Source organism: Phenylobacterium sp. GW823-FHT02A09 (assembly GCF_058797775.1).
In genome coordinates this window covers 602,336-714,130 of the sequence record NZ_JBXAJZ010000001.1, presented here as the reverse complement: position 1 = coordinate 714,130, position 111,795 = coordinate 602,336, and the positions used below count along the sequence as shown (strand labels likewise).

107 protein-coding genes (2 of these 107 only partly in view) are annotated in these 111,795 nt (G+C 68.1%); 49 read left to right on the top strand and 58 right to left on the bottom strand.

Going from position 1 to position 111,795, the window contains the following annotated elements; genetic code table 11:
- The 9 genes from AC1Q87_RS03655 to glyA form a co-directional block, all read right to left on the bottom strand.
- A protein-coding gene (locus tag AC1Q87_RS03655; RefSeq protein WP_492607627.1) for a sodium-translocating pyrophosphatase crosses the window boundary here: on the bottom strand, positions 1-140 show its beginning. Its footprint begins 1,987 nt before the window's first position; only the first 140 of its 2,127 coding nucleotides appear in the window; it begins with the start codon at positions 138-140; its stop codon lies off the left edge, out of view.
- Positions 141-352: 212 nt separating this feature from the next.
- Positions 353-814, bottom strand: a complete 462-nt coding sequence (locus tag AC1Q87_RS03650) for a hypothetical protein (RefSeq protein ID WP_492607626.1) — start codon at positions 812-814, stop codon at positions 353-355.
- A gap of 41 nt (positions 815-855) precedes the next feature.
- Positions 856-1,818 carry a thiamine-phosphate kinase gene (gene thiL / locus AC1Q87_RS03645; protein WP_492607625.1) on the bottom strand — a complete coding sequence of 321 codons (963 nt, stop codon included), beginning with the start codon at positions 1,816-1,818 and terminating at the stop codon, positions 856-858.
- Positions 1,805-2,263: a transcription antitermination factor NusB gene (nusB, locus tag AC1Q87_RS03640; RefSeq protein ID WP_267230164.1), complete on the bottom strand. Its 459-nt coding sequence runs from the start codon at positions 2,261-2,263 to the stop codon at positions 1,805-1,807. Before nusB ends, thiL begins: the two co-directional genes overlap by 14 nt.
- Positions 2,263-2,724 carry a 6,7-dimethyl-8-ribityllumazine synthase gene (gene ribH, locus AC1Q87_RS03635; protein WP_492607624.1) on the bottom strand — a complete coding sequence of 154 codons (462 nt, stop codon included), beginning with the start codon at positions 2,722-2,724 and terminating at the stop codon, positions 2,263-2,265. Before ribH ends, nusB begins: the two co-directional genes overlap by 1 nt.
- 30 nt (positions 2,725-2,754) lie before the next feature.
- Complete coding sequence (locus AC1Q87_RS03630) at positions 2,755-3,345, bottom strand: riboflavin synthase (protein ID WP_492607623.1); 591 nt, start codon at positions 3,343-3,345, stop codon at positions 2,755-2,757.
- Complete coding sequence (locus AC1Q87_RS03625) at positions 3,346-3,996, bottom strand: RibD family protein (RefSeq protein WP_492607622.1); 651 nt, start codon at positions 3,994-3,996, stop codon at positions 3,346-3,348.
- A complete protein-coding gene (nrdR, locus tag AC1Q87_RS03620; RefSeq protein WP_492607621.1) occupies positions 3,986-4,459 on the bottom strand; it encodes a transcriptional regulator NrdR in 474 nt (157 codons plus the stop codon). The genes AC1Q87_RS03625 and nrdR overlap by 11 nt, the downstream gene beginning before the upstream one ends.
- A gap of 42 nt (positions 4,460-4,501) precedes the next feature.
- Positions 4,502-5,791, bottom strand: a complete 1,290-nt coding sequence (glyA, locus tag AC1Q87_RS03615; protein WP_492607620.1) for a serine hydroxymethyltransferase — start codon at positions 5,789-5,791, stop codon at positions 4,502-4,504.
- Positions 5,792-5,979: 188 nt separating this feature from the next.
- Between glyA and AC1Q87_RS03610 the strand changes: the two genes are divergently transcribed.
- The gene (locus AC1Q87_RS03610) at positions 5,980-6,411 is read left to right on the top strand and encodes a Ros/MucR family transcriptional regulator (RefSeq protein WP_293402468.1); all 432 of its coding nucleotides are present in this window, start codon (positions 5,980-5,982) and stop codon (positions 6,409-6,411) included.
- Between the two features lie 113 nt (positions 6,412-6,524).
- On the opposite strand, the gene hemA is transcribed toward AC1Q87_RS03610, so the two are convergent.
- From hemA to AC1Q87_RS03585, 5 genes are all read right to left on the bottom strand, one after another.
- The gene (gene hemA, locus AC1Q87_RS03605; protein ID WP_492607619.1) at positions 6,525-7,754 is read right to left on the bottom strand and encodes a 5-aminolevulinate synthase; all 1,230 of its coding nucleotides are present in this window, start codon (positions 7,752-7,754) and stop codon (positions 6,525-6,527) included.
- A gap of 151 nt (positions 7,755-7,905) precedes the next feature.
- On the bottom strand, positions 7,906-8,802 hold the full coding sequence (gene mmsB, locus AC1Q87_RS03600) for a 3-hydroxyisobutyrate dehydrogenase (RefSeq protein WP_492607618.1): 897 nt from the start codon (positions 8,800-8,802) through the stop codon (positions 7,906-7,908).
- 9 nt (positions 8,803-8,811) lie between these two features.
- Complete coding sequence (locus AC1Q87_RS03595) at positions 8,812-9,531, bottom strand: class I SAM-dependent methyltransferase (protein WP_492607617.1); 720 nt, start codon at positions 9,529-9,531, stop codon at positions 8,812-8,814.
- Positions 9,532-9,575: 44 nt separating this feature from the next.
- A complete protein-coding gene (locus AC1Q87_RS03590) occupies positions 9,576-10,622 on the bottom strand; it encodes an enoyl-CoA hydratase/isomerase family protein (RefSeq protein WP_492607616.1) in 1,047 nt (348 codons plus the stop codon).
- Positions 10,619-11,758, bottom strand: coding sequence for an isobutyryl-CoA dehydrogenase (locus AC1Q87_RS03585; protein ID WP_492607615.1), 1,140 nt, complete (start codon positions 11,756-11,758; stop codon positions 10,619-10,621). The genes AC1Q87_RS03590 and AC1Q87_RS03585 overlap by 4 nt, the downstream gene beginning before the upstream one ends.
- A gap of 105 nt (positions 11,759-11,863) precedes the next feature.
- Here AC1Q87_RS03585 and AC1Q87_RS03580 point away from each other — a divergent pair, with 105 nt between their 5' ends.
- From AC1Q87_RS03580 to AC1Q87_RS03570, 3 genes are read left to right on the top strand one after another with little or no spacing between them, the layout of a single operon-like run.
- Positions 11,864-12,343: a hypothetical protein gene (locus tag AC1Q87_RS03580; protein WP_492607614.1), complete on the top strand. Its 480-nt coding sequence runs from the start codon at positions 11,864-11,866 to the stop codon at positions 12,341-12,343.
- On the top strand, positions 12,340-13,347 hold the full coding sequence (hemB, locus tag AC1Q87_RS03575; protein ID WP_492607613.1) for a porphobilinogen synthase: 1,008 nt from the start codon (positions 12,340-12,342) through the stop codon (positions 13,345-13,347). Before AC1Q87_RS03580 ends, hemB begins: the two co-directional genes overlap by 4 nt.
- A complete protein-coding gene (locus AC1Q87_RS03570; protein WP_492607612.1) occupies positions 13,344-13,727 on the top strand; it encodes an NUDIX hydrolase in 384 nt (127 codons plus the stop codon). The genes hemB and AC1Q87_RS03570 overlap by 4 nt, the downstream gene beginning before the upstream one ends.
- Before the next feature lie 17 nt (positions 13,728-13,744).
- Here AC1Q87_RS03570 and AC1Q87_RS03565 read toward each other — a convergent pair whose 3' ends face one another.
- Both AC1Q87_RS03565 and AC1Q87_RS03560 read right to left on the bottom strand, forming a co-directional pair.
- Entirely contained in the window at positions 13,745-14,272 is a 528-nt protein-coding gene (locus AC1Q87_RS03565; protein ID WP_492607611.1) for a GNAT family N-acetyltransferase, read from the bottom strand.
- The gene (locus AC1Q87_RS03560; protein ID WP_492607610.1) at positions 14,269-15,126 is read right to left on the bottom strand and encodes an NAD(P)-dependent oxidoreductase; all 858 of its coding nucleotides are present in this window, start codon (positions 15,124-15,126) and stop codon (positions 14,269-14,271) included. The genes AC1Q87_RS03565 and AC1Q87_RS03560 overlap by 4 nt, the downstream gene beginning before the upstream one ends.
- An 85-nt stretch (positions 15,127-15,211) precedes the next feature.
- Here AC1Q87_RS03560 and AC1Q87_RS03555 point away from each other — a divergent pair, with 85 nt between their 5' ends.
- Positions 15,212-16,117: a flagellar motor protein MotB gene (locus AC1Q87_RS03555; protein ID WP_436061359.1), complete on the top strand. Its 906-nt coding sequence runs from the start codon at positions 15,212-15,214 to the stop codon at positions 16,115-16,117.
- Between the two features lie 88 nt (positions 16,118-16,205).
- Positions 16,206-16,970 carry an arginyltransferase gene (locus AC1Q87_RS03550; RefSeq protein WP_492607609.1) on the top strand — a complete coding sequence of 255 codons (765 nt, stop codon included), beginning with the start codon at positions 16,206-16,208 and terminating at the stop codon, positions 16,968-16,970.
- A 24-nt stretch (positions 16,971-16,994) separates the two neighbouring features.
- Here the strand turns inward: AC1Q87_RS03550 and AC1Q87_RS03545 are convergent, their stop codons facing one another.
- Positions 16,995-19,349 carry an arylsulfatase gene (locus tag AC1Q87_RS03545; RefSeq protein WP_492607608.1) on the bottom strand — a complete coding sequence of 785 codons (2,355 nt, stop codon included), beginning with the start codon at positions 19,347-19,349 and terminating at the stop codon, positions 16,995-16,997.
- Between the two features lie 214 nt (positions 19,350-19,563).
- On the opposite strand from AC1Q87_RS03545, the gene AC1Q87_RS03540 reads away from it, so the two are divergent.
- The 5 genes from AC1Q87_RS03540 to AC1Q87_RS03520 all read left to right on the top strand — a co-directional run bounded on the left by AC1Q87_RS03540 (position 19,564) and on the right by AC1Q87_RS03520 (position 26,812).
- Positions 19,564-20,235 carry a P-loop NTPase family protein gene (locus tag AC1Q87_RS03540; RefSeq protein ID WP_492607607.1) on the top strand — a complete coding sequence of 224 codons (672 nt, stop codon included), beginning with the start codon at positions 19,564-19,566 and terminating at the stop codon, positions 20,233-20,235.
- Between the two features lie 39 nt (positions 20,236-20,274).
- Complete coding sequence (locus tag AC1Q87_RS03535; protein ID WP_492607606.1) at positions 20,275-22,494, top strand: RNA degradosome polyphosphate kinase; 2,220 nt, start codon at positions 20,275-20,277, stop codon at positions 22,492-22,494.
- Positions 22,475-24,010, top strand: coding sequence for a Ppx/GppA phosphatase family protein (locus AC1Q87_RS03530; protein WP_492607605.1), 1,536 nt, complete (start codon positions 22,475-22,477; stop codon positions 24,008-24,010). Before AC1Q87_RS03535 ends, AC1Q87_RS03530 begins: the two co-directional genes overlap by 20 nt.
- Positions 24,011-24,108: 98 nt before the next feature.
- A complete protein-coding gene (locus tag AC1Q87_RS03525; RefSeq protein ID WP_492607604.1) occupies positions 24,109-25,470 on the top strand; it encodes an alkaline phosphatase in 1,362 nt (453 codons plus the stop codon).
- 76 nt (positions 25,471-25,546) lie between these two features.
- Positions 25,547-26,812: a serine hydrolase domain-containing protein gene (locus AC1Q87_RS03520; RefSeq protein WP_492607603.1), complete on the top strand. Its 1,266-nt coding sequence runs from the start codon at positions 25,547-25,549 to the stop codon at positions 26,810-26,812.
- Between the two features lie 380 nt (positions 26,813-27,192).
- Here the strand turns inward: AC1Q87_RS03520 and AC1Q87_RS03515 are convergent, their stop codons facing one another.
- The gene (locus AC1Q87_RS03515) at positions 27,193-28,110 is read right to left on the bottom strand and encodes a LysR family transcriptional regulator (protein WP_492607602.1); all 918 of its coding nucleotides are present in this window, start codon (positions 28,108-28,110) and stop codon (positions 27,193-27,195) included.
- A 93-nt stretch (positions 28,111-28,203) separates the two neighbouring features.
- Between AC1Q87_RS03515 and AC1Q87_RS03510 the strand changes: the two genes are divergently transcribed.
- Positions 28,204-29,367: an MFS transporter gene (locus AC1Q87_RS03510; RefSeq protein WP_492607601.1), complete on the top strand. Its 1,164-nt coding sequence runs from the start codon at positions 28,204-28,206 to the stop codon at positions 29,365-29,367.
- Positions 29,368-29,386: 19 nt separating this feature from the next.
- Here AC1Q87_RS03510 and rnd read toward each other — a convergent pair whose 3' ends face one another.
- Positions 29,387-30,574 carry a ribonuclease D gene (rnd, locus tag AC1Q87_RS03505; protein WP_492607600.1) on the bottom strand — a complete coding sequence of 396 codons (1,188 nt, stop codon included), beginning with the start codon at positions 30,572-30,574 and terminating at the stop codon, positions 29,387-29,389.
- 92 nt (positions 30,575-30,666) lie between these two features.
- Here rnd and purM point away from each other — a divergent pair, with 92 nt between their 5' ends.
- Positions 30,667-31,695: a phosphoribosylformylglycinamidine cyclo-ligase gene (gene purM, locus AC1Q87_RS03500; protein ID WP_492607599.1), complete on the top strand. Its 1,029-nt coding sequence runs from the start codon at positions 30,667-30,669 to the stop codon at positions 31,693-31,695.
- Positions 31,696-31,713: 18 nt separating this feature from the next.
- Here the strand turns inward: purM and AC1Q87_RS03495 are convergent, their stop codons facing one another.
- The 5 genes from AC1Q87_RS03495 to ndk all read right to left on the bottom strand — a co-directional run bounded on the left by AC1Q87_RS03495 (position 31,714) and on the right by ndk (position 35,834).
- On the bottom strand, positions 31,714-32,493 hold the full coding sequence (locus AC1Q87_RS03495; protein ID WP_492607598.1) for an enoyl-CoA hydratase/isomerase family protein: 780 nt from the start codon (positions 32,491-32,493) through the stop codon (positions 31,714-31,716).
- Positions 32,490-33,710 (bottom strand): CoA transferase, encoded by a 1,221-nt coding sequence (locus AC1Q87_RS03490; protein WP_492607597.1) that lies wholly within the window; start codon positions 33,708-33,710, stop codon positions 32,490-32,492. The genes AC1Q87_RS03495 and AC1Q87_RS03490 overlap by 4 nt, the downstream gene beginning before the upstream one ends.
- Before the next feature lie 9 nt (positions 33,711-33,719).
- The gene (locus AC1Q87_RS03485) at positions 33,720-34,877 is read right to left on the bottom strand and encodes an acyl-CoA dehydrogenase family protein (protein ID WP_492607596.1); all 1,158 of its coding nucleotides are present in this window, start codon (positions 34,875-34,877) and stop codon (positions 33,720-33,722) included.
- A gap of 128 nt (positions 34,878-35,005) precedes the next feature.
- Entirely contained in the window at positions 35,006-35,242 is a 237-nt protein-coding gene (locus tag AC1Q87_RS03480) for a hypothetical protein (RefSeq protein ID WP_492607595.1), read from the bottom strand.
- 172 nt (positions 35,243-35,414) lie between these two features.
- Complete coding sequence (gene ndk / locus AC1Q87_RS03475; protein ID WP_056018887.1) at positions 35,415-35,834, bottom strand: nucleoside-diphosphate kinase; 420 nt, start codon at positions 35,832-35,834, stop codon at positions 35,415-35,417.
- 133 nt (positions 35,835-35,967) lie between these two features.
- Here ndk and AC1Q87_RS03470 point away from each other — a divergent pair, with 133 nt between their 5' ends.
- Both AC1Q87_RS03470 and AC1Q87_RS03465 read left to right on the top strand, forming a co-directional pair.
- Positions 35,968-37,854 carry an ABC-F family ATP-binding cassette domain-containing protein gene (locus AC1Q87_RS03470; RefSeq protein WP_492607594.1) on the top strand — a complete coding sequence of 629 codons (1,887 nt, stop codon included), beginning with the start codon at positions 35,968-35,970 and terminating at the stop codon, positions 37,852-37,854.
- A 40-nt stretch (positions 37,855-37,894) separates the two neighbouring features.
- Entirely contained in the window at positions 37,895-38,707 is an 813-nt protein-coding gene (locus AC1Q87_RS03465) for a potassium channel family protein (protein WP_492607593.1), read from the top strand.
- 115 nt (positions 38,708-38,822) lie between these two features.
- Here the strand turns inward: AC1Q87_RS03465 and AC1Q87_RS03460 are convergent, their stop codons facing one another.
- Complete coding sequence (locus AC1Q87_RS03460; RefSeq protein ID WP_492607592.1) at positions 38,823-38,993, bottom strand: hypothetical protein; 171 nt, start codon at positions 38,991-38,993, stop codon at positions 38,823-38,825.
- A gap of 336 nt (positions 38,994-39,329) precedes the next feature.
- Here AC1Q87_RS03460 and AC1Q87_RS03455 point away from each other — a divergent pair, with 336 nt between their 5' ends.
- The 10 genes from AC1Q87_RS03455 (at position 39,330) to AC1Q87_RS03410 (ending at position 53,037) form a co-directional block, all read left to right on the top strand.
- Positions 39,330-41,111, top strand: coding sequence for an FAD-dependent oxidoreductase (locus AC1Q87_RS03455; protein WP_492607591.1), 1,782 nt, complete (start codon positions 39,330-39,332; stop codon positions 41,109-41,111).
- Positions 41,102-42,928, top strand: coding sequence for a 2-oxoacid:acceptor oxidoreductase subunit alpha (locus AC1Q87_RS03450; RefSeq protein WP_492607590.1), 1,827 nt, complete (start codon positions 41,102-41,104; stop codon positions 42,926-42,928). Before AC1Q87_RS03455 ends, AC1Q87_RS03450 begins: the two co-directional genes overlap by 10 nt.
- Positions 42,925-43,980, top strand: coding sequence for a 2-oxoacid:ferredoxin oxidoreductase subunit beta (locus tag AC1Q87_RS03445; RefSeq protein ID WP_492607589.1), 1,056 nt, complete (start codon positions 42,925-42,927; stop codon positions 43,978-43,980). The genes AC1Q87_RS03450 and AC1Q87_RS03445 overlap by 4 nt, the downstream gene beginning before the upstream one ends.
- Before the next feature lie 120 nt (positions 43,981-44,100).
- Entirely contained in the window at positions 44,101-46,767 is a 2,667-nt protein-coding gene (locus AC1Q87_RS03440; RefSeq protein ID WP_492607588.1) for a hypothetical protein, read from the top strand.
- A gap of 70 nt (positions 46,768-46,837) precedes the next feature.
- The gene (locus AC1Q87_RS03435; RefSeq protein WP_492607587.1) at positions 46,838-47,770 is read left to right on the top strand and encodes an NAD-dependent epimerase/dehydratase family protein; all 933 of its coding nucleotides are present in this window, start codon (positions 46,838-46,840) and stop codon (positions 47,768-47,770) included.
- 2 nt (positions 47,771-47,772) lie between these two features.
- Positions 47,773-49,068: an NAD(P)/FAD-dependent oxidoreductase gene (locus tag AC1Q87_RS03430; RefSeq protein WP_492607586.1), complete on the top strand. Its 1,296-nt coding sequence runs from the start codon at positions 47,773-47,775 to the stop codon at positions 49,066-49,068.
- Positions 49,061-49,489: a GtrA family protein gene (locus tag AC1Q87_RS03425; RefSeq protein WP_492607585.1), complete on the top strand. Its 429-nt coding sequence runs from the start codon at positions 49,061-49,063 to the stop codon at positions 49,487-49,489. Before AC1Q87_RS03430 ends, AC1Q87_RS03425 begins: the two co-directional genes overlap by 8 nt.
- Positions 49,486-50,949, top strand: a complete 1,464-nt coding sequence (locus AC1Q87_RS03420) for a UbiA family prenyltransferase (protein WP_492607584.1) — start codon at positions 49,486-49,488, stop codon at positions 50,947-50,949. Before AC1Q87_RS03425 ends, AC1Q87_RS03420 begins: the two co-directional genes overlap by 4 nt.
- A complete protein-coding gene (locus AC1Q87_RS03415; RefSeq protein ID WP_492607583.1) occupies positions 50,940-52,277 on the top strand; it encodes an FAD-binding oxidoreductase in 1,338 nt (445 codons plus the stop codon). Before AC1Q87_RS03420 ends, AC1Q87_RS03415 begins: the two co-directional genes overlap by 10 nt.
- A complete protein-coding gene (locus AC1Q87_RS03410) occupies positions 52,267-53,037 on the top strand; it encodes an SDR family NAD(P)-dependent oxidoreductase (RefSeq protein WP_492607582.1) in 771 nt (256 codons plus the stop codon). The genes AC1Q87_RS03415 and AC1Q87_RS03410 overlap by 11 nt, the downstream gene beginning before the upstream one ends.
- A gap of 17 nt (positions 53,038-53,054) precedes the next feature.
- Here the strand turns inward: AC1Q87_RS03410 and AC1Q87_RS03405 are convergent, their stop codons facing one another.
- The 9 genes from AC1Q87_RS03405 to AC1Q87_RS03365 form a co-directional block, all read right to left on the bottom strand.
- Positions 53,055-53,783: a PepSY domain-containing protein gene (locus tag AC1Q87_RS03405; RefSeq protein WP_492607581.1), complete on the bottom strand. Its 729-nt coding sequence runs from the start codon at positions 53,781-53,783 to the stop codon at positions 53,055-53,057.
- Positions 53,784-53,794: 11 nt separating this feature from the next.
- On the bottom strand, positions 53,795-54,493 hold the full coding sequence (locus tag AC1Q87_RS03400) for a hypothetical protein (RefSeq protein WP_492607580.1): 699 nt from the start codon (positions 54,491-54,493) through the stop codon (positions 53,795-53,797).
- Positions 54,494-54,565: 72 nt separating this feature from the next.
- Positions 54,566-57,271 carry a TonB-dependent receptor gene (locus AC1Q87_RS03395; RefSeq protein WP_492607579.1) on the bottom strand — a complete coding sequence of 902 codons (2,706 nt, stop codon included), beginning with the start codon at positions 57,269-57,271 and terminating at the stop codon, positions 54,566-54,568.
- Between the two features lie 458 nt (positions 57,272-57,729).
- A complete protein-coding gene (locus AC1Q87_RS03390; RefSeq protein ID WP_492607578.1) occupies positions 57,730-58,053 on the bottom strand; it encodes a copper-binding protein in 324 nt (107 codons plus the stop codon).
- Between the two features lie 42 nt (positions 58,054-58,095).
- On the bottom strand, positions 58,096-59,067 hold the full coding sequence (locus tag AC1Q87_RS03385) for a copper resistance protein B (protein WP_492607577.1): 972 nt from the start codon (positions 59,065-59,067) through the stop codon (positions 58,096-58,098).
- Positions 59,064-60,779, bottom strand: coding sequence for a copper resistance system multicopper oxidase (locus AC1Q87_RS03380; protein ID WP_492607576.1), 1,716 nt, complete (start codon positions 60,777-60,779; stop codon positions 59,064-59,066). Before AC1Q87_RS03380 ends, AC1Q87_RS03385 begins: the two co-directional genes overlap by 4 nt.
- A 154-nt stretch (positions 60,780-60,933) precedes the next feature.
- Complete coding sequence (locus tag AC1Q87_RS03375) at positions 60,934-61,518, bottom strand: RNA polymerase sigma factor (protein ID WP_492607575.1); 585 nt, start codon at positions 61,516-61,518, stop codon at positions 60,934-60,936.
- Positions 61,515-61,952: a Spy/CpxP family protein refolding chaperone gene (locus AC1Q87_RS03370; RefSeq protein WP_492607574.1), complete on the bottom strand. Its 438-nt coding sequence runs from the start codon at positions 61,950-61,952 to the stop codon at positions 61,515-61,517. The genes AC1Q87_RS03375 and AC1Q87_RS03370 overlap by 4 nt, the downstream gene beginning before the upstream one ends.
- A complete protein-coding gene (locus AC1Q87_RS03365) occupies positions 61,949-62,242 on the bottom strand; it encodes a hypothetical protein (RefSeq protein ID WP_492607573.1) in 294 nt (97 codons plus the stop codon). The genes AC1Q87_RS03370 and AC1Q87_RS03365 overlap by 4 nt, the downstream gene beginning before the upstream one ends.
- 176 nt (positions 62,243-62,418) lie before the next feature.
- Between AC1Q87_RS03365 and AC1Q87_RS03360 the strand changes: the two genes are divergently transcribed.
- From AC1Q87_RS03360 to AC1Q87_RS03315, 10 genes are all read left to right on the top strand, one after another.
- A complete protein-coding gene (locus tag AC1Q87_RS03360) occupies positions 62,419-63,516 on the top strand; it encodes a serine hydrolase domain-containing protein (protein ID WP_492607572.1) in 1,098 nt (365 codons plus the stop codon).
- 76 nt (positions 63,517-63,592) lie between these two features.
- A complete protein-coding gene (locus tag AC1Q87_RS03355) occupies positions 63,593-64,285 on the top strand; it encodes a response regulator (RefSeq protein WP_492607571.1) in 693 nt (230 codons plus the stop codon).
- A complete protein-coding gene (locus AC1Q87_RS03350; protein ID WP_492607570.1) occupies positions 64,282-65,457 on the top strand; it encodes a sensor histidine kinase in 1,176 nt (391 codons plus the stop codon). Before AC1Q87_RS03355 ends, AC1Q87_RS03350 begins: the two co-directional genes overlap by 4 nt.
- Before the next feature lie 121 nt (positions 65,458-65,578).
- Positions 65,579-66,172, top strand: coding sequence for an outer membrane protein (locus tag AC1Q87_RS03345; protein ID WP_492607569.1), 594 nt, complete (start codon positions 65,579-65,581; stop codon positions 66,170-66,172).
- A 193-nt stretch (positions 66,173-66,365) separates the two neighbouring features.
- Positions 66,366-67,844 carry a TolC family protein gene (locus tag AC1Q87_RS03340; protein ID WP_492607568.1) on the top strand — a complete coding sequence of 493 codons (1,479 nt, stop codon included), beginning with the start codon at positions 66,366-66,368 and terminating at the stop codon, positions 67,842-67,844.
- Complete coding sequence (locus tag AC1Q87_RS03335) at positions 67,841-68,839, top strand: HlyD family secretion protein (RefSeq protein ID WP_492607567.1); 999 nt, start codon at positions 67,841-67,843, stop codon at positions 68,837-68,839. Before AC1Q87_RS03340 ends, AC1Q87_RS03335 begins: the two co-directional genes overlap by 4 nt.
- Before the next feature lie 2 nt (positions 68,840-68,841).
- Positions 68,842-69,993 carry an ABC transporter permease gene (locus AC1Q87_RS03330; protein WP_492607566.1) on the top strand — a complete coding sequence of 384 codons (1,152 nt, stop codon included), beginning with the start codon at positions 68,842-68,844 and terminating at the stop codon, positions 69,991-69,993.
- On the top strand, positions 69,990-71,108 hold the full coding sequence (locus AC1Q87_RS03325) for an ABC transporter permease (RefSeq protein ID WP_492607565.1): 1,119 nt from the start codon (positions 69,990-69,992) through the stop codon (positions 71,106-71,108). The genes AC1Q87_RS03330 and AC1Q87_RS03325 overlap by 4 nt, the downstream gene beginning before the upstream one ends.
- A 104-nt stretch (positions 71,109-71,212) precedes the next feature.
- Entirely contained in the window at positions 71,213-72,040 is an 828-nt protein-coding gene (locus AC1Q87_RS03320; RefSeq protein WP_492607564.1) for a flagellin, read from the top strand.
- Positions 72,041-72,107: 67 nt separating this feature from the next.
- Positions 72,108-73,121 carry an LLM class flavin-dependent oxidoreductase gene (locus AC1Q87_RS03315; protein ID WP_492607563.1) on the top strand — a complete coding sequence of 338 codons (1,014 nt, stop codon included), beginning with the start codon at positions 72,108-72,110 and terminating at the stop codon, positions 73,119-73,121.
- On the opposite strand, the gene AC1Q87_RS03310 is transcribed toward AC1Q87_RS03315, so the two are convergent.
- Positions 73,118-73,294: a YegP family protein gene (locus tag AC1Q87_RS03310; RefSeq protein WP_492607562.1), complete on the bottom strand. Its 177-nt coding sequence runs from the start codon at positions 73,292-73,294 to the stop codon at positions 73,118-73,120. The genes AC1Q87_RS03315 and AC1Q87_RS03310 overlap by 4 nt on opposite strands.
- A gap of 194 nt (positions 73,295-73,488) precedes the next feature.
- Here AC1Q87_RS03310 and AC1Q87_RS03305 point away from each other — a divergent pair, with 194 nt between their 5' ends.
- From AC1Q87_RS03305 to mazG, 3 genes are all read left to right on the top strand, one after another.
- Positions 73,489-73,989, top strand: coding sequence for a hypothetical protein (locus AC1Q87_RS03305; RefSeq protein ID WP_492607561.1), 501 nt, complete (start codon positions 73,489-73,491; stop codon positions 73,987-73,989).
- A gap of 93 nt (positions 73,990-74,082) precedes the next feature.
- On the top strand, positions 74,083-75,447 hold the full coding sequence (locus AC1Q87_RS03300; RefSeq protein ID WP_492607560.1) for an MFS transporter: 1,365 nt from the start codon (positions 74,083-74,085) through the stop codon (positions 75,445-75,447).
- A gap of 3 nt (positions 75,448-75,450) precedes the next feature.
- A complete protein-coding gene (gene mazG / locus AC1Q87_RS03295) occupies positions 75,451-76,260 on the top strand; it encodes a nucleoside triphosphate pyrophosphohydrolase (RefSeq protein ID WP_492607559.1) in 810 nt (269 codons plus the stop codon).
- Here the strand turns inward: mazG and hflX are convergent.
- The 5 genes from hflX to AC1Q87_RS03270 form a co-directional block, all read right to left on the bottom strand.
- Positions 76,257-77,573: a GTPase HflX gene (gene hflX / locus AC1Q87_RS03290; RefSeq protein ID WP_492607558.1), complete on the bottom strand. Its 1,317-nt coding sequence runs from the start codon at positions 77,571-77,573 to the stop codon at positions 76,257-76,259. The two genes, mazG and hflX, sit on opposite strands and share 4 nt — an antisense overlap.
- Positions 77,570-77,821 carry an RNA chaperone Hfq gene (gene hfq / locus AC1Q87_RS03285; RefSeq protein WP_183770024.1) on the bottom strand — a complete coding sequence of 84 codons (252 nt, stop codon included), beginning with the start codon at positions 77,819-77,821 and terminating at the stop codon, positions 77,570-77,572. Before hfq ends, hflX begins: the two co-directional genes overlap by 4 nt.
- A gap of 101 nt (positions 77,822-77,922) precedes the next feature.
- Positions 77,923-78,786, bottom strand: coding sequence for a D-amino-acid transaminase (locus AC1Q87_RS03280; protein ID WP_492607557.1), 864 nt, complete (start codon positions 78,784-78,786; stop codon positions 77,923-77,925).
- A gap of 1 nt (position 78,787) precedes the next feature.
- Entirely contained in the window at positions 78,788-80,179 is a 1,392-nt protein-coding gene (ntrX, locus tag AC1Q87_RS03275) for a nitrogen assimilation response regulator NtrX (protein ID WP_492607556.1), read from the bottom strand.
- Entirely contained in the window at positions 80,179-82,413 is a 2,235-nt protein-coding gene (locus AC1Q87_RS03270) for a sensor histidine kinase NtrY-like (protein WP_492607555.1), read from the bottom strand. Before AC1Q87_RS03270 ends, ntrX begins: the two co-directional genes overlap by 1 nt.
- A 289-nt stretch (positions 82,414-82,702) precedes the next feature.
- On the opposite strand from AC1Q87_RS03270, the gene AC1Q87_RS03265 reads away from it, so the two are divergent.
- Positions 82,703-83,788 (top strand): 3-deoxy-7-phosphoheptulonate synthase, encoded by a 1,086-nt coding sequence (locus AC1Q87_RS03265; RefSeq protein ID WP_492607554.1) that lies wholly within the window; start codon positions 82,703-82,705, stop codon positions 83,786-83,788.
- A gap of 126 nt (positions 83,789-83,914) precedes the next feature.
- Positions 83,915-85,141, top strand: coding sequence for a serine hydrolase domain-containing protein (locus tag AC1Q87_RS03260; RefSeq protein ID WP_492607553.1), 1,227 nt, complete (start codon positions 83,915-83,917; stop codon positions 85,139-85,141).
- Here the strand turns inward: AC1Q87_RS03260 and AC1Q87_RS03255 are convergent, their stop codons facing one another.
- From AC1Q87_RS03255 to dusB, 3 genes are read right to left on the bottom strand one after another with little or no spacing between them, the layout of a single operon-like run.
- A complete protein-coding gene (locus AC1Q87_RS03255; RefSeq protein ID WP_492608263.1) occupies positions 85,142-86,563 on the bottom strand; it encodes a sigma 54-interacting transcriptional regulator in 1,422 nt (473 codons plus the stop codon).
- Between the two features lie 5 nt (positions 86,564-86,568).
- The gene (locus AC1Q87_RS03250; RefSeq protein ID WP_492607552.1) at positions 86,569-87,690 is read right to left on the bottom strand and encodes a two-component system sensor histidine kinase NtrB; all 1,122 of its coding nucleotides are present in this window, start codon (positions 87,688-87,690) and stop codon (positions 86,569-86,571) included.
- A complete protein-coding gene (gene dusB / locus AC1Q87_RS03245) occupies positions 87,687-88,694 on the bottom strand; it encodes a tRNA dihydrouridine synthase DusB (RefSeq protein ID WP_492607551.1) in 1,008 nt (335 codons plus the stop codon). Before dusB ends, AC1Q87_RS03250 begins: the two co-directional genes overlap by 4 nt.
- A 90-nt stretch (positions 88,695-88,784) precedes the next feature.
- On the opposite strand from dusB, the gene AC1Q87_RS03240 reads away from it, so the two are divergent.
- Positions 88,785-89,930 (top strand): bifunctional 2-C-methyl-D-erythritol 4-phosphate cytidylyltransferase/2-C-methyl-D-erythritol 2,4-cyclodiphosphate synthase, encoded by a 1,146-nt coding sequence (locus AC1Q87_RS03240; RefSeq protein ID WP_492607550.1) that lies wholly within the window; start codon positions 88,785-88,787, stop codon positions 89,928-89,930.
- On the opposite strand, the gene AC1Q87_RS03235 is transcribed toward AC1Q87_RS03240, so the two are convergent.
- The gene (locus AC1Q87_RS03235) at positions 89,927-92,170 is read right to left on the bottom strand and encodes a spermidine synthase (RefSeq protein ID WP_492607549.1); all 2,244 of its coding nucleotides are present in this window, start codon (positions 92,168-92,170) and stop codon (positions 89,927-89,929) included. The two genes, AC1Q87_RS03240 and AC1Q87_RS03235, sit on opposite strands and share 4 nt — an antisense overlap.
- A gap of 84 nt (positions 92,171-92,254) precedes the next feature.
- Here AC1Q87_RS03235 and AC1Q87_RS03230 point away from each other — a divergent pair, with 84 nt between their 5' ends.
- Positions 92,255-92,746: a CinA family protein gene (locus AC1Q87_RS03230; protein ID WP_492607548.1), complete on the top strand. Its 492-nt coding sequence runs from the start codon at positions 92,255-92,257 to the stop codon at positions 92,744-92,746.
- On the opposite strand, the gene AC1Q87_RS03225 is transcribed toward AC1Q87_RS03230, so the two are convergent.
- A complete protein-coding gene (locus AC1Q87_RS03225; protein WP_492607547.1) occupies positions 92,743-93,192 on the bottom strand; it encodes a type II toxin-antitoxin system RatA family toxin in 450 nt (149 codons plus the stop codon). The genes AC1Q87_RS03230 and AC1Q87_RS03225 overlap by 4 nt on opposite strands.
- 4 nt (positions 93,193-93,196) lie before the next feature.
- Entirely contained in the window at positions 93,197-94,159 is a 963-nt protein-coding gene (gene lipA, locus AC1Q87_RS03220) for a lipoyl synthase (protein WP_492607546.1), read from the bottom strand.
- Positions 94,160-94,236: 77 nt separating this feature from the next.
- Between lipA and AC1Q87_RS03215 the strand changes: the two genes are divergently transcribed.
- The 3 genes from AC1Q87_RS03215 to AC1Q87_RS03205 all read left to right on the top strand — a co-directional run bounded on the left by AC1Q87_RS03215 (position 94,237) and on the right by AC1Q87_RS03205 (position 97,385).
- Entirely contained in the window at positions 94,237-95,253 is a 1,017-nt protein-coding gene (locus AC1Q87_RS03215) for an alpha/beta fold hydrolase (protein WP_492607545.1), read from the top strand.
- A 126-nt stretch (positions 95,254-95,379) separates the two neighbouring features.
- Positions 95,380-96,933 carry an AMP-binding protein gene (locus AC1Q87_RS03210; protein ID WP_492607544.1) on the top strand — a complete coding sequence of 518 codons (1,554 nt, stop codon included), beginning with the start codon at positions 95,380-95,382 and terminating at the stop codon, positions 96,931-96,933.
- 47 nt (positions 96,934-96,980) lie between these two features.
- On the top strand, positions 96,981-97,385 hold the full coding sequence (locus tag AC1Q87_RS03205; RefSeq protein ID WP_492607543.1) for a DoxX family protein: 405 nt from the start codon (positions 96,981-96,983) through the stop codon (positions 97,383-97,385).
- A gap of 34 nt (positions 97,386-97,419) precedes the next feature.
- Here the strand turns inward: AC1Q87_RS03205 and lpdA are convergent, their stop codons facing one another.
- The 11 genes from lpdA to secG form a co-directional block, all read right to left on the bottom strand.
- The gene (gene lpdA, locus AC1Q87_RS03200; protein ID WP_436061297.1) at positions 97,420-98,820 is read right to left on the bottom strand and encodes a dihydrolipoyl dehydrogenase; all 1,401 of its coding nucleotides are present in this window, start codon (positions 98,818-98,820) and stop codon (positions 97,420-97,422) included.
- Positions 98,821-98,834: 14 nt separating this feature from the next.
- The gene (locus tag AC1Q87_RS03195) at positions 98,835-100,124 is read right to left on the bottom strand and encodes a pyruvate dehydrogenase complex dihydrolipoamide acetyltransferase (protein WP_492607542.1); all 1,290 of its coding nucleotides are present in this window, start codon (positions 100,122-100,124) and stop codon (positions 98,835-98,837) included.
- An 11-nt stretch (positions 100,125-100,135) separates the two neighbouring features.
- Positions 100,136-100,570, bottom strand: coding sequence for a GFA family protein (locus tag AC1Q87_RS03190; RefSeq protein WP_436061295.1), 435 nt, complete (start codon positions 100,568-100,570; stop codon positions 100,136-100,138).
- Between the two features lie 13 nt (positions 100,571-100,583).
- A complete protein-coding gene (locus AC1Q87_RS03185; protein WP_492607541.1) occupies positions 100,584-101,948 on the bottom strand; it encodes a pyruvate dehydrogenase complex E1 component subunit beta in 1,365 nt (454 codons plus the stop codon).
- Positions 101,945-102,985 (bottom strand): pyruvate dehydrogenase (acetyl-transferring) E1 component subunit alpha, encoded by a 1,041-nt coding sequence (gene pdhA / locus AC1Q87_RS03180; protein ID WP_492607540.1) that lies wholly within the window; start codon positions 102,983-102,985, stop codon positions 101,945-101,947. The genes AC1Q87_RS03185 and pdhA overlap by 4 nt, the downstream gene beginning before the upstream one ends.
- Positions 102,986-103,061: 76 nt before the next feature.
- Positions 103,062-103,358: an FtsB family cell division protein gene (locus AC1Q87_RS03175; protein ID WP_293402628.1), complete on the bottom strand. Its 297-nt coding sequence runs from the start codon at positions 103,356-103,358 to the stop codon at positions 103,062-103,064.
- A gap of 118 nt (positions 103,359-103,476) precedes the next feature.
- Entirely contained in the window at positions 103,477-104,757 is a 1,281-nt protein-coding gene (eno, locus tag AC1Q87_RS03170; RefSeq protein WP_183770046.1) for a phosphopyruvate hydratase, read from the bottom strand.
- Between the two features lie 163 nt (positions 104,758-104,920).
- Positions 104,921-105,103 (bottom strand): 50S ribosomal protein L32, encoded by a 183-nt coding sequence (gene rpmF / locus AC1Q87_RS03165; protein WP_056018768.1) that lies wholly within the window; start codon positions 105,101-105,103, stop codon positions 104,921-104,923.
- Between the two features lie 93 nt (positions 105,104-105,196).
- Entirely contained in the window at positions 105,197-105,553 is a 357-nt protein-coding gene (locus tag AC1Q87_RS03160; RefSeq protein ID WP_492607539.1) for an MmcQ/YjbR family DNA-binding protein, read from the bottom strand.
- A 48-nt stretch (positions 105,554-105,601) separates the two neighbouring features.
- On the bottom strand, positions 105,602-107,242 hold the full coding sequence (gene pyrG / locus AC1Q87_RS03155) for a CTP synthase (RefSeq protein ID WP_492607538.1): 1,641 nt from the start codon (positions 107,240-107,242) through the stop codon (positions 105,602-105,604).
- Positions 107,243-107,396: 154 nt separating this feature from the next.
- On the bottom strand, positions 107,397-107,843 hold the full coding sequence (secG, locus tag AC1Q87_RS03150) for a preprotein translocase subunit SecG (protein ID WP_492607537.1): 447 nt from the start codon (positions 107,841-107,843) through the stop codon (positions 107,397-107,399).
- A 110-nt stretch (positions 107,844-107,953) separates the two neighbouring features.
- On the opposite strand from secG, the gene AC1Q87_RS03145 reads away from it, so the two are divergent.
- Both AC1Q87_RS03145 and AC1Q87_RS03140 read left to right on the top strand, forming a co-directional pair.
- On the top strand, positions 107,954-108,469 hold the full coding sequence (locus AC1Q87_RS03145) for a GNAT family N-acetyltransferase (protein ID WP_492607536.1): 516 nt from the start codon (positions 107,954-107,956) through the stop codon (positions 108,467-108,469).
- A gap of 32 nt (positions 108,470-108,501) precedes the next feature.
- On the top strand, positions 108,502-108,915 hold the full coding sequence (locus AC1Q87_RS03140; RefSeq protein WP_492607535.1) for a VOC family protein: 414 nt from the start codon (positions 108,502-108,504) through the stop codon (positions 108,913-108,915).
- A 5-nt stretch (positions 108,916-108,920) separates the two neighbouring features.
- Here the strand turns inward: AC1Q87_RS03140 and tpiA are convergent, their stop codons facing one another.
- Entirely contained in the window at positions 108,921-109,664 is a 744-nt protein-coding gene (gene tpiA / locus AC1Q87_RS03135; RefSeq protein WP_492607534.1) for a triose-phosphate isomerase, read from the bottom strand.
- A gap of 135 nt (positions 109,665-109,799) precedes the next feature.
- Here tpiA and AC1Q87_RS03130 point away from each other — a divergent pair, with 135 nt between their 5' ends.
- Positions 109,800-111,731, top strand: coding sequence for a peptidylprolyl isomerase (locus AC1Q87_RS03130; RefSeq protein WP_492607533.1), 1,932 nt, complete (start codon positions 109,800-109,802; stop codon positions 111,729-111,731).
- Positions 111,728-111,795, top strand: partial view of an anthranilate synthase component I gene (trpE, locus tag AC1Q87_RS03125; protein ID WP_492607532.1) — the beginning only. It continues 1,465 nt past the right edge of the window; the window shows 68 of its 1,533 coding nt (coding positions 1-68); the start codon lies at positions 111,728-111,730; the stop codon falls past the right edge of the window. The genes AC1Q87_RS03130 and trpE overlap by 4 nt, the downstream gene beginning before the upstream one ends.

The following is a 111,795-nucleotide window of genomic DNA, read 5'->3' as shown; positions in this document are numbered from 1 at the left end:
GCCCCCTCCTGGATCGCCGCGGCGATCTCCTGCATGCGTGGGTTACCAGGTGAAGCTTGCAACAACTGCGCAGTTCGCACGATGCCGTAGAGCACCGCCAATAGGCCGGCGGCGATCACCAGCGTAAGCGTAAGACTCATGTTCTAAGCGCCCCTATCGATTGCGCGAAGACGCCGGCCGCCGCCCACGATTGGGCGGTGCTCGACGCTCCAGGCCCCTGTCGTTTTCCCTCAAGTGGAGCGCCGTTGGTCCGCCGCTCGTTATTGATGAGCGAGACGTTGCCAGTTGTAACGCATGCGTGCAACGCCCCGTTGACCGTGGTTACGCGACGACAGGCGTGCGGGACGGACCGCTAGGGCTGGATTTCGGTTCGCGCCGGCCGCGGCCCGGGCTTGGGCAGGCCGCGACGCTGCTTCGGGGTCTGGGTGGTGATGACGACGTTCTTGACGTCCTTGCCGGCGATCGCGATCGCTTCGCGTTGGAAGGCGGCGATCAGGCGCGGAGCATCAACCGAAGCATAGTCCTTCGGGTCGCCGAAGGCGCCGCGGCTGCCCAGCCGCGCCAGCGCGTCGCGGAAGTACGGCTCCTTGGCCCGCCATTTGCTGGCGTTGGCGGCGGGCGTGAGGTTCACGCGGACGGTCACGAACACGTAGTTGACCAGCCGCCCTTCGGCCATGATCGGCACCGCGACCGGAAAGACATCGACATACTGCCCGATCGGCGCGTCCTTCGACGCCTCTTCGGTTTTGGCCGCGGCCGCCGGTCGGGCGACGGCGGCGACAAGCAGGCTGGCGATCAGGGCGCGGCGGAACATGCCGTTTCCTTAGCGCAAAGGCGTTTCCGGAAGCTTTCGCCTCAATCGTGACGCCAGCCGCCGGCTCCGACCTCGACAATGCGGCCTCCGCAAGTCACCTCGACGCCCGCGCCCTCGGCGACCGCCCCGATCACCGTGAAACCGACGATCGGCGACGCGCCTGTGCACACGACCTCGTAGTCGTCGCCGCCTGAGGCCAACATGGCCAGCGCCTTCGAGCGGTCGAGCTGCGCACCGAGCCAGGCCGCCGCAGCCGGCGAAAGCGGCAGGGCGTCCAAGTCCAAGCGCAAGCTCACCTCGCTGGCGCGGGCGATGTGGCCAGCATCCGCAATCAGGCCGTCGGAGACATCAGCGGCCGCGCTTGCGCCGGCGTGCAGGTCCGCGCGCAGGTCGAGCCGCGGCGTCGGCAGTCGGAATCGCCCGGCCAGATAGCCGTCTGGATCCTCGATCTCGCCGCGCGCGGCGGCCAGCCCAAGCCAGCCATCGCCGATCACGCCCGACACCATCAGCAGGTCGCCGGCCCGCGCCCCGCCGCGCCGGATCATCCGGCCGGCTGGCGCCCAGCCCAGCATGGTCAGTGAAACGGTCAGCGGCCCGGGCGTCGAGACTGTGTCGCCGCCCAGCAGCACCAGCCCGAAGGCTTCGCCATCCTGGGCCAGACCCGCCGCAAAGCGTCGCCGTTCCGGCCACCCGTAGTGCGCAGGCCAGGCCGTCGCCAGGAAGTAGCCGTAGGGCTCGGCGCCCTTGGCCGCGAGATCGGACAGGTTCACACGCAGAAGCCGGCGCGCCACCATCTCGGGCGGCTCGCCGGGCAGGAAGTGAACCCCCTCGACCATGGCGTCCTTGGTGACGACGAGGTCGTATCCGGCTCGCGCAGGGATCGCGGCCGCATCGTCCAGCAGGTCGAAGGCCTCGGGCGCGCCCCGCGTCAGGGGGCGATAGAGGCGGGCGATCTGCCCGAACTCGTCGGGCAGATCCTCGGGCGGCTCGTCAGCCGCGGACATCGCGGGCCACCGCGTCCAAAGCGCCGTTGACGAAGCCCGCTTCAGGACCGTCGAAGAACGACTTGGTCAGCTCGACATACTCGTTGATCGCGACCTCGGTCGGCACATCCGGACGATGTGAGAGTTCGAACACGCCTGAGCGCAGAATGGCGCGCACTGTGGCGTCCAGGCGCTCGAGGCGCCAGTTCGCGGCCAGCCGGCCGGCGACCGTCGCGTCGATCTCCCGCTGATGGCCGACGACCCCGCGCACGAGGTCGGCGAAGAACGCCTCGTCGGCGGCGGCCAGGGTCGCGCCCTCGCCCTCCGGATCGCCTTCCAGCGTGCGATCGAAGCGATGGTCGGAGAACTCGCGGATCACCGCCTCGACGCCGACACCGGACACTTCCATCTGGTAGAGGGCCTGGATCGCGGCGAGGCGGGCGACGGAACGTTGGCTGCGGCTCATCAGTCTTGTCCGAGCAGTTGACGCTTGAGGCCGATCATCGCGAACGCCGCGCGAGCGGCGCCGCCGCCCTTGTCGCCCTCGCTGGCCTTGGCGCGCGCCCAGGCCTGATCCTCGTCTTCGACCGTCAGGATGCCGTTGCCGATCGCCAGACGCTTGCCGACGGTCAACTCCATGATCCCACGGGCCGACTCGTTGGAGACGATCTCGAAGTGGTAGGTCTCGCCGCGGATGACCGTGCCGAGCGCGACGTAGCCGTCATAGCGCTTGCCGGCCGGGCCCTGCCCGCCCTCCTCGGCGATGGCGATCGCGCCGGGGATCTCCAGCGCGCCGGGCACGCTCACGACTTCGTACTCAGCGCCGTGAGCGGTGATCACATCGGCGGCCGCCTTCAGCATCTCGTCGGCCAGATCGTCGTAAAAGCGCGCCTCGACGATGAGGATGCGGATTTTGTCTTCGAGCATGGGGCTCCAGTCTCTGTTTGGAGGGACCCTTTAGGCCGTTTCTCGCCAGCGGGCGAGATAGCGAGCGAGCATGTCGATCTCGAGATTGACCTTCACGCCCGATTTGAGGCGTCCGAGCGTCGTCACATCCCAGGTGTGCGGGATCAGATTCACCCCGAACACGTCGTCCTCGACCTCGTTCACCGTCAGCGACACGCCGTCCACGGTGATCGAGCCCTTTGGCGCGATGAAGCGGTGCAGGGGACGCGGGACGCGGATCTTCACGCGATGCGAGCCGCCTTCGGATTCGACCGAGATCACCTCGCCGACGCCGTCGACGTGCCCCGAAACGATATGACCGCCCAGCTCGTCGCCCACGCGGGCGGCGCGCTCCAGATTGACTCGGTCGCCTTCCTTCCAGGTCCCCAGGGTGGTCAGGCTGATCGTTTCGCCCGAAATCTCGACCGCGAACCAGTTGTCGCCCTTCTCAACGATCGTCAGGCAGCAGCCGGCGTGGCTGATCGAAGCGCCCATGTCGATCGTCGACAAATCAAAGCTGGTCTCGACCTCGAAGCGCAGGTCGCGGTTGGTTTCGCGGACGGCGCGCAGCCGGCCCACATCGGTGACAATGCCGGTGAACATTCAGATCCTCTCGTAACGCTCCCAAAGGTCGTCGCCGACCTCGCGGATTTCAACTCGGCGCAGCCGCGGCGCATCGGCCAGCGCGTCGAGGGCCAGCGCACCGATGCCCGGCCGCCCCTCCCCGCCGATCACGATCGGCGCGCGGAACCATTCCAGGCGATCGACCAGCCCGCAGCGCAGGAAGCTGCCGGCGACCTGGCCGCCGCCCTCCACGAACAGCCGCTGCAGGCCTTCCTTTGCCAAGGCTCCCACCACGTCATGCAACTCGGGCCGCTCCTCGCCGACGGCCTGGACCTGGATCACCCGAACGCCAGCGTCCACCAGACGCGGCTCGGGCGGCGTGGTCGAGACGACGTACGTCGTAACGTCTCGCGCCGTGGCCACGAGCTTGCAGTCGTCAGCAAGGCGTTGACGGCTATCCAGCACCACCCGGACCGGCTGCGGCCCGCGCCAGCCCTCCAGCCGCACGTTCAATTCGGGATCATCGGCCAGGGCGGTCTCCACCCCGACCAGAACGGCGTCGTGCTCGGCCCTGAGGCCATGCACCGCCTCACGCGCCTGCGGTCCGGTGATCCAGCGGCTTTCGCCGCGCGAGGTGGCGATGCGACCGTCGAGCGAGGTCGCCAGCTTGAGGGTGACGCTAGCGGCCATCCTCGTCGCCGTCGCTCAGGCCCTCCTGGCCCAGGAAGGTCGCGAACTCGCCGGCCTCGCGGAAGTCGCGATAGACCGATGCGTAGCGAACATAGGCCACGTCATCCAAGGTCTTGAGGTGCTTCATGATCAGCTCGCCCACCGCCGACGACGGCAGCTCGGTCTCGCCCATGCTCTCGAGCTGACGGACGATCGTCGAGATCATCTTTTCGATGCGATCAGGTTCGATCGGCCGCTTGCGGGTGGCCAGCGCGATGGAGCGGGCGAGCTTGTCGCGATCGAACGGCGTCCGACGCCCCGCGCGCTTGACGATCGTCAGCTCGCGCAGCTGCACGCGCTCGAAGGTCGTGAAACGACCTTCGCACTCCGGGCACATACGACGGCGGCGGATAGCCGCGCCGTCTTCCGACGGGCGGCTGTCCTTAACCTGACTTTCGGCGTGGCCGCAGAACGGGCACCGCATGATCTAGCCCCTTCCGGCCAACCGAACCCCTAAATACAGGGACTAGCTGTAGATGGGGAAGCGTTTCGTCAGCGCCAGCACTTCGTCGCGGACCTTGGCTTCTACGGCGCTGTTGTCGCCGCCCTGGGCCAGGCCGTCGAGGACCTCGCCGATCCAGGTCCCGATCTGGCGGAATTCTCCGGGACCGAAGCCGCGGGTGGTGCCGGCGGGCGTCCCGACGCGCAGGCCCGAGGTCTGCATCGGGGGCAGCGGGTCGAACGGAATGCCGTTCTTGTTGGTGGTGATGTGCGCGCGCTCCAGCGCCACCTCGGCGTCAGAACCCGAAACGCCCTTCGGCGTCAGGTCGACCAGCATCAGGTGGCTGTCGGTGCCGTTGGAGACGATCTTGAAGCCGGCGGTCTGCAGGCTGTCCGACAGCGCGCGGGCGTTGTCGACGACCTGGCGGGCGTACTGCTTGAACTCGGGCTTCAGGGCTTCGCCGAACGCCACGGCCTTGGCGGCGATCACGTGCATGAGCGGACCGCCCTGCAGGCCGGGGAACACCGCCGAGTCGATCTTCTTGGCCAGCTTCTTGGAGTTGGTCAGGATCATCCCGCCGCGCGGACCGCGCAGGGTCTTATGGGTGGTGGTGGTGACGATGTCGGCGTGCGGGAACGGGTTGGGATAGACGCCGCCGGCGACCAGACCCGCATAGTGGGCGATGTCGACCATGAGCAGCGCCTCGACGCTGTCGGCGATCTCCTTGAAGCGCGCGAAGTCGATGTGGCGGCTGTAGGCCGAGCCGCCGGCGATGATCACCTTCGGCTTCTCGGCCAGGGCGACTTCAGCGGCCATGTCGTAGTCGATCAGGTGATCCTGCTGGCGCACGCCATAGGCGACCGGACGGAACCACTTGCCCGACTGGTTCACGTTCTTGCCGTGGGTCAAGTGACCGCCGGCCGACAGATCCATACCCATGAAGGTGTCGCCCGGGCTCATGGTCGCCATGAACACGGCCTGGTTGGCCTGACTGCCCGAATGCGGCTGCACGTTGGCGAACTCGCAGCCGAAGATCTGCTTGGCCCGGTCGATGGCGATCTGTTCAGCCACGTCGACGACTTCGCAGCCGCCGTAGTAGCGCTTGCCCGGATAGCCTTCGGCGTACTTGTTGGTCAGGACCGAGCCCTGAACGTCCATCACCGCCTTCGACACGATGTTCTCGGACGCGATCAGTTCGATCTGATCCTGCTGGCGCTTCAGCTCGCCCGACAACACGGCGGCGATATCCTGATCGGTGTCGGCGACGCTGGCCGAGAAGAAGGCGTCTGCGGGGGCTTGGGCGTGAACGGTCATGGGCGGGCCTTTCGGGAAACCTGGGAGGCGGAATAAGGGTGAGCGCCTCGTGCTGCGCTCTTTAGCGCCATCGGACCTGCGATCCAACGGCATGGAACGATCTTCTGTGTGCAGCGTTGCAACCCCCACGGAGGGGCGCGCGCCGATGCGCCCGCTTCGCGTGTCATTGCGTTCTCAGGGGGTCCTGAATGAGTATTGAAGCCGAGCCCGAGGTGCGTTCGGGCGAGGAATTGATGCGGCTTGGGGCCGATATCGTGGCCGCCTACGTCAGTCGCAACGCTGTCGCCGCCGAGGCGGTCCCCGAGATTATCAGGTCCGTTTACGGCGCGCTCGAAGGGCTCAGCAAGGGCCCGGCGCCGGCTCCCGAAGAGAAGCCGAGACCCGCGGTCCCGGTCGGCCGCTCGATCCAGCACGACTACATCATCTGCCTGGAAGACGGCAAAAAGCTGAAGATGCTGAAGCGCTACCTGCGCTCTCGGTACGACATGAGTCCGGAGGACTATCGCCGCCGCTGGGGCCTGCCGCCCGACTATCCGATGGTTGCGCCGGCCTATGCGGCGCGCAGATCCGACTTCGCCAAGCAGATCGGCCTGGGCCGGGGCGTACGTCGAGGGAAATAGGCGGGGCGGCCTAGCCGCCCTTGCTCTCGTTTGATCAGTGAACCCGGTGGGTCTCCAGAAAATCGAACTTTGGCGGGTATGCGCCCGCCAGGCGCCGGCGGCAAGGATGAACCTTAGGCCGCCTGTCCGCCCACACGGGCGACGTTGCAGTGAACCCAAAGCTTTTCAAGGGCTTCGGCCAGCGCGTCCATCATGCCGTCGGTGTGCGCCGGCGACGGCGTAAAGCGCAGCCGTTCCGTGCCGCGCGGCACGGTCGGATAGTTGATCGGCTGCACGTAGATGCCGAAATCGGTCAGCAGGATGTCCGAGATCATCTTGCAGTGAACCGGGTCGCCGACCAGCACCGGCACGATATGGCTGACCGACGGCATGACCGGCAGGCCGGCCTTAAGCAGACGGGCCTTCAGCGCTTCGGCTCGCTCCTGGTGGGCGACGCGAACCTCGTTGTGATCCTTGAGGTAGCGGATCGAGGCCACCGCGCCCGCGGCCAGCGCCGGCGGGATCGAGGTCGTGAAGATGAAGCCGTCGGCGTAGGAGCGGATCGCATCGACGATGACCGCGTCGGCGGCGATGTAGCCGCCCATGACGCCGAACGCCTTGCCCAGCGTGCCCTCGATGATGTCGATCTCGGCCATCACGCCGTCACGCTCGGCGACGCCGGCGCCGCGGGGGCCGTACATGCCGACCGCATGGACTTCGTCCAGATAGGTCATGGCGCCGTACTTCTTGGCCAGCGCCACGGTGCCGGCCATGTCGGCGATGTCGCCGTCCATCGAGTAGACGCTTTCGAAGGCGATCACCTTCGGTGCGTCAGCCGGCGCTTCGGCCAGCAGTTGCTCGAGGTGCTCGAGATCGTTGTGGCGGAACACCCGACGCTGGGCGCGGCCGCCGGCCCGAATGCCCGAGATCATCGAGTTGTGGTTCAGCTCGTCCGAGAAAATGATCAGGCCCGGAAGGATCTTGTACAGCGTCGAGAGCGAGGCCTCGTTCGAGACGTAGCCCGAGGTGAACAGCAGCGCTGCTTCCTTGCCGTGCAGGTCCGCGAGCTCATGCTCGAGCTCAACGTGATAATGCGTGGTCCCGGAGATGTTGCGCGTGCCGCCCGAGCCGGCGCCGGCCTCGTCGATCGCCTTGTGCATGGCGTCGGTCACGATCGGGTTCTGACCCTGGCCGAGATAGTCGTTGGAGCACCAGACCACGACGTCCGATTGCCCGCCGTCCGGACGGGTCCAGGTCGCCTGCGGGAACTGCCCGCGGTGGCGCTTCAAGTCGGCGAACACCCGGTAGCGGCCTTCCGAACGGATCTGTTCGAGGGCGGTGCGGAAGGCGTTCTTGTAATCCATCGACTTGAATCCACCCGAGGCGTTCGACGATCTCGCGCCGCGGAGCGGTCCCCTTGCAATTGCCCGGCTTATCGCGCCACGGGCATCGATTGTCTACAATTCGTCATACGTAATCATTCAGATTTCGATGACGTACCGTAAGCTCGCGCGTTCAGCCGTGCAGCTCGTCTAGCCGACCGCGCAGCATCTGCAGAACTCCGGAAAAGTCCGTAGTCCCGAAGCCGAGACGGTCAAATAGGGCATAAAGTCCCTCGGCCTGAGCGCCCATCGGCGCCGCGGCGCCAGCCGTGGCGGCCGCCTGCTGGGCTAGCTTCAGGTCCTTGAGCATCATCGCCGTAGCGAATCCCCCCTGGTACCCGCGGTTGGACGGCGCGGTCTCCACCGGCCCCGGCCAGGGATAGTAGCTGGTGATCGACCAGCATTGCCCCGACGACTTGGACGCGATCTCGAAGAAGCGCTCGGGCTCCAGGCCGAGCTTCTCGGCCAGGGCGATCGCCTCGCAGACGCCCAGCATCGAAATGCCCAGGACCATGTTGTTGCAAATCTTGGCCGCCTGCCCCGCCCCGTGGTCGCCAGCGCGGATCACGGCGCGGGCCATGGGCTGGATGACCGCCTCGACATCGGCGAAGTCGGCCTCGTCGCAGCCCACCATGAAAGCCAGCGTCCCGGCGTCTGCGGCCGCCGTACCGCCGGACACCGGCGCATCGGCGAAGCGGAATCCCTCCGTCTTCGCCTGCTCAGCCACCGCCCGCGCGCTTTCCACGTCGATGGTCGAACAGTCGATCAGCAGCGCGCTCTTGGGCGCGTTGGACAGGATCTCCTCGGCATAGATCTTCCGGACATGCGGACCCGCCGGCAGCATGGTGATCACCGCGTCGGCGTCCCTGACCGCCTCGGCGACGGCGGCAGCTGGCGCACAGCCCGCCTCCGCCGCGCGTTCCAGGGCCCGGGCCGAGAGGTCGAAGGCCGCGACCTGCCTGCCGGCCTTGGCCTGGTTGGCGGCCATGCCGCCGCCCATGTTCCCCAGTCCTATGAACGCGATACGCATGGCAGGTCCTTAGTTGGGCTTCTGGAACTTGTAGACGAACTGGTCGGTCTTCCCACGGATCGCCGGGTCGAAGACGTTGGCCGTATGCGGGTCCGCCGGGTTGCGCAGCACCGGGCTTTCGCCGACGAACTTGAAGCCCGCCGCCTCGATCTCGCGGCGCGCGATGGCCGGATCGATGCGGTGCAGCGTATCGGCGACTTCTATCGGCGAACCTGCCGAAGCCACATGATCGATGACGAACAGCTCGCCGCCCGGCTTGAGCGCAGCATAGAGCGACCGGTTCACCGCGGGCACGTCGAGCTTCAAGCTCTTAAGGTGGAAATCGTGATAGTTCTGGGCCGTGAAGATGACATCGACCGGCTCCGGGAAACCCAGCGAAGTCGGGGTCAGGGCGACGACATGGACGTTGCCCTTCTCCATCGCCTTGGATTCTTCGAGATCATTGGCCGGCACGCCCGCATAGACCTTGCCGGTGGGCCCCACCGCAGCGCTCAGCAGCCGCGTGAAATAGCCGCCGCCCGGCAGCAGCTCGCCGACGGTCTGACCGGTTTCAATTCCGGCGAACTCCAACACTTCCGAAGGCTTACGGGCGTCATCTCGCGCACGATCGGCGTCAGTTCGGCCGCTGTCCGCCACCGCGGCGGCGACGTTCGGCGGCGGCTCCGCGTAGGCTCCGGATACGAAGAGCGACAAGGCCGCGCCTGCGGCCAGCAACAGCTTGCGAGTCATTGCCTTCCTCCCTCGGCGGTTCGATCACCGACCGCCGTTATCGGCTAAGGTAGAGGCGACCACTCCTCTGCGGAAGCAAGCGGCGCAAAAATCTCGTCGAGCATCGCTTCGGTGACGCCCTCGGCGCTCGCAGGGTTCCAGCGGGGCGCATTGTCTTTGTCGACGATGACCGCACGCACGCCCTCGATGAAGTCGTGGCGCTGCACGACGCGGGCGCCGATACGGTATTCCATCGTCATGTTTTCGGCGAAGGACTCCATCTTCCCGCCGAGACGCAGCTGGCGAAGCGCCACCTTCATGGTCTGCGGCGATTTGGTCGCCATCACCTTGAGCTGCTCGGCCGCCCATTCGGTCCCCGCGGCCTGCAGCCCGACCAGGATTTCCTCCAGCGTCCCGGCACCGAAAATCTTGTCGATCTCGTCCTGGTGCGCGGCCAAGGGCGGGCGACCGGCGTCGCCCTCATACTCGGTCAGCAAGCCGTCGATGGCGGCCGGATCGGCGACGATCGCCGCCTTCAGCGCCTCGACCTTGCCGCTCTCGACGAAGTCGGTGGCGACGCCGATCAACTCGCAGTCGGCGGCCTTGATGCGCCCGCCGGTCAGCGCCAGCCAGGTTCCGATATGGCTGGGCATGCGCGGCAGGAACCACCCCCCGCCGACATCCGGGAAGAGACCGATGCCGGTTTCAGGCATCGCGAAGGTCGTCCGCTCGGTCGCGACGCGATAGCCGGCCGGCATCGCCAGGCCGACACCGCCCCCCATGGTGACGCCGTCCATGATGACCACCACCGGCTTGACGTACTCGAACAGCAGGTGGTTCAGGCGGTACTCGATGAAGAAGAACTCGCGGGCGTCCTTGCCGTCAGAGGCCCCGCTCTCGGCCAGCATCCGGATGTCGCCGCCGGCGCAGAAGCCCCGCTCTCCGGTATGGTCCATCAGCACCAGCTTGACCGCCGGATCGTCACGCCACGCCGCCAGGGCGTCGGTCATGGCCTTGCACATCGCCGTCGTCAGGGCGTGCAGCGCCTTGGGCCGGTTGAGCGTGATCCGCCCGACTTCACCTTCGACGCGGATCAGGACTTCGTCGGTCATTGCCGGAACATCTCCCGGGCGATGATCACCCGCATGATTTCATTGGTGCCTTCGAGGATCTGGTGGACCCGCAGGTCGCGCACGACTCGCTCGAGCGGATAGTCTTTCAGATAGCCGTAGCCGCCGTGAAGCTGCAGCGCCTGGTTGGCGACGTCAAAGCCGGCGTCGGTGGCGAAGCGCTTGGCCATGGCGCAGTACTTGGTGGCTTGCGGGTCGCGGTTGTCGAGGGCGTTCGCAGCCCGACGCACCATCAGCCGCGCCGCCTCCAGTTCGGTCGCCATGTCGGCGATCTTGAACTGCAGCGCCTGGAAGTCCGCGAGTTGTTTCCCGAACTGCTTGCGCTCGGTCATGTAGGCCTGGGCCGTATCGAGCGCGAACGCCGCCCCGCCGAGCGAGCAGGAGGCGATGTTCAGCCGCCCGCCGTCAAGACCCATCATCGCAAAGCGGAAGCCCTCGCCTTCCCCGCCGATCCGATTCTCGACCGGGACCCGGACGTTGTCGAAATTGACCTGGGCTGTCGGCTGGGCGTTCCAGCCCATCTTCTTCTCCTGGGCGCCGAACGAGAGCCCTGCCGTTCCGTTCTCGACCACGATCGCCGAGACGCCCTTGGCGCCCGGCTCGCCCGTCCGCGCCATGACGACGTAGAGATCGGAGACCCCGCCGCCGGAAATGAACGCCTTGGAGCCGTTGAGCACATAGTGATCGCCATCCAGCGTCGCTGTCGTGCGCAGGGCCGCGGCGTCGGAGCCGGAGCCCGGCTCGGTCAGGCAATAGCTGGCGATCAGCTCCATGGTGGTGAGCCGCGGAAGGTACTTCCGGCGCAAGTCGTCGGAGCCGAAGCGATCGATCATCCACGACGCCATGTTGTGGATCGTCAGATAGGCCGCAACCGACACGTCGCCATAGCTCAACGCCTCGAAGACGATGGAGGCGTCCAGGCGCGTAAGGGCCGAGCCGCCGACATCCTCGCCGATGTAGATTCCGGCGAAACCAAGCCCGGCGGCCTTGCGCAGAACGTCCGTCGGGAAGTGCTTGTCCTCGTCCCAGCGCGCCGAGTTAGGGGCAAGTTCGGCCTCGGCGAACGCCTGGGCGGCTTCCTGTATTGCGCGTTGATCGTCGGAGAGGGTGAAATCCATTCGCTCGAACCCAGGTTTGAGAGGCTGACTTGAGCAAGTCGCTCCGCTGGCGCAACCTGTCAACGACGTGACGCGCGGGGGCGTGTCTTTCTCGGGGTCTTACGCATGGCGGTCCAAGCGGGCAGCGGGCGCATCGGAGAGTCGGCGCGCAATCTCGCCTTCATCAACTACGCCCTGTTGTTCTCTGCGGTGTTCTTCGCCGGGGTGCCGGCGCTGATCGCGGCGATCATCGCCTATTCCCAGCGCGACGACGCGCCGCCGCCGATCGGCTCGCACTACAGCTTCCAGATCCGGATCTTCTGGGTGGCGTTCGTGATCGCGCTGACCGCGGGCCTCTGTTTTCTCGGAGCCATGGTCAGCATCGCCGGTGAGCTGTTCCAGGTCACCCGCCTGGAAGGATGGAAGGTCCCCGACCAAGTTCAGGTCCGGCTCTCTGACGTGACGGTCGATCGAACGCTGATCGTCCTTTTCGCCGGCACAGGGCTCTTTTCCGCGATCGGCGGCCTCTGGCTGGTGTTCGCGCCGGCTCTGGGCTTCATCAGGCTTGCGTCGGCGCAGGGGATGGGCCACAGCGCGCGCTCATGAGCATGCCCCCCCTCGCCGCCTACCCCGCCCTGCGTCTTCGTCGCTTGCGCCAGGCTGACTGGGTCCGACGCCTCGTCCGCGAAAGCGTTCTCACCCCCGCCGATCTGATCTGGTCGATGGTCGTCCACGAGGGCGAGGGCGAGGTTCCGGTCGCCTCGATGCCGGGGGTCTCGCGCATGTCGGTCGAGCTGTGCGCCCAGGCCGCCGTCGAGGCCCGCGAGCTGGGCATTCCGGCCATCGCCATCTTCCCGCACATCGACGGCGCCAAGAAGGACGCCTCCGGCTCGCTGGCCGCCGATCCGAACGGCGTCGTCTGTCGCGCCGTGAAGGCGATGAAGGCGGCCGCCCCCGAGGTCGGCATCATGTGCGACGTCGCCCTCGACCCGTTCACCGACCACGGCCACGACGGCGTCATCGAAGACGGCAAGATCGCCAACGACGCCACCATCGATCGCCTGGTCGAACAGGCCCTGGTCCAGGCGCGGGCCGGCTGCGACATCCTCGCCCCGTCGGACATGATGGACGGCCGCTGCGGCAAGCTGCGCGCGGCGCTGGAGGCCGAGGGCCTGCAGGACGTGATGATCATGTCCTATGCCGCCAAGTTCGCCTCGGCCTTCTACGGCCCTTATCGCGACGCCATCGGCTCCGGAAAACTCGGCACCGCCGGACCGGCGGACAAAAAGACCTATCAGATGGACTCGGCCAACACCGAGGAGGCTCTGCGCGAGGTCGCCCTCGACATCGCCGAAGGCTCCGACATGGTCATGGTCAAGCCGGGCATGCCCTATCTGGACATCGTCAGCCGCGTGGTCCGCGAGTTCAACATGCCGACCTTCGCGTTCCAGGTGTCGGGCGAGTACGCCATGATCATGGCCGCCGCCCAGAACGGCTGGATCGACGAGGAGCGCGCCATCCTGGAAAGCCTGGGCGCCTTCAAGCGCGCCGGCGCGGCCGGGATCATCACCTACTTCGCTCCGCGCGCCGCGCGGATGCTGGGGGCGTGAAAGCCGTCGAGATCGTCGCCGGCGTCATCCGTGATCATGGCGGCCGGGTGCTGACCGTGCGCAAGCGCGGCACGACGGCGTTCATGCTGCCCGGCGGCAAGCGCAACCCCGGCGAAGCCGACATCGACACGCTGTCGCGCGAGCTGGGCGAGGAGCTCGGCTGCGACCTGATCAGCGCCGAGCACCTGGGCACCTACGACGCGCCGGCCGCCAACGAGCCAAACACCCGTGTCTACGGCGCGATCTACCTGGCGCAAGTCGCGGGCGGCGTGCTGCCCAAGGCCGAGATCGAAGAACTGCTCTGGATCGAGCCGAAGTCGCCGCCCAGCGTGCGGCTGGCGCCGCTGCTGGAGCGGCAGGTGCTGCCGCGGCTGGGCTGACACCTGCCTCAAACGCGCTAGTCCTCGACCTCGCGACTGAGAAATAGGGCGAACTCCCCCTCCGTCTCCGTTCCATCGTAGAGCGTCAGGTCAAAGCCCGTGACCTGGAATTCCAGCGCCTTGTACGCCTCTATGGCTGGCGTGTTAACGCTGCTCGCCTCCAGCCAGACATGGCGTGCGCCAAGGCCCCGCGCGTGCGCCACCACCACGTCGATCAGGCGGCGAGCCACCCCCTGCCCGCGCGCCGGCGTATCCACATAGAGGTGCCACAGCGCCAGGCGCCGATTCCACTCCTGGAAGCCGGCCGCCGCAAACCCGCACAGCGTTCCGTTGCGAACAGCGACCCAGGCCGTCTCCCAGGCGCGTTCGACATCCCGCAGATCGTCGAGCGGCAGCACCTTCTCGACCGCCGCGCCATAAGGAAGAAACTCGATACCGTGTTCACCGCGGATCGGCGCAAGGGCCGTATCGCTACGAAACGAACGATCAATGGCCTCGATCGCCTCAATGTCGTGCGGCAGCCGCGCCGGCCGAATTTCGATCACGGCTTCTCCAATCGCGCCACCAGGCTCGACGTGTCCCAACGATTGCCGCCGAGCGCCTGAACCTCGGCGTAGTAGCCATCGACCAGGGCGGTCATGTCGAGCTTGGCGCCGTTGGCCTGGGCCTCGTCGAGCACCAGGCCCAGGTCCTTGCGCATCCAGTCCACGGCGAAGCCGAAGTCGAAGCGGTTCTCGGCCATGGTCGCCCAGCGATTGTCCATCTGCCAGGACTGCGCTGCGCCCTTGGAGATCGCCGCGGCGACCTCCAGCGGGTCCAGGCCCGCGCGCTTGGCGAAGTGCATGCCCTCGGCTAGGCCCTGGACGACGCCGGCGATGCAGATCTGATTGACCATCTTGGTGAGCTGCCCGGCGCCCGGACCGCCCATCAGCCGCGTCGCCTTGGCGAAGGCGGCGATCACCGGTTCGGCGCGGGCGAAAGCGGCTGGATCGCCGCCGCACATCACCGTCAGCTGACCGTTCTCCGCCCCGGCCTGACCGCCGGAAACTGGCGCATCGATGAACCAACGGCCGCCCTGCCCGGCCACCTCCGCCATCTCGCGCGCGACCTTGGCGGAGGTGGTGGTGTGATCGACGACAATCCCGCCCGCGGCCATGGCCGGTAGCGCCTGGGCGACGACGCCGCGCACGTCGTCGTCATTACCGACGCAGAGGAAGACGATCTCCGCGCCCGCCGCGGCCTCGGCCACAGTCGCCGCCGCCGCTCCGGGATGCTGGGCGGCCCAGGCCTGCGCCTTCTGAGGGCTGCGGTTGAACACGGTCACCTCGTGGCCCGCCTTCGCCAGGTGTCCGGCCATCGGAAAGCCCATGACACCCAAGCCCACGAACGCGACTTTCATTCCAACTTCCTTCTTAAGCTCAACGCCATCTTAACGGCCTCCCGCGCAGTTTGCCGGGAAATCAGGGCTTCCGAGGTAGAACACCATGGCGATGGGCGAAGCGCCTATCCTGATCAAGAAGGTCAAGAAAGGCCACGGGCACGCCCACCACGGCGGCGCCTGGAAGGTGGCCTATGCCGACTTCGTCACCGCGATGATGGCCTTCTTCCTTCTGATGTGGCTGATCAACACCACGAGCCCTGAGCAGAAGCGCGGCATCGCCGACTACTTCGCCCCGGCCAGCGTCTCGGAGAGCACTTCCGGTTCCGGGGGCATCCTCGGCGGAACGGCGCTCGGCGACGACGGCGCCATGGCCGCCGGTTCGCAGTCGATGATCGAGGAAATGGCGCCTGAGTCGCGCAACCCGAACGACGGCACCCAGACCGACGCCGCCAAGGAGATGGCCCGCGAGGCCTCGACGGAAGCCCTGCGAGAAGCGGTGCTGCAACGCGAGCAGGCCGCCTTCGCCTCGGCCGCGGCGTCGCTGCGCCAGGCGCTGCAGGACATGCCGGAACTGGCCGAGCTGTCGAAGAACATCCTGATCGACGTGACGCCCGAGGGCTTGCGCATCCAGCTGGTCGACCAGGAAGGTCGTTCGATGTTCGCCAACGGCCGCACCGAACCCAACGACCGCGCCAAGCTGCTGCTGCGGGCCGTAGCCCGCGTGGTCAATCAGCTCCCGAACCGCATAAGCGTTTCCGGCCACACCAGCATGTCGCCCAACGGCGTGAAGGCTGACGGCGACTGGCAGCTGTCGGCCGGTCGCGCCGACGCCTCTCGCCGGGTCCTGCAGTCGGCCGGCGTTGATCCGGATCGCGTCTATCAGGTTTCAGGCAAGGCCAACTCAGAACCGCTGTATCCTGACGATCCGACCCTGGCCGGAAACCGGCGCATCGCCATCGTGCTGTTGCGTGAGGCTCCCGTCCTGCCGCCCGATCACGGCCTGCAATAAGGAGTTCGCTTCACCGACGCATGGGACCTTGCGCCCGAGCTTCCCATGACGCCTAATCGGCCCAGGCGCCCTGTTTCGAGAGCGGTCCGTGACGCAGCACTTCCCGACGCGACAGCTCAGGTTCTTTCTGACCGCGCCCAGTCCGTGCCCTTACCTGCCGGACCGACACGAGCGTAAGGTCTTCGCGCATCTGCCGCTGTCCGACGGCGCCAACGTCAACGACAGCCTGACCCAGGTCGGCTTCCGTCGCTCCCAGAACATCGCCTATCGCCCAGCTTGCGAAAGCTGTTCGGCCTGCGTCTCGGCCCGAATCCCGGCCAGCGAATACGAGTTCTCGCGCTCCGAGCGACGGGTCCTGAACCGGAACGAAGACCTCGAACGCCACCTGGTCGAGGCCGAGGCGACGATGGAGCAATTCGACCTGCTGCGCCGCTACCTGACCACCCGGCACGCCGACGGCGGCATGGCCGAGATGACCTGGCCCGACTATGTCGCCATGGTCGAGGACACCGCCGTCCGCACCCACATCATCGAATACCGGCTGCGCTCGAAGGACGGCGGCCCGGGCGACCTGATCGCCTGCGCGCTGGTCGACCTGATGAACGACGGGCTCAGCCTGGTTTACTCGTTCTACGACCCGACGCTGGCCCGGCGCAGCCTGGGCTCGTTCATGATCCTGGACCACGTGGTCCAGGCCCAGCTGACCCAGATCCCGTACGTCTATCTCGGCTATTGGGTCCGCGGCTCGGAGAAGATGGACTACAAGGTCCGCTTCTCGCCGATCGAACTGCTGCGTCCCGAAGGCTGGTCGCTGATGTCGGCCCGCGACCGGGTCCGGCCGGCGGAGGCCTGAGGCCCCCGCCACCGCGCCTCGCCGCTATTGGCGGGCCATCGCGAGCTTCATGCGATCCTCGGCCGTGATCAGGTGGCTGTGATCGTCGTCGCCAATATCGATCTGCACCCAGTGGATCTTGCCAATGAAGCTGTTGCCCGTGACGCCGTATTCCGGTGAGGCCGGCGAACCGGTGTCAGCCCCCACGTCACAGGCCTCGTCGGCGGAATAGCCCATCGGCTGGGTCTTCTCGACCCGCCCCTTGCCCACCGGCTTGCCGTCGAAGAACAAGGTGACGTCGCCGCCCTTGGCCAGACCGCCGCCATCGTACTTGAACTCCATGCGCACCTGGTGATCCCCTGGCGGAATGGCGCTGTCGGAGCCGATGATGAAGTGCTCGATGCCGAAGAAGTTATAGCAGTACTTCAGCTTCCCATCCTTGGCGTAGAGCGTCCAACCACCGGCTGAACCGCCTTGCGTGACGATCACGCCCTCTGCGCCGGCGGACGGGATCGTGAGTTGGGCGGTGACCGAGTGCGACTTGTTCTTCAGCGTCAGGATGCAAGCTTCGGCAACCCGCATACCCTGGAACAGCAACTGGCTGTTGCCGGTGATCACCTGCGGCCTGCCGGCGATATCGGGATTGACCCGTTCGAAGCCGCGGTCGTCCAGCGGCACGACGTTGTACTTGGTCGCCTCGATCAGCCAGAGGCGCTGAAGCTCGGCGAGCTTCTTGGGCTCCTTGGCCGCCAAGTTGTTGGACTGCGTCCAGTCGTCGGGCCCGTACAACTCCCACACATCGTCGTCGAACGGCGGCGGGACGTCGGCCTTCCAGGGGGTCCGGTGGCGGGTGCAGGCGGTCCAGCCCTTATGGTAGATGCCCCGGTTTCCCATCATCTCGAAGTACTGGACCGTGTGGTTCTCGTCCGCCTTCGGGTCGGTGAAGGTCGAGACCATGCTGGCGCCTTCAAGCGGGGCCTGGGCGATGGAGTTGACAATCGTAGGTTCGGGCAGGCCGCAGACCTCCAGCACGGTCTTGGCGACGTCGATGACGTGGTGGAACTGGTCGCGGGTCTCGCCCTTGGCCTTGATCACCCGCGGCCAGTGGACGATCGTCCCGTTGCGGGTGCCGCCCCAATGCGAGGCGATCTGCTTGGTCCACTGATAGGGCGCGCACAGTGCGTGCGCCCAGCCGACCGCGTAGTGGTTGTAGGCTTCGGGCGTGCCGAACTTGTCGATCTTGCTGAGCAGGAACTCAGTGGTCTCGATGCCCGGCAGGCCGTTCAGCGTGCACATCTCGTTGAAGCAGCCGTTGATGGTGCCTTCGGCCGAGGCCCCGTTGTCGCCAATGATCAGGTAGATCAGGGTGTCGTCCATGATCCCCAGGTCGGTAATCGCGTCGATGACCCGGCCGATCTCATAGTCGGTCTGCTCCATGAAGCCGGCATAAATCTCCATCTGCTTGGTGAGTACGGGCTTCAGCGCCTCGTCCATCTCGTCCCAGGCCGGGATTTCATCGTGCCGCTTGGTCAGCACGGCGTTCTGGGGGATGACGCCAAGCTTCTTCTGCCGCTCGATCGTCTCCTCGCGCAACTTGTCCCAGCCGCCGTCGAACTTGCCCTTGTACTTGTCCGACCATTCCTTGGGGACGTGGTGCGGCGCGTGAGTGGCCCCAGGCGCATAGTACATGAAGAACGGCTTGTCGGGCATCAGCGCCTTCTGCTGGCGCACCCAGGTGATAGCGTGATCGGCGAGATCTTCGTTGAGGGTGTAGCCCTCCTCCGGGGTCTTCGGCGGCTCGACCGCCTTGGTGCCTTCGTAGAGGCCGGGATAGTACTGGTTCGCCTCGCCGCCGACGAAACCATAAAAGTGCTCGAAGCCGGAGCCCGTCGGCCATTGGTTGAACGGCCCCATCGGGGTCACTTCCCAGAGCGGGACCTCATGGCACTTGCCGAACTGGGCCGTAGAGAAACCGTTCAGCTTCAGGATCTCGGCCAACGCCGCCTTTTCCTTCGGCCGCACGCCGCTGTTGCCGGGGGCCGAGGTCGCCATTTCCGTGATCGCGCCCATGCCGACCGAGTGGTGATTGCGGCCGGTGAGCAGCGCCTGCCGGGTCGGCGAGCACAGTGCGGTCGTGTGGAAGCGGATGTACTTGAGGCCGCCGCCGGCCAGCTTCTCGAAGTTCGGGGTGTGGCAGGGCCCGCCGAACACAGACGACGAGCCGAAGCCGGCGTCGTCGACCAGGAAGATCACCACGTTGGGGGCCTGCTTGGGCGGCCGCAGCGCCTTGATCGGCGGATACTGCGTGTCCGGATCCTTGGCGTCGTAGGTCGTCAGACCGACGTGCTTCTGATCGGGGATCGGCAGGATGGTGCGGTTCAGTTGATCGTCGGCGGGCATGGTGCAAACTCCGGCTGGGACGGCCGATCCTCGACCATGCGCCGCCGGCTGAGCCTCAGGCCTTCGCCTGAGACGACAGGCAAATTCGCCCCTGCGCGGGTCGTTTCTCCCACAAATTCGGCCAGTCATCCCCAGGACGTCCCCGGCCGCGCGTCGACCCCGCTCAAGCAACTTGGTAAATAGTCGACCTGTTTCAGTGGTCTGGACTTGGCGCATGACGCGGCAACTACGCCTGAGGCTCCGGCGCCCGGCATCCTTCGCGCGTGAAGACCTGGTTCGCGGCCCATCCAACGCCCAGGCCATCGCCACGCTGGACGCCTGGCCGGCCTGGCCAGGCGGGGCGCTGGCGCTGTTCGGCCCGGCGGGCAGCGGCAAGACGCACCTCGCCCGGGAATGGGCCCAACGCGTCGGCGCCCTGGTCATGGACCGCGTCGTCCCCGATGTCTCCGCCGCCGCCGGCCGTCCTGTGCTGCTGGAAGACGTCGACCAGGGGATCGATGGCGAGGCGCTGTTTCATTTGATCAACATGGCCGGCCGCGACGGCGCCGGACTGCTGCTGACCGCGCGTGAGGCGCCGACGGCGTGGCGGGCCGACCTGCCCGACCTACGTTCGCGCCTCAACGCCCTCTTCGTCGCAGAGATCGAAGAGCCTGACGACGAAGTCTTGGAAGGCGTTCTAAGAAAATTCTTCCGCGAGCGGAGCATTCGCCCGCCCAAGGAGGTTTATCCATATCTCCTACGCCGCATGGAAAGGTCGATCCCATGCGCGCGCGAAATCGTGAAGCGGCTGGATGAAGCCGCCGATGATGAACAACGCCCCATTTCGCGCATGCTTGCGCGACAGATTCTTGAAGATGATATGGAGAATCTTGACCTTTTCGAGTGATGACTTGCGGGACCCGAAGGGCTGGTCCAGAACCAGCCCATGTCTACGGAAGCGCCCTCGATGACCTACGCCGCCCCCTCGCCGCGGCCGGCCGACGCCAGCCCGCTGGCCCTCGATCCGGAGCTGTTCGGCTCCCCCGATCGCTTCTTCAATCGCGAACTCTCGTGGCTGGCCTTCAACGAGCGCGTGCTCGACGAGAGCAAGAATCCGCGCCATCCGCTGCTCGAGCGCCTGCGGTTCCTGTCGATCTCGGCCAACAACCTCGACGAATTCTACATGGTGCGCGTGGCCGGCCTGAAGGCGCAGGCCCGCGAAGGCGTCCGCGTCGTCTCTCAGGACGGCCTGACCCCGGTCGAGCAGTTGCTCCGGGTCAACGCCGAAGCCGCCAACCTGATGGCCGACCAGCAGTCGCAGTGGCGCGGCCTGCGCAAGGAACTGGCCGGCGAAGGCCTGACGGTCGTCATGCCCGAAGAGGTCAGCCCGACCGAGAAGCAGGCCCTCGAGGAGATATTCCTGTCGCGGGTGTTCCCCGTGCTGACGCCGCTCGCCATCGACCCGGCCCATCCCTTCCCGTTCATCCCGAACCTGGCGTTCTCGATCGTCCTTAAACTGAAGGGCAAGTCGGACGGCCGGATGCTCTACGCCCTCGTGCCGATCCCGGCCCAGGTCGCGCGGTTCTGGGAGCTGCCGGCCCCGCCCAGCCGCCGCAAGCGCCCCGAGCGCCGCTTCATCAGCCTGGAGAGCCTGACCGCGCTTTTCCTCGACCACCTGTTCCCCGACAGCGACGTCGAGGCGCTCGGCGTCATCCGTCTGATCCGCGACAGCGACGTCGAAATCGAGGAAGAAGCCGAAGACCTCGTCCGCGAATTCGAAGTGCGCCTGAAGCAGCGCCGCCTCGGATCTGTGGTGCGTGTCGAGATCGAAGCGGCGATGCCGCAGGACCTGCGCTCGTTCATCGTCGAGAACCTCCACGCCAAGGACGAGGACATCATCCTCATCGACGGTCTGCTGGGCCTGGACGAGCTGTCGCAGCTCATTCCGTCGAACCGTCCCGACCTGAAGTTCAAGCCGTTCGAAGCGCGCTTCCCCGAGCGCATCCGCGACTATGGCGGCGACTGCTTCGCCGCCATCCGCGCCAAGGACATCCTGGTCCACCATCCGTTCGAGAGCTTCGACGTGGTGATCCAGTTCATCCGCCAGGCGGCCCGCGACCCCAACGTCCTGGCGATCAAGCAGACGCTATACCGGACGTCTTCGGACAGCCCGATCGTGGCCGCGCTGATCGAGGCCGCCGAGAACGGCAAGAACGTCACCGCGCTGGTCGAGATCAAGGCACGCTTCGACGAAGAGGCGAACCTGAAGTGGGCCCGCGACCTGGAACGCGCCGGCGTGCACGTCGTCTTCGGCTTCGTGGAATACAAGACCCACGCCAAGCTCTCGATGGTCGTGCGCAAGGAAGGCGACCAGCTGCGCACCTACTGCCACTTCGGCACCGGCAACTATCACCCGGTCACGGCGCGCATCTACACCGACCTGTCGCTGTTCACCTGCGATCCGGCGCTCGGCCGCGACAGCGCCAAGGTGTTCAACTTCATCACCGGCTACGCTCGCCCCGAGCACCTGGAGAAGCTGTCGCCCTCGCCGCTGACCATGAAGGCCGACCTGCTGACCTTCATCATGCGCGAGGTCCAGGCGGCCCGTGAGGGCAAGCCGGCCGGCATCTGGGCGAAGCTGAACTCGCTGGTCGACCCGGTGATCATCGACGCCCTTTACGAAGCCAGCCAGGCCGGTGTTTCGATCGACCTGGTGATCCGCGGCATCTGCTGCCTGCGCCCCGGCGTGCCCGGCCTGTCGGAGAACATCCGGGTCAAGTCGATCGTCGGACGCTTCCTGGAGCACGCCCGAATCGTCACCTTCGCCAACGGCGCGGCGATGCCCTCGGCCGAGAACCGGGTGTTCATCTCGTCGGCCGACTGGATGCCCCGCAACCTCGATCGGCGCGTAGAGTGCCTGACGCCTGTCGAGAACCCGACAGTCCACCAGCAGGTCCTGCAACAGATCATGGTGGCCAATCTGAAGGATGAAGCGCAAAGCTGGACGCTCGACGCGGACGGCCGCTATACCCGGGACCCATCATGGGACCACCCGGGCGCCTTCTCCGCGCACGAGTACTTCATGACCAACCCCAGCCTGTCGGGCCGGGGAGAGAAGGTGAAGGACATGCCGCGCGCGATTGATCATGTGGCCCCGCGCGGATAGCCGGGCGTTCCAAGGCGACCCTGGGGCGAACGCGTTTCAGGATCCGAGTTCGCGTCAGACCGCCGTCATCGACGTCGGCTCCAACTCCGTGCGCCTGGTCATCTACCGCCTGGAAGGGCGGGCGATCTGGACCGTATTCAACGAAAAGGCCCTGGCCGGCCTCGGCCGCGATCTGCCGGCGACCGGCCGCCTGTCCCCCGAAGGCGTCGAAACCGCGATGGTCGCGTTGCGGCGGTTTCGCGCCGCTCTGAGCGGCTGGAACCGCGCCGACATCTTCGCCGTGGCGACCGCCGCGGTCCGCGAGGCCTCGGACGGTCCGGCGTTCCTGGCCCGGGTCGAGATGGAGACCGGCCTGCGGCTGCGGGTGCTCTCCGGCTCAGAGGAGGCGCGGTACGCTGCGCTTGGCGTCGTCGCCGGCCAGCCTGACGCCGCTGGGGTCGTCGGCGACCTCGGCGGCTCAAGCCTTGAACTCGTGCACCTGGATCCGGCCGCGCCGCGCGACGGGATCACCTTGCCGCTAGGCCCCTTCGCGCTCGGCGCGCCCCGCCCTCTGGAGGTCGACAAGGTCCGCAAGATCATCGACGAGCGCATCAACGGCGCCGGCCTGGCCTTCCGATCCAGGGAATTCCATGCCGTCGGCGGCGCCTGGCGGAACCTGGCGCTCCTCCACATGGAGATGGCCGACTACCCGCTTCGCGTCGCCCACCAATACGAGATGAACCGCTCCGACGCCGTCGACGTCGCCCGCTTCGTCGCCCGGCAATCCAAGAACAGCCTGGAGCGCATGCAGGGGCTCTCCAAGAAGCGCTTCGACACCCTTCCCTATTCCGCGCTCGTGCTCGACGCCCTGATCGAACGTCTGGGCATCGAACGCATCGTGATCTCGGCGTACGGCCTGCGCGAGGGGCTACTGCTGGAGGCGATGCCCCCCGAAGAAGCCGCCCGCGATCCGCTCATCGAGGGCTGCGAGGCTCTGACCACGGTGCGCGGCTTGTCGGCAGACCTGGGCACGGCGCTTCACCGATGGCTGCAGCCAGCCTTCGCCCAGCTTGCCCCGGTGTTCGGCCCTCGCGAGCCCACCCTGATCGCCGCGGCCTGCCGCTTGGCCGACCTGGGCGCGCGGCTGCACCCCGACCACCGCGGCGAACTCGCCTTCGAGCAGGTCCTGCGTGCGCCGATCGCCGGCATGAACCATCCCGAGCGCGCCTTCCTGGCCAGCGCCGCGTTCGCCCGGCACTCGTCGGCGCCCAGCACCCCAGATCCGCAAACGGTGGCCAAGGTGCTGTCGACCGAGCGCCGTCAGCGCGCCCGAGCGCTCGGCTCGGCGATCCGCCTCGGCTGCGACCTGTCCGGCCGCAACGCCAGTCTGCTGGCGCATTCGAGGCTGGCGATCGACGGGGACCGACTGGTGCTTTCGGCTCAGGAAGGCTGGGGCGACATGCTGCTCGGCGAACAAACCGCCAAGCGCGCCCAAGCCCTGGCGCAGGCCCTGCGGCTGAAACTGCAGGTCGGCTGAGACCACTGCAATCAAGCTGTCATCGGCGCGTCACGCCGCTGTAGCCAATCACCACCAAGAGGACGCCCAACAGTATGGAGGGCGTGACCTTGGCGAACATGAGCGGCAAGTTGGCGGCAGGGCTCTGCGCCCTGGCCTTGGCGGCCGGACCGGCCTCGGCGGCCGAGCGGGCCAAGAACGTCATCCTCTTCGTCGGCGACGGCATGGGCGTTTCTACCCTGACCGCCGCTCGCATCTATGACGGCCAGAAGCGCGGCGTCGACGGCGCGTCCAATCTCCTGTCGTTCGAGACGTTTCCCGACCTGGCGCTGGTGCGCACCTACTCGGCCGACAGTCTCGTCACTGACTCCGCGGCCGGGGCCTCTGCGCTGCTGACCGGCCGACGGACGCTGAACGGCGCGCTTGGCGTGACTGACAAGATCAAGTTCGCCGATTGCACGTCGGCCAAGGATCAGTCCGCGCCCACCTTGGCCGAACAGGCCAAGCAGGCCGGGCTGGCGGTCGGCGTGGTGACGACCGCCGCGATCACCGACGCCACCCCGGCCTCGCTCTACGCGCACACCCCCTCGCGCCGCTGGCAGTCCGACGCCGACCTGCCGCCCGAAGCCGTCGAAGCGGGCTGCGTCGACATCGCCCGGCAGATGCTGGACGTCAGCAAGAGCAAGCGCTTCGACGTCATGCTCGGGGGCGGCCAAGCCAACTTCGTGGCAGAGGACGGCAAGCGGATGGATGGCCGCGACCTGACCGCCGAGTGGCGCACGGCCGGCGGACTTTATGTGCAGACGGCGACCGAACTGGCCGCCGCCCCCAAGAGCGGCGCGCCCCTCCTGGGCCTGTTCGCACCGAACAACATGATGCGTGAAACCGCCCGCCAGGCGACGAGCACGGACGCCCCGACCCTGACGCAGATGACCACCCAGGCCATCGAGCGGTTGGCTGCAAACAAGAAGGGCTACTTCCTGATGGTCGAAGGCGCCCTGATCGACAAGGCGCACCACGTCAGCGTGGCCGGCGAGGCCCTCAATGAGACGGTGGAATTCTCGAAGGCGATCGCCGCCGCGGCCGCGATGACCGACCCCAAGGACACCCTGATCATCGTCACCGCCGACCACAGCCATGGGCTGACCATCAATGGCGGCGGGCGCGACACCTCGATCCTCGGCGTCCTGCAAGGCAACGACGATGACCCGCCGGTGGCGCTCGACGGCCGCACGGTGCCGATCCTGATGTACGCGTCGGGCCCGGGCGCGCCGGCCGCCGGAGAACCGCGCCCCGTCCCGACCAAGGCCGACATCGACGACCCTGACCGGCTCACCTACGCCGCGGTTCCGCTGATGAGCGCGGCGCACACCGGCGAGGACGTCGCCGCCTATGCCCGCGGTCCCGGAGCCTCGAAAATCCACGGCTTGATGGACCAGCCGGGCGTCAACCGCGTGATGAAAGAGGCGCTGGGGTTCTAAAGGCGCTCTCAGGCCTAGCCATGCGGGCGTACCTCCCCCTAGAATTCGCGCAACAAGAATCTCTGGGGGAAACGTCATGAGCATCACGCGCAAGGGCCTGCTCGTCGGGCTGCTGGCTTCGGCCGCCATCGTCGCCGGACCAGCCTTCGCCGAGGTCAAGTTGACCAACCCGGCCGATGTGGGGATGTCCAAGGAGGGCCTCGCCGCCCTCGACAAGAGCTTCCATGGGCTGGTCGACGATGGGCGGCTGGCCGGCGTCACCACCCTGGTGGCGCGCAATGGCAAGGTGGTCCACTTCGACGCCTACGGCGTCCAGGACGTCGGTACAGGCGCGCCGATGAAGCGCGACACCATCTTCCGCATCGCCTCGATGACCAAGCCGGTGACCGGCGTGGCGATGATGATCCTCTTCGAAGAGGGCAAGTGGAAACTGGACGATCCGGTCGCCAAGCACATCCCCGAGTTCGCCGACCTGAAGGTCAAGGGCCCGGACGGAACCCTGGTCGCCCAGGCCCATCCGATGACCATGCGCGAGCTGATGAGCCACACGGCCGGCTTCGACGTCTCGGGGGGATATGCGCCGGACGTCACCGACCGCAACCAGCCGCTGCAGGCGATGATCGACAAGCTGGCCAAGCTTCCGCTCGCCGTCCAGCCGGGCGCCGACTGGCGCTACGGCCCCAGCGTCAACATCCAGGGCTACATCGTCGAGAAGCTGTCGGGCCAGCCGCTGGACGTCTTCTTCCAGCAGCGCATCTTCGCGCCCTTGAAGATGACCGACACCGGCTTCGCGGTGCCCGCCGCCGACGTGGTGCGGGTGTCGTCCATCCACTCCTACGACACGGCCAAGAAGCTGATCGTCCCACCGAACCCGGTCGATCCGTCCGTGAAGCCGGCGCTGCTGTCCGGCTCGGGCGGCCTGCTGTCGACGACCGAGGACTACTGGCGCTTCTCGCAGATGCTGCTGAACAACGGTGAACTCGACGGCGCGCGCATCCTGAAGCCGGAAACCGTCAAGCTGATGCGCCAGAACGTCCTGAAGGACGGCGTCCTCGTCGACCTCTACGGGCCCAGCATGCAGGGCGTCGGCTTCGGCATGGACTTCGCCGTCATCCTCGATCCGGCCAAGGCGGAAACGCCGCAAGGCAAGGACAGCTACTATTGGGGCGGCGCCTTCGGCACCTGGTTCTGGATCGACCCGACCAACGACCTGGTCTTCGTCGGCATGATCCAGAACCTGAACGGCTCGATCCCCGGCCGCGACACCCCGGAGGTCCGCTCGATCTCCTATCCGCTGGCCTACGGCGCGCTGACGGACGCCAGCAAGCAGGACGCCCAATAGCAAGAAGGCGGCGCAGTGGTTGCCCGCTGCGTCGCCTTCTCATTCCAGGCCCGGAGGCCTGAAGGTCTGAGGTCTTCGACTTCTTCGGCGGGCGAGATTGCTCTGGTCGGCCGTGTCTGTCGTCGTGACCCCTTGATCTGCTGCTTTGGGTCGCCCCTTGGCTGCGTCTCTTGGAGCCTTCCGCTCGCTTTTCGTTCCGGTCTCCCGGTTCGCTGCGCCGCGTTTCCTTTCGACAAGTCGAGCCTCGCGCCAATGCGCCGCCTGCGCAAGCGCGGCCATGACGAAATATATCCGCGTTCGGTGGAAAAGCGGTGCGCAAGGCTGTCGACGAACTGCGATACGCCAAGCGCCGCAAGCGCTCGGAGTTATCCACAGGTTCGTCAGGGCAATGCCGGCAGACGGATGTTTGCGGCCAGAAAGTCGATGAACGCCCGCACCCGCGCCGGCAGCCTGCCGCCCTGCCCGACGAACACAGCGTGGGCTTCCAGGATGTCCCCGGGATTGAACGCTTCGAGCACCGGAACCAGCCGGCCGGCCGCGATATCCTCAGCCGCCGCGAAGACGCTCATCCGGGCAAGGCCCGCCCCCGCCAGCGCCAGCCGCCGCAGACTCGCGCCGTCGCCGACCTGCACCCCGCCCGCGCGGGGCAGATAGACCACTTCCCCTTCAGGCCCCAGGAACGGCCAATTGCGGACGCTGCGGGTGAAGGTGAAGTCGAGCTGGTGATGGCCGGCCAGATCCTCAAGCCGCGTCGGCACGCCGCGCCTGGCGAGGTAGTCGGGCGACCCAACCACGACCGCCCGGCTTTCGCCCAGCTTGCGGGCGGTCAGGTTCGACGAACGCAGCGCGCCCATGCGGATCGCCACGTCGGCGCGTTCCTCCAGCAGGTCGACGACCTGGTCGGTCAGCACGATGTCGAGCGTGACCTCCGGGTGCTGCTCGAGAAAGGCCGGCACCAGCGGCAGGATGAACTGGCCGCCTAGGTCGACGACGCTGTTGACGCGAACCCTGCCGCGGGGCGCCGCGCCGGCCAGCACCTCCCGCTCGGCCTCGTCGATATCGGCCAGGACCCGTACGCTGCGCGCGAAGAACGCCTCCCCCTCCGGCGTCAGCTGCAGGCGGCGGGTCGAGCGGTTCAATAGTCGCGCGCCGAGCCGCGCCTCCAGTCGCGAGACCAGCTTGCTGACCGCCGAGGGCGTCAGCTTCAGCGCCCGCGCGGCCGCCGACAGCCCGCCGGTCTCCACGACGCGGACGAACACCTCCATCTCGGTCGAGCGGTTTACGTCCGAACGCGACATTGATCTGAACTCACAGGTGATGTTCCCAGAGGCAACCTACTTCACAAACTGAAGGAGCTCCATCTAGCGCCGATCGCTGCTAGGAGACCTCCGTTGCCCATCGCCCTCTACGCTCTGACCGCCGGCGCCTTCGGGATCGGCGTCACCGAGTTCGTCATCATGGGCCTGCTGCTGCAGGTGTCCGGCGACCTCGGCGTCTCGATCTCAGCCGCCGGCCTGCTGATCACCGGCTATGCGCTGGGCGTGTTCGCCGGCGCGCCGCTGCTGACCATCGCCACACGCCGTCTGCCGCGAAAGACGACGCTGATCGCGCTGATGATCATCTTCACGCTCGGCAATCTCGCCTGCGCCCTCGCGCCGAACTACCCGATCCTGATGGTCGCACGGGTGGTGACCGCCCTCGCCCACGGCACCTTTTTCGGGGTCGGATCGGTGGTCGCCGCCGGTCTGGTCGCGCCCGACAAGCGCGCCTCGGCCATCGCCCTGATGTTCACCGGTCTGACCGCCGCCACGCTGGTCGGCGTGCCGTTCGGCGCCTGGCTCGGCGAGAGCTTCGGCTGGCGCTCGACCTTCTGGGCCGTCGCCGGGATCGGCGTCTTCGCCGCCGCGGTGCTGACCGCCTTTGTCCCGCGCGCCGAGCAACCGGTGGAAGCCGGCGCCTTGTCCGAGGAACTGGCCGTGCTGCGCCGCCCGCAGGTGCTGCTCGGGCTGCTGATGACCGTGCTGGGCTTCGGCGGCGTGTTCGCGGTCTTCACCTACATTCAGCCGATCCTGACCCAGATCACCGGCTTTCCGATCGCCGCCGTCTCGCCGATCCTGCTGGTGTTCGGCGCCGGCCTCGTGGCCGGCAACTTCTTCGGGGGCAAGGCGGCCGACCGAGCGCTCAATCCGGCGCTGATCGGCACGCTGGCCGCCCTGACGCTGGTCATGCTGGCCATGAGCTTCGCGCTCGAAAGCAAGATCGCCGCGGTGGCGTTCACCGGCCTGCTCGGCGCGGCCGCCTTCGCCACGGTGGCGCCGCTGCAGCTGCGGTTGATGGAGGCGGCCGGCGGGGCGGGTCAGACCCTGGCCTCCAGCCTCAACATCGCGGCCTTCAATCTGGGCAACGCGGTCGGCGCATGGCTCGGCGGGGCGGTGATCGACCATGGGCCAGGCCTGGCGGCGGTGACCTGGGTCGGAGCGCTGATGCCCGCCGCGGCGCTGCTGACGGCGTTGCTCAGCCAACGGCTGGCGAGCCGTACAGCGCTCGCCAGCTGAGGCCGCGGGCGGCGGAGATCTACTCCGCCGCTTCAGTCGCCTTGGACTTTGGCGCGCGGCGCACCTCGACGACCCGCACGCGGGATCCATCCAGCACCAGGGCCAGCTCGCCGCGCTTCAAGCGCAGGGCGTCCTCGCCGAACGCCTCGCGCCGCCAGCCGGTCAGAGCCTGGGTCTTGGCGTTGTCGTCATTGGCGATCTGCTCGAGATCCGAAACCGTGGCGATCAGCTTCGAGGCCACCCCGGCGTCTTCCGAGCGGGCCTTGAGCAGCACCTTCAGCAGCTCGACCACCGCGCCGGCGGCCGGCGACGGCTGGTGCTTGGTCTTCTCGATCACCGGGGCGTAGGCCTCGGGATCCTTCAGCCCCTCGCGCACGGCCGCCAGCAGGTCCGGCCCGAACCGCGAGCCGGAGAAGCCCTTCGGCACCGAGCGCAGGCGATCGAGGCCCTCGGCGTCGGTCGGCGCCTGGGTCGCGATTTCGTCGATGGCGTCGTCCTTGAGGATCCGGCCGCGCGGCTGGTCACGCTGTTGGGCGGTGCGTTCGCGCCAGGCGGCCACCGCCTTGAAGATCGCGAGGTACTTGGCCGTATGCCGACGGGGGCGCAGGCGCTTCCAGGCGTTCTCCGGACTGACGTCGTACATGGCCGGATCGGTCAGGCCTTGCATCTCGTCGACGACCCACGCCAGGCGGCCTTCCTTCTCCAGCCGCGCGCGCAGCATCGGATAGAGCTTGGCCAGATGCGTCACATCGCCCACCGCGTAGACCAGCTGGGCGTCGGTCAGCGGCCGGCGCGCCCAGTCGGTGAAGCGGGACGACTTGTCGATCTCAACCTTGAGCATCTGGCGAACCAGGGCGTCATAGGCGATCTGCTCGCCGAACCCGGCAGCCATGCCGGCCACCTGGGTGTCGAACAGCGGCGTCGGCATCGCATTGAGGTTGTTGAAAATTTCAACGTCCTGGCGCGCGGCGTGGAAGACCTTCTCGATCTTCGGATTGCGCAGGATCTCCAGGAACGGCTCGAGGTCGATGCCGTCTGCCAGCGGATCGATCACGGCCTCGGCGTTCGGCGCCGCGGCCTGGATCAGGCACAGCTTCGGCCAATAGGTCGTTTCGCGCATGAACTCGGTGTCCACGGCGACGAAAGGCTGGTCTTTGATCTTGTCGCAGAACGCCTGGAGGTCGGCGGTAGTTGTAATCGGCGTCATCAAGTAGCTATACGCTCGCGCAGGGCCGAGTCTGCAAGCGCCCGATGCGCGCAGCGGCCAATTTCTAGTCGTCCTAGCACCAAAGGCGTCACATGACCGACCGGCCCAATGGCCTCACCTACGCCCAGGCCGGCGTCGACATCGATGCCGGAAACGCCCTGATAGAGCGTATCAAGCCTCTGGCCAAGGCGACGCGTCGTCCCGGCGCCGATGCGGCCCTCGGCGGCTTCGGCGCGCTGTTCGATCTGAAGGCCGCCGGCTACGACGATCCGCTGCTGGTCACGACCACCGACGGCGTCGGCACCAAGCTCAAGATCGCCATCGACACCGACCAGCACGACACGGTCGGAATCGACCTCGTGGCCATGTGCGTCAACGATCTGCTGGCGCAGGGTGCCGAGCCGCTGATGTTCCTGGACTACTTCGCGACCGGCAAGCTCGACGTCGACGCCGCCGCCCGTGTGGTGGCCGGCATCGCCGAGGGCTGCACCCAGGCGGGCGCGGCGCTGGTGGGCGGCGAGACCGCCGAAATGCCCGGCATGTATTCCGAAGGCGACTACGACCTGGCCGGCTTCTGCGTCGGCGCGGTCGATCGCGGCGGCGTGCTGCCCAAGCTGGACGCCCAGCGGCCCGGCGACATCCTGATCGGCCTCGGCTCCTCGGGCCCGCACTCCAACGGCTACTCGCTCGTTCGCCGGGTCGTCGAGCGTTCGGGCCTGGCCTGGGACGCCCCCGCGCCGTTCGAAGAAGGCAAGACTCTGGCCGAGGCGCTGATGGCCCCGACCAAGATCTACATCAAGAGCGTGCTGCCCCAGATCAAGAAGGGCCGCATCAAGGGCTGCGCCCACATCACCGGCGGCGGGCTGATCGAAAATCCGCCGCGCGCCATCGCCGAGGGTCTGGTTCCGAAGTTTGACTGGGACGCCTGGACCATGCCGCCGGTCTTCCAATGGCTGGCCGAGGTCGGCGGCGTCGCCGAGCACGAGATGCGCCGCACCTTCAACTGCGGCGTCGGCCTGATCCTGATCGTCGATCCGCACGATCTGCCCGACGTGCTCGACGGCCTGCTGCACGCCGGCGAAGAAGCCTTCGTCTGCGGCGAACTCACCGCCGCCGCTTAGGCTAGGATCAAGGGGGAGCTACTCCCCCTTGAACACCGCCGTCCGCTTCTGATTGAAGGCCGCAACGCCCTCGCGGCGGTCTTTGGTCTTGAACAACCGATTGTACTCGACCAGCTCGAGCGCCATGGCCTTGTCCAGCGGCAAGGCAGCCCCGCCGCGCATCACCTTCTTCAGCGCCTTGACCGAGAGCGGCGCCTTGCCCGCGATCACGCGGGCGCGTTCCAGCACCTGCGGCATGAGCTCGTCGGGCGGGGTCACGCGGTTGACCAAGCCGAAGTCCAGCGCCTGGGCCGCATCGATCGGCAGACCCGACATCAGCAGTTCGGCCGCCCGGCGCTCGCCGGCGGCGCGGACGATGTACTGGGTTCCGCCCAGGCCGGGGATGATGCCGAGCCCGACTTCCGGCAGGCCCAGCCGCGCCGTGTTCGAGGCCCAGGCGAAGTCGCAGGCCAGCGCCATCTCGCAGCCGCCCCCCATGGCCGCGCCGTTCACCGCAGCGATCACCGGGAACGGACAGGCCAGCTGGGCACGTATCATCGCCTCGAACATGACGTGCTGATCGGACCAGGCCTGGTCGCTCATGCCGTCGCGCTCCTTGAGGTCGGCTCCAGCGCAGAAGAACCGGCCCGCCCCGGTCAGCACCGCCACCCGCACCGAAGCGTCGTTGGCGAGGGTCGTCCAGAGCGCGAGCAGCTCCTCGCCCATGGCGGTGTTGAGCGCGTTCGCAGCGTCCGGGCGGCTGAGGGTGACGACCTTGACCCCGGGCGACGGCTCGCTGACCTCGACTGTACTGCTCATCGTCCCTCCGGCCCGGCGACTACGCCGGCGTCATGTAATTTGGCGATCTCGCCGTCCGACAGCTTCAGCACTTGGGCGAGGACTTCGTCCGTGTGCTGGCCCAGGCGCGCCGCGCCGCCGGCCGGCTTGCGCTCGTCCTGCGGAATGGTCCCGGCGAAGCCGGCGGTCGGGTAGGTCCGGCCGCTCGGATGGGTCGCTTCGGCGAAAACCGGGTTCCCCTTGATCAGACGGGGATCCTCCGCCGCGGCGCTCATCGGTTGATAGGGCCCCCAGCAGACGCCTTCCTTGTCGAAGGACGGCTTCAGTTCGGCCAGCGTCTTGCGAGCGAACGCCGCCTCGAACAGCGGGAACAGCCGCGCGCGGTGATCGAAGCGCAGCCCCTCATCGGCGGCGAAGCTTACGCCGAGTTCCGCCTCGAGGGCGGCGACCGGCGCCTCGATCTCCAGCACCTGGGTCAGGCCCTTCCACTGCCGCGGCGTGATCGCCACCAGCATGATCCGCTGCCCGCCCTTGAGCAGGAAGTCGCGGCCGAACGCGCCGTACAGATCGTTGCCCATCCGCTGGCGGTCCTGCCCGCCGAGACTCTCGGCCAGATAGCCCAGATTGGCCATGGTCGTGCCCGCGATATCCGAGAGCGGGATGCGGATCTCGCGCCCCCTGCCGTCCCGCTGGCGGGCGTGAAGCGCGGAGACCAGGGCGAACGCCGCATAGGCGCCCGTCAGCAGGTCCCAGGCCGGCAGCACGTTGTTCACGGGCCGCGGCTCCTCCGGGAAGCCGTTCAGCATCGGCACGCCGATCGCGCTGTTGACGGTGTAGTCGACCGCCGGCCCGCCGTCGGCCCAGCCCATCACCCGCGCGCAGATCAGATCCGGCCGCAGGGCGCTCAGTTTCTCATAGGAAAGAAAGCCTTCGACCGGGAAATTCGTCACGAAGACGCCGCCCTCCTCGCCAGGCGCCGCCGCCAGGCGCGCCGCCAGCTCGCGACCTTCCGGCCGGGAGAGGTCGATGGCGATCGACTTCTTGGCTTTGTTGAGCCCTTCCCAATAGAGGCTCTCCCCGCCTTCGCTGAGCGGCCAACGCCGAAAGTCGGGGCCCCCGCCGATGTTGTCGAAGCGGATCACCTCGGCGCCGAGCTGGGCCAGATAGAGACCGCAGGTCGGCCCGGCCACGAAGGCGGAGCCCTCGACCACGCGCAAGCCCTTCAGAAGGTCGTACATCCCCTACCCTCAGAACGATTTCGGCATGCCCAGCACGTGGGTGCCCACATGGCTGAGGATCAGGTTCGTGGAGATCGGCGCGACCTGATAGAGCCGCGTCTCACGGAATTTGCGCTCGATGTCGTAGTCCTCGGCGAAGCCGAAGCCGCCGTGGGTCTGGATTGCGGTGTCGGCGGCGAACCAAGACGCCTCCGACGCCAGCATCTTGGCCATGTTGGCCTCGGTGCCGCACGGCAGCCCCGCGTCGAACATAGCCGCGGCCTTGTCGACCATCAGAGAGGCGGCGGTGACCTGCACGTGCGCCCGGGCGATCGGGAACTGGACGCCCTGGTTCTGGCCGATCGGCCGCCCGAAGACCTCGCGCTCGGTCGCGTACGTGCTGGCGCGGTCGACGAAGAAGCGCCCGTCGCCAATGCACTCCGACGCGATCAGGATGCGCTCGGCGTTCATGCCGTCGAGGATGTAGCGGAAGCCCTTGCCCTCCTCGCCGACGAGGTTCGCCGCCGGCACTCGCAGCCCGTCGAAGAACAGCTCGGTCGTCGCGTGGTTGAGCATGGTGCGCACAGGCCGGATGGTCAGCCCGTTTCCGACCGCCTCGCGCAGATCCACGAGCAGCACGCTCATCCCGTCGGCCGGCCGCGCAGCGTCCTCTCGGGCCGTTGTCCGGCACAGCAGGACCATGAGGTCCGAGTGCTCGGCACGGCTGATCCAAAGCTTTTGGCCGCTGACCACATAGTGGTCGCCGTCGCGCCTCGCGAAGGTGGAGATACGCGTGGTGTCGGTGCCCGCGGTCGGCTCCGTCACCCCAAACGCCTGCAGGCGCAGTTCGCCGGACGCGATCTTGGGCAGATAGGCCTGCTTCTGCGCCTCGCTGCCATGCTTGAGGATCGTGCCCATGGTGTACATCTGGGCGTGACAGGCGCCGCCGTTGCAGCCTGACCGATGGATCTCCTCGAGCACCGCGGTCGCCGCGGCCAAGCCGAGCCCCGAACCGCCATAGGCTTCAGGGATCAACACCGAAAGGAAGCCGGCCTGCGTCAGCGCCGCGACGAATTCCTTGGGATAGGCCCGGTCTCGATCATGCTCGCGCCAGTATTCGCCTGGAAACTGGCTGCACAGCCTGCGCACGGCCTCACGGATTTCAGGAAAGCTCTCTGTCCCGCTCAAGCCGGCCTCCACATACGCAAGAGATCGGCACCAGCTAGCCCAAAGCTACTCTGCGGGAAAGCCATGCCGCTACGTCAGCGGCCGCGCCGGCAAGCTTAAGTGTTCGCACGCCGAAAACTGAAGCGAACTCAAATACAACTTCCGGCAATTTGCGAATCGTTAACCAAGTTCTGGCGGAACTTCAGTGCGTTTGCGTTGTTCGAACCGGCATGGACAGCATGACCCGCAATGAACGCTTGCATCGAGAGGCCGTAAGCCTCTGGCGCGCGTTGAGCGCCGATCCCCCGCCGACGGGATTGCGCGGGGCGCGCCTGCTCGACGCCGCCCTGCACCTGAAAGTGGCCGACAAGTACGACCGGTTTCATTCGCCGCACTTGCGGCCAAGCCAGATCGTTCGCCCTCGCTGATCCAGAAACGAGAAGGCCCCGCCCGGCGTGCGCCGAACGGGGCCTGTCATGCGGCTGGTCCGCTGGATGGACCGAGTGGGGCTCGTGGCCGCGCTTGTTCAACGCGGCCGGAGCTTAGCCGTTCCCTGACTTAGCCGACGATCTGGTCGTCGGTGAAGAACTGGGCGATCTCGATCTTGGCGTTGTCCTGGCTGTCCGAACCGTGGACAGAGTTCTCGCCGACGTTCAGGGCGAACAGCTTGCGGATCGTGCCGTCGGCGGCTTGTTCCGGGTTCGTGGCGCCCATGACTTCACGATACTTGGCCACGGCGCCTTCGCCTTCGAGAACCTGCACGACGACCGGCGCCGAGGTCATGGTCTCGACCAGCTCGCCGTAGAACGGGCGCTCGGCGTGGACTTCGTAGAACTTCTTGGCTTGGGCTTCGGTCATCTGGATGCGGCGCTGGGCGACGATGCGCAGGCCGGCGCCTTCGATCACGGCGTTGATCTGACCGGTCAGGTTCCGCTTGGTCGCGTCCGGCTTGATGATCGAGAAGGTGCGTTCGGTCATGTCTGTTGCTTGTCTTATTCTTGGGAGGCGCGGGGTCCCGCGCGGGTGGCGGGCTTATAGCCGCCGGATGTGACAACGCCAAGCGCACGACGGTCGCCTTCGGCGGCGCGCTCTGCTAAGGCCCCCCGCTCCCATGCTGCAGATCACCGACCTTACCTTCGACTCCTGGGGCCGCCGCTTCTTCGATCATGCGAGCGTCAGCATACCTGTGGGCGCCAAGGTCGGGCTCGTCGGACGCAACGGCGTCGGCAAGTCGACGCTGTTCAAACTGATCCTCGACCAGTTGCATGCCGGCGACGGCGAAATCGGCTACCCGAAACAGGCCCGTATCGGATCGGTCGACCAGGAACATCCCGCCACTCCGGTGCCGCTGATCGATACGGTGCTGGCCGCCGACGAAGAGCGTGCCAGCCTGCTGCACGAGTTGGAGACCGCCGATCCCGAGCGGATGGGCGACATATATGGCCGCCTGACCGAGATCGGGGCCGACCGCGCCCCCAGCCGCGCCGCGGAAATCCTGTCCGGCCTGGGCTTCTCCAACGCCGACCTCACCCGCCCGATGGCGGAATTTTCCGGCGGCTGGCGGATGCGCGTGGCTCTGGCCGCGGCGCTGTTCGCCGAACCGGACCTGCTGCTGCTCGACGAACCGACCAACTATCTCGACCTGGAAGGCGCGCTCTGGCTCGAGAGCCGGCTGAAGAAGTACCCGCACACCGCGGTGATCATCAGCCACGACCGCGAGATCCTGAACAACAGCTGCGACCACATCCTGCATCTCCTCGACGGGAAGCTGACTCTCTATGTCGGCGGCTACGACCAGTTCGAGCGCCAGCGCGAGGAGAAGGCGCGCCTGCAGGAGGCGACCAAGGCCAAGGTCGAGGCCCAACGCGCGCACCTGCAGTCGTTCGTCGACCGCTTCCGCGCCAAGGCATCCAAGGCCACCCAGGCCCAGTCGCGCTTGAAGATGCTGGCCAAGCTGCCGCCGGTCTCGGCGGTGGTGATCGAGCACACTTCGCCGTTCATCCTGCCCTCGCCGGAACGGCCGCTGGCCCCGCCGCTGGTGCGGCTGGAGGGCGTCGCTACTGGGTACCCCGACGGTCCGCCGATCCTGAAGCACCTGAATCTGCGCCTCGACCTCGACGACCGCATCGGCCTGCTCGGCGTCAACGGCGCCGGCAAGTCGACCTTCGCCAAGCTGGTCGCAGGCGCGCTGGAGCCGCAGACCGGCGAACTCAAGCGCTCGGCGCGGCTGAAGGTGGGCTGGTTCCACCAGCACCAGATCGAGGCGCTGGACCCGAACGACACGCCGCTGGACATCATCCGCCGCGAGATGCCTGAGGCGTCGGAGGCCAGCCGCCGCTCGCGCCTGGCCCAGTACGGCCTCGGCCACGAGAAGGTCGAGACCTCGGTCGCCAACCTGTCCGGCGGCGAGCGCGCGCGCCTGCTGCTGAATCTGGTCGCGGCCGAGAAGCCGCACCTGCTGATCCTCGACGAACCGACCAACCACCTCGATATCGACAGCCGCCGGGCCCTGCTCGACGCGCTGAACGACTACGAGGGGGCGGTGATCCTGATCACCCACGACCGCTCGCTGATGGAACTGGTCGCAGATCGTCTGTGGCTGGCCACTGACGGCACTATCGCCCCCTTCGAAGGGGACATGGACGACTACGCCAAGTTCGTCATCGATCGCGCCAAACAGGCCGGCAAGGCGCCCACCCAGGTGCGCGAGGCCGAGCCGGTCGCCGCGCCCAAGCCGCCGCCGGCCGCGAGGTCCAAGGCGCCGACCGGGACCGCCCGTCGCCGGGCCGAAGCCGCCGAAGCCGCGCTCGCCCGCGCCAGCCAGGCGCTCGGCAAGATCGACGCCGCCCTGACCGACCCCAAGATCTTCAACGAGAACCCAGCCAAGGCCGCCGAGCTGGGCCGGCAACGGGCTAGCGCTGAGGCTGCGCTCGAAGCCGCCGAACTCGAATGGCTGGAGGCGACCGAGGCCTACGAGGCGTTGAAGTCCGAGGGCTAGAACCCCTTCCCCTGCCCGCCCAGCCGCCTATGGTTGGGCGATGCCCGCCGACGCGATTTCGCCGCCCGACCCTGGCCAACGCCGCCTGGCGCCGCGCATTCGAGCGCGGCTGCACGAACTCTACTTCGGCAAGTCCGACCGCTCGGTCCGCTTCCGGCTGACCGTGATCGCGATCGACGTCGTGATGATCGCGTTCTTCATCGCCGCGCCGCTGATCCGCGAGACGCCGGCCTTCCTGTTCATCGACTACGCCATGGCGTTCGTGCTGGCCGCGGACCTGTTGGCGCGGGCCCTGGCCAGCGACAACCTCGGAGCCTGGATCAAGCGGCCGGTCACCTGGATCGACCTGTTCGTCCTGGTGACGCTGCTGTTCCCGCTCTGGCTCTTCAACCTGGCGTTCCTGCGGGTGCTGCGGCTGTGGACGCTCGTCCACTCCGAGTTCTTCTGGGACACGGTCGGCCGTCGCTACAACGAGACCCGCTGGGAAGACGTGATCCGGGCCGCCTCGACCCTTATCACCTTCATCTTCATCATGACGGGGTTCGTCTATACGAGCTTCGCGCGCACCGAGGGCATCGGCGGCTATATCGACGCGCTCTATTTCACCATCGCGACGCTGACCACGACCGGGTTCGGCGACATCACCCTGCCCGGCGCCTGGGGCCGGGTGATCTCGATCGTGACCATGCTGACCGGCATCACGCTGTTCGTGCGCCTCGCCCAGGCCCTGTTCCGGCCCTACAAGATCCGCTTCACCTGCCCGACCTGCGGCCTGCGCCGACACGACGTCGACGCCGTGCACTGCAAGGCGTGCGGCGAATTGCTGAACATTCCGAACGACGACGAGGTCTAGGACCGTGCCCGAGGAAGCTCGCCTGATCTATCTGCTGTTGGTGCTGGTGCTGCTCGCGCCGGCGGGGCTGGCGGCGTTGCGCCACCTGCTCCGCAAGCGCGACAAGTAGCGCGCCCTAGAGCGCCCGGGCCAGACGCAGGTTCTCGGCGTGCTCGGCCTGGGCGCGACGCAGATTGATCTCCAGCGATTGGCTGTCCTGGACCTCATCGGCGACCGCATCGATCATGACATCGGCGACTTCGGCGTCGTCGAACGGGGACGCGACTTCGAACGGTTGGTTCGGCATCGGAGGACCTCCTTGGCTGGTTGGCGAAACTGTTAAGCAAAGCTTGACGACAACCAAGCCCCTTCGCGTAACAGGCGCGTGAAATTCGCCCGGCTTCACAGCAACTTGAGCCGCGCCAAGCTGGGCCTTAGCCGTCAGGTCCTCTGATGCGGCGCCCACCGCACAAGTCGACGAATTCGCACGCTTAGACGTCGGAAGGCGCAAGAAATGTATTGGCTCACGCGACGATAGGGTCCTACCATCCTCTCGAACGCTGCGTCGCGGTAAGGCGAGTCTGCTTTCACTGACCCTCGTCTTCGCAACCGCGAAAGAATGGCGTGTGGGAAGGAAGCGATTGTGCACCGCACCAGTACCGAGGGGCCTGACTACTTTCATAAAGTCGTCGATTGCCAATGGGCCTGCCCGGCCCACACGCCTGTACCTGAGTACATCCGCCTGATCGCCGAAGGCAGGTACTCGGACGCCTACATGGTCAACTGGAAGTCGAACGTCTTCCCAGGCGTGCTCGGCCGAACCTGCGATCGACCTTGCGAGCCGGCCTGCCGACGCGGCCGAGTCGAGGACGAACCGGTCGCGATCTGCCGCCTCAAGCGCGTGGCCGCCGACAACAAGGACGACATCACCGGTCGCCTGCCTGCGCCGGTCGCGGTCTCCAACGGCAAACGCGTGGCGCTGATCGGCGCGGGGCCGGCGTCGCTGACCGTGGCGCGCGATCTGGCCCCGCTGGGCTACGAGCTCACCCTGTTCGACGGAGAGGCCAAAGCCGGGGGCATGATCCGCAGCCAGATCCCCCGCTTCCGCCTGCCCGAGGAAGTCATCGACGAAGAGGTCGGCTACATCACCGGGCTCGGCATGGACATGCGGTTGGGCGCAAGGGTCGACAGCCTCAAGTCGCTGCTGGCCGAAGGCTATGATGCGGTCTTCGTCGGCACGGGCGCCCCCCGCGGGCGCGATCTCGACCTCCCCGGTCGTCGGGAGGCCGCCGCCAACATCCACATCGGCATCGATTGGCTGAGCAACGTCTCGTTCGGCCACATCGAGAAGATCGGCCGACGGGTGATCGTGCTGGGCGGCGGCAACACCGCGATGGACTGCTGCCGCACCTCGCGCCGGCTCGGCGGCGAGGACGTCAAGGTCATCGTCCGCTCGGGCTTCGAGGAGATGAAGGCCAGCCCCTGGGAGAAGGAGGACGCGCTCCACGAGGACATTCCAATCCTCAACTTTCTCGTCCCGAAGGCCTTCACCCATGACAACGGCCGACTGACCGGCGTGACCTTCGAGAAGGTTCGTCCCGAGTACGACGCCAAGGGTCGCCGCAGTCTGGTCTCATCGGGCGAGCCGGACGAGCACTACGAGTGCGACGACGTGCTGGTCGCCGTCGGCCAGGAGAACGCCTTCCCCTGGATCGAGCGCGACATCGGCCTGGCGTTCGACGAATGGGGCATGCCCACGGTCGATCCCCTCACCTTCCAGTCGACGGCGCCGAACGTGTTCTTCGGCGGCGACGCCGCTTTCGGCCCCAAGAACATCATCTGGGCCGTAGCCCACGGACACGACGCGGCGATCTCGATCGACAAGTTCTGCAAGGCGGAAGACCTGACCGTCCGTCCGCCTCCCGGCACGTCGATGACCAGCCAGAAGATGGGCATCCACGAATGGAGCTACGACAACGATCCGGCCAACGACGCCCGCTATCGCGTACCGCTGCTGGATAAGGGCGAGGCGCTGAAGGATGTGCGGCTCGAGGTCGAGCTAGGATTCGACCGGGCCATCGCCTACCGCGAGACCCAGCGCTGCCTGAACTGCGACGTGCAGACCGTGTTCGCCGAGGCGGCCTGCATCGAGTGCGACGCCTGCGTCGACATTTGCCCGACGGACTGCATCACCTTCACCGAGAACGGCGATGAGGACGACCTGCGCGGCCGCCTGAAAGCTCCTGCGCTGAACCTCGACCAGGCGCTCTATGTCTCCGGCGACCTGCCGACCGGCCGGGTCATGGTCAAGGACGAAGACGTGTGCCTGCACTGCGGCCTCTGCGCCGAGCGCTGCCCCACCGGCGCGTGGGACATGCAGAAGTTCCTGTTGGAAATGACCCACGCGGGGGGATCATGCCGCTAGAGGCGCTGAACGATTTCGTCGTCAAGTTCGCAAACGTCAACGGTTCCGGGTCCGCCAGCGCCAACAGCATGTTCGCCAAGGCGATCCTGCGCATGGGGGTGCCGGTCGCGGCCCGCAACATCTTCCCGTCGAACATCCAGGGCCTGCCGACCTGGTTCGAAGTGCGCGTGACCGAGGCCGGCCACCTGGGACGCCGCGGCGGCGTGGACCTTATGGTGGCGATGAACCCGCAGACCTGGGATCGCGACGTCGCCGAGATCGAGCCGGGCGGCTACCTGTTCTACGATTCCACCAAGCCGCTGCCGCCCTCCAAGTTTCGTGACGACATCACGGTGGTCGGCGTGCCGCTGACGGCGATGTGCAACGCGGCCTACCAGATCCCGCGCGAGCGCCAGCTGTTTAAGAACATCATCTATGTCGGCGCCTTGGCGACGCTGCTCGACATCGAGATCGGGGTCATTGAGCAGCTGCTGGCCGAGCAGTTCGCCGGGAAAGACCGGCTGATCACCGCCAATGTCGCGGCGCTGCACATGGGCCGCGACTATGTCGCCGAACATCTTTCGCCGTTGCGGCTCAAGGTGCGGCGCGCCGATCGGGTCGGGGACCGGATCTTCGTCGAGGGCAACGCCGCCGCCGCATTGGGCGCGGTCTACGGCGGCGCGACCGTCTGCGCCTGGTACCCGATCACGCCCTCGACCTCGCTGGCCGAGGCCTTCACGGGCTATTGCGAAGACCTGCGCATAGATCCCGAAACCGGCAAGGCGCGTTACGCGATCGTCCAGGCCGAGGACGAGATCGCCTCGATCGGGGTCGTCGTCGGGGCCGGCTGGAACGGCGCCAGGGCATTCACCGCGACCTCGGGCCCCGGCGTGTCGCTGATGACCGAGTTCATCGGTCTCTCCTATTTCGCCGAGATCCCGGCGGTGATTTTCGACGTCCAGCGCGGCGGCCCCTCGACCGGGATGCCGACCCGCACCCAGCAGGCCGATCTGCTCGCGGCCGCCTATGCCGGCCATGGCGACACCAAACACCCGCTCATGCTGCCCGCCGATCCAGGGGAATGTTTCGAGATGGGAGCGCAGGCCTTCGATCTCTCCGACCGTCTGCAAACCACGGTCTTCGTCATGCTCGACCTCGACATCGGCATGAACGAGTGGCTGACCCAGCCCTTCACCTGGGACGACAGCCGCAAACTCGATCGCGGCAAGGTGCTCGGCTACGACGAACTCGAGGCCGGCGTGGAGTTCGGCCGCTACCTCGAGGTCGATGGCGACGGCATCCCGTACCGGACCTATCCGGGCGCCCACCCGACCAAGGGCGGCTACTTCACCCGCGGCACGTCGCGCAATCCCTACGCCCGCTACAGCGAGGAAGGCGCGGTCTATGTCGGCAACATGGAACGGCTGCTGCGCAAGTTCGACACTGCGCGGCGCCTGGTGCCCGGGCCCGTCCTGCGAAGCGCCACGCGGGCGACCCGCGACGGCGTCATCTACTTTGGCTCGAGCACGCCGGCCGTCCATGAGGCACTTGGCAGCCTGGAACACGCCGGGCTGCACCTCGATGCGCTGCGGGTGCGCGGTTTCCCCTTCGCCGACGAGATCTTCGAGTTCATCGCCGCGCACGACCGGGTGTTCGTCATCGAGCAGAACCGCGACGCCCAGCTGCGGACGCTGCTCATCAACGAGGGCGAGATCGACCCATCGCGGCTGACCGCGGTGCTGCACTATGACGGCACGCCGATCACCGCGCGCTTCATCACCGAGGCGGTCACGCGGCTGATGAGCCAGCGCAGACCCATGCCGGAGGCGGCCGAATGACCTACATCACCAAGCCGCAACTGCATCATCCGCAGCTCAAGCCCAACGCCCTCGGCTACACCCGGCGCGACTACGAAGGCGCGGTGTCAACCCTGTGCGCCGGCTGCGGCCACGACTCGATCTCCACGGCGATCATCCAGGCCTGCTACGAACTGGACCTGCCGCCGCATCGGGTCGCCAAACTGTCGGGTATCGGCTGCTCGTCCAAGACCCCAGACTACTTCCTGGGCAATTCGCACGGATTCAACACCGTCCATGGGCGCATGCCGTCGGTGCTGACCGGCGCCAACCTCGCCAACCGCGACCTGATCTATCTGGGCGTTTCCGGCGACGGCGACAGCGCGTCGATCGGCCTGGGCCAATTCGCGCACTCGATCCGGCGTGGCGTGAACATGCTCTACATCGTCGAGAACAACGGCGTGTACGGCCTGACCAAGGGCCAGTTCTCGGCCACCTCCGACAAGGGCTCGAAGTCCAAGAAGGGCGTAGTCAACCACGACGCCGGCATCGACCTTGTCAGCCTGGCCCTGCAGATGGGCGCGACCTTCGTGGCCCGCTCGTTCTCCGGCGACAAGAACCAGCTCGTGCCCCTGATCAAGGCCGCGCTCAGCCACAATGGGGCGGCCTTCATCGACTGCGTCAGCCCCTGCGTGCAGTTCAACAATCACGCCGGCTCGACCAAATCCTACGACTATGTGCGCGAGCACAATGAAGCCGTGAACCGGATGGATCTGGTGCCCGCTCGCAACGCGATCACCATCGACTACGCGCCCGGGGAGACCGTGCCGGTCGCCCAGCACGACGGCTCGGTCCTCCACCTGCACAAGCTGGCCGAACATTACGACCCGTCCGACCGTGTCGGGGCCATGGCCTACCTTCAGGCGCGTCAGGCGCTGGGCGAGATCGTGACCGGCTTGCTGTTCCTCGACCCCGAGGCGCGCGATCTGCACGAGAACCTCGGGACAGTCGACGTCCCCCTGAACACGCTGAACGAACGCGAACTGACGCCCGGGGCGGCCGCGCTGGCCAAGCTCAACGCCGCGCTGCGCTGAAACGAGCGCGACGACACGCCACGAGCCACAACCCCCGCTAGCATCTTCTTCGCTACACGCTGCTGACCTATGGTCTACGCCCGCTGATTCATCGGCGGATCGAGGGGGAGCGATCGGGGCATGTGGTTGCTGCGGGCGATGCTTGGCGCGCTGGCTCTGCTGAGCCTTGCCATCATGCTCGCCCCCGAGCCTGCGGCGACGCCGATGCCCGGCGTCACAACGCAGGTCGTCATCGGACGACCGCACGCCCAGCCGCTGCGCGACGCCGCCGATCTCGACGGCGCGCTAAGGGCGGGAACGCCGCGCGGCTCCGCCATCCTGCGATCCTTGGCGGCGAACGGCGTGCGTCCGATGGCGCTGGAGATGGGCCCGCTTGAGCCCGTCGATTATGTCGGGATCACCTATCAGGGCGCGATCCGCGAGTACGAAACGCGCAACGCGCTCTATTTGCGCTGCTCCACCCACGACCGCATCAAGCCTGTCGCCGGCGGCGCGACCGAGGGCACCTATACCGAATCCATCGTCCCGCTGGGACCGAACTGGTGTCCCGGCGGCAAGGTCTACCTGCGCCTGGTCGGAACCTCCGACTACCGCAACATCGGCGTGGCGCCGCCCTATGCCGTCTCGATGCTGAGCTACCTCAAGCAGTCCTACCTCGGCTACGTGGGGTATCTGCTCGTGGCGTTCGCCGTAGGGCTGTCGGCATTCTTCGCAGGAGGCCTTGTCGCAAGGCTGACGCGGAGCGGGCTCGACCCGGTGCTCGCGGGCTTCCTTGGCCTGGGCGCGTCTTCCCTGGCCATCTTCTATGCTTACGCCTGGACCCCGCTGCCGCCGCGCGGCGGCCTCCTGCTTGTCGCCGCGCTGGCCGCGATTGCTGTGTGGGCGTGGTGGAGGGCGCCGCTCCTGGCGAGATCGGTCTGGAGAGCTCAGCGGCGCCCGGTCTATGTGTGGTTCCTGACGGCGTTCCTGGTCTTCACCGTGCTTCACCTTGGTGAAACGGGATCAGGCGTGTGGGAGCCGGCGCGCAGGTTCGCCCCTGCGGTCTGGTCGTCCGACCACTTGCTGCCCGGGATTTTCGCCGAGGCGGTGCGTCTCGGAACCGATCCGCTCCAGACCCCGCCTGGCGACTGGTCGCTGAGCGACCGCCCCCCGCTCATGGCCGGCGGCTATCTTCTGTTCGCCGACCTCTTCGCGCTTCTGCAAGCAAACAACGACGGGCCGCACCTGCAGGCGGCCGCGCTCGGCGTGGGCGGGATCACGCTTTCGGCGCTTTGGGCGGCGGCGCTCTATTGGGCCGTCCGGCGGGCCGGCAAACTGCCAGCCCCGGTCGCGGTGATCGGCGTCGTTCTCGTCGCGCTCACTCCGTTTGCGCTGTTCAACACCGGCTACACTTGGCCAAAGCTGATGGGGGCGGCGTTCAGCATCGCCGCAGCCGCCTACGCCTTCCGGCTACGAAGGCCGCCGCGCGCCGCCATCGGCGAAACGGCGACCTTCGGCGGGCTGGCCGCTTTTGCGATGCTTTGCCATTCCGCCTCGGCGTTCTTCCTGGGGCCGGTCGCCCTGATTTACTTTGCGACCCGCCTGTGGCGCTCGCCCAAGGCGCTGATCGCCGGCGCCGCCGTCGGCCTGGCGCTGCTCGGCACATGGTCTGCGTTCAAGGCGACCGCATTGCCGAGCGAGGATCCGCTGCTCGCCTACGCCCTGACCGGGGATCTGCAGCTCGGCGCAGAGCAGGCCCTGCCCGCACGGATCGTCGCGCGATACCAGGAGCACTCGGCGCTCGACTGGCTGAAGACCAAGGCGGAGATCGCCGCCTACCTTTTCACCCCGTATCCGCCGCCGGGACCTGAGCCGTTGTCGCGGCCGATCCCGCTGGGGGACACGGACCTCGCCGGACGCCTGCGAAACTGGGACTTCTACGCCCTGAGCGCCGGCAACTTGCCGATCCTGTTGCTGGGAGCCTGCGCCCTCTGGGGCGTTCTGCGGCCCCGCCCCGAGCGCAAACCTCAGGCGGCCCTCGCCGCCCCCCTGCTGGGGGCGGCCGCCGGTTGCTACATGCTGTTCGTCGGGGTGACGTTCCTCGCGCTATTCGTCCACCAGTTCAGCTACGACGCGGTTCTCGCGATCGCCCTGGCCGGCCTGGTCAGCGTCGGCGCCTGGCCGCGGGGCCGGACCGTGCTTCTGGCGCTCGCCGCCGTCACCGCGCTCTATACGGCGATCGTCTGGATCGCCGCGCCGCTGGGCGCGCTGATCAACCTGGACCTGGCGGCGGTCGGAGCGCTGGCGCTCGTCGGGACGGGCCTGGTCATCGCCCGGCTCCGGATCGCCCCGATGTCTCCCGTTCGCACGGCGACGGTCGCCGCAGGCCTCGCGCTCGCCGTCGGCGCTGGGCTGCTGATCTGGCCATCGGCCGTCATCCGCGAGCTCGATCCGCCGGCCCTGGCCTACATGGCCAAGCTCGTGCCCAATCCGGGCGTCGACCCGGACCGTTGCATCGGCAGCCTCGATGGCATGGCGGCTCGGAAGTCCGGCGGCGCGCGTATCTTTGGCTGGGCCTGGGACGTCGCCGCCGGCGCCCATGTGAAGGCCGTCACGCTGCTCGACAATGGCCTGCTCGTCGCCGACGCCGACACCGGCAAGCTCCGCTCGGACGTGCCGCAGGTCTTGCCGATGGTGACCGATCCCGCCGTCGGCTGGGTTCTCGACGTCGCCGAGCGCCCAGAGCGCCCTCAAGTGCTGGTGACCCTCGTCGACGGCTCGACCTGCACGCTCGGAGGCGCGTCCTGATGCGGCGTAGAATCGTCCCATGCTCGCCGCCTCAGGCTGCGGCCCATCCGCCCCAAGTGCGTGCTCTTCCATGACCCAGCGTATCGTCGTCACCGGCGCAGCAGGCCTCGTCGGCCAAAACCTGGTCGCCCAGCTGGCGCGCACGGGCGAGTTCGAGCTCGTGGCTATCGACAAGCATCCGCAGAACACCGGCGTCCTCCAACGCCTGCATCCCCAGCTTCAGGTCATCACGGCGGACCTCGCTGAGCCCGGAGAGTGGGAGGATGTCGTCGCGGGCTGCGACGCCGTGGTCATGCTGCAGGCGCAGATCGGCGGCCTCGATCCCGAACCCTTCCGGCGCAACAACATCGTGTCGACCGAGCGCGTGCTGGCGGCCGCCGCGCGCGGAAAGCGACCGTACATCGCGCATGTCAGCTCTTCGGTGGTGAACTCCCAGGCCCGCGACCTCTACACCGAGAGCAAGAAGGCCCAGGAGGCGATCGTCGCGCAGAGCGAGCTGCCGCATGTGATCCTGCGGCCGACGCTGATGTTCGGCTGGTTCGACCGCAAGCACCTGGGCTGGCTGGCCCGCTTCATGCGGCGCACGCCGGTGTTTCCGATTCCAGGCGACGGGCGCTACCTGCGCCAGCCGCTCTATGCCGGGGACTTCGCCAGCATCATCGGCGCCTGCTTGCGGCAGCGGCGGCAGGGGACGTTCAACATCTCCGGCCAGGAGCGGATCGACTACATCGACCTCATCCGGCAGATCCGCGATATCGACGGATCACGCACGCCTATCGTCAGGATTCCCGTCTGGCTCTTCAGAATCCTGCTGAAGACCTACGCGATCTTCGACCACAATCCGCCGTTCACCACCGCCCAGCTCAAGGCGCTGCGGACGCCCGACGTGTTCGAGGTGATCGACTGGCCGGGCATCTTCGGCGTCCGCGCCACCCCCCTGCGCGAGGCGCTGAGCGCCACGCTGAAGGACCCTGCCTACGCCGATGTCGAGCTGACCTTCTGATCATGGCGCGGACGGACGACAGACTGCTGGTGATCGGGGCGGGCCCGATGGGCCTGGCCGCGGCCTACTTCGCCGCCAAGGCCGGCTGGAAGGTCGAGGTGCTGGAGGCCGGCGACAGGGCCGGCGGCATGGCCGCGCACTTCGACTTCAACGGCCTATCGCTCGAGCGCTTCTATCACTTCTGCTGCCGTAGCGATGTCGACACCACCGCCCTGCTCGCCGAGCTCGGCCTGCCGCCGATCTCCTGGGTCCCGACCAGGATGGGCTATTTCGTCGACGGCGAGCTGCACCCGTGGGGCGATCCGATCTCGCTGCTGACCTTCCCGGGCATGAGCCTGATCGAGAAGATCCGCTACGGTCTGCAGGCCTATCTCTCGACCAAGCGCTCGGACTGGCGGCGGCTCGACAAGATCAGCGCCGCGGACTGGTTTCGCGCCTGGTGCGGACCGAGGGTCTACGACAAGCTTTGGCGGCCGCTGTTCGAGCTGAAGTTCTACGAGCACGCCGAGAGCATCTCGGCCGCCTGGGTCTGGCAGCGGATCAAGCGGCTGGGCCGCTCGCGCCGCTCGCTGTTCCAGGAAGAGCTCGGCTACATCGAGGGCGGCTCCGAGGCCCTGGTCGCGGCGCTGACCGACGCGATCGAGAAGCTGGGCGGCGCGATCCATCTGCGAACGCCCGCCAGCCGCTTGCTGATCGCCGAGGGCGCCGTGACCGGCGTGGAGACCGCGGACGGTCGCAGCTTCGAGGCGAGCCAGGTCATCTCGACCGTCGCCATGCCCTATGCGGCGGCGATGCTGGCCGACCACCCGGAGCTGGCGGCCCCCTACGCGCAGTTCGAGAACGTCGGCGTGGTCTGCATCGTCCACCAGCTGGCGAAGCCCGTCACCCCGAACTTCTGGGTCAACATTTCGGACGCCGCCATCGGCGCGCCCGGGTTCGTCGAGTTCTCGAACCTGCGCCCGCTCGACCGGCACATCGTCTACGTGCCGTACTACATGCCGGCGGACAATCCAGCGTTCGGGCGGCCCGACGAGTCGTTCGTCGAGGAGAGCTTCGGCTACCTGCAGCGGGTGAACCCGGCGCTGGGCGCCTCAGATCGCATCGCCAGCCATGTCGCGCGCCTGCGCTACGCCCAGCCTGTGTGCGACGTCGGCTTCGCCGACAAGATCCCCAATCCTCAGACGCCGGTGGCCGGTCTTCAGATTGCGGATACCTGCTTCTACTATCCAGAGGATCGCGGCGTATCCGAAAGCATCGGCTATGCGCGACGTCTGGTGGAGAGCCTCCCGCGTGCATGAGCGCCTGCGCCCGCTGCTGAGCCGGCAGTTCGCCGCCTTCCTGCTGGTCGGCGGGACCGCGGCGGCAGCCCAGTGGCTGAGCCGTTTCGCCTTCAGCCACGCCCTGCCCTATGCCGCCGCCGTCGTGTGCGCCTACGCGGTCGGGGTGCTGGTCGCGTTCGAGCTTAATCGCCGGTTCGTCTTTCCGACCGCGCCGGGCGATCGCCGCGGCCAGTTCATGCGCTTCCTGGCGGTGAACGCCGTCTCCTTCGCCGTCGTCTGGCTGGTTTCCATGCTGCTGGGCGAGTGGCTGCTGCCGCGATTCATGACGCGCCCGTGGGCCGAGGCGATCGGCCACGGCGTCGGCGTACTGTCTCCCGCCGTGCTTAGCTTCGCCCTGCACAAGCGCTACACGTTCCGAACCCACGGGCCCACCGAATGACCCTGCAGCCGAACGCTCGACGTGCAGCCGCCAGCGTGCTGGTCGTCGACCTGGACGACACCTTGGTCCGCACCGACACCCTGGCCGAGCAGTTCGTGGCGCTGGTGTTCCGCAAGCCGCTAGCCGCGCTCATGCTGCTGCCGATGCTGTTGCGCGGCCGCGCCGCGTTCAAGGACCGGCTGGCGCGAATGCAGCCGCTGGATCCGGCCGCCCTGCCCTACAACGAGCCGCTGCTGGACTTCCTGCGGGCGGAGAAGTCCCAGTCTCGTCCGATCCACCTGGTCACGGCCGCCCACCAGTCCGTCGCCGACGCCGTCGCCGGTCATTGCGGGCTGTTTGACAGCGCCGAGGGCAGCGACGCCGGGCGCAACCTCAAGGGCGCGCGCAAGGCCGAGCGCCTGGCGGAACGCTTCCCGGAAGGCTTCTGCTACGCTGGCGACTCCCGCGCCGACCTCAAGGTCTGGGCGCATGCCGAAAGCATCGTGCTGGCGGGTGCGAGCGCCGGCGTCGCGCAAGACGCGCGAAACCTGGGCAAGCCGCTCGAAGCCGAGTTCGGCCGCGACCGTCCTCGCCTGAAGACCTGGCGCAAGGCGCTGCGCCTGCACCAGTGGACCAAGAACCTGCTGGTCTTCCTGCCGCTGCTGCTCTCGCAGAAGTTCACCGAGCCGCACGCCGTGCTGCTGAGCCTGGTGGCGTTTGTCGCCATGGGACTGACCGCCTCGGCGACCTACCTGATCAACGACCTCTCGGATCTGGCGTCCGATCGCCGCCACGCCACCAAGCGGAACCGGCCGTTGGCCGCGGGCGTGCTGCGCATCGAGCACGTGGCCGTCGCCGTGCCGCTGCTGTTGATCACCGCTGCAGCGCTGGCGCTGGCGACGTCTCCGATCCTGTTGCTGGGCCTGGCCGGATATGCGGCCCTGACCCTGAGCTACACCTTCCGCCTGAAGCGGCGGCCCATGCTGGACGTGGCGGCTCTCGCCTCGCTCTACGCCATCCGCGTGGCCATCGGCGCAGCGGTGATCGGCACGCCGCAGTCGCCCTGGCTGATCACCTTCTCGCTGTTTTTCTTCTTCTCGATGTCGCTGGCCAAGCGCTACGCCGAGATCCACAACCTGCGAGGCGTCGAGGGATCGCGGCCGCTGCCCGGTCGCGGCTATCGCACCGACGACGGGCCGGCGGTGATGGCGCTGGGCGCGGCGTCCAGCGTCGCCTCGGTGCTGGTCGTGGTCACCTACCTGATGGAAGAGGCGTTTCCCTCGAACATCTACGCACAACCCGATTGGCTTTGGGTCGCGCCGTTCCTGCTGCTGATCTGGGTCGGGCGGATCTGGCTGGTCGCGGGTCGAGGCGAGTTGGACGAGGACCCGATCGCCTATGCGATCAGCGACCGCTTCAGCTGGAAGCTGATGGTCCCGCTGGTCGCGGCGTTCGTGTTGGCCACCATCGCATGGCCCTGAGCTTCCACAGCCAGGTCGTCGAGCCGTGGGGACGCACGCCCCGGCTGACGCACCAGGTCGCCCGGCCCCAGCACCAGGACCAGCTGCCGGGCTTGTTCCAAGAGGCCGGCGGGAGCGGAAGCCTGTTGGCGGCCGGCCTGCACCGCTCCTACGGCGACAGCGGCCTCAATCCCGACGGCCTGATGATCTCGATGCGCGGCCTCGACCGCTTCGTCGCCTTCGACCCCGCCACTGGCGTCCTGCGCGCCGAGGCCGGCGTGAGCCTGGACGAGATCCTGCGCATGGCGACGCCCCACGGGTGGTTCCTGCCGACCACGCCCGGCACCCGGTTCGTGACCCTGGGCGGGGCGATCGCCAACGACGTGCACGGCAAGAACCACCATCGGGCCGGCTCGTTCGGTCGGCATGTGCGCCGCATCGGCCTGATGCGCTCGGACGCGGGCGCGCTGGAGCTCTCGGCGCGGGACGGCCCCGAGCTGTTCCACGCCACGGTCGGCGGGCTTGGCCTGACCGGCCTGATCGCCTGGGCCGAGATCGCCTTGTCGCCGATCCCGAGCACGCTGGTCGATGAAGAGACCGTGCCCTTCGCCAACCTCGCGGAGTACTTCCACCTGAGCGCCGAGAGCGACCAACGCTTCGAGCACGTCTCGTCTTGGATCGACTGCACGGCCAGCGGCCCCGCGCTGGGGCGCGGCGTCATGTACCGCGCCAACTGGTCCGCGGCCGGCGGCCTGGCGCCCCATTCGCCACGGCAGAAACTCCAGGTTCCGATCACCGCCCCGCCCGGCCTGATGAACCGGCTGTCTCTGAAGGCCTTCAACACCGCTTACGGCGGCCTGCAGCGAATGCGGCGCGGGACCGCCCGCAAACACTACGGCGGCGCCTTCTATCCGCTGGACGCGATCGGCGGCTGGAACCGCTTCTACGGCCCGGCGGGGTTCTATCAGCACCAGTTCATGGCGCCCGTCGAGACCCAGCAGGACGCCATGGCCGAGGCGCTGCGGACGCTGGCGGCCACGGGCCAAGGCTCGTTCCTGGCGGTGCTCAAGAGCCTCGGGCCCCTGCGCTCCGGCGGCCTGATCTCGTTCGAAGGTCCAGGCGCCTCGCTGGCGCTGGACTTCCCGAACCGGGGCGAATCCACGCTGAAGCTGCTGGAGCGGCTCGACGCCATCGTCGTGGCGGCCGGCGGCAAGATCTATCCGGCCAAGGACGGGCGAATGTCCGCGGCCACCTTCCGCGCGGGCTATCCGCGCTGGCGCGAGCTCGAAGCGCTGCGCGACCCCCTGTTTTCTTCACGTTTCTGGCGACGAGTGACACATGACCAATAACGCCTGGCGCGGCCGCGGCGTCCTCATCCTGGGCGCGGCCTCCGCCATCGCCGAAGCGGTCGCGCGCGACCTCGCCGCTCAAGGCGCACAGCTGGTGCTGGTGGCGCGCGACGGTGCGCGGCTGGAGGCGATCGCCGCCGACCTGCGGGTGCGCGGCTCTCCCAATGTCGCGGTGCGCGCGCTCGACCTCGTCGAGTCCGAACCGACGGACGAGCTGTTGCAGTCGCTGGCCGACGCCATCGGCGGCTTCGACACCGCGCTGATCGCGCACGGCCTGCTGGGCGACCAGACCCGCGCCGAACAGGACGCCGCGCACGCCGCGGCCGTGATCGACGTGAACTTCACTTCTGCCGGCCTCTGGGCGCTGGCCCTCGCGCGCCGGCTTGAACGCACGGACGGCCGCAACGGCGTGGTCGCCGCGATCGGCAGCGTGGCCGGCGACCGCGGCCGCAGCTCCAACTTCATCTATGGCGCGGCCAAGGCCGGCCTCGCGGTGCTGATGCAGGGCCTGGCGCACCGCAGCGCCCTGCACGGCGGTCCCAAGGCGGTGGTCTTCAAGCTGGGCTTCGTCGACACCCCGATGACGGCCGACCTACCGAAGGGCGGGCCGTTGTGGGCCTCGCCGGACGCGGTGGCCAAGGTCATCGTCAAGGGCCTGAACGGGCGCAGCGCGATCGTCTACGGCCCGTGGTTCTGGCGCTACGTCATGCTGATCATCCGGCTGTTGCCCCAGCCGGTGATCGCCCGGATCGACATCTAGTCGTCCGGGCCTCGGCGTCAGCCTTTCGAGCGTCCCTCGCGGAGACGCTCGATCGGGTCGAGCAGGTAGGCGAAGTCCTGGCGGCGGAAGCTGCGGAACAGCAGGATCACGCCGCTGAGGGTCAGCCAGGTCACGCCGCTGGCGACCGTGATGATCAGCGGGTGATTGAAGCTCTCCCGCTTGGTGTAGTCCATGATGTGGATCATCCAGAAGATGTCCCACAGCCGCCAGGTGTCGTTGCGCAGCAAGACCATCTCGCCGGTCGCCGCCGACATGAACAACGTCGTCCGATCGGCGTCGGCGAACTCGACCCGCCAGGCGGGGAGTTCGGCGGTGCGCGACTCCACGTCGTGCTTCTCGACCGGGCGGATCGAGGCGACGCCTTCCGGTCCGGTGAACAACGCCGCCGCGAGGGCCCCGGCCTTGGCCGCGTCGATGGCGACCGGCGCGCCTGTCGCCGCGTCGAGCAGCTTGACGCCCGAAGGCGTGGTCGCCTCGTAGACATGGCCTTGGCCGAGCGGCTTCAGGCGCATCTTGAGGACAGGCTCGCCCAATGCCGCGGCCACCTGCGACAGCGGCAGGGTCTGGGCCGGCAGCATGACCGACGGGGCCTGGCGGACCGAGCCCTCCCCCGAGACCTTGTGGTGATCGAGCAGGGCCATCATCGCCCCGCTGATCGACCAGAGCAGCATCTGGAGGCCCAGGATCAGGCCGAACCACTTGTGAAGCGTGCGGATCAGGAACATCGGTCGATCCCTCAGGCCGTCTTACGCGCGCGGCGTCGGCGGCGGAAACTGTAGAGCAGCAGCCAGCTGCCGGTCGCCGATGTCGCCACCGCCATCCAGGTGGCGACACGCAGCAGCGTGTTGTTCATGTCCGTGCGCTCTTCGTAGTCCATGATGTGGAGCATCCAGACGAAGTCGAAGGTGCGCCAAAGATCGTGCCGCTTGGCGACCAGTTCGCCGGTCAGCGGCGAGATGTAGAGCGTGGGTTTCCACATGCCCTCGAACTCGACCCGCCAGATCGGGACCGGGCGGTTCTTGATCTCGCTGGGCGCAGTGTCGAGCAGCTCGACCTTCGAGACGCCGCCCTTGCCGGCGTAGAGCGCCACGGCGCGATCGCGGGCGGCCTTCTCGTCGAGCGGCGAGAGCATCTCGCCGTTGCGGGCGTCGAAGAGCATGCGGCCAGGAATGGCGTCGACGATGTAGACCGGCTGACCCAGTTGCGTGTCGAGGCGCACCGAACGGGTTCCGCCCGGGATCAGGGAGCCCGGCTCGACCAGCGAGGCCAAGGGCTGGGCCTGCTGGCGCGGCGCGCGCACCAGATGGTCGCCGTGGATGATGTCGATGTGGACAGCGGTCATGTAGAGGCCGCTCAGCATCCAGAACACCGCCTGGACGGCGATGATCAAGGCGAGCCACTTGTGGGTCTTCCGGGCCAGGGCCGGCAGGCGCATGTCGAACTCTCTTCAGCAAAAAGCCGACGCCGGACGGGCCATGGGGCAGCCCGCCCGGCGCCGTGCGCCGACCTAGTTGAACTGGTAGGTCAGTCGCACATAACCGCGACGACCCAGAAGGTCGTAGGTCATGGTGTCGGTGTTCCCGTCGGTGAAGCTCTGGATGTACGGAGCCTTCTTGTCGAAGATGTTGTCCACGCCGACGGCGATGTCGGCGTTGTCGGCGATGCGATAGGCGACCTGGGCGTTGTGGTAGAACACCCGCGGCGCCTGATAGCCGATGTCCTTCGGCCCGGCGTTGAAGTCGGTCGCCTTGCCGATCATCTGCACCGAGTAGGTCCCGGTCCACTTTTCGTCGGTGACGGTGAAGCTGGCGTTGGAACGCCACTTCGGATAGCCGCCGTTGCCGCCGCCGATGTGGCCGTCGAACCGGATCGGTTCGGCGCCGTCATAGGCGGTGATCAGGTACTCGCCGAGATAGGTGGTGTTCCAGTCGAAGCTCGCCTGGCGCTCGAACAGGTCGAAGTCGTAGTGGATGCCGATGTCGACGCCGGTCATCTCTTCCTTGCCGGTGTTCACCGGGATGGACGAGAGGTAGTTGACCTCGCCGGTCAGCGTGCTGCGGGTGAAGTTGCTGGGGCCGCAGAACGGATGGGTCATCCCCGCCGAGGCGTAGCAGACCGCCAGCTTGGTCGAACCCGGGATCGAGCGGATCGCGTCGGTGATCTCGATGTCGAAGTAGTCGATCGTCACCGACAGGCCGCTGACCTGGGGCGGCGTGAACACCAGGCCGAGCGTCAGGGTCTTGGCCTCTTCCGGCTGCAGGTCGCTGTTGCCGCCGTTGGTGGTCAGGATCGTGGTGCCCAGCTGGCGATAGCCGGCGGGAACGCCCGAGGCCTGGCAGTTGGCGACCAGGGTCGCGTTGCCGCTCGTGCTGTAGCCGCTGCAAGGATCGGTGGTCGTCAGGTTGCCTTCGGCGACGCCCCCGAACAGTTCGGGCACGCTGGGGACCCGGAAGCCGGTGCCGTAGGTGGCGCGCAGACGCACGCCCTCGATCGCCGTCCAGTTCAAGCTGGCCTTGTACGTGACGTTGCTGCCGAACAGGTCGTAGTCCGAGTAGCGGACGGCCCCGTCGACATCCAGGCGCTTGATCAGCGGCAGGTCCGCCAGCAGCGGAGCCGAGACTTCCAGATAGGCTTCCTTGGCCTTCATCGAGCCGGAGATGGAGTCCTGCTGGTTGGTGTTGCCGATGCCCAGCACCGTCAGGGCGTCGGGGTCGCGCCAGCCCTCCTCCTCGCGATAGAGCAGGCCGACGGCCGCGCCGACCGGACCGGCCGGCAGCTCGAAGACCGTGCCGGAGAAGTCGAGCGTGGCGCTGCGCTGCTCGTTCCCGCCCGTGTCGCGCGAGGTGTAGAGGATGTAGTCGAGCACCTCCTTGCTCAGGCTGCCCTCGCCCAGATAGTCGCCGCAGGGCGCGCCGGGCACGCAGTTCATGCTCTTCTGCACGCGTTCCAGGTTGGCGATGTTGGTCATCGCGTCGATGCCGGTGTTGCGGCCCCAGTTCACCGCCGCTTCCCAGGTCCAGTCGCCGACGACCTTGCCGCGGGCGCCCGCGACTAGGCGGTAGGTGTCGGTCTCCTGGAAGAACTTGCGCGGACCGCCCTCGCCGAGCCGGCGCGCCAGCAGGACTAGGTCCTGGCCGGTCGGGTTGTTCGGGTTCGACGCGCGGATGGTGAAGTCGCGCAGCAGGTCCGGCGTGCCGTCCGGGTTGGTCGGGCGATGGGTCAGGCCGCCGGGAGTGGCCAGCTGGTTGCTTTTCCGGTGGGTGAAGAAGAACTCGCCGAACAGCTGGACGTCGTCGGTCAGGTCGTAGTCAGCCAGGAACGCCGTGCTGATCCGCTCGATCGGCGAGACCGCATTGAGGAACGGGTTCGAGTTGAAGCCGTGCTTGGCCCCGTTGTAGAGCTCGAAATAGTTGCCGTCCGCGCCGGGCGTCTGGCGGAAGTTGACGACGCGGCCGTCGGCCAGCCGCGCACGGCCGCCCAGCGTGTTGCCGCTGTACGAGCAGACCAGCTGGCCGCCGCTCTCGCCGAGGCTGCAGGGCGCGCGCGTGGCCATGTTGACCGCTTCGGTCTTCTGGTAGGTGAACGCCGCGGTGACGCCGCCGCGGTCGCCGCGCATGCCCCACAGCAGGTCGAGCGTGTACTCCTCGCCGTCCTTCTCGTCGGTGATGCCGTACTTGCCGCTGACCTTCAGGCCTTCGTAGCCGTCGATGGTGACGATGTTGACCACGCCGGCGACGGCGTCGGCCCCGTAGATCGCAGAGGCGCCGTCCTTCAGCACGTCCATCCGGCCGATGATCGAGGTCGGGATCATGTTGAGGTCGGGGGCGCTGTTGGCGCCGGTGCCGCCGTTCACGACACGGCGGCCGTTGATCAGGGTCAGGGTGCGGTTGATGCCCAGGCCGCGCAGGTTCACCTGCGCCGTGCCGTAGCCGTTGCCGGTCCAGTAGGCGCTGGTCTGGCCGCCGGCGGCGCCGGCCGAGGCCGGCAGGCGCTGCAGCAGGGTCTCGACGTTGGTCACGCCGGTGTTGGCGATCTCTTCCTGGCTGACCACGGTCGCCGGGCCGACGCCGCTGATGTCGACGCGCTTGATGCGGCTGCCGGTGACGATGACTTCCTCAACGTCGTTGGCGCTCTGCGCCCAGGCCGGAACGGCGGACATCGCGCCGGTGAGCATCGCGCTCGCCAGCAGCAGACGCTTGGAAAAACGGTTCATACCTACCCCCTTTGGCAGAAAGCGCCCTGAGCCACCCTCCCGGCGTTACGGAGCGCTTCGGAGCCCTCGCGGCGGACCGGCGACGGCTAATGTCTATACATATTTGGCGTTGCACGAGCGGGACTGCCGACCGCTGGCCAGACTCCGAAGAATTGGCCGCAGGCCGCCTCGACGCGGCGACGTAGAGTCGGCGCGCCGCCTTCCAGGCGACATGTATTTTCGAAACATCCCCACTCACCCAATACCGCTTGGCGTGTATCGGATCGTCTTGCGACTGCTCTTGACTTACCCCGTTCTCACGACGCTGATCCCCTCACCTCGAGCGACCCTATCGTCGCTTATGGGGATACGCGCCCCCTCTCTCGACCCCTCAGATTTTTTCCGGGTACGGCCGGTCTATTTGACGAAGGTCAAGGCGAGGTCTCCGGGGCGAGCAGCCGCCCCGGAGATCGAACCGCCTATTGCGGGCGGATGGCGGTGATGGTCTGGCCGCTGAGGTCGAAGCGAACTTTGGCGCCGACCTTGACCTTGGCGAGCATCGCCTTGTCGGCGACCTTGAACGGCATGGTCATGGCCGGCCAGTTCAGCGCCTTGATCGGGTCGTGGGCGATGGTCACCGAGCCGGTCTTGGCGTCGAGCTTCTTGACGACGCCCGTGCCCTCGACGCTGCCGGCGGCGGCCGGAGCGGCGTGGCCGGCGTGATCGCTGTGGTCCTGACCGTGGGCCAGGGCTCCGGTGGCGCTGACGCCGATGGCCGCGACGGCCAGAAGCAGGATCTTCATGTCGTTGGTCTCCAAACTAAGCTCGCGCTCTCGGCGCGAGGACTAGAACCAGGCGCGCACGCCCAGGACGAAACGGGTGTCTTCGATGTCTTCGCCGGCCGCCCGAGCCAGATCGGCGGTGTCGCCGAACTTCCGCTCGTGCGAGACGCCGGCGTAGGGGCCGAACTCGCGGCGGAACTCGTAGCGCAGCCTCAGGCCGAGCTCGGCGCTGGTCAGGCCCGAGCCGATCCCCAGTTCCGGGACCTCCTGCGCGGCGAGCTCGATCTCGGCGCGGGGCTCGAGGATCAGCTTCTGGGTCAGACGCAGGTCGTAGGCGCCTTCCAGCCGGGCGGAGAGATCGCCTTTCTGCGAGAGGAAGGCCGCGCCCTCCAGCTCGAACCAGTAGGGCGCGACGCCTTCGAAGCCGACGGTGGCGTAGGTTCGCGAGGGCCCCGGCTCGAAGTCGTGCCGGACGCCCGCCTGCAGGTCGAAATAGGGACCGACGGCGCGCGAGTAGAGCACCTGAGCCTCGGCCGAATGCAGGTCGCCGCCGAACGCGCCCTCGCCCGCCGACTTCAGCACCAGGCGGTTGACGTCGCCGCCGTACCAGAACTCGCCCTCCCAGGCATAGGCGTCCTCATCGGAGCCCGGCCTGATCTCGGCGGTGCTCAGCATGACCTTCCACGCCTTGCCGCCGCCGTGCTCCTTAGCGAGCTGGGCGCGGGCCGCGGCCATCGCCTGGCGGTCGAAGTAGCGCTCGGCCGCGTAGTCGCTCGGGACCGGCGGCGCAGGCTCGCTTCCAGCTGGCGGGACGTTCCCCGGCGCAGGCATGACGTGACCGGCGTGGGGATCGGCCGCGGCGGCGGCCGGCGCCTGATGGCCCGCATGCGGATCGGCCGGCGGCGTCGGCATGGCATGGCCGGCGTGAGGGTCGGCCGCCGGAGCTGCCGCCGGCGGCGCGTGATGCTCGTGCTGGGCGGCGGCGGGCGTGGCGAGGGCGAGCGGCGCCAAGGCGATCAGAAGCTGGCGGCTCACGCGGCGTCTCCTTCCAGGGGACGCACGGTCACCACGTTAAACATGCCCGCATGCATGTGGTACAGCAGGTGGCAGTGGAACGCCCAGTCGCCGCGCTCGTCGGCGGTGAAGTCGAACGCCACCTTGCCGCCCGGCAGCACGTTGACGGTGTGCTTGCGCGGATGGCGTCCCGGATTGCCGGTCACCACCTCGAAGAAGTGGCCGTGCAGGTGGATCGGGTGGGCCATCATCGAGTCGTTGACCAGCACCACGCGGACCCGCTCGTTGTAGCGGAACGGGATCGGGTCCTTCAGGTGGCTGTAGGTCACCCCGTCGAACGCCCACATGAAGCGTTCCATATTGCCGGTCAGGTGGATCTCAAGCTCGCGCGACGGCGGCCTGGGATCGGGATTGGGATCGAGCGAGACGAGATCCTTCAGCGTCAGCACCTTGTGGCCGACGTCCTCCAGCCCCTGCCCGGGATCGCCGGTCCGGTCGGCCGGCATCGGCGAGATCATCTGCACACCAGGGCCCAGCTTGACCTGCGGCGCGTTGCGCGGATCGAGCATGGACATGCCGGAGTGATCCATCTCCATGCCTTCCATGCCCGGCATGGCCGAGTGGTCCATGCCCATGTCGCGCATGTTGAGCAGCGGCCGTTTGCGCAGTGGCGGGACCGGCGCGGTCATGCCCAGGCGCGGGGCCAGCGTGGCGCGGCCCATCCCCGAACGGTCGGCCGCCTCGGCGACAAGGGTGTAGGCGTGGTCGCCGACCGGCTCGACGATGACGTCGTAGGTCTCGGCCGGCGCGATCTGGAACTCTTCGACCTCGACCGGCACGACGTTCTGGCCGTCGGTCTGCACGACGCTGAGCTTCAGGCCCGGAATGCGGACATTGAAGATCGTCATCGCGCCGGCGTTGACGAACCGCAGCCGCACGCGCTCGCCCGGCGTGAACAGCCCGGTCCAGTTGTCCTTCGGCCCATGGCCGTTAATCAGGAAAGTGTAGGTCGACCCGGTGACGTCCATCACGTCGGTCGGGTCCATCAGCATCTTGGACCACTCCTTACGGTCCTTGAACGACTGGTCCTCGCCCTTCAGCAGGCCGGCGACGGTCTGCTTCTGCATGTTGAAGTAGCCGGCGTGGGCCTTCAGTTTCCGGAAAATCTCGTGCGGATGCATGAAGCTGTAGTCGGACAGCACGACCACGTGCTCGCGGTCGGACTTCACCGGATCCTCGCCCGCGGGATCGATGACGATCGGACCGTAGTGGCCCATCTGCTCCTGGAGCCCCGAGTGGCTGTGGTACCAGTAGGTGCCGGCCTGCCGGACCTTGAACTCGTAGTGGAAGGTCTCGCCCGGCTTGATGCCCGGGAAGCTGACCCCCGGCACGCCGTCCATCTGAAACGGCAGCAGCAGGCCGTGCCAGTGGATCGAGGTGTCCTCGTCGAGATTGTTGGTGACCGAGAGGCGGACCTGCTGGCCCTCCTTCAGGCGGACCAACGGCGCGGGAACCGTGCCGTTGACCGTGATCGCGTGTCCGGCGCGGCCGTCGACCTTGAACGGGGTGTGGCCGACGGTCAGGGCGATGCTCTCGCCCGACACGGTCGGCAGGGTGCTGGCGATCCCCGGAGTTCCGCTCTGCGCCCAGGCCGGGAGCAGCGCGCTGAGGGCCGCTCCACCGCCCAGGGCGGACGCCCCGCGCAGCAGTTGGCGACGATCAAAATCCTTCATGGACGGCCCCTCAAAGCATGGCCCGCCAAGCGCGGGAGAGCGCCGACGGGTCGGGTACAGGTCGTGTCAGTCATGGTGGGAGAAGAACAGGTTCCCATCGTGGGAGGGTCAAGCGGACGGTCAGAACGAGATACGCGCGCCCAATCGTTTTCCCTCAGGCCTGATCGGCCAAATCGTCGACATTCAAGAGTTCGGCGAGCCGCCGGCGCGCCCGATAGACCCGCGTCTCGATGGTTTTCGCCGACACGCCGAGCAAGTCCCCCGCCGCCTGCTGCGAGAGCTCCTCGAAGGCGGTCAGGATCAGCGGCTCCTTGAGCTTGGCCGGCAGCATGGCGATCGCGCGGTCCAGCGCTCTACGCCTTTCAGCGGCGATCAGGCTGCTGTCCGCGCCCGGTTGCGGATCGGGCGCGGCCGCCACCTCCTCGCCGCCCGGATCGGCGCCGAAGAACACCCGGCGCACCGTCTCGCGGCGCCCCCGGTCGCGGCACTTGTTGAGCGCGATCGCGCGCATCCAGCTCGAGAATGAACGTCCGGCGTCGTAGCGCGCCAGATTGCGCCAAGCGGCGACGAAGCTTTCCTGAACGACTTCATAGGCCGCGTCGGCGTCGCCGACATAGCGGCGGACGAAGCGGTACAGCCACCCCTTGTGGCGGCGCATGAGCAGGGTGAAGGCGTGATCCTCGCCCGCGAGCGCCCGACGGGTCAGCTCGGCGTCGGACGCCTCGTCGGATCCGGTCACTTCGCGTCTTCGGTCAGAGCCTCCGACACGCGTCTGTCGAAGATCGCGGCCTGTTCGGGGGTCAGGATCGCCCGCATCTGCAGGATGTGGACGACCGTCTCCTTCTGGAGCTCGCCCATCACATCGTGGAAGTGCTCGATGGCCGTCTGCACCTCGGGGGAGAACTCGTGCTTGGCGTTGATGGCGCCGGCCAACTCGGCGTTAGCCATCCGCAACTCCGCTTCGCGGGCGCTGCGGGTGATCGAGAACTCCCGCTCGAGCGCCTGCAGCTTCGTGCCCTGCTCAGCGCTGAGGCTGAGCTTCTCGTGCATGAACTCATGCAGCGAGGGCTCCTTCTTGGCGTTGAGCACATAGGTCGCGCCGCCCCAGGCCCCGAGTCCAGCGGCCAACGCCGCCAGCAGCACGGTCAGGATCGCCCCCCGCAGACCGCTCACCGGCGCGCTTCCAACAGGGTCGAAGGCGCAAGCCGGCTGTCGAGGGCGAAGACCGACGTCTCCTTCGGCGCGGCTGCCGCCGCGACGGCCGAAGCGCTGCCGACCGCCGCGCCGACCACCAGCGCCATGACCACGCTCGCCATGCGAACGGACGCAAAGCCGAACGCCGGTTGGCGCTCGATGCGCGCGCCGCCGACCCGCCGCCAGACAGCCGGTTCGAGCTGGCTCAGATCACGGTCCAGGCCCTGGGATTTCAGGCCTTCGACCAGTTCATCCAGCGAGTGGTTCATCGACGACTCCGCATACGTCACGCCATCTATACGCGACGGCCCGGCAAATCCCTCAGCTTTTGCAGATGCATCCCGCCACCGAGCGCGCGGGAGTTGCATCCACCCTGGCGCCACCCGACATCCATCAATCGTCGACAGAGCCGCCAGATGGTGCGGCGCTCTGCCGAGGACCGACCATGACCGCCGCCGTCGCCGCCGAACCCAGCCTGACCGACCTGGCGATGCAGGCTGCTCCGCTGCTTGAAAGCCGCTTGGCGAAGTCGCGCGTCCCCGCCCTCGCCGCCGCCGTGCTCAATCGCAACGGCGTCGTCTGGTCCGGCGCGTCGGGCGTCCGTCGAAAACTCGATGATGCGCCCGTAAGTCATTCCGACCGTTGGCATCTCGGGTCCAACACCAAGGCCATGACGGCGGCCCTGTTCGCCCGTCTGGTGCAGGCCGAACTCACCCATTGGGACGCGCCGCTGGCCAGCCTGTTTCCAGACCTCCGGCCGGACGCCGCCTGGGAGGCCCTGACCATAGCCGACGTGCTGCGGCACCGCTCCGGGCTGCGCGACCGCGGCCTGGTCGACGCCGCCTGGATCGCCCATGCCCGGTCCTCGCCCGCCGAGGCCATCGAGCAGCGCAGCGAGCTGACGGCGCGGGCGCTGCGCGGCCCGCCGCGCCGGGGAGATCGTCGCTTCGCCTACGCCAACGCCAACTACGTGATCGCCGGCGCGGCGATCGAGCGGATCACGGGCCAGACCTGGGAGAACGCCATGCGGACCTGGCTGATCGAGCCGCTCGGCATGAGTTCGGCCGGCTTCGGGGCGCCGCGCGGCGAGCAGCCCTGGGGGCACCCGAGCAAACTGGCCGGCTTGCGCGTCGGCGCCGCCATCGATCCCCTCCTGCCCGCGTCCGACAACCCGGCCTTCCTCGGCCCCGCCGGCACCGCGCACATGTCGCTGAACGATCACGCCAAGTTCGCGCGGCTGTTCCTCGCCGACGGCGCAGGATTCCTGACCCGCGCCAGCATCGGCGCCCTGACGACCCCGCCGACCGGCGAGCCGAACGACTACGCCTTCGGCTGGGGCGTCATCGCCAATCGCCCCTGGGCCCGCGGTCCCGTCTTGCTGCACGAGGGCTCGAACACGCTCTGGCACTCGGTCATCATCGTCGGCCCGCAGCGCGGCCTGGCGGTTCTGACCGCCGCCAACGCCTCCGGCCCTGGTGGCCGCGCCGCGCAGGGACTGGCGCTGGACCTCGTCAAGCTATACGCAGGCGCCGACCGGCCGTGAGCCTTCCGCGGGTCGATGCGCACGGGCTGGCCCGGTTCTGCGCACAATCTCCACAATCGCTCCGCTCGTGGCCCCCATGGACAACGCCCTCATCCTGATCGTCGAAGACGAGCCCGAAATCGCCGAGATCCTCGACGCCTATCTCGGGCGCGACGGCTTCCGCACCGTACGGGCGGGCGACGGGCTGACGGCGCTGCAGCACCATCGGATGCTGCGTCCCGATCTGGTCGTGCTCGACGTCAAGCTGCCCAAGGCCGACGGGTTCGAGGTGCTGGCGGAGATCCGCCGCCGCGGCGACACGCCGGTGATCATGGCCACCGCCCTGGCCGAGGACCTCGACAAGCTGTCGGCGCTGCGCATCGGGGCCGACGACTACGTGGTCAAGCCGTTCAACCCGCTCGAACTCGTCGCCCGCGCCCGCGCGGTCCTGCGCCGAACCCAGGCCCGCGGCGTCAGCCACCTGCTGCGCCTGGGGCCACTGGAGATCGACCCCCAGGCCTATTCGGTCGTGGTCATCGGCGACGTCGAGTCCAAGGCGCTCGACCTGACGCTCACCGAGTTCCGGCTGCTCGAACACATGGCGCGCACCCCGCGCAAGGTGTTCAGCCGCGCCGAGTTGCTCGACGCCTGCCTGCCCGACGGCGACGCCCTTGAGCGCACGGTCGACAGTCATGTCTCGAACCTGCGCCGCAAGTTGGAAGCGGCGGGCGCGGCGGACCTGCTGGAAGGCGTCCGCGGCGTCGGCTACCGGCTCGCCCTCCTGCCATGAGCCGCCTGCGCCGCCTGCCGCGCCGCCCCTGGAAGCTGAGCGCCCAGTTGGTCGCGGCGATGACGGCGGTCGTCGTCCTCTCGGTGATCATCATGATCGGCGGGATGGCGCTGTACTACCTGATCCTCGACAAGGTCCTGCGGCTGCAGATGCCGCCGCAGGCGCTGGCCGCCTATCACGCCATCGAGGCCAACAAGCTGCCGCAGCCCGCCGACTTCCAGGTGCTGCTCGACGTTCACAAGGGCCTGGAGACCCAGCTGAGCCTGATGGAGCTCGGCGCCCTGGCCGTCTGCGGCGCGGTGGCGCTGACCGCCGGCGTCGCGGCGGCGCTCTGGTTCGCGCGCAGCATCAGCGATCCCCTGCATAGGGTGGCCGCGACGGCGCGGCGCGTCGCTGGGGGCGATCTGGGCGCGCGCGTCCTGCAGCCGGAGACCGGCGGCGGCGCCGGCGAGACCCACCAGCTGATCGCCGATTTCAACCTGATGGCCGACGAGATGCAGCGCGCCGAACGCGACATGCGCGAGAGCGTCGCGGCGATCGCCCATGAGCTGCGCACGCCGCTGACCGTGTTGCGCGGCCGGTTGCAGGGCATGTCGGACGGCGTATTCGTGCCCGACAGCAAGGGTTTGGCGGGGCTGATCCTGCAGGTCGACTCGTTGACCCAGATCGTCGAGGACCTGCGCACCCTGAGCCTGGCCATGGCCGGCCGGCTCCTGCTGCAGCCTGCGAACCTGGACCTGGCGCAAGAGATCGAAGCGGCGGTCGACGCGCTCGCCCCGGACTTCACCGCCGCCGGGCTGACCATCGAGCGCGACCTTCGCCCTGCGCCCGTGCGGGCCGACCCGGCGCGGCTGCGCCAGGTGCTGCTGGTGATGCTCGAGAACGCGCGGCGCTACGCCCTGACCGGCGGCGTGGCTCGCGTCGAGACCCGGCGCGGCGAAGGCATGGTCTATCTGCGGGTGCTGGACCGCGGCCCAGGCCTGCGGGTCGGCGACGAAGAGCGCGTCTTCGAGCGGTTCTGGCGGGCCGATGAATCCCGCTCGCGCGACGCCGGCGGCACGGGCCTGGGTCTTGCCGTGGTCAAGGCCATCGCCGAGGCGCACGGCGGGACGGCCATCGCGTTCGCCCGCCCCGGCGGCGGCGCCTGCTTCGAAATCCGCCTGCCGGCCTGAACTCCCGATCTTTCCAGCCCTCCCTCGCCGCTCGGCGCGGCCTGCGCCCAAGCTCCACACTGGCCGCTGAAATGAACCTCGCACGGTCGAGTTGCGGCCGAACTTGCGAGGAGAGTTGAGTATGAAATTCTGGATCATTCCCCTGGCCGGCGCCCTTTCGCTCGGCGCTACGGCCGCCAGCGCCGAACCGTTCCAGGGCTTCCATGTCGGCGCCGGTATCGGCGGCTCGAAAGTCCAGTCCGAAGACGCCATTCCGGGCTTCGTCCGCAAGGCCGACAACGACGCCAGCGGCTTCGCCTATCGCGCCTTCGCCGGTTACGACATGCGCCTGTCCGAGCGCGTGGTGATCGGCGCTGAGGCCGGGATCAGCGGCGGCGACAAGAAGATCGAAAGCCGCGTCGACAACGCGCGCGTCAAGGTCGATCCGGGCCGCGGCTATGACGTCACCGCGCGGCTGGGCTTCCTGGCCACCGACAACCTGATGCTCTACGGCCGCGCCGGCTGGGCGCGCCAGGACTTCGAGCGCGAGATCCGCTTCACCAACAGTTCGACGGTGATCCGCAGCGACAAGGACGTCGACGGCAAGCTGTTCGGGGCCGGGGCGGAATTTGCGGTGTCCGACAACATCGCCGTCCGCGCCGAATACGACCGCACCGACTTCGACGGCGACCGCAAGCGCGACCGCCTGCTGGTCAGCGCCGCCTACCGCTTCTGATCCTACGCGGCCGCGCAGTCCCCCCATTGCGCGCGGCCGCAGGGGGCGGCCCCTTGCCCCGGGGCCGCCCCGCCTTCGTCAGCCTAGGACGAGCACCGTCCCAGGACACGCAGGGGTGGAAGCCGCGCCGTTCCGGCGCCATGCTCGATCCGAACGCCCTTGGGCCGTCAGATTCGGAGGCGAGATGGCCGCGATGCGGTCCTGGAATCGCACCATCGCGACGTCGGCGGCGGCCTGGGCCGTGCTCGCCCACGCGGCCGCGGCCCAGGACGGCGCACCCCTAAGCTTCACCGCAGCGCAAGAGCAGTTGCTCAATCGCTCCGACAGCCTGGCGGCGGCGCGGGCCGGCCTGCGGGCCAGTCAGGACCAGGCCGACGCGGTCCGGATGCTGGGAACGCCGTCGGTGTTCCTCGACGCCCAGCTGCTCCGCTACCAGAAGACCATCGACATCTCGCTCGACCCGGCCAAGGAGCTGGTGCAGTCGTCGGTCGACGGCTTCCTGGCGTCCTTGCCCGCGCTGCTGCCCAACGTGCCCGGCGGACTGCTCGACGCCATCTCGAACAATGTGAGCCAGGGGCTGTCGGGCGTGCTCAGCGGCGTCCCCGGCGCGGCCCGGCTCAGCACCGAGCAGACCCTGTTTCGCCCGACCGTCGCCGCCGTGGCGCCGATCTATACCGGCGGCCTGATCACCGCGACCAAGGCGGCGGCCAACGCCGGCGTGCGCCAGGCTGACGCCGAGCTGGCGAGCGCCGCGGACCTGGCGGTGTTGCGCCTCGTCCAGACCTATTTCGGGCAACAGCTCGCGCAGCAGGTTTTGTCCGTAAGCACCGAAAATCGCGACGGATTCGAACGTCACTATCAGGACGCTTTGAAATTCGAGCGCGAGGGCTTCATCAGCAAGGCCCAGCGCCTGCAGGTGCAGGTGGCGCGCGACGCGGCGGTCCGCCAATACGACCGCGCCGCCGCTGAGTACGAGACATCCCGCGCCGTGCTCGCCAAGCTTCTCGACGAGCCGGGCGCGGTGACCCCGACCTCGCCGCTGTTCGTGGGGACCGCGCCGCTGGAACCGGCGCAGATCTATGTCGATGCAGCGCTCGCCGACCAGCCGGAGCTTCGCAAGCTCGACGCCCTGCGCGACCAGGCCGCCCAGGGCGTGAAGGTCGCCCAGGCCGCCCAGAAGCCCAAGGTCTACGGCTTCGCCGAGTACAACCTGAACCGCGAGGACGCCTTCCTGATCGAGCCGGACTGGATCTTCGGCGTCGGCGTCCACTACACGCTTCTGTCGGGCTTGAACCGCGGCAAGGCGGTCAGCGCCGCCCGCCAGAAGGAGCTGCAGGCCGGCCATGCGGCGCAGGCCGCCCGCGACGCCCTGGAGACCGCCACCCTTCGCGCCCATCGGCAGGTCGAGACCGCGCGCCGCCAGCACGCCTCGTTGGCCATCAACATCGAGGCCGCCGCCGAGAACATGCGCCTGCAGGACCTGGCCTTCCGCGAGGGCCAGGCCAATCCGGCCGAAGTGATCGACGCGCGCGTGGTGCTGAGCATCGCCCAGACGCAGCGGGCGGCCGCCGCCTATGAATACGACCTCGCCCTGGCCGAACTGCTGATCGCCTCCGGCCGCATGCAGCAGTACGGCGACTACGTCGCGCGTTCGGAGAAGGCCACGCCATGACCGACGCCGCAAAATCTCGCCGTAATCTCTTGATCTGGCTGGCGATCATCGCCGTCATTGCAGTGATCGCGGTCGGCCTGTGGCTGGCCTATCGCCCCGCGCCCGACCAGCTCCAGGGCATGGTCGACACCGACGAGATCACCATCGCCACCAAGGCGCCGCTGTCTCGGGTGGAGAAGCTTCTGGTCTCGCCGGGACAGAGCGTGCGCGCCGGCCAGGAGCTGGCGATCTTGTCGAGCCCGGAGATCGACGCCAAGGCCGCGCAGGCGGCCGGACTGCTCACCACCGCCGAGGCGCTGCGCTCGCGCACCGACAAGGGCCTGCGCGACGAGGACGTCACCAGCCTGCGCGCCGCCTGGCAGAGCGCCCAGGCCGCCGCGACCCTGGCCCAGAAGACCTTCACCCGCACCGACAACCTGCACCGCGAGGGCGTGATCTCGACCCAGCGGCGCGACGAGGCGCTGGCCGCGCGCGACGCCACGGCAAAGCAGGCCGAACTGGCGAAGTCGCAGTACCAAAAGGCGCTGAACGGCGCGACGGCCGAGGAGAAGGCGGCCGCCGACGCCCAGGTGCAGATCGCCAAGGCCAGCGTCGCCGAGACCGACTCCCTGCGCAGCGAGACCCGGCTGACCGCGCCGCGCGCCGGCGAGATCTCCAAGCGCATGGTCAACGGCGGGGAGATCGTGCCCCTCGCCTTCCCGGTCTTCACCCTCGTCGATCTCGGCGACCTGTGGGTCACAGTCAATGTCCGCGAGGACCAGTTCGACAGCCTCAAGACCGGCCAGGTCCTCAGCGGATCGGTGCCGGCCCTGCAGCGCAAGACCGCCCGGTTCAAGGTCGACTACATCAGCCCGCAGGGCGACTTCGCCACCTGGCGCGCCACCCGCCAGTCGCGCGGCTACGACGTCCGCTCCTTCGAGGTCAGGCTGCGGCCGGTCGACCGGCTCGACGGCCTGCGTCCGGGCATGAGCGTGCTGTTCGACTGGCCGCAGTAGCCATGTTCCAGGCCCTCGCCGCCGCCGTCCGCCGCGAGCTGGCCTGGCTGCGCGCCAGCCCCTGGGACCTGGGCCTGGTGACCCTCGGCCCGCTGGTCACCCTGGTCGTGCTCGGCTGGATGTTCGTCGCCAGCGTCGCCCTCCAGCTGCCGGTGGCCTATGTCGACCAGGACCATTCGGCCGTCAGCCGCCAGCTGCTGCGCAACCTGGAAGCCTCGCCGCGCGTCGAGGTGGCCGCCCGCCCCGATGACCTCGCCGCCGCCTGGGCGCTGATCCGGTCAGGCGACGTCTGGGCGATCGTCTACGCGCCCGAGCACACCGAGCGCGAGATCCTCGCCGGCCGCCAGGCGACCATCTTCGTCTACGAGAACGCCGCCTTCTATTCGCTGGGCACGCTCGCCTCGCTGGGGGCCTCCGAAGCCATCGGCGGTCTGACCGCCGGCATCGCGCCGGAGCTCGCCAAGACCCGCAACCTGCCTCTGGCCCGGCTGTCGGCGCCGCACATCCAGTCAACAGTGCTGTTCAATCCCCAGCTCAGCTACGAGTGGTTCCTCGAAGCGCTGCTGCAGCCGGGCGTGCTGCACCTGATGATGAGCTGCGTGGTGGTCATGGCTGTCGGGCGCGAGCTGCGCGACGGCACGGCCAGCGAGTGGCTCGGCGGCGCGCCCGTCGCGGCCCTGACCGGAAAGCTCGCGCCGTATGTGCTGGCCTTCACCGCCTGGAACCTGCTCGGCGTCGGCTGGCTGTGCGGGGTCCGCGGCTGGGGCGTCCATGGCGACATGGGCCTGCTGATCCTTGGTCAGTTGCTGCTCTACGCCAGCTATGCGGCGTTGGCGGCGATGATCGTGCTGCTGGTCCGGAACATCGCCACGGCGCTCTCGGCCGTCGCCGTCTACGGCGGGCCGGCGATCACATTTTCCAACGCCACCCTGCCGACCATCGACGCGCCGCTGTTCACCCAGATCTGGAGCCACGCGCTGCCGTTCACCGCCTACATCGAGCTGCAGATGCAGCAGATGTTCATGGGATCTCCGGCGGCGGCGTCGCTGCGCCCGCTGGCCGCGCTGGCGGCGTTCACGGTGGTCCCGTTCGCCATCGCCGTCCTGCTGGCGCGGCGTGCAACCACCGCAAAGCCCGCCATGGCGACGGCATGAGGTTCGCCTCGGCCTTTGTCGCGACCTGGCGGGCGATCCTCACCCATCGCGCCGCCTTCGCGATCCTGATCCTGGCGACGGTCGCTTATGGCTTCTACTACCCGCTCGCCTATCAGCATCAGACCGCCACCCAGATGCCGTTGGCGGTCGTAGACCTCGACCACAGCGGCCTGAGCCGCCGGCTGATCGCGGACATCGGGGCCACCGAAGGCATCCGCCTCGCGCGGGTCACCGGCGACTTCGCCGAGGCCCGAGGCCTGCTCGAACAGCGCAAGATCGACGGCATCGTGCTGATCCCCGCCGACCTGGAGCGCGGCGTATTGACCGGAACCGCGTCCGGCGGCCTCGCCATCTACGTCAACGGCGCCTACCTGGTCCGCGCCAGCGCCATCGGCTCGACCCTGAAGTCCGTGCTGTCAGGCGCGGTCGAGAGCGCCTTGCGACCGGCCGCCCGCGCGATCGGCCTCCAGACCCTGACGCCCATCGACGTCGTCGTGCGGCCGATGTTCAACACCCGCGAGGGCTACGGCAGCTACGCCGTTTCCGGCGTCGCCATCCTCATCGTGCACCAGACCCTGCTGTTCGGCGTGGTGATGCTGGCCGCCGATCGCCGCCAGGCCCTGCTCGGCCATGTCTCGACGCCAGGCTTCTTCGGCGTGCTCGCGGCGTTCGGGGCATTGGGCCTGGCCAGCACCCTGTTCTATGTCGGCTTCGTGTTCTGGTTTCAGGACTATCCGCGCGGCGGCAATTTCGCGGGCATGCTGACGGCGACCGCGCTCTATGTGCCCGCCGTGGTGCTGATGGCGCTGCTGGTCGGCAGCTTCTTCGACCGGCCCGAACGCTCGACCCAGGTGCTGGTCTCGATCTCCGCCCCGCTGTTCTTCCTGAGCGGGCTCTCCTGGCCGCACAGCGCCATGCCCGGCCCGCTCGTCGCGCTGGCCTGGGCCATTCCCTCGACGCCGGGCATTCAGGCGATGATCAAGCTGAACCAGATGGGCGCCCAGCTTCGGGAGGTGACGCCCGAGTTGCTGGCCCTGGCCGTTCAGGGCGCCGTCTACGGGGGCCTGGCCTACTGGCGCTGGACACGCCCCCGCGCCCAGCCCGCCGCGCCTTAACCGCGCGCGGTAACGAAGCTGCAACGCTGCGGCGAGCAATCTGACCGTGGGGCAAAACGCCCTGCGGACGCACGCGCCCGCCCCCTTGGAACCGAGGCTTCGTCATGCCGCTGAACAGCGTCAATACGAACACCAGCGCCATGATCGCGCTGCAGAGCCTCAACGCCATCAATACGGAATACGCCCAGGTCCAGCGTCGCATCTCGACCGGCCTGAAGATCGCCAGCCCCAAGGACAACCCGGCCATCTGGGCGATCGCCCAGAACATGCGGGCCGAATCCAAGTCGCTCGACGCAGTGATGAGCTCGCTGCAACGCGGCCAGTCGATCGTCGACACGGCGATGACCGCCGGCGAAACCATTTCCGACATTCTCTCGCAGATGAAGGAAAAGGCGCTGGCCGCCACCGAGGCCGGCCTCAGCACCGCCAGCCGCCAGGCGCTCAGCGACGAATATGTCGCCCTGCGCCGTCAGATCGACCTCGTGGCCTCCAACGCCAGCTTCGACGGCGTGAACCTGATTTCGGCCGGCTCCACCGGCGCCATCCGCGCCCTGGCCAACACCAAGGCGACGGCCACGATCAATGTCGATCACGTCGACCTCTCCACCACCGGCGGAGCGATCTCCTCGACCCTCGCCGACCTGATGGGCGGGGTCAGCTCGGCCGACATCAAGGCGCTGGAGGCCTCGTCGCAGCGCGTGTCGTCCGCCCTCTCCAAGCTCGGCGTCGGCGGCAAGGCGCTCGACCGCCAATTGGAGATGAGCTCCAAGCTGCAGGACAGCTACGATTCCGGAATCGGCAATCTCGTCGACGCGGACCTGGCCAAGGAAAGCGCGCGGCTGACGGCGCTGGACGTCAAGATGCAGCTTGCGATCCAGGCGTTGCGGATCGCCAACCAGGGCCCGTCGCTGCTGCTCGCCCTCTTCCGATAGTCACGATCTTCGTCAGCTTGGGCGTTTGGCCCCTCCCAGCGGCGCAGCAAGCGCCTATATCGCGCTGATGGTTGATCTCTCGGTTCTCGATCTCTCGCCGATCGTCGAAGGCGGCAGCGCCGCCCAGTCGTTGCGCAACAGCCGCGACCTCGCCCAGCACGCCGAGCGCTACGGCTACAAGCGCTATTGGTTGGCCGAGCATCACAACATGGCCGGCGTCGCCAGCGCGGCCACCTCCGTGGTCATCGGCTATGTGGCCGAAGGAACCTCGACCATCCGGGTCGGCGCCGGGGGCATCATGCTGCCCAACCACGCACCCCTGGTGATCGCCGAGCAGTTCGGCACCCTCGCCTCGCTCTATCCGGGCCGCATCGACCTGGGACTCGGCCGTGCGCCCGGCTCCGACCAGGCCACGGCCCGCGCCCTGCGCCGCACGCTGGCCGGCGACATCGACGACTTCCCGCGCGACGTCATCGAGCTGATGAACTACTTCGAGCCGGTGAAGCCGGGCCAGCTCATCCGCGCCGTGCCCGGCGCCGGCCTGGACGTCGAATTCTGGATGCTGGGCTCCAGCACCTACGGCGCGCAGCTCGCCGCCGCGCTTGGCCTGCCCTACGCCTTCGCCTCGCACTTCGCCCCCGCCCAGCTGGAGCTGGCGCTGAACGTCTATCGCAGCCAGTTCCGGCCGTCGGAGCACCTGGACAAGCCGCACGTGATGCTGGGCGTGAACGTCACCGCCGCCGACACCGACGCCGAGGCCCAGCGGCTGTTCACATCGCTCAAGCAGGCCTTCATCAACCTTGGCCAAGGCCGCCCGGGCCCGCTGCCGGCGCCGATCGACGACCCGGAGGGCCGCCTCGACGAATTGGGCGGGGCGATGCTGCGGCAGAGCTTGAGCTGTTCGATCGTCGGCTCGCCCGAGCGTGTGCGTCAGGGTCTGGCCGATTTCGTCCGCCGCACCGGCGCCGACGAACTGATGGTCACCGCCCAGGTCTACGACCACGCGGCCCGGGTCAGGTCGTTCGAGATCGCCGCACAGGCGCGCGATGAACTCGCACGCCTGGCGGACGCATCCGTTTAGGAGTTGTCTTCGATTTCGGCGCCGGGACCGTTCTTCTTGATGGAATCGATCGCGTTCTGAGCGCTCGCCTTCGACGAATATCCTTCGGTCGAGAACATCGTTTCGCTGTTGTACTTGAAGCGAACCCGGAATTCTCCGGCCTTGTCCTTATAGATTTCGAACTTGTGCGCCACAGGTCGTCTCCGTTTGACGATTGAACATGCCCGTCCCCTGGCGGGCAGACTTGGGCGCCGCCCCCTTCAGGTCAAGCCTGATCCCCGGGCCGCGCGCCACACTATGGTCACGCTTGGATGATGGCTTTGCGACAGGCGGTCGTGCGCCCCATCTAGTCAGACAGACTGTGTCGCCCTTCCGTTTGGAGCCAGTTATGCGCGCCCTGCTTTTCACCGCCTTCGCCACCTTCGCGCTCGTCGGTTCGGCCTTCGCCGAGCCCATGCCGACCGTCGCCAGCGTGCAGGTCACGCTCAGCCCCGAACTGCAGAAGAAAGCCGCCGAGGAATACGGCGTCCGCGACCTGGAACGCCTCGCGACCGAACTGCGCAAGGACGTGGAGCGCGAGATGCACCGCACCGGCGTGCTGGCCGGCGGCCGTCTGGAACTGACCCTTGTGGACGCGCGCCCCAATCGCCCGACCTTCAAGCAGCTCGGCGACAAGCCCGGCCTGTCGATGGAGAGCTTCGGCGTCGGCGGCGCCAAGATTGAGGGCCGCGCCATTTCGGTCGACGGCGAGGTCACCCCGATCCGCTACGACTGGTACGAAACCGACATCCGCCAATCGCGCCTGACCACCACCTGGTCGGACGCCGAGTACGCCTTCAACCGCTTCGCCTTCCAATTGGGCCGCGGCAATGTGTACGCACGCCGATAACGCCGATAGGCCTTGCCACCCCTAGGCCTGAGGGTTCACATCGCGCCGCTCGCCGGACGCCCGTAGATCCGGAAGCGTTAGGGGATGAGTGAGATGACCGCGCAAGCGGAACGGCGTTCCAACTGGACACTCGCGGCCCTGGCGGCCCCGTGTCTGCCTCTGGCGGGCCTGGGCCTGCCTCTCGTGGTCTATCTCCCCGAGTATTACGCAAACAAACTCGGCCTCAGCCTCGGCGCCGTCGGCATGGCGTTCATGCTGGTGCGGCTGCTCGACATGGCGTTCGATCCCTACATCGGCGGGGTGATGGACGGCACGCGCTCGCGGTTCGGGCGCTTCAAGCTCTGGTTCGCGATCAGCGCGCCGTTGCTGATGCTCGCCTCCTACATGCTGTTCATGGCCAAGCCCGGCGTCTCCACCGGCTACCTCTGGCTCTGGCTGCTGGTGGTCTATGCCGGCGTTTCGATCGCCGGCCTCTCCCAGTTGGCCTGGGCCGCAGTGCTCTCGCCGCAGTACGATCAGCGCTCGCGGATCTATGCCTGGTGGCAGGCCGGCAACGTCGTGGGCATGATCTTCGTCCTCACCCTGCCCGCCCTGCTGCCGCTGCTGGGCGTCACCGGACACCGCGCCGGGGTGCAGGCGATGGGTTGGTTCATCGTCATACTGCTGCCGATCACCGTAGCCCTCGCGCTGTGGCGCGTCCCCGAGCCGCAAGTGGTCTCCGAGGTCAAGAAGTCAGGCTTCCGCGAATACCTGGCGCTGTTCAAGCGCCCGAGCGTGGTGCGCATCCTGGTCGCCGACCTGCTGATCGGCACCGGTCCGGCGATCACCGGCGCCCTTTTCTTCTTCTTCTTCGGCCGCGTGAAGGGCTTCTCGCACGCCGAGGCGAGCCTGCTGCTGCTGATCTACTTCATCGGCGGCCTGTTCGGCGCGCCGCTGTGGACCTGGCTCTCCTACAAGATCTCCAAGCACCGCGCGCTCGCCGTGTCGGGGATCGTCTATGCGGGCCTGACCCTCTGCTCGCTGATAATCCCTCAAGGCGCGATGATCCCCGCCGCGGTGCTGATGTTCATGATCGGCGTCCCCTACGCGGCCGGCGCGTTCCTGCTGCGGGCGATGATGGCCGACATCGGCGACGAAGAACGGCTGGCCAGCGGCGTCGACCGCACCGGTCTGCTCTATGCGATCCTGTCGGGCACCGTGAAGGTCGGCTCGGCCGCCGCCGTCGGCGTCAGCTTCCCACTCCTCCAGGCCATCGGCTTCGATCCCAAGGGCACGGGCGTCGACACCGGCCTCCAGGGCCTGGCGATCCTGTTCGCGGCGGTGCCGGCGGCGATGTCGATCGCCGCCAGCGTCATCGTCTGGGGCTTCCCGCTGACCTCCGAACGGCACGCCGAGATTCGCGCGGCCCTCGCGGCTCGCGATATGAAGGACGCCGAACTCGCAGAGGCCGCCGAATAGTCCATGAGCTCCACTCCCAGCGATCAGCGCCCCATCGACCGCCTGCTGTCCATCATGGCGCGGCTCCGCGACCCTGACGGGGGCTGCGCCTGGGATCTGGAACAGACCTTCGCGACCATCGCGCCCTATACGGTCGAGGAAGCCTACGAGGTCGCCGACGCCATCGAGCGCGGCGACCTCAATGATCTGCGCGAGGAGCTGGGCGACCTGCTGCTGCAGGTCGTCTTCCACAGCCGCATGGCGCAGGAACAAGGGGCGTTCGCCTTCGACGACGTGGCCGACGCCATCTCCGAGAAGATGATCCGCCGCCACCCGCACGTGTTCGGCGAGGACGAGCAGCGCACCAGCGCCGAACAGACCCGCGCCTGGGAGGTCATCAAGGCCCAGGAGCGCGCCAGGAAGGGCAAGAACCAGAGCCTGCTGGACGACGTGCCGACCGGCCTGCCCGCCCTCACCCGCGCCGTGAAGCTGACCGCCCGCGCCGCGCGCGTCGGCTTCGACTGGCCGGACGTCTCGTTCGTGCTCGACAAGCTGCGCGAGGAGACCGCCGAGCTGGAGCATGAGATCGCGGCCGGCCGCGATGTCGCCCGGATGCGCGACGAACTGGGCGACATCCTGTTCGTCTGCGCCAACCTGGCCCGCAAGCTGGACCTGGAGCCCGAGGACGCCCTGCGCTCGACCAACGCCAAGTTCGCGCGTCGTTTCCAGTTCATCGAGGCCGAGTTGGCCAAGCGCGGAAAGTCAGCCGACCAATCCGACCTCGAAGAGATGGACGCCCTCTGGGACGCGGCCAAGGCGGCCGAGAAGGCTTAGAGCGGGGTCAGGTCCGCCTTCGGGAACTGCTGCTCGAACTGACCCAGCGCCTGGGCGTTCAGCCGCACGGCGATGCGCGCGCCGCCATCCTCCTCGTCGACGCGATCCATGACCCGGCCATGCCGGTAGAGCCACGCCATCGCCGCGCCGTCGGAAGCCGTCAGCTTGACCGACACGGGCGGCGCGTCGTCCACCAGACGTGCGATCGTCGCCAGCAGAGCGTCGCAGCCCTCGCCGCTCACGGCCGAAACCATGACCGCCGGCGGCTGGTGGCGGCGGGCGTCGCCGGCGACCTGCTCGCGATCCTCGGGCTCCAGCAGGTCGGCCTTGTTCCAGACCTCGATGACGTTGCGCTCTTCGACATCGACGCCAAGGCGGTCGAGCACGGTGCGAACGTCCTCGGCCTCGGCCTCGCTCTCCTCGCTGGCGATGTCGCGGACATGCAGGATGACGTCGGCTTCCTTCACCTCCTCGAGGGTGGCGCGGAAGGACTCGACCAGTTCGTGCGGCAGATCGGAGATGAAGCCGACCGTGTCCGACAAGATCGCCGGCCGCCCATCGGGGAGGTCCAGCATCCGCAGGGTCGGGTCGAGAGTGGCGAACAGCATGTCCGCCGCCATCACGTCCGCCTTGGTCAGGCGGTTGAACAGGGTCGACTTGCCGGCGTTGGTGTAGCCGACCAGGGCCACGGCCGGGAACGGGTGGCGTTGGCGCGCCCCGCGCTGCAGGTTGCGGGTGCGCCGAACCTCGACCAGCTCGCGCTTCAGCTTGCCGATCTTCTCGGCCAGCAGCCGCCGGTCGGTCTCGATCTGGGTTTCGCCGGGACCGCCCATGACCCCGAAGCCGCCGCGCTGGCGTTCCAGGTGGGTCCAGGTGCGGACCAGGCGCGAGCGCTCATAGGACAGCCGGGCCAGTTCGACCTGCAGGATGCCCTCGCGGGTGCGGGCGCGCCGGGCGAAGATCTCGAGGATCATGCCCGTGCGGTCCATCACCTTGACCTGCCAGGCCTTCTCCAGATTGCGCTGCTGGACAGGCGTCAGGGCGTCGTCGACGACGGCGACGTCGACATCGTGCTGGGCGCAGAGCGCCCCGATCTCGTCGACCTTGCCGCTGCCGAACAGGGTCGCGGGCGTGCGCTTGCGCAGGGGCGCGATGATCGCGTCCCTGATCTCGAGGTCGAGCGCCAGCGCCAGGCCGACGGCCTCGTCCAGGCGCGCCTGTGAGCTGCGCGCCGAGTCGCGGCCGTCTCGCTGGGGATGAATGACGAGCGCCCCCTGAGGGGGCGCTTCACGATCGATGGACTTGGAGGTCAATCGCCCTCGTCTTCCGCCGGTTCATAGAGCTGAACAGGCTGGGCCGGCATGATGGTGGAAATGGCGTGCTTGTAGACCAGTTGCGACTGGCCGTCGCGACGCAGGAGCACGCAGAAATTATCGAACCAGCTCACGACGCCCTGCAGCTTCACGCCGTTCACCAGGAAAATCGTCAGCGGCGTCTTCGACTTGCGGACGCTGTTCAGGAACGTGTCCTGGAGGTTCTGTTTCTTTTCGTTGCCGGACATGGCTTGTCGCCCTTTTTTCTGTTCCGGGAGGCAACACGCCTCCCACACACATGCATGAGGCTAGACCGGCCGATGTGATCGACGCAATCGCGCCGCTCGCATCAGACGGCGGTCGCCCTCGCGCGCTCGATATAGAGGCGACGGAGCTTCATCGCCACCGGTCCGACCTCACCATTTCCAATTGGCTTGTCGTCGACGGCCACGACGGGCAGCACCAGGCTGCCGGCGCCGGTGATGAACGCCTCCTTCGCAGCGACGGCCTCGGCGGGCGTGAACGGCCGCTCCTCGACCTTCATGCCCTCGTCGCGCAGGACGTCCAGCAGCGTGCGCCGAGTGACGCCGCGCAGGATGTTGGCGTTGGTGTCGCGGGTGCGCAGCACCCCGTCGGCGTCGATGATCCAGGCGTTGGACGAAGCGCCCTCGGTGACGAAGCCCAGCTCGTCGACGAACCAGGCCTCGGCGGCGCCACGCTCCTTGGCCGCCTGCTTGGCGAGCGCGTTGGGCAGCAGGCCGACGGTCTTGATGTCGCAGCGGCCCCAGCGGTTCTCCGGCGTGGTGATGACCTTCACGCCCTTGGCGGCCTTGGCCTCGCTCGTCGCCCGATCGACGGCGGACACCGTGATGACCACCGCCGGCGGGACCGGTTGGTCCGGGAAGGCGTGGCCGCGCGGGGCGACCCCGCGGCCGACCTGCAGGTAGAGCAGGCCCTCGCTGATCCGATTGCGGCGCACCGCCTCGCGCAGAACGATGGTCAGCGCCGCGCGGCTCATCGGCATCGGAATGCGCAGCTCGCCGAGGCTGCGTTCCAGCCGCGCGAAGTGGCCTTCGGCGTCGGCCAGCTTGCCGTCGAACAGGGCCCACACTTCGTAGACCGCGTCGGCGAGCTGGTAGCCGCGGTCCTCGATGTGCACCACGGCTTCGCCGTGCCTCACGAACTGCCCGTTCACATAGGCGATACGCCCCACCTTACGCGTCCTCTTCTTCCATAGGCCTGGCGCCCGACAGGCCCAGGGACTTCAATTTGCGGTGCAGGGCCGAGCGCTCCATGCCGATGAAGGCCGCGGTCCGCGAGATGTTGCCCGAGAACCGCAGCATCTGGGCGTTGAGATACTCGCGCTCGAACACCTCGCGCGCCTCGCGCAGCGGCAGGGCGATGATCTTCTCGGCGCCCAGGCTCGACGGCTGGTCGTTCACCACCGCATCGTTGGGCAGCATCTCGGCGCTGATCGGTTCGCCCGGGTCGCCGGCCGCCAGGATCAGCATGCGCTCGACGTTGTTGCGCAGCTGGCTGAGGTTGCCGGGCCAGGCCCGCACCTGCAGCGCGGCCAGCGCGTCGTCGGCCAGCCGCCGGCGCGGCATGCCGGTCGCCTCGCAGATCCGGTTCACGAAGTAGTCGATCAGCTCGGGGATGTCCTCGCGCCGTTCCGACAGCCCCGGCACGCTGACCGGCACCACGTTCAGGCGGTGGAACAGATCCTCGCGGAAGCGACCCGCATTGATCTCCTCGCGCAGATCGCGGCAGGTCGAGGAGACCACCCGAACATCGACCTGCACGTCCTGCTCTCCGCCCACGCGGCGGAATCGCTGCTCCACCAGGACCCGCAGGATACGGCTCTGGGTCTCGCGCGGCATGTCCGCCACTTCATCGAGGTATAGCGTCCCGCCATGGGCGCGCTCGAAGACGCCGATCTTGGCCGGACGGCCGCCTTCCAGCTCTTCGCCGAACAGTTCGGTGTCCACCCGCTCGGGCGTCATGCCGGCGGCGCTGATCACCACGAACTCGTTGCGCGTCCGCGGACTGGCCGCATGGATCAGCCGCGCCACCGTCTCCTTGCCCGACCCCGGCGGGCCGGCGATAAGCACCCGGCTGTTGGCCGAGGCCAGCTTGGCGATCAGGCCGCGCAGCTGCTGGGTGACCACCGACTTGCCGATCAGTCCGTCCGGCTGGATCGTCTGGGCGCGCAGGCGACGGTTCTCGCGCTTGAGGTTGCTGGTCTCCAGCGCCCGCTCGACGCAGAGCAGCAGGCGGTCGGATTTGAACGGCTTCTCCAGGAACTCGTAGGCGCCGCGCTTGATGGCGCTGACCGCCGTCTCGATGTTGCCGTGCCCGGAGATCATGATCACCGGAATGTCCGCATCCAGCGTCTTGACCAGGTCGAGCAGCTCCAGCCCGTCCATCCCCCCGCCCTGCATCCAGATGTCGAGGATCAGCAAGGCCGGCTTGCGTGACTTGATGGCGGCCAGCGCGCTCTCGGAATCGTTGGCCGTGCGCACCGCATAGCCTTCGTCCGAAAGGATGCCTGCGACGAGTTCACGGATGTCCGCCTCGTCGTCGACCACCAGTACATCAGCCGCCATCACATCACTCCTGCGTCTTGAGCCCTGGGCTCAGGTCCGGCGGCGGCGTCGGGCGAAGCCGGCGCCGCCGTGGGAAGTTTCAGCACTGCACGGGCGCCGCGGCCGCCCGTCGCATCGGTCAAAATCAGTTCGCCGCCATGGTCTTCCAGGATGCGCTTGACGATCGCCAGGCCGAGCCCGGTGCCCTTCTCGCGCGTGGTGACATAGGGCTCGGTCAGGCGGTCGCGGTCCTTGTCGGGCAGGCCCACGCCATTGTCCTCGACGATCACCTGCACCCCCTGCTCGTCAGAGGTCAGGCGCGCGGTGATGCGCCCCTTGGGCTCCGGCTCGACCGCGACGCGCGCGGCGACCGCCTCGGCGGCGTTCTTGAGGATGTTGGTCAGCGCCTGGGCCAGCATCCGCCCATCGGCCACCAGCGTCACCTGCGGCGTCGGGTCGAGCAGCTCGACGTCGATGTCCGGCGCGGCGACCCGCTGGGCGAACACCGCCGCCCGGACCAGCTCGGCCCCATCCTGCGCGGCGAACTTAGGGGCCGGCATCCGGGCGAAGGACGAGAACTCGTCGACCATCCGCCCGATCCCGTCGACCTGGCGCACGATGGTGTCCGTGCAGCGGTCGAAGGTCTCCAGGTCCTCCTGGGCGACGTCTTTGCGGAACTTGCGGCGCAGGCGCTCGGCCGAGAGCTGGATCGGGGTCAGCGGGTTCTTGATCTCGTGGGCGATACGCCGAGCGACATCGCGCCAGGCCGCATTGCGCTGGGCCGAGACCAAGCGGGTGATGTCGTCGAAGGTCAGCACCAGCCCGCCTTCAGAGCGGCTGCCGCGCACGCGCAGGCGGTGAGTCTCACGGGCCCGCGCCACGTCGACCTCGGCCTCCGCCTCTCCGGCCGCGTCGGCGCGCTCGGCGATGGCCACGAACTCCGGCGCCACTTCGGCCAACCGCCGGCCGCTGGTCTGCCCCTCGACGAGGTCGAGCAGAATGCGCGCCTGGCGGTTCACCGCCGAGATCCGGCCGTCGGTGTCGAGGCCGATGACTCCGGCGGACACTTCGGCCAGCACGGTTTCGATGAACTGGCGGCGCTCCTCGGCCTCGTCGCCGGCCCGCTTCAGCGCCGCCTGCTGGGCCTGAAGATCGTGGGTCATGCTGTTGAAGGCGCGCGACAGGACGGCCAGTTCCTCGGGGTCTTCCGAGGTGTCGACGCGGGCGTCCAGGTCGCCGCCGGCGACCCGCCCGGCCGCCTGCACGAGCCGTCCGACCGGAGCCGAAATGGTGCTGGCCGCGCCCATGCCCAGCCACACCGCGCCGACCAGCACCAGCATCGCCGTCTCGATGTAGGAAAGCGCGAATACCCGTTGAATCCGCGCGCGGCTCTCCGCCGCCTCGCGATAGGCGGTCACCGCCCGGTCGGCCTCGTGCAACTGATTGACGATCCCGGCCTGCACCGGCCGCGTCACATAGAGATAGGCGTCCGGATAGGCCGTGAGCCGCGTGAGCGCCCGCGTCAGGTTCGGCGACACCGAGATCGATCCCTCGTCCGCCGCGGCGAAACTGGAGGGCGGCGGCGCCTGGAAGCCGACCACGTCCACCGCCTCGGCCCGCGCCAGGATCCGGCCTTCCCGATCGATCAGGTAGGCTGCGGGGAAGGCGTGGTAGGACGCCTGGTAGGCCAGGAAGTGGCTGAAGGTGACGGGACTGACCTGCAGCGCCGGCGCGGCGCGGTTCAGGTCGTTGGCCATCAGCGTGACGTGCTCGTCGACGAACTGGCTCTGGTCGTCGACATACGAGCGCATCACCGTCGCCGAGTTCTCGACCACGGTCTGCACCCGCTCGGAGAACCAGTTCTCGACGCCGCGGTTGACCAGCACGGTATAGAACAGCGCCACCACCATGGCCGGCGCCACCGCGGCCAAGGCGAACAGGGTCACGAACCGCACGTGCAGCCGCGCCGCCGGATCGACCGACCGCGCCCGCATCAGCGTCGCCACCCGGAACCCGACCTGCGCCGCGAGCGCCAGGATCAGCACCAGGTTGAGGCCAAGGATCGCGAGGATGTTCTTGGACGCCGGCGCCAGCGGGCCGGTCTCGGGCGGCGACGCCGCCAACAGGATCGCGACCGCTGTGAGCACCGCGGCCAGCGCGTAGCCGCCGCCAAGCACATAGCGTGATTGCAGCGCCCGCCAGAACCGCGCGGCGGGCGTCGCGTGAGTTCCGCCATCGTGACTCAGAGACGCCATTGCAGCGGCGACCCTAATCACCTGTGCCCCAAATTCAACAGTGATGTTGCGCCCAGGCTTCACAGTTGCTTGGGGATGACAGCGCTTTTCGAGTGCGCTATCGGTGGAGGTGATGATCCTCGCCACCAGCCAATATTCGTTTTGGTATTTTGGCTATTCCGATGCCGCTGGCGGAGGAAGGGGATCGCGCGACAGCACGCTGTCATAGGACGCAAGACCCACCCAGCCGCCAGCACCTGGCGGCTTTTCTTTTGCGCCGCCGGAGACTGAAACCACCCGGAGCGCACCAGTGACCACCGACGACCTACGTATCCTCGACATCAAGCCCCTCGCCTCGCCGGCGCAGGTGATGGGCGACCAGCCGGCCAGCGACGCCATCGGCGCCCTCGTGTCGGACAGCCGACAGACCATTCATCAGATCCTGCATGGCGACGACGACCGGCTGGTCGTGGTCATCGGCCCGTGCTCGATCCACGATCCCGTCGCGGCGATGGACTACGCGCGACGACTGGCCGCACAGCGCCACCGCTTCGCGGGCCAGCTCGAGATCGTCATGCGCGTCTATTTCGAGAAGCCGCGCACCACCGTCGGCTGGAAGGGATTGATCAACGACCCCCACCTGGACGGCACGTTCCGCATCGACGAGGGCTTGCCGCTGGCGCGCAAGCTGCTGCTCGAGGTCAACGCCCTCGGCCTGCCGGCCGCGGTCGAGTTCCTCGACGTGACGACGCCGCAGTACCTGGCCGACCTCGTGGCCTGGGGCGCGATCGGCGCGCGCACCACCGAAAGTCAAATCCACCGCGAGATGGCCTCCGGCCTCTCCTGCCCGATCGGCTTCAAGAACGGCACCGACGGCAACCTGCGCATCGCGGTCGACGCCGTGAAGGCCGCCAGCCAGCCGCACCATTTCCTGGCGATCGGCAAGGACGGCCGGGCCGCCATCGCCGCCACCCGCGGAAACGACGACAGCCATGTGGTGCTGCGGGGCGGCAAGACCCCCAACTACGACGCCGCCGGCGTCGCCGCCGCCTGCGCGGAGCTGGCCTCCAGCGGCCTGCGTCAATGCGTGATCATCGACGTCAGTCATGCGAACAGCGGCAAGAAGCCCGAGAACCAGCCGGCGGTGACCCGCGACGTCGCCGCCCAGGTCGCCGCCGGCGACCAGCGGATCGCCGGGCTGATGATCGAAAGCCACTTGGTGGCCGGCCGCCAGGACCTCGTCGAGGGCCAGCCGCTGACCTACGGCCAAAGCATCACCGACGGCTGCATCGACTGGGAAACCTCCGTCGAATTGCTGGAGGAACTGGCCCTGGCGGTCGAGGCCCGTCGCCGGGTGCGCGCCGCCCAACTGGCCGGCGAGCCCGTACAGGCCTGACCTTGAGCGGGGAGCGCGCGCACCGGGGTGCGCGCTCCTCGCCGTTCATGCGTCGTTGGGACTTGGCGCGCCCGGCCGGTTCGGGTCTGTTGGCGCCTGCTTCGCCGTCAACGACCAGGACCCGACATGGCCGATCCCCGCTCCCTTGGCTTCTGCCCCGACCGCCTCGCCAAGCTCGACCGCTTCATCACCGAAAAGTACCTCCAGCCCGGCCGAATGCCCTGCGCCCAGGTGCTGATCGCCCGCCACGGCGAGATCGTGCACGAGTTCGTCGGCGGCCGACGCGACGTCGCCCGCGACTTGGCCAGCGAGGCCGACACCATCTTCCGCATCTATTCGATGACCAAGCCGATCACCTCGGTGGCCTTCATGATGCTGGTCGAGGAAGGCAAGGTCGCGCTCGACGATCCGGTCCACCGCTTCATTCCCGAATGGGCGAACCTCGGGGTGTTCAACGCTGGCGTCACCGGCGGTTTTCTGACCAAGCCGGTCGCCCGTCCGATGCAGATGGTCGATCTGCTGCGTCACACCTCCGGCCTCACCTACGGCTTCCAGAACCGCACCAATGTCGACGCCGCCTATCGCAAGGCCGGGGTCGGCGAGATCGGCAGCACGCTGCCGCTCGAAGCCATGATCCAGACGCTGGCGACCCTGCCGCTGGAGTTCTCCCCAGGCGAGGCGTGGAACTACTCGGTCTCGACCGACGTGCTCGGCTACCTGGTCGGCAAAATCGCCGGCATGCCGTTCGAGCAGTTCCTGCAAGAGCGGATCTTCACGCCGCTCGGCATGACCGACACCGGCTTCCAGGTCCGCGAGGGCCAGGGGGGACGCTTCGCCTCCTGCTACAACGCCACGCCGAAGGGCGGCCTGGACCTGCAGGACGACGCCACGACCAGCGCCTACCTGCAGGCGCCGTCGCTCGTCTCCGGCGGCGGCGGGCTGGTCTCGACCGCCGCCGACTACATGAAGTTCTGCCAGATGCTGTTGAACCGCGGCGAATTCGGCGGCGTCCAGTTGATCGCGCCCAAGACGCTCGACCTGATGACGGCCAATCACCTGCCGGACGGCAAGGACCTGACCCAGCTGTCGCGCTCGCTGTTCTCGGAGGCCACCAACGCCGGGGTCGGCTTCGGCCTGGGCTTCGCCGTCGTGCAGGACGCGCCGCGCACGCTGGTGCCATGCAGCGACGGCGAGTTCTATTGGGGCGGCGCCGCCAGCACCGCGTTCTGGGTCGACCCGGCCGAGGACCTCTCGGTGGTGTTCATGACCCAGGTGCTGCCCTCGTCGGCCTATCCGATCCGGCGAGAGCTGCGCACCCTGGTCTATTCGGCCCTGATCGAACCGGCGGTCTGATCAGCGGCGGCCGCGTGCCATCTCGACGCCCAGGTCCTGGATCTTCTTGCGCAGCGTGTTGCGGTTGAGGCCCAGGATCTCGGCGGCGCGCACCTGATTGCCTCGGGTGGCGGCCAGGGTCAGCTGGATCAGCGGCCGCTCGATTTCCTCGAGCACCCGATCGTAGAGCCCGGGCGGCGGCACGCCGTCCGGCTGTTCGGCGAAATAGCCGCCCAGGTGGCGCTCGACGAGCGTCGCCAGGGTCACCGGCCCCTCGTGACCGGGGATCTGCGGCTGCTGATCGGCCAGTTCGCGCTCGACGATACGGGCGGTGATCAGTTCCTCGCCATAGAGCGCGCAGATCCGCCGGATCAGGTTCTCCAACTCGCGGACGTTGCCCGGCCAGCCGTGCAGCTTCAGCCGCTCAAGGGCGCTGGCGTCGATGGTCTTGGCCGGCAGGCCTTCGCGGTTGGCGCGCAGCAGGAAGGCGCGGGCCAGATCCGGAATGTCCTCGGTGCGATCGCGCAGCGGCGGCAGGCGCAGCGGTGCGACATTCAGGCGGAAGAACAGATCCTCGCGGAACAGCCCTTGCTGGATCAAGGCCCGCAGGTCGCGGTTGGTCGCCGCGATGATCCTCACGTTGGGCGGGCGGCCGGTCTTGGGGTTCACGGACTGCTCGGACCCGTCGATCACCCGCAGGAGGCGGGTCTGAGCGTCCAGCGGCATGTCGCCGATCTCGTCGAGGAACAGCGTGCCGCCGTCGGCCTCGACCAGCTTGCCGTAGTCCCCATCGTCCCGGCCGAACAACTCGGCCTCGACCCGCTCACGCGGGACCGCGGCCAGGTTGATGACCACGAACTTGCCGTCCTTGCGCCGGCCCATATCGTGCAGGGCGCGAGCCACCAGCTCCTTGCCGGTGCCGCTCTCGCCGAGGATCAGCACCGTCAGGTCGGCCCCGACCAGCCGGGCGATGGTGCGATAGACGTCCTGCATCGGACCCGAGCGGCCGATCAGCGGCAGCCGCTCGTCACGCACGGCCCGGGCCTGGGCCTTGGTGGCTTCCGTGTCGGCCGGCCGCGACAACGCGCGCCGCGCCGCCGAGGTCATGTCGTCCAGGTCGAAGGGCTTGGAGACGTAGTCGAACGCCCCGGCGTCGGCGGCGTTGACCGCCGTCAGCAGCGTGTTCTGGGCGCTCATCACGATGACGGGCAACTTGGGGCGCTCCTTGCGGATGCGCGGCAGCACGTCGAACACGTTTTCGTCGGGCATCACCACGTCGGTGACGACCAGGTCGCCCTCGCCGTCCGACACCCACTTCAGCAGCGTCGTGGCGTTGCCGGTGGCCCGCACCTGGTAGCCCAGCCGCGTGAACGCCTGGCTCAGCACCAGCCGGATCGAGGCGTCGTCATCGGCGATCAGGATCTTCTTGCTGGCGTTCGTCATCGCATTCATGCCGGCGTATCCTCTCCAGACGCGATCGGCAGGAGCACACGGAAGGTCGTGCGCCCCGGCTCGGATTCGAAATCGATCAGGCCGCCGTGCCCGGCGACCAGTTTGGCGACCAGGGCCAGGCCCAGGCCCGCCCCGTGGGTCTTGGTGCTGACGAACGGCTGGAACAGGCTCTCGCGCAGGTGCGCGGGCACGCCCGGGCCGTTGTCCTGGACCCGGATCTCCAGCGGCGCGCCGCGCAGGACATGCCCCTTGGCGGCGCGAACCTTCACGCCGTGGCGGTAGCCGGTGTGCACGGTGATCGCCCCGCGGCCGTCGCCGCGCGCGTGGGCGGCCTCGGCGGCGTTCTTCACCAGGTTCAGGAAGATCTGGATCAGCTGGTCCTCGTCGCCATAGGCCGGCGGAAGCGAGGGATCGTAGTCGTCGGTCAGCTGCAAGCCGTCGGCGACGCCGTTGGCGGCCAGCGCCTTCACCCGGTCGAGCACCTGGTGAATGTTGATCGGATGGCAGTCCGGCAGCGCGTCGTCGGAGAACGCTTCCATCCGGTCCACCAGGCGCCGGATGCGGTCGGTCTCGTCGACGATCAGCTGGGCCAGCGGCGCGTCCTCGACCTTGGCGCCCGACTTGAGCAGCTGCGCCGCGCCGCGGATGCCCGCCAGCGGGTTCTTGATCTCGTGCGCCAGCATGTGGCCGAGCCCGACGATGGTCCGTAGGCCCGCCTGCTCGGCGCCGGTCCGCTCGCCGCCGAGCGCGCCGCCCTTCACGTGCAAGGTCAGCAGCACAGAGCCGTCGCCGAGCGGCGCGGCCGCGCCGTCCGCCTCGAAGGACGGGTGACCGAACAGGCTGATCTCCACGCCGCGCTCGCGGACCCGGACACCCTCCTCCCGGGCCCGGTCCAGCAGCGACACCAGCGCCGAACCGGGCGGCAAGGCCGCTCCGAACCGGCCGCGGGTCAGCAGGCCGAGGCCCTGGCCGAACAGCGCCTCGGCCGCCTCGTTGACCGCCACCAACGCCCCGTCGCGACTGACTACGAGGGCCGGCTCAGGAGAGATGTCGAAGGCGCTCGACTTCAGAAGCTCCAGGTTGAGGCCGTTGGGCGCCGCGCGGGTTTGGTTGGTCATGCGGCCAGTCTCGGCTGAGGGTGACACCACAAGGCGGTCAGGCCGGCTTCGACCTCCGCCGGATCGTCCAGCCGGCACAGCGTCGAACGTGCGGCCCGTCGCGCTTCGGCCGTCTCGGGCCAGGGCGCGTTTTCGATGTAGGACGCCAGATGCTTGCGGAAGATCCGCAGCCCCAGGCGGTCGCCATAGAAGTTGAGGCTGTCGCGGAAGTGCTCCAGCGCGATCTCCAGCCGCCGCTCGGCCTGCGGCTCTTCGAACACGCCGCCGGCCAGCTCGGTCTCGATCTGCGTCGCGACCCAGGGCCGCCCGTAGACGCCGCGCCCGACCATCACCCCGTCCGCCCCGGACGCCGCCAGCGCCCGACGCGCACTATCGCCGTCGACGATGTCGCCGTTGACGATGACCGGGATGGAGACCGCCTCGGTGACCGGCCGCACCGCGCTCCAGTCGGCGCTGTCCTTGTAGAACTGGCTGCGGGTGCGCCCGTGGATGGTGACCGCCCGCGCGCCGCGAGCCTGCGCCCGCGCCGCGATGTCCGGCGCGTTCTTCGACGCCGCATCCCAGCCCAGCCGCATCTTCACCGTCACCGGCACGTCGACGGCGTCGACGGCCGCCGCGATCAGGCTCTCCGCCAGATCCGGCTCGCGCATCAGCGCCGAGCCCGACAGCACGCCGGTCACTTCCTTGGCCGGACAACCGAAGTTCAAGTCGATGATCTGCGCCCCGGCCTGCGCCGCCAGACGCGCGCCTTCGGCGATATGTGCGGGATCGCGGCCGACCAGTTGCACCACCATCAGCGGCAGGCCCTCGCCCACGGCCGCGCGGCGGACGACGTCCGGACGGCCCTTTGAAAACTCGGCGCAGGCGACCATCTCGGTCGCGACATAACTCGCGCCCAGCTTGCTGGCGGCCTTGCGGAACGGCAGGTCGGACACGCCGGTCATCGGCGCGATCCAGGCGCGGCCGCCGACCTCCACATCCCCGATATTGAGCGTGTTGCTCATTTTATAGTCACCCCTATCGCCTCCGTTTTAGGCAAATTGTGCACTGCCGTAAAGCCTAGACAGCAGGCGTACGCGCCCTAAACAGACGGCATGGATTTCTCAGCCGTCATCGTCGCCGCAGGTTCCAGCACTCGCGCCGGCCCTGGCGCGCCCAAGCCTTGGCGCAGCTTGGGCGGCCGCCCGATCCTCTCCTGGTCGATCGAGGCGTTCGCCGCCACGGGGGCGCGACAGATTGTCATCGTCGTCGCCGAGCCCTGGCTGGAAGAGGCGGCCGAGCTTCTGCGCGGCGTGCCGGGCGCGGCAGCGGTGCGCGGCGGCGCCACGCGGGCGGATTCGGTCCAGCAGGGCCTCGCCGCCCTGGAGGCGGAGGGCGCCTCGGCCGTGCTCGTGCATGACGCCGCGCGCCCGTTCCTGACCGCCGCGCACATTCAACGCCTGCTGGCGGCGATCGAGGGCTCTGACGGCGCCGTCCTCGCCCTGCCCGTCGCCGACACCCTCAAGCGTGGCGGAGAGGCGGTCGAGGAGACCGTGCCGCGTGACGGCCTATGGCGCGCGCAGACGCCTCAGGCGTTCCGGCTCGAGGTCCTGCGGGCGGCCTACGCGGCCTGGCCGGCCGACGCCGAACCGACCGACGACGCCGCGGTCGTCGAGCGTAACGGCGGCAAGGTCACCATCGCGCCCGGCGATCCACGCCTGATGAAACTCACCTATCCGGAGGACTTCGCCATGGCCGAGCAACTGTCGGGCGCCGCGCGCATCACCCGCATCGGCCAGGGCGTCGACGCGCACCGCTGGGGTCCCGGTGAAGCGGTCTGGCTATGCGGCGTCAAGATCGACCACGATCAGACCCTGATCGGCCACTCCGACGCCGACGCTGGGCTCCACGCGCTGACCGACGCCATCCTGGGCGCCATCGGCGAAGGCGACATCGGCGAGCACTTCCCGCCGTCCGACCCGCAGTGGAAGGGCGCCGCATCCGACAGGTTCCTGCTGCACGCGGTCGAAATCCTGACGAACAAGGGCGGCCGGATCATCAACGCCGACGTCACCCTGGTCTGCGAGCGGCCCAAGATCCGCCCCCACCGCGACGCGATGCGCGAGCGTCTGGCGCACCTGCTGGGCGTGCCCCTCGACCGCGTCAGCGTAAAGGCCACCACCACCGAGGGCATGGGCTTCACCGGCCGTCAGGAGGGCCTGCTGGCCCAGGCGATCGTGGCCGTCGAGACCCCGGCCTAAGGCAGCCAGGGCCAGTTGATCTTCAGCTGCGCGTACATCGCCCCGGCGAGGTTCATGTAGTCGTCGGTCCAGGGCCGCGCCGAGGTCGGGTCGGTCTGCGACCACCGCTCGTCGGCCTCGTAGGGCGCCAGCGCCGCCAGGCTGCGGGTGACGATCATCGCGTCCTCGGCCGACTCCCACAGTGGTGGACTGTCCTTGTCCGGGCTATGGCGCTGGATCAGCGCATATCCGCCCGCCGCCTCGGCGACCGCCATCGCCGGCGAACGCAGCTCGAGATTGCGGTTCGACAGGTGGACGATGAGCACGCCGTCAGGCTTCAGCTTGGCGAGATAGCCCTTCATCGCCTCGACGGTCAGCAGGTGCGCCGGCACCGCATCCGACGAGAAGGCGTCGATCAGCAGCACGTCGAACGTGCCCGCCGGCTGCTTGGCCAGCGTCAGGCGCGCGTCGCCGACCACGTAGTCGATCGCCCCCTTGGCGCAGGTCGTCGTGTAGCTGAAGTGTTCGGGATCGGTCGACAGCCGGATCACCAGCGGATCGATCTCGAAGAAGGTCAGGTGATCGCCCTTGCGGGTGTAGGCCGCCACCGCGCCGGTGCCGAGCCCGACCGCGCCCACGCGCAAGGCGGTCGGCCGCTTGATCTCGTGGCTGAAGACCTGGCCGATCGGCGTCTCCGGTGCGTAGTAGACCAGCGGGCGGCACATGTAGCGCGGGTCCTGCGCCTGTGCGCCGTGCAGGGTCGTGCCGTGCGACAGCATCTTCACCGCCCCGCCCATCGCCGGCACCGGCATCTCCGACTGGCGCAGCACCCCGAAGAAGCTGCGCCAGCTCTGGCGCACGTCGACGCGGTCGCCGACCAGCTCGGCCGAGATCGACAGCACGGCCACCAGACCGAAGAAGACGATCATCTGGCGGCGGATGACGAAGGCGCTGACCGTCGCTACGACGACAAGCGCGATCACGATGGGCTTGAAGTGATCGACCATCCCGAACTTCAGGGCGACGATCGGCGCCGCCGCCGCGCCGATCACGCCGAGCGCGAAGGTCGCCCAGCGCCAGGGCTCCACCGGCTGCAGACCCGGCCGCGCCAGGCAGGCCAGCGCCAGGACCAGCGGATACTCCCAGACGTTCGAGAAGATCGTCGGCGCCAGGAAGGCGTTGAAGGCCCCGCCGACCACGCCGCCGAACGACATCCACAGATAAAATTCCGTGAGGTGCGCCGGCTTCGGTCGCCTGGCGACCAGCGCCTGGTGGCACATGAGCGCCGTCAGGAAGAACGCCGCGAGATGCACGAACAGCTGCAGCATGAAGTTGGCGGACTTGAACGGCATCAGCGACGCGCAGGCGACGACCGCCGCGGCCTGCAGCGTCAGCGTCAGTTCGGACGAAATGATCGGCTTGTCCGAAAAGGCGATGATGAAGGTCAGCAGGTAGAGCGCCAGCGGGATGACCCAGAGGAACGGCGCCGAGGCGACGTCGGTGGTGATGTGGGTCGTGACGCCCAGCATCAGGCTGGACGGGATCGCCGCCAGTCCCACCCAGATCGCCCGGTCGCGCCAGCTCGGTCGGGGCCCGGCCTCGGCGGGCGCCGCGATCGTCTCGACCCGCGCGCGCGACACGAACAGCGCCAGCGTCGCCATCAGCACCACGAAGCCGACATAGCCCGTGCTCCAGCCGGCGGTCTGGCCGTGCAGGGTGGCCAGCGGCTCCACCAACGCCGGGTAGGCCAGCAGCGCCAACAGGCTTCCGAGGTTCGAGGCGGCATAGAGCGCGTAAGGCTCGGCCCCGGTCTGCGCATGGATGGTGCGCGCATGCCAGGCCTGCACCAGCGGCGCGGTCGCCGACAGGATGGCGAACGGCGCGCCAATCGAGACGGCCAGCACCCCGAGCAGCCACAGCGACGGATGCTCGGACGACGGCTCGCCCAGCACGCCCGTCACCCGCAGCGGCAGCGCCAGGGCCGCGACCAGCAGCGCCGCGACGTGCACGAGCGCCTGCACGCGCACCGAACGGATCTTCTGCAGCGCGTGCGCGTAGCCGTAGCCGACCAGCAGCGCCGCCTGGAAGAAGGCGATGGACGTGTTCCAGACGGACGAACTGCCGCCGAGCAGCGGCAGAACCAGCTTGGCCACCATCGGCTGGACCAGGAAGACGAGGCCTGCGCTGGCGAAGGTGGTCACCGCAAAGAGGACCGGAGAGATCGAAGCGGCTGGCCGTTCGGCCCGTTCTAACGTGGTCATGGATCGAATCGGCTTGTGTGGCGGGCTCCGGCGATGTTGTGGTCAGCCTTCGTCCTTGCCTAGAGCCCGCTGGAGTCGCCCACCATGTTTTCCCTGGAGATCGAAACCCTGGCGCGGCTGCTGATCGACGAGGCGCGCGAGCGCTCGCTGCGCATCGTCACCGCCGAAAGCTGCACCGGCGGCCTGGTCGCGGGCGCGATCTGCTCGATCCCCGGTGCGTCCGACGTCTTCGAGCGCGGCTTCGTGGTCTACACCAACCGCGCCAAGCAAGAGCTGCTGGGCGTCCCCGGCGACCTGATCGCCGACCTCGGCGCGGTGTCCGAACCCGTGGCGCGCATGATGGCCGAGGGAGCGCTGGAGGCCTCGAACGCCCACGTGGCTGTGGCGATCACCGGCGTCGCGGGCCCCGGCGGCGGCACGCCGATGAAGCCGGTCGGCACGGTCCACATCGCCACCGCGCGCTCGAACCAGGCGCTGATGCACCGCTCCGAGCTGTTCGACGGCGTCACGCGCGCCGATATTCAGGAACAGGCGGTGCAGGCCGCGCTGCAGGCGCTGCGCGACCGGATGACCTAGGCCGGGTAGAGCGCCCTCGCCCGCCCTTCGAAGCAGGCCATCAGCCGCTCGACGGCGTGGTTGAAGTTCGATTCCAGCAGCCCGGTCAGCAGCCTGGTCTTGAATTCGAAGTCGATGTCGAACTCGATCCGGGTTCCGCCTGGCGCTTCCACAAAACGCCAACGGTTCACCAGATGCTTGAACGGCCCCGACAGCAGCTGCACGTCGATCTGGCGGGCGTTGGCGTCGCGCCGCACGCGGGTCGAGAAAGTCTCTTTCAGAAAGGCGAAGCCGACCCCGACCTTGGCGTCGAGCTGGCTCACGCCTTCGGCCGGCGCGGCGTGATTCCAGGTCCGCAGCGACTGCACCCACGGCACGAACTGCGGATAGGCCTCGACGTCGCCGACCAGCGCAAACAGCTGGTCGGGCGCGTAGGGCAGCACCTTCTCGAAATGGTGGCGCGGCAAGCGGTTAGGCCGCCGCGTCCTTGGCGAGCCGCGCGGCCTTCAGCCGGGCGAAGTCCTCGCCGGCGTGGTGCGACGAGCGGGTCAGCGGGCTGGCCGAAACCATCAGGAAGCCCTTGGCCCGGGCGATCTCTTCGTAGGCCTTGAATTCTTCGGGCGTCACGAAGCGGTCGATGGCCGCGTGCTTGCGGGTCGGCTGGAGGTACTGGCCGATGGTCAGGAAATCGACGCCGGCCGACCGCATGTCGTCCATGACCTGCATGACCTCTTCCTTGGCCTCGCCCAGCCCGACCATCAGGCCGGACTTGGTGAACTGGTTGGGGTCGCGCTCCTTCACCCGCTCCAGCAGGCGCAGGGAATGATAGTAGCGCGCGCCCGGCCGGATCGAGAGATAGAGCCGCGGCACGGTCTCGAGGTTGTGGTTGAAGACGTCCGGCTTGGAGTCGATGACGATCTCGGCCGCGCTCGGCGCCTTGCGCAGGAAGTCCGGCGTCAGGATTTCGATGGTGGTGCCGGGCGCCGCGGCGCGGATCGCGTGGACCACCGCGGCGAAGTGCGCGCCGCCGCCGTCGGCCAGGTCGTCGCGGTCGACCGACGTGATGACCACGTGCTTCAGGCCCATCTTGCGCACGGCGTCGGCCACGCGCGCCGGCTCGGTCGGGTCGAGCGGCAGCGGCTTTCCGGTGCTGACGTTGCAGAAGGCGCAGGCGCGGGTGCAGATCTCGCCCATGATCATCATGGTCGCGTGGCTCTGGCTCCAGCACTCGCCGATGTTCGGGCAAGCCGCCTCTTCACAGACGGTGGTGAGCCCGTGCTCCTTCACGATCGAGCGCGTGGCGTTGTAGCCGGGCGAGCCCGGAGCGCGCACGCGCAGCCATTCCGGCTTTCGCAGGATCGGCGTGTCGGGGCGCGACTGCTTTTCGGGATGTCGGGGCCGTTGCCCCCCGATGGTGTCGATGACGGTCGCCATAAGGCCTAGATCGGCTTTCTATCCCTCCGGATCAAGGCGTGATTGAGCGGCCCGGCGACGCATGGTCAAACTCCGCCATGGTTCGCGCGTATCTGCTCGCCGCTCTGGTCCTTTCCCTCGCGGCCTGCGGGCGCGACGGCGGCCGCGAGCCGTTCGCCGAGAGCCGCACGCCAGGCTCGCTGGCGCCGCGGTTCTATCCGCCCGAAGGCTGGGCGTGGGGCTATATCGGCATCGGCGAACAGCCGCTGCAGCGCTACGGGGTCGCCAGCACCCGGCGCGTGCCGGTGGCCACCGTGGTCATCGTGCCGGGATACGGGGAAACGGCCGAAGTCTGGTTCGAGACCGCCTCCGACCTGATCGAACGCGGCTGCACGGTCTGGATCCTCGATCGCGCCGGCCAGGGCGGCTCCGGGCGCTACGTCCTGCCCCGCGACCTGGGCTTTGCGCCCTCCTTCGACCCGGAGGTCGCGGCTTTGCGCGAACTCGTACGCGTGGTCGTGCGCCCGTCTCCCGACACCCCGCTCGTCCTGCTGACACACGCCGACGGCGCCGTCGTGGCGCTCAGTGCGGTGCGCTCGGGCTTGAAGGTCGACGGCGTGATCGCCAGCTCGCCGCAGATCGCCGATCCGCCCGAAAAGGCGCTGCTCGGTCCGGTCCGGCGCGCCTCGTCGCCGCCAGCCGGCTGGAAGCCCTGGAGCCGCGAGACGGCGGACGACAAGACGGCCGGGCGCACGCATGACGCCTGGCGCGGCCAGGTCGGCCACGCCTGGATGACCGCCAACCCCGACCTGCGGCTGGCCGGCCCCAGCCTCGGCTGGACGAACGCGTTCGAAACCGCCAGTCGGGTGCTGGAATCGGGCGCGCGGCAGGTGCGCGCGCCGGTGCTGATGATCAACCCGGGAAGACGCGCCGACGCCTTCTGCCGTCAGTTGGCCGATTGCCGGACCAGCACGCTGGCCGGCGCGCGCGGCGCTCTGCATCTGGAGGCCGACCGCTGGCGCCGCCCTTGGCTCGATACGGTGGACGGCTTCATCGACGGCCGCCTGACCCCGGCCTCGCCTGCGACGATTTCGGCAGCCCCCGCAAGAACTTAAGCGCGTCTCCGGACTTGACGCGCAGGCCGAAGCTCACGACCTGTTACGCATCTTTTCAAGCTCAGGCGTCGGCTATAGGCTCGCGCCCAACAATAATCGGCGAGACGTTCGGGGAGGTTTTCGCCTTTGTCGCGTTCTTTTGATCCGCGTTCGTGCGAGCGCTCTCTTTTCGATGCGCTGGTCGACGCGCGCGCCACCTACGGCGCCAAGAAGCCGATCCTGGAAGACCAGGAACGCAAGCCGCTCACCTATACCGACCTGATCCGCGCCTCGTTCGCCCTCGGCCGCAAGATCGCGGCCATGACCACCGAGGGCGAACGCGTGGGCGTCATGCTGCCGGCAAGCGCCGGCGCCGTCGTCACCTTCTTCGCGCTGCACGCCTTCGGCCGCACGCCGGCGATGCTCAACTTCACGGCCGGCATCCGCAACCTCAAGGCTGCCTGCGAGCTCGCCGGGGTCAAGCGCGTGCTGACCTCGCACCGCTTCATCGAGCAGGGCAAGCTGCACGACCTGGTCGACGCGCTCGAGCCGCTGGCTGCGGTCACCTACCTCGAAGACGTGCGCGAGACCGTCGGCCTGTCCGACAAGCTGTTCGCCGCAGCCGCGGGAGCCTTCCCCAAGCGCTTCCGGGCCGCCACCAAGCCGTCGGATCCGGGCGTGATCCTGTTCACCTCCGGCAGCTTCGGCGCGCCGCGCGGCGTGATCCTCAGCCAGGCCAACCTGATCGCGAATGTGGAGCAGGTCGCCGCGCACATCCCGCTCGATCCGTCCTGGGTGATGTTCAACCCGCTGCCGACGTTCCACTGCTTCGGCCTGACCGGCGGGGTCCTGTTACCGCTGATGAAGGGCATGAAGGCGTTCGAGTACCCCTCGCCCCTTCACGTCAAACAGATTCCGCCGCTGATCAAGGACACCGGCGCCTCGATCCTGTTCGCCACCGACACCTTCCTCAACCAGTACGCCCGCGCCGCCGAGCGCGACGAACTGTCGGGCCTCAAGTTCATCGTCTGCGGCGCCGAGAAGGTGCGTGACGAGACCCACAACCTGATCCGCGATCGTTTCGGCGACATCCCGGTTCTGGAAGGCTACGGGGCGACCGAGGCCTCGCCCGTGATCGCCGTGAACAAGCCGACCGACAACCGTCGCGGCACGGTCGGCGGACTATTGCCCGGCATCGAGACCAAGCTCGAAAAGGTCGAGGGCATTCCGGGCGGCGGCCGGCTGTTCGTGCGCGGCCCCAACATCATGGCCGGCTACCTGACCGAGAACGGGCTCGAACCGCCCCCCGGCGGCTGGCACGACACCGGCGACGTGGTCGACATCACCTCGGACAACTGGATCAAGATCCTCGGCCGGGTGAAGCGCTTCGCCAAGGTCGGCGGGGAGATGGTCTCGCTGACCGCCGCCGAAGACATCGCCACCGCCGTCTGGCCTGACAGCCGTCACGCCGTGATCGCCATGCCCGACCCGAAGAAGGGCGAACGGCTGGTGCTGGTCACCGATCGCCGCGACGCCGATGCCGGCCCGCTGGTCGCCCATGCCCAATCGATCGGCGCGCCCGAGCTGGCCGTGCCGCGCAAGATCATCCGGGTGCCCGAGATCCCCGTGCTGGGCACCGGCAAGACCGACTATGTGGCGATCACGCGAATGGCGGAGGCCGACGGGCGCCGCGCCGCCTGATCCCCGACTGCATCGCGCCGCTTCGGCGCCGATTGGGAGGGACTGCTATGCCGAACCTCGAGGCCTGGGCCCCGCGGGTGCTGAGCCTGCTGCGGATCATCGCCGCCCTGCTCTTCATGGAACATGGGCTGATGAAGCTGTTCCACTTCCCGGCGCCGCAGCCGGGGGCGCCCGACCCGCTGCCGATGATGCTGTTGGCCGCCGCCTGGATCGAGGTGATCGGCGGCGGGCTGCTTGCGCTGGGCCTGTTCACCAGGCTGGCGGCGTTCGTCTGTTCGGGCCAGATGGCGGCGGCCTATTTCATCGCCCACGGCTCGCAGGGGTTCTGGCCAGCGCTCAACGGCGGCGAGCCGGCGATCCTGTTCTGCTTCGTGTTCTTCTATCTGGTCTTCGCCGGCGGCGGCGCCTGGAGTCTCGACGCCCTGCGCCGCGGTCGCCGCAGACGGCTTTAGCCCGAGGGCGCCCGCAAAGGCGCCCTCGCCCGCGTCAGATGTGCAGGACGCGGCCGTAGGCGTCGAGCGCGGCCTCGTGCATCGCCTCGCTCATGGTCGGGTGCGGGAAGACGGTGGCGAACACTTCCTCCTCGGTCGCCTCGAGCGTGATCGCCAAGGTGAAGCCCTGGATCATCTCGGTGACTTCGGCCCCGATCATGTGCGCGCCGATCAAGGCCCCGGTCTTGCCGTCGAAGACGGTCTTCACGAAGCCCTCGGTCTCGCCGGCGGCGATGGCCTTGCCGTTCACCTTGAACGGGAAGCGGCCGACCTTGGCCTCGATGCCCTGCTCCTTGGCCTGGGCTTCGGTCAGTCCAACCGAGGCGATCTGAGGGGTCGAGTAGGTGCAGCCGGGGATCGGCGAGCTGAGGTTGTTCGGCTTCAGGCCGGCGATGTGTTCGATGCAGTGCACGCCCTCATGGCTGGCCTTGTGCGCCAGCCATGGCGGCCCGGCGACGTCGCCGATGGCGTAGAGGCCGGGCACGCCGGTCCCGCCATGCGCGTCGGTGACCACGTGGGTCTTCTCGACCTTCACGCCCACGCCCTCGAGCCCGAGGTCCTCGACATTGCCGACGATCCCGATGGCGACGATGGCGATGTCGGCCTCCAGCGTCTCGGCCTTGCCGCCGGTCTCCAACTCGATGGTCACGCCGGTCTTGGACTTGGCGAGCTTCTTGACGCTGGCCCCGACGCGGAACTTCAGGCCGCGCTTCTCAAAGGCCTTGTGGGCGGTCTTGGAGACCTCTTCGTCCTCGACCGGAAGAATGCGCGGCAGCGCCTCGACCACGGTCACATCCGAGCCCAGCGCCCGATAGAAACTGGCGAACTCGATGCCGATGGCGCCGGACCCGATGACGATCATCGACTTCGGCGCCGCCTTCGGAACCATGGCCTCGCGGTAGGTCCAGATGCGGTCGCCGTCCGGCTCCATGCCCACGGCCGGAATCGTCCGCGCCCGCGCGCCGGTGGCCAGGATCACGTGCTTGGCCTGCACGGTCCGCGAACCACCGGCCTTCAGCGCCACGACCACCTTCGGCGCCCCCTGCCCCTTCTCGAGCTTGGCGACGCCCTCGATGACCTCGATCTTGTGCTTCTTCATCAGGAAGGCGACGCCGGAGTTCAGCTGACCGGCGACCTTGCGCGAGCGCTCGATGATCTTGCTGAAGTCGAAGCTCGCCTTCTCGATCTTGAGGCCGTAATCGGCCAGATGGCTGAGGTTCTCATAGGCCTCGCCGGACTTCAGCAGCGCCTTGGTCGGGATGCAGCCCCAGTTGAGGCAGACGCCGCCCAGCGCTTCGCGCTCGACGATGGCGGTCTTGAAGCCGAGCTGGCTGGCGCGGATGGCGGTGACATAGCCGCCCGGGCCGGAGCCGATGACGATGACGTCGAAATCCATGACTTACTGCTTCCTCAGACGATCATCGTGATGGGGTCTTCGATCAGGGCCTTGAAGGCCTGCAGCCAGCGCGCGCCGGTCGCGCCGTCCACCACGCGGTGATCGCAGGACAAGGTGACGGTCATCACCGTGGCGATCGCCAATTGGCCGTTCTTGACCACCGGCCGCGGCTCGCCGGCCCCGACCGACAGGATGCAGCCCTGCGGTTCGTTGATGATCGAGCCGAACGACTTGATGCCGAACATGCCGAGGTTCGACACCGAGAAGGTGCCGCCCTGGAACTCGTCGGGCTTGAGCTTGCGGGTGCGCGCGCGCTCGGCCAGGTCCTTGGCCTCGACGGCGATCTGCGCCAGCCCCTTGGTCTCGGCCTTGCGGATGATCGGGGTGATCAGGCCGCCCTCGATCGCCACGGCCATGGCGATGTCGGCGTTGTGGTGCATGGCGATGCCTTCGGGCGAATACGATGCGTTCGCCTCCGGCACCTGCTTCAGGGCTACCGCGGCGGCCTTGATCACCAGGTCGTTGACGCTGACCTTCACGCCCTGCTTCTCCAGCATGGCGTTGATCTTGGCGCGGCTGGCCAGCAGCCCGTCGATCTCCAGGTCGATGGTCAGCGGGAAGTGCGGCACGTCGCGGAAGCTGTCGGTCATCCGGCGCGCGACCGTCTTGCGCATGCCGTCCAGCGGAATGAGGTCGTAGCTGCCGTCCGGAATGCCCATCTGGGCCAGGGTCTGGGCCTGACGCGGAGCAGACGCGGTCGCTGCGGCGCCCGCGGCCGGCTTGGCCGCCTGGGGCGTCGCGCCCTCGACGTCGCGCTTGATGATCCGTCCGTGCGGGCCCGAGCCCTGGACCTGGGAGAGGTCCAGTCCCTTCTGCCCCGCGATCCGCCGCGCCAGCGGCGAGGCGAAGATCCGCTCGCCCGAAGTCCGGGCGGGCGCAGCGGCCGGAGCGGGCGCCTGCGCCTTGGCAGGCTCAGCCTTCGCCTCGATCTTTGGGGCTTCCGTCTTCGGGGCTTCGGCCTTCGCCGGTTCAGCCTTGGGCGCGGACGCAGCAGCGGCGGCGTCATCGCCGCTCAGCCGCGCGATCGGGGTGTTGACCTTCACGCCCTCGGAGCCTTCCGGCACCAGGATGTCCTCGACGACGCCCTCGTCGACCGCCTCGACCTCCATGGTCGCCTTGTCGGTCTCGATCTCGGCGATCACGTCGCCGGACGAGACCTTATCGCCCTTCTTCACGTGCCACTTGGCGAGCGTGCCCTCTTCCATGGTCGGAGAGAGCGCGGGCATCAGAACATCAATGGACATCTTCAAGCTTCTCAGGCGCTGGGCGAGGCTTCGACAAGCACGGTAGGCGTCCAGCGCGCCTTTCGCCGGGCCAGCCTGTCCTCGTCAGTTTCGTCGTCATAGGCGACAGGTTCTCCAGCACGGTCGGAGAATCCGTCGAGGGCGACGCCCGCCACGTTCAGCGTGGCGAGCATCTTGTCTTCGATCTGGATGACCGAGGCGACGTAGACGCCGCACTCGTCGCAAAGCAGGGCTTCCACCATCCGCCGGCCGAACCGGTAGCGGTTGAGCGAGCCCGGCGCCGCCTCGATGTTGAGCCGGCAATCCGGATCGCTGGTGGTCATGGCCCCGTGCCGCCGGCAAAAGCCGCATTGGCAGGATCGCAGCGGAAGCTCGCCGGCCGGCTTGCCGGTCTCGAGCTCCACCCGGATCGCGCCGCAGTGGCAGTGGCCGGCGAGCGTGGTCATGAGCGCCCGGTCATCACTTGTAGGCGACCGCCTTGGCCGCCTTCACGATGTCCTCGACCGAGGGCAGCGAGAGGGCCTCCAGATTGGCCGCGTAGGGCAGCGGGACGTCCTTCTGGTGCACGCGGGCTGGCGGCGCGTCGAGATAGTCGAACGCGTGCTCCAGAACCCGCGCCACGACCTCGGCGCCGACGCCCATCGGGCCCCAGCCTTCTTCGGCGGTGACCAGGCGGTTGGTCTTCTTCACGCTCTCGACGATGGTCTCGTGATCCAGCGGGCGCAGGGTGCGCAGGTCGATGACCTCCGCCTCGATGCCGTCCGCGGCCAGCTCCTCGGCCGCCTTCAGCGCCAGGCCGACCATCCGCGAGTGGGCGGTGATGGTGACGTCCTTGCCCTCGCGCCGGACCTTGGCCTTGCCGATCGGCACCACCCAGTCGACGTCCTCGGGAACGTCGAACTCCTGGCCGTACATCATCTCGTGCTCGAGGAAGACGACCGGGTTCGGATCGCGGATCGCCGCCTTCAGCAGGCCCTTGGCGTCGGCCGCGTCATAGGGCGCGACGACCTTCAGGCCCGGGACTTGGGCGTACCAGGCCGAGTAGTCCTGGCTGTGCTGGGCGCCCACGCGGGCCGCGGCGCCGTTGGGGCCGCGGAACACCACCGAACATTTGATCTGCCCGCCGGACATGTAGAGCGTCTTGGCGGCCGAGTTGATGATGTGGTCGATCGCCTGCATGGCGAAGTTCCAGGTCATGAACTCGACGATCGGCTTCAGCCCCGCCATCGCCGCGCCGACGCCAAGCCCGGCGAAGCCGTACTCGGTGATCGGGGTGTCGATGACCCGCTTCTCGCCGAACTCCTGCAGCAGATCGCGGCTGACCTTGTAGGCCCCCTGGTACTGGGCGACTTCCTCGCCCATCAGGAAGACCTTGTCGTCCTTGCGCATCTCCTCGGCCATCGCGTCGCGCAGGGCGTCGCGGATGGTGGTCTTCGCGAGCTTGACGCCCTCTGGCAGCTCGGGATCGCGCAGTTCGACCTTCGGAACCACCGGAGCCGTCGCCTCGCCTTCGGCGCGCGCTTCGGCGGGCTGGGCTTGAGCCTTCTCCGGCTCGGCGGGCTGGGCCGGTGCCGCGGCCGGCGCGCCGTCGCCGGACAGGCGGGCAATCGGGGTGTTGACCTTCACGCCTTCCGAGCCCTCGGGAACCAGGAGCTCCTCGACCACGCCCTCGTCGACGGCCTCGACCTCCATGGTCGCCTTGTCGGTCTCGATCTCGGCGATCACGTCGCCCGAACGGACGGCGTCGCCCTTCTTTACGTGCCACTTGGCGAGCGTGCCTTCCTCCATGGTCGGGGAAAGCGCAGGCATAAGGACGTCGGTCACTCGGCGGCCTCCAGATAGACGTCCGTATAGAGCTCGGAAGGTTCGGGCTCGGGCGAGGTGCGCGCGAATTCGGCGGCGTCGGCGACGATCGCCTTCACCTCGGCGTCGATCGCCTTGAGCGCGGCCTCGTCGGCCCAGCCCTGCTTCTCCAGCAGTTCCTGGACATGGTCGATCGGGTCTCGGGTCTTGCGCACCTCGTCGACCTCGTCGCGGGTCCGGTACTTGGCCGGGTCGCTCATCGAGTGACCGCGGTAGCGATAGGTCTTCATCTCGAGGATGTAGGGCCCCTCGCCGGACCGCGCGTGGTCGGCGGCCTTCTGGGCCGCGGCTTTCACCGCCATCACGTCCATGCCGTCGACCTCTTCGCCCGGGATCCGGAACGACGAGCCGCGCTTGTAGAGGTGGGTCTCTGACGAGGAGCGCTCGATCGAGGTGCCCATGGCGTACTGGTTGTTCTCGATCACGTAGACGACCGGCAGGTTCCACAGCCGAGCCATGTTGAAGCTCTCGTAGACCTGGCCCTGGTTGGCGGCCCCGTCGCCGAAGTAGGTGAACGAGACCTTCTTGTTGTCGCGGTAGTGGTTGGCCAGCGCCAGCCCGGTGCCGAGCGCGACCTGCGCGCCGACGATCCCGTGCCCGCCATAGAAGTCGGCTTCGGTCGAGAACATGTGCATCGACCCGCCCTTGCCCTTCGACGAGCCGCCGGCCCGGCCGGTCAGCTCGGCCATGACCTCGCGCGGATCCATGCCGCAGGCCAGCATGTGGCCGTGGTCGCGGTAGCCGGTGATGACCTGGTCGCCAGGCTCCTTGATCGCCTGCACGCCGACCGCGATCGCTTCCTGGCCGATGTAAAGGTGGCAGAAGCCGCCGATCAGGCCCATGCCGTAGAGCTGGCCGGCCCGCTCCTCGAAGCGCCGGATCAGCAACATGTCGCGATAGTACCTGAGCAGCTCGTCCTTGGTCACGCCGCCTACGGCGCCGCCGTCGGAGTCATTGCTCTTGCGCTTAGCTGCGGAGCTGGTTTGCCCACGCGCCATCTGTCTCTCCCGTAGGAATGATTTTGCGCGGTTAAATTCCACGCTTTCGGGTCGTTAATGAACGAACGAATCCGCCCTAGGGCTTCACGCGGACCACATAGTCGTTCGGATGCCCGAAACCTAGCAGGGAACGGGCACGTTCTTCCAGTAGGTCGGCAGAGAGGCTGGAATCGCGCAGAAGCTTGGCGCGGGCCTCGAGATCCTGGCGCTGAGCGCGCAGGTCGGCGAGTTCCTGGGACTTGGCCGCGAGCGCCGCATCCCGTTGCGTGGACGACAAAAGGCCACGCTCGCCAGTGAAGGCATGGAACCCGAAATAGAAAATCAGGAGCACAAGCGCCGCGGTCGGCAGATATGGGCGGAAGCGCGCGAACACGGTCGAATCCAGGACTCCTGATCAGCGACATCTCACGCAAACGTGCTTAATTTCCGGTTACAAACACCGGTTCGGCGGGCCGGATGCGAAAAATCCTGCCCGCCGATTGTGGCGCGTTTTAGAGCTGCTTGAGCGCCTTGGCGCCGAGGTAGATCGCCTGGTCGCCCAGTTCTTCCTCGATGCGCAGCAGTTGGTTGTACTTGGCGGTCCGGTCAGAGCGGGCCAGCGAGCCGGTCTTGATCTGACCGCAGTTCATCGCCACCGCCAGATCGGCGATGGTCGAATCCTCGGTCTCGCCCGAACGGTGGCTCATCACCGAGGTGTAACCGGCGCGGTGAGCCATCTCGACGGCGTCCATGGTCTCGGACAGCGTGCCGATCTGGTTGACCTTCACCAGGATCGAGTTGGCCAGACCCTTGTCGACGCCCATCGACAGGCGGGCGGGGTTGGTGACGAACAGGTCGTCGCCGACCAGTTGCACCTTGCCGCCCAGCGCTTCGGTCAGCAGCTTCCAGCCTTCGAGATCGTCCTCGGCGGCGCCGTCCTCGATGCTCACGATCGGGAAGTTCTTCACCAGGCCTTCCAGGTACTTGACCATGCCGGCCGGATCCAGGGTCTTGCCCTCGCCTTCCAGCACGTACTTGCCGCCCTTGAAGAACTCGGTCGAGGCGACGTCCAGGCCCAGCTGGAAGTCCGAACCGGCCTTGTAGCCGGCCGCTTCGCCGGCCTTGACGATGAAGGCCAGCGCCTCTTCGGCCGAGCCGATGTTCGGCGCGAAGCCGCCTTCGTCGCCGACGTTGGTGTTGTGGCCGGCGTCCTTCAGGGCCTTCTTCAGGCCGTGGAAGATCTCCGCGCCCATCCGCAGGCCTTCGGCGAAGGTCGGCGCGCCGGTCGGCAGGATCATGAACTCCTGGATGTCGATCGGATTGTCGGCGTGGGCGCCGCCGTTGATGATGTTCATCATCGGCACCGGCAGCACGCGGGCCGAAACCCCGCCGACATACTTGTAGAGCGGCAGGCCGGCGCTGATCGCCGCGGCCTTGGCGGTCGCCAGGCTGACGCCCAGGATGGCGTTGGCGCCCAGGCGGGCCTTGTTCGGGGTGCCGTCCAGTTCGATCAGGCGCTGGTCGAGGCGACGCTGGTCCTCGGCGTCGAAGCCCGACAGCGCGTCGTAGATCTCGGTGTTGACGGCTTCAACGGCCTGCAGGACGCCCTTGCCGCCATAGCGGCTCTTGTCCCCGTCCCGCTTCTCGACCGCCTCGTGCGCGCCCGTGGAAGCCCCCGACGGGACCGCCGCGCGCCCCATCGAGCCATCTTCCAGGACGACATCGACTTCGACCGTCGGATTGCCGCGGCTATCCAGGATTTCACGGGCTGTGATGTCGATGATTTCGGTCATGGGAGCTCCAGGTCTTTGGGCGGGAAGGCGCGCGTTCGTTTAGCCACCTTCGCCCGCGTGAGCAAATCGCCAGCCGACCGGGCAAAGCAAAAGCCCCCGCCCGGCATCCCGGACGGGGGCTTTCGAAACTCCCCAGCGCGCGACGCGCCGGAACGTCGGAGGCTTAGTCGGCCTTCGGCGTGATGACCTGGCGGCCCTTGTACATGCCGGTCTTCAGGTCCACGTGGTGCGGACGCTTCAGCTCGCCGGTTTCCTTGTCTTCGACATAGGAGTTGGCGCCCAGCGCGTGGTGCGAGCGTCGCATGTTGCGCCGCGAGGGGGATACTTTTCGCTTCGGAACGGCCATCGGAAAATCTCGCAGGCGTAGAAAATGGAGAAGGCGGCCGAACGGGCGGCCGCCGACGTGAGCGCGGGTGTATGCCGGAAAACGTCCGCGGTTTCAACCGCCCTTGTGAATAAGCTGCGAAACCCTTGCCTGCAAAGACTTCGGCGCGACCTGCGTCCAGGCCATGCGCATCAGATCGGCCAGATCGGCCGCTTCGATTCGCTCGAACCACACGAAGGTGGAGCCGTTCTTGCCCCAATAGCCGGGCACAGGCTCGACCACGCCCGGCCGGCCCTCCGCCAGGTTGCGCTGGTCCTCGGGATCGAGCTTCAGCATCGTCCGCGGGTGATCCTGGTGGATCGTGCAGAAGATCTTCTTGCCGACGCGGAACGACGGCATGCCGTGGTGGTCGGCCTCGTAGGCCTCGGGCTGGGCCAGCGCGATGCGGCGGACGTCATCCTGCGTGAGCATGACGCCAGGCTAGCGCTCCCTCCCGCTGATGGGGAGGGAGTTCCGAACCTAGACCAGCCGGCTCCGCTCCTTGGCGGCGCCGATGAAGCCGGTGAACAGCGGGTGCGGGTCGAACGGCCGGCTCTTCAGTTCCGGGTGGAACTGCACGCCGACGAACCACGGGTGGTCGCTGCGCTCGCAGATCTCGGGCAGCACGCCGTCGGGCGAGAGGCCGGAGAACGACAGGCCGGTGTTCTCGATCGCAGCGCGATAGCTGATGTTCACCTCGTAGCGATGCCGGTGGCGTTCGCTGATGGTGCTGGAGCCATAGATCTCGGAGACCTTCGAGCCGGGCGTGAGCACCGCCTCGTAGGCGCCCAGGCGCATGGTGCCGCCCAGGTCGTCGCCTTCCCTGCGGGTCTCGCGATCGTTGCCGCGCACCCACTCGGTCATCAGGCCGACGATCGGCTCCGACGTCGGACCGAATTCGGTGGACGAGGCCTGCGTCATGCCGGCCAGGTTCCGCGCCGCCTCGATCATCGCCATCTGCATGCCGAAGCAGATCCCGAAGTAAGGGATCTCGTGCTCACGCGCGAAGCGGACCGCACGGATCATTCCTTCCGATCCGCGCTCGCCGAAGGCGCCCGGCACCAGAACGCCATGCACGCCGGTCAGGCGCTCGGAGATCAGTCCCTCCTCGCGCTCGAAGGCCTCGCCCTCGATCCAGTCGAACTTGACGCGGACATTGTTGGCGACGCCGCCGTGCACCAGGGCTTCGACCAGCGACTTATAGGCGTCGGTCAGGCCGGTGTACTTGCCGACGACGGCGATGTTCACCTCGCCGTCCGGGTGGGTCAGGGTGTTGGAGATCGACTGCCAGCGCGAGAGGTCCGGCGCCGGTGCAGTGTCCAGCAGGCCGAACACCGACAAGACTTCGCGGTCCAGGCCCTGGGCGTGGTAGTCGAGCGGCACGTGATAGATGTTCGGCGAGTCCATCGCCTGGATCACGGCGCTTTCCCGCACATTGCAGAACTGGCCGATCTTGCGGCGCTCCCCGGCCGGGATCGGCTGCTCGCAGCGGCAGAGCAGGATGTCCGGCTGGATGCCGATCGAGCGCAGTTCCTTGACGGAGTGCTGGGTCGGCTTGGTCTTCATCTCGCCGGCCGTCTTGATGTACGGCAGCAGCGTCAGGTGAATGTAGCAGGCGTGGCCGCGGGGCAGTTCCTGGCCCAGCTGGCGGATCGCCTCGAAGAACGGCAGCCCCTCGATGTCGCCGACCGTGCCGCCGATCTCGACCAGAACGAAATCGACGCCCTCGCCCGGATCGCTGAGCACGAAGTTGCGGATTTCGTCGGTGACGTGCGGGATCACCTGCACCGTCGCCCCGAGATAATCGCCGCGGCGCTCTTTCTCGATGATGGTCTTGTAGATCTGACCGGTGGTGATGTTGTCCGCCTTGGTGGCGTTCACGCCGGTGAAGCGCTCGTAGTGCCCCAGGTCGAGGTCCGTCTCGGCGCCGTCGTCGGTCACGAAGACCTCGCCGTGCTGATAGGGGCTCATCGTCCCCGGATCGACATTGAGATAGGGGTCGAGCTTGCGCAGGCGGACCTTATAGCCGCGAGCCTGCAGGAGCGCGCCAAGGGCGGCGGACGCGAGACCTTTTCCCAAGGAGGAGACCACGCCGCCGGTGATGAAAATGTACCGGGCCATGGGCGTTCAGATTACCTCCGATTCGCGGCGGGCGCCCTGCGGCGTTTCGCCAAAGCCTGTGGATTGAGAGCAAAGTTCTGCGAGGAGCGGCGCGCACAAACGCCGAACGAGCCGCCGAAGCGGCTTTTCTGTCAGGCTCACGATCATTCTGGGCTTAAGGGTTGGACGGCGCGGCGGGCGCGGTCGGCGGCGCGGCCGGGGCTTGCGCGGCCGGCGCTTCAAAGGGGCTGCGAACCTGCGGGGTCGGCGCGGTCAGCGGCGCGGGCGCGTCGCTGGGCGCCGTCGGAGCCGCCGGTTGCGGCGCGGCCGGCTGGTTCAGCTGGTTCGGGTCGAGGCCCTGCACCTTGATGCGGTCGACGACCGACGAGGCGCCGCGCTCCTGGCCGGCCAGAACCGTCAGCGTCAGGCTCAGCACAAAGAACACGCCGCCGAGAATCCAGGTCGTGCGGGTCAGCAGGTCGCCGGCCCCGCGCGCCGTCATGAAGCCGGTGTTGCCCCCGCCCATGCCCAGGGCGCCGCCCTCGGACCGTTGCAGCAGAACCACAGCGATCAGGGCGATGCAGACGATGACGTGAATGGTGAGCAGAATGCCGAGCAGCATGACGTATCCAATGACTTCGGGCGGTCCCCCGCTCCGAAATGAAGCGCGCGATCTAACACCAGGGAGCGCGTAAGGCCATAGCTAGCGCGTCGCATCGCTCGGACAAGGTCATGATTCTGGAAACCGAACGCCTCAGTCTGCGGCCGCTCATGGCGCCGGACGCCGAACGGCTGTTTCCGCTGCTCAACGATCCCGAGGTCATGGCGCATTGGGACATCCCAGAGGTCGACGACCCCGACCTGGTGCGCGCCATCGTCGAAGGCCAAGTCGCCGAGGCCGACACCGGCAAGGCCGTGCATTGGACGATCCACACCCTGGACGGCGACGAGTTCCTGGGCGCGTGCGATCTCTCCCAGATCGACCGCTGGCACAAGCGCGCCGAGATCGGCTTCATGCTGGGGCGCGGCGCCTGGGGCCAGGGCTATGCCTTGGAGGCGATGCGCTCGGTCGTCGGACACGCCGCGACGATAGGGCTAAGGCGGCTCTCGGCCCGCACGCACCTGGGCAACCTGCGCTCCGACGCCTTGCTGGAGAAGCTCGGATTCGAGGAAGAAGGGCTGTTGCGCGGCCATGTCCTGCGGGACGGCGAGCACCGCGACTGCCGCCTGTTCGGGCTGTTGCTCTAGCAACGGCCGGCGCCCCGCCTAACTAGGATCGCATGAGCCATCCGATCCAGACCACCGGCCTCGACCACATCGTCCTGCGCATTGTCGACAAGGCGAAGATGATCGCCTTCTACCGCGACGTTCTGGGCTGCCCCGTCGAATGGGACCGCCCGGACCTGGGCATGACCCACATGCGCGTCGGCGCCTCGCTCATCGACCTGGTGACCGTCGACGGCAAGCTGGGCCGTCAGGGCGGCCCAGCGCCTCAAAGCCAAGGACGCAACCTCGATCACTTCGCGCTCGTGGTCCGGCCGTTCGACGAGGCGGCCATCCGCGCCCACCTGGCCGCCCACGGCGTCGAGGTCGGCGAAACCGCGCCGCGCTTCGGAGCCGACGGCGAAGGCCCCTCGATCTACATCCAGGACCCCGAAGGGAACACCGTCGAGCTCAAGGGACCGCCGAGCTGAGCGCCTCAGATCGCGTTGATGATGCCCAGGAAGTCATGGGCCTTCAGCGACGCCCCGCCGACCAGCGCGCCGCCGACCTCGGCCGCGCCGAGAATCTCGGCGGCGTTCGAGGGCTTCACCGAACCGCCGTAGAGAATAGCCACGCTCTTGCCGTGCTCGCCGAACGCCTCGACCAGGGTCGCGCGGATCGCGACATGGACCTCCTCGATCTGCGGCGTGGTCGGCGTCAGGCCGGTGCCGATCGCCCAGACCGGCTCATAGGCGACGCAGAAGTCCTTGCCCGTCAGCTCGGCCGGCAGCGATCCCCTCACCTGCCCGGTCACGACGCTCAGCGCATCGCCCGCCTCGCGTTCGGCCAGGGTCTCGCCGACGCAGACGATCGGCTCGAGGCCGGCGCGCAGGGCCGCGCCCACCTTGGACGCGACCACGTCGTCGGTCTCGCCATAGCCGGCGCGACGCTCGGAGTGGCCGAGGATCACCAGGCTGGCGCCCGCATCGACCAGCATTTCCGCGGCGACGTCGCCGGTGAAGGCGCCCGACGCTTCAGCACGGCAGTCCTGGCCGCCGACCAGCAGCTTACCGCCTTCCAGCGCCGCAGCCGCCCGTGCGACCAGCGTCGCAGGCGGGCAAATCGCCACGCGCGCCTTGCTGTTTTCGATCCCAGCGGCGACCGCCTCGGCCTCCGCCAGCGACGCGGCGACCCCGTTCATCTTCCAGTTGCCGGCGATCAATGGGGTCGGAGAAGTCATGTCTTGCCTCGCATTTCGTGGGTCGCAGGGCCGTTAAGCTATGCAGCTTCTTCTGTCACGTGCTTGCGGGGGGGAAGCGGCCTCCACTATACCCGCCGTTCCACATTCGCGCCGAAGGGGCTCCGGTAGGGTCAAATGCTGTCCGCCACCCGACAATTCGCCAAATCCTGGGTCGCCGCCGTGCTGATCGGCCTGCTGGTCGTCAGCTTCGCGATCTTCGGCGTCAACGACGCCTTCCAGGGCAACTACACCAACGATGTCGTGAAGGCGGGCTCCCGGCACGTCTCCGGCCCTGACTTCCGCCGCGAGTTCGACAACTTCCGCAAGGGCGCCGAAGAACAGACCAAGCGCCCGATCACCATCGAGGAGGCGGTCGAGGCCGGTCTCGACCGGCGGCTGATGGACGAGATCGCCACCCGCGAGTCGTTCGGCGAAATGCTGCGCAAGATCGGCATCCATCCGTCCGACCGGCTGATGGAATCGGAGCTGCGCAAGATCCCGGCGTTCTTCGACCAGGTCTCCGGCGCCTTCGACAAGGCGCTCTACCAGCAGCGCCTGAACGAGAACGGCCTGACCCCGGCGCGCTTCGAGACCCTGCTGCGCGACCAGATCGCCGAATCCCACACCGCCGCCGCGATGGTGAACGGCCTGCGCGTGCCGCGGGCCTACGGCGCGCTGACCGCCATCTACGAGTTGGAAGCCCGCGACGTCGGCTACTTCATGATCGACCCGCGCAGCGTCGCGCAGCCGGCTCAGCCGACCGACGCCCAGCTGCAGGCCTTCATGAAGGAAAACGCCGACCGCATGACCCTGCCGGAATTCCGGGTCCTGACCGTCGTGGCCTTCACCCCGGCCCAGGTCGGCGAGGTCAAGGTCGACCCGGCTGAGGTCCAGAAGCGCTTCGATTTCCGCAAGGACACGCTGTCGCGTCCCGAAACCCGCACCCTCATCCAGATCCCGGCCAAGGACGCCGCCGCCGCCCAGGCGATCGCCGCGCGCCTGACCAAGGGCGAGGATCCCGCCGTCATCGCCAAGTCGACCGGCGTCGAAGCCATCACCTATGCCGACAAGCCGCAGTCGGCGATCGCCGACAAGCGCGTCGGCGCCGCCGCCTTCGCCCTCAACAGCGGCCAGGTCTCGGTCATCCAGGGCGACCTGGGCATGGCCGTGGTCAAGGTGGCCGCCATCACCCCCGGCCAGGTCGTGACGATCGATCAGGTTCGCCCGCAGATCGAAGCCGAGGTCCGTAAGGACGCCGCCGCCGAGAAGGTCTACGCGCTCAGCCAGGCCTATGAGGATGCGCGCGCCGACGGCGCCAACCTGGTGGAAGCCGCCAAGAAGGCCGGCGTGCCGACCTTCACCATCGGTCCGGTGACCCAGCAGGGCCAGGGCCAGCAGGGCCAGCCGGTCGCCGGCGTGACCCCGAAGATGCTTGAACTCGCCTACAGCCTCCCGGCCGGCGGCGAGAGCGAGGTCCAGGACGCCGGCGAAGGCCAGTACTTCGCCGTCCGTGTCGACCGGATCATCCCCAAGGCGCTGCCGCCGCTGGCCGAGGTCAAGCCGCAGCTGACCCGCTTCTGGATGATGCGCGAACTGGTCAAGTCCATGCAGACCCGCGCTGACGAACTGGCCGCCCGCGTGCGCAAGGGCGAGAGCCTGGACGCGGTGGCCGCCTCGGCCGGCGCCAAGGTGGTCAACGTGACCAACCTCGACCGCCAGAACGCGGCCCAGAACACCGCCCTGTCGCGCGATGCGCTCGGCAAGGCGTTCAGCGGCAAGCAGGGCGACGTCTTCACCGCCGAAGGCACGCAGTTCGGCCTGATCGTCGGCAAGCTGACGGCGGTCCGCGCCCCGAGCGGCCCGACCCTGGCCCGGATCTCCGAGGACGTGCGCCCGCAGCTGACCATGGCGCTGTTCCGCGACCTGGGCGCCGACGCCCGCAAGGCCGCCCGCGCCGAGGTGAAGGCCAAGGTCTATCCGGACAAGGCGCGTGCGGCCCTGGGCCTGGCGCCGATCGAAAAGGGAAAGGCCGCTGAACCGGCGGCCAAGACGGAGAAGGCGAAGTGACGATCGATCCTGCGTTTGCGGACTTTGAGACGAAGTACTCTCAGGGCGCGCCGCAGGTCGTTTG

Coding starts and splice junctions, on each gene's coding strand:
- AC1Q87_RS03495 (WP_492607598.1), bottom strand. CDS start 32,493: ATGAGCAGTACAGTCGAGGTCAGCGAGCCGTCGCCCGGGGTCAAGGTC.
- secG (WP_492607537.1), bottom strand. CDS start 107,843: ATGCTGCTCGGCATTCTGCTCACCATTCACGTCATCGTCTGCATCGCC.
- AC1Q87_RS03140 (WP_492607535.1), top strand. CDS start 108,502: ATGAGCCATCCGATCCAGACCACCGGCCTCGACCACATCGTCCTGCGC.
- AC1Q87_RS03330 (WP_492607566.1), top strand. CDS start 68,842: ATGTTCCAGGCCCTCGCCGCCGCCGTCCGCCGCGAGCTGGCCTGGCTG.
- AC1Q87_RS03360 (WP_492607572.1), top strand. CDS start 62,419: ATGACCGCCGCCGTCGCCGCCGAACCCAGCCTGACCGACCTGGCGATG.
- ribH (WP_492607624.1), bottom strand. CDS start 2,724: ATGCTCGAAGACAAAATCCGCATCCTCATCGTCGAGGCGCGCTTTTAC.
- hfq (WP_183770024.1), bottom strand. CDS start 77,821: ATGTCCGGCAACGAAAAGAAACAGAACCTCCAGGACACGTTCCTGAAC.
- AC1Q87_RS03365 (WP_492607573.1), bottom strand. CDS start 62,242: ATGAACCACTCGCTGGATGAACTGGTCGAAGGCCTGAAATCCCAGGGC.
- AC1Q87_RS03540 (WP_492607607.1), top strand. CDS start 19,564: ATGACGCGGCAACTACGCCTGAGGCTCCGGCGCCCGGCATCCTTCGCG.
- AC1Q87_RS03580 (WP_492607614.1), top strand. CDS start 11,864: ATGGCGGTCCAAGCGGGCAGCGGGCGCATCGGAGAGTCGGCGCGCAAT.
- AC1Q87_RS03515 (WP_492607602.1), bottom strand. CDS start 28,110: ATGTCGCGTTCGGACGTAAACCGCTCGACCGAGATGGAGGTGTTCGTC.
- AC1Q87_RS03345 (WP_492607569.1), top strand. CDS start 65,579: ATGAAATTCTGGATCATTCCCCTGGCCGGCGCCCTTTCGCTCGGCGCT.
- AC1Q87_RS03535 (WP_492607606.1), top strand. CDS start 20,275: ATGTCTACGGAAGCGCCCTCGATGACCTACGCCGCCCCCTCGCCGCGG.
- tpiA (WP_492607534.1), bottom strand. CDS start 109,664: ATGACTTCTCCGACCCCATTGATCGCCGGCAACTGGAAGATGAACGGG.
- AC1Q87_RS03320 (WP_492607564.1), top strand. CDS start 71,213: ATGCCGCTGAACAGCGTCAATACGAACACCAGCGCCATGATCGCGCTG.
- ntrX (WP_492607556.1), bottom strand. CDS start 80,179: ATGGCGGCTGATGTACTGGTGGTCGACGACGAGGCGGACATCCGTGAA.
- AC1Q87_RS03450 (WP_492607590.1), top strand. CDS start 41,102: ATGCCGCTAGAGGCGCTGAACGATTTCGTCGTCAAGTTCGCAAACGTC.
- AC1Q87_RS03270 (WP_492607555.1), bottom strand. CDS start 82,413: ATGGCGTCTCTGAGTCACGATGGCGGAACTCACGCGACGCCCGCCGCG.
- lpdA (WP_436061297.1), bottom strand. CDS start 98,820: ATGGATTTCGACGTCATCGTCATCGGCTCCGGCCCGGGCGGCTATGTC.
- pyrG (WP_492607538.1), bottom strand. CDS start 107,242: ATGGCCCGGTACATTTTCATCACCGGCGGCGTGGTCTCCTCCTTGGGA.
- AC1Q87_RS03415 (WP_492607583.1), top strand. CDS start 50,940: ATGGCCCTGAGCTTCCACAGCCAGGTCGTCGAGCCGTGGGGACGCACG.
- AC1Q87_RS03410 (WP_492607582.1), top strand. CDS start 52,267: ATGACCAATAACGCCTGGCGCGGCCGCGGCGTCCTCATCCTGGGCGCG.
- AC1Q87_RS03595 (WP_492607617.1), bottom strand. CDS start 9,531: ATGACTCGCAAGCTGTTGCTGGCCGCAGGCGCGGCCTTGTCGCTCTTC.
- AC1Q87_RS03470 (WP_492607594.1), top strand. CDS start 35,968: ATGCTGCAGATCACCGACCTTACCTTCGACTCCTGGGGCCGCCGCTTC.
- AC1Q87_RS03405 (WP_492607581.1), bottom strand. CDS start 53,783: ATGTTCCTGATCCGCACGCTTCACAAGTGGTTCGGCCTGATCCTGGGC.
- AC1Q87_RS03545 (WP_492607608.1), bottom strand. CDS start 19,349: ATGCCCGCCGACGATCAACTGAACCGCACCATCCTGCCGATCCCCGAT.
- AC1Q87_RS03190 (WP_436061295.1), bottom strand. CDS start 100,570: ATGACCACGCTCGCCGGCCACTGCCACTGCGGCGCGATCCGGGTGGAG.
- mazG (WP_492607559.1), top strand. CDS start 75,451: ATGAGCTCCACTCCCAGCGATCAGCGCCCCATCGACCGCCTGCTGTCC.
- AC1Q87_RS03555 (WP_436061359.1), top strand. CDS start 15,212: ATGGCGATGGGCGAAGCGCCTATCCTGATCAAGAAGGTCAAGAAAGGC.
- AC1Q87_RS03420 (WP_492607584.1), top strand. CDS start 49,486: ATGACCCTGCAGCCGAACGCTCGACGTGCAGCCGCCAGCGTGCTGGTC.
- AC1Q87_RS03215 (WP_492607545.1), top strand. CDS start 94,237: ATGGTTCGCGCGTATCTGCTCGCCGCTCTGGTCCTTTCCCTCGCGGCC.
- AC1Q87_RS03610 (WP_293402468.1), top strand. CDS start 5,980: ATGAGTATTGAAGCCGAGCCCGAGGTGCGTTCGGGCGAGGAATTGATG.
- AC1Q87_RS03525 (WP_492607604.1), top strand. CDS start 24,109: ATGAGCGGCAAGTTGGCGGCAGGGCTCTGCGCCCTGGCCTTGGCGGCC.
- AC1Q87_RS03625 (WP_492607622.1), bottom strand. CDS start 3,996: ATGGCCGCTAGCGTCACCCTCAAGCTGGCGACCTCGCTCGACGGTCGC.
- hemA (WP_492607619.1), bottom strand. CDS start 7,754: ATGGATTACAAGAACGCCTTCCGCACCGCCCTCGAACAGATCCGTTCG.
- AC1Q87_RS03350 (WP_492607570.1), top strand. CDS start 64,282: ATGAGCCGCCTGCGCCGCCTGCCGCGCCGCCCCTGGAAGCTGAGCGCC.
- lipA (WP_492607546.1), bottom strand. CDS start 94,159: ATGGCGACCGTCATCGACACCATCGGGGGGCAACGGCCCCGACATCCC.
- AC1Q87_RS03440 (WP_492607588.1), top strand. CDS start 44,101: ATGTGGTTGCTGCGGGCGATGCTTGGCGCGCTGGCTCTGCTGAGCCTT.
- AC1Q87_RS03260 (WP_492607553.1), top strand. CDS start 83,915: ATGGCCGATCCCCGCTCCCTTGGCTTCTGCCCCGACCGCCTCGCCAAG.
- AC1Q87_RS03355 (WP_492607571.1), top strand. CDS start 63,593: ATGGACAACGCCCTCATCCTGATCGTCGAAGACGAGCCCGAAATCGCC.
- AC1Q87_RS03195 (WP_492607542.1), bottom strand. CDS start 100,124: ATGTCCATTGATGTTCTGATGCCCGCGCTCTCTCCGACCATGGAAGAG.
- AC1Q87_RS03520 (WP_492607603.1), top strand. CDS start 25,547: ATGAGCATCACGCGCAAGGGCCTGCTCGTCGGGCTGCTGGCTTCGGCC.
- rpmF (WP_056018768.1), bottom strand. CDS start 105,103: ATGGCCGTTCCGAAGCGAAAAGTATCCCCCTCGCGGCGCAACATGCGA.
- nrdR (WP_492607621.1), bottom strand. CDS start 4,459: ATGCGGTGCCCGTTCTGCGGCCACGCCGAAAGTCAGGTTAAGGACAGC.
- ndk (WP_056018887.1), bottom strand. CDS start 35,834: ATGACCGAACGCACCTTCTCGATCATCAAGCCGGACGCGACCAAGCGG.
- AC1Q87_RS03400 (WP_492607580.1), bottom strand. CDS start 54,493: ATGCGCCTGCCGGCCCTGGCCCGGAAGACCCACAAGTGGCTCGCCTTG.
- AC1Q87_RS03300 (WP_492607560.1), top strand. CDS start 74,083: ATGACCGCGCAAGCGGAACGGCGTTCCAACTGGACACTCGCGGCCCTG.
- AC1Q87_RS03145 (WP_492607536.1), top strand. CDS start 107,954: ATGATTCTGGAAACCGAACGCCTCAGTCTGCGGCCGCTCATGGCGCCG.
- AC1Q87_RS03590 (WP_492607616.1), bottom strand. CDS start 10,622: ATGACCGACGAAGTCCTGATCCGCGTCGAAGGTGAAGTCGGGCGGATC.
- AC1Q87_RS03460 (WP_492607592.1), bottom strand. CDS start 38,993: ATGCCGAACCAACCGTTCGAAGTCGCGTCCCCGTTCGACGACGCCGAA.
- hemB (WP_492607613.1), top strand. CDS start 12,340: ATGAGCATGCCCCCCCTCGCCGCCTACCCCGCCCTGCGTCTTCGTCGC.
- AC1Q87_RS03205 (WP_492607543.1), top strand. CDS start 96,981: ATGCCGAACCTCGAGGCCTGGGCCCCGCGGGTGCTGAGCCTGCTGCGG.
- rnd (WP_492607600.1), bottom strand. CDS start 30,574: ATGACGCCGATTACAACTACCGCCGACCTCCAGGCGTTCTGCGACAAG.
- AC1Q87_RS03530 (WP_492607605.1), top strand. CDS start 22,475: ATGTGGCCCCGCGCGGATAGCCGGGCGTTCCAAGGCGACCCTGGGGCG.
- pdhA (WP_492607540.1), bottom strand. CDS start 102,985: ATGGCGCGTGGGCAAACCAGCTCCGCAGCTAAGCGCAAGAGCAATGAC.
- nusB (WP_267230164.1), bottom strand. CDS start 2,263: ATGAGCCGCAGCCAACGTTCCGTCGCCCGCCTCGCCGCGATCCAGGCC.
- AC1Q87_RS03130 (WP_492607533.1), top strand. CDS start 109,800: ATGCTGTCCGCCACCCGACAATTCGCCAAATCCTGGGTCGCCGCCGTG.
- AC1Q87_RS03395 (WP_492607579.1), bottom strand. CDS start 57,271: ATGAACCGTTTTTCCAAGCGTCTGCTGCTGGCGAGCGCGATGCTCACC.
- AC1Q87_RS03250 (WP_492607552.1), bottom strand. CDS start 87,690: ATGACCAACCAAACCCGCGCGGCGCCCAACGGCCTCAACCTGGAGCTT.
- AC1Q87_RS03235 (WP_492607549.1), bottom strand. CDS start 92,170: ATGACCACGTTAGAACGGGCCGAACGGCCAGCCGCTTCGATCTCTCCG.
- AC1Q87_RS03435 (WP_492607587.1), top strand. CDS start 46,838: ATGACCCAGCGTATCGTCGTCACCGGCGCAGCAGGCCTCGTCGGCCAA.
- AC1Q87_RS03160 (WP_492607539.1), bottom strand. CDS start 105,553: ATGCTCACGCAGGATGACGTCCGCCGCATCGCGCTGGCCCAGCCCGAG.
- purM (WP_492607599.1), top strand. CDS start 30,667: ATGACCGACCGGCCCAATGGCCTCACCTACGCCCAGGCCGGCGTCGAC.
- eno (WP_183770046.1), bottom strand. CDS start 104,757: ATGACCGAAATCATCGACATCACAGCCCGTGAAATCCTGGATAGCCGC.
- AC1Q87_RS03255 (WP_492608263.1), bottom strand. CDS start 86,563: ATGACGAACGCCAGCAAGAAGATCCTGATCGCCGATGACGACGCCTCG.
- AC1Q87_RS03315 (WP_492607563.1), top strand. CDS start 72,108: ATGGTTGATCTCTCGGTTCTCGATCTCTCGCCGATCGTCGAAGGCGGC.
- mmsB (WP_492607618.1), bottom strand. CDS start 8,802: ATGCGTATCGCGTTCATAGGACTGGGGAACATGGGCGGCGGCATGGCC.
- AC1Q87_RS03480 (WP_492607595.1), bottom strand. CDS start 35,242: ATGAAACCGGTCGTACTTGTCGGCCACTTTCAGGTGCAGGGCGGCGTC.
- AC1Q87_RS03335 (WP_492607567.1), top strand. CDS start 67,841: ATGACCGACGCCGCAAAATCTCGCCGTAATCTCTTGATCTGGCTGGCG.
- thiL (WP_492607625.1), bottom strand. CDS start 1,818: ATGTCCGCGGCTGACGAGCCGCCCGAGGATCTGCCCGACGAGTTCGGG.
- AC1Q87_RS03560 (WP_492607610.1), bottom strand. CDS start 15,126: ATGAAAGTCGCGTTCGTGGGCTTGGGTGTCATGGGCTTTCCGATGGCC.
- dusB (WP_492607551.1), bottom strand. CDS start 88,694: ATGAGCAACACGCTCAATATCGGGGATGTGGAGGTCGGCGGCCGCGCC.
- AC1Q87_RS03380 (WP_492607576.1), bottom strand. CDS start 60,779: ATGAAGGATTTTGATCGTCGCCAACTGCTGCGCGGGGCGTCCGCCCTG.
- AC1Q87_RS03650 (WP_492607626.1), bottom strand. CDS start 814: ATGTTCCGCCGCGCCCTGATCGCCAGCCTGCTTGTCGCCGCCGTCGCC.
- AC1Q87_RS03230 (WP_492607548.1), top strand. CDS start 92,255: ATGTTTTCCCTGGAGATCGAAACCCTGGCGCGGCTGCTGATCGACGAG.
- AC1Q87_RS03325 (WP_492607565.1), top strand. CDS start 69,990: ATGAGGTTCGCCTCGGCCTTTGTCGCGACCTGGCGGGCGATCCTCACC.
- AC1Q87_RS03630 (WP_492607623.1), bottom strand. CDS start 3,345: ATGTTCACCGGCATTGTCACCGATGTGGGCCGGCTGCGCGCCGTCCGC.
- AC1Q87_RS03490 (WP_492607597.1), bottom strand. CDS start 33,710: ATGTACGACCTTCTGAAGGGCTTGCGCGTGGTCGAGGGCTCCGCCTTC.
- AC1Q87_RS03390 (WP_492607578.1), bottom strand. CDS start 58,053: ATGAAGATCCTGCTTCTGGCCGTCGCGGCCATCGGCGTCAGCGCCACC.
- AC1Q87_RS03340 (WP_492607568.1), top strand. CDS start 66,366: ATGCGGTCCTGGAATCGCACCATCGCGACGTCGGCGGCGGCCTGGGCC.
- AC1Q87_RS03430 (WP_492607586.1), top strand. CDS start 47,773: ATGGCGCGGACGGACGACAGACTGCTGGTGATCGGGGCGGGCCCGATG.
- glyA (WP_492607620.1), bottom strand. CDS start 5,791: ATGACCGTTCACGCCCAAGCCCCCGCAGACGCCTTCTTCTCGGCCAGC.
- AC1Q87_RS03240 (WP_492607550.1), top strand. CDS start 88,785: ATGGATTTCTCAGCCGTCATCGTCGCCGCAGGTTCCAGCACTCGCGCC.
- AC1Q87_RS03305 (WP_492607561.1), top strand. CDS start 73,489: ATGCGCGCCCTGCTTTTCACCGCCTTCGCCACCTTCGCGCTCGTCGGT.
- AC1Q87_RS03465 (WP_492607593.1), top strand. CDS start 37,895: ATGCCCGCCGACGCGATTTCGCCGCCCGACCCTGGCCAACGCCGCCTG.
- AC1Q87_RS03445 (WP_492607589.1), top strand. CDS start 42,925: ATGACCTACATCACCAAGCCGCAACTGCATCATCCGCAGCTCAAGCCC.
- AC1Q87_RS03585 (WP_492607615.1), bottom strand. CDS start 11,758: ATGGATTTCACCCTCTCCGACGATCAACGCGCAATACAGGAAGCCGCC.